The 115,343-nt window shown below is 33.6% G+C and carries 105 protein-coding genes, 2 tRNA genes, 1 pseudogene and 1 riboswitch; of the genes and pseudogenes, 48 read left to right on the forward strand and 60 right to left on the reverse strand.

What is annotated here, in order from left to right:
• Nucleotides 1–371: 371 nt before the first annotated feature.
• A complete protein-coding gene (locus C8P70_RS00005) occupies nt 372–530 on the forward strand; it encodes a hypothetical protein (protein ID WP_166666152.1) in 159 nt (52 codons plus the stop codon).
• Nucleotides 531–553: 23 nt separating this feature from the next.
• On the opposite strand, the gene C8P70_RS00010 is transcribed toward C8P70_RS00005, so the two are convergent.
• Genes C8P70_RS00010 through C8P70_RS00020 form a run of 3 tightly spaced genes read right to left on the reverse strand, consistent with a single transcriptional unit; the run spans nt 554 to nt 2,835 of the window.
• Nucleotides 554–1,318, reverse strand: coding sequence for a LytR/AlgR family response regulator transcription factor (locus C8P70_RS00010; protein WP_133711298.1), 765 nt, complete (start codon nt 1,316–1,318; stop codon nt 554–556).
• A gap of 3 nt (nt 1,319–1,321) precedes the next feature.
• Entirely contained in the window at nt 1,322–1,678 is a 357-nt protein-coding gene (locus C8P70_RS00015) for a hypothetical protein (RefSeq protein ID WP_133711299.1), read from the reverse strand.
• Nucleotides 1,669–2,835 (reverse strand): 2TM domain-containing protein, encoded by a 1,167-nt coding sequence (locus C8P70_RS00020; RefSeq protein ID WP_243832632.1) that lies wholly within the window; start codon nt 2,833–2,835, stop codon nt 1,669–1,671. Before C8P70_RS00020 ends, C8P70_RS00015 begins: the two co-directional genes overlap by 10 nt.
• Before the next feature lie 556 nt (nt 2,836–3,391).
• On the opposite strand from C8P70_RS00020, the gene C8P70_RS00025 reads away from it, so the two are divergent.
• Together C8P70_RS00025 and C8P70_RS00030 are read left to right on the forward strand one after the other, a co-directional pair.
• Nucleotides 3,392–3,946, forward strand: a complete 555-nt coding sequence (locus tag C8P70_RS00025; protein WP_133711301.1) for an IS1096 element passenger TnpR family protein — start codon at nt 3,392–3,394, stop codon at nt 3,944–3,946.
• 76 nt (nt 3,947–4,022) lie between these two features.
• A complete protein-coding gene (locus C8P70_RS00030; RefSeq protein WP_133711302.1) occupies nt 4,023–5,087 on the forward strand; it encodes a nucleoid-associated protein in 1,065 nt (354 codons plus the stop codon).
• A 58-nt stretch (nt 5,088–5,145) separates the two neighbouring features.
• Here the strand turns inward: C8P70_RS00030 and C8P70_RS00035 are convergent, their stop codons facing one another.
• From C8P70_RS00035 to msrA, 4 genes are all read right to left on the reverse strand, one after another.
• Complete coding sequence (locus C8P70_RS00035; protein ID WP_133711303.1) at nt 5,146–7,173, reverse strand: M4 family metallopeptidase; 2,028 nt, start codon at nt 7,171–7,173, stop codon at nt 5,146–5,148.
• 227 nt (nt 7,174–7,400) lie between these two features.
• Entirely contained in the window at nt 7,401–7,811 is a 411-nt protein-coding gene (locus C8P70_RS00040) for a hypothetical protein (RefSeq protein ID WP_133711304.1), read from the reverse strand.
• Between the two features lie 110 nt (nt 7,812–7,921).
• On the reverse strand, nt 7,922–8,203 hold the full coding sequence (locus tag C8P70_RS00045) for a hypothetical protein (protein WP_133711305.1): 282 nt from the start codon (nt 8,201–8,203) through the stop codon (nt 7,922–7,924).
• Nucleotides 8,204–8,210: 7 nt separating this feature from the next.
• Nucleotides 8,211–8,756 (reverse strand): peptide-methionine (S)-S-oxide reductase MsrA, encoded by a 546-nt coding sequence (msrA, locus tag C8P70_RS00050; protein ID WP_133711306.1) that lies wholly within the window; start codon nt 8,754–8,756, stop codon nt 8,211–8,213.
• Nucleotides 8,757–8,889: 133 nt separating this feature from the next.
• Here msrA and C8P70_RS00055 point away from each other — a divergent pair, with 133 nt between their 5' ends.
• Nucleotides 8,890–9,552, forward strand: a complete 663-nt coding sequence (locus C8P70_RS00055; protein WP_133711307.1) for an ABC transporter ATP-binding protein — start codon at nt 8,890–8,892, stop codon at nt 9,550–9,552.
• 6 nt (nt 9,553–9,558) lie between these two features.
• On the forward strand, nt 9,559–10,317 hold the full coding sequence (locus tag C8P70_RS00060) for a TIGR02757 family protein (RefSeq protein ID WP_133711308.1): 759 nt from the start codon (nt 9,559–9,561) through the stop codon (nt 10,315–10,317).
• 3 nt (nt 10,318–10,320) lie between these two features.
• Here the strand turns inward: C8P70_RS00060 and C8P70_RS00065 are convergent, their stop codons facing one another.
• Genes C8P70_RS00065 through C8P70_RS00075 form a run of 3 tightly spaced genes read right to left on the reverse strand, consistent with a single transcriptional unit; the run spans nt 10,321 to nt 13,850 of the window.
• A complete protein-coding gene (locus tag C8P70_RS00065; RefSeq protein WP_133711309.1) occupies nt 10,321–11,238 on the reverse strand; it encodes a Ppx/GppA phosphatase family protein in 918 nt (305 codons plus the stop codon).
• A gap of 10 nt (nt 11,239–11,248) precedes the next feature.
• Nucleotides 11,249–13,360, reverse strand: coding sequence for a polyphosphate kinase 1 (ppk1, locus tag C8P70_RS00070; protein WP_133711310.1), 2,112 nt, complete (start codon nt 13,358–13,360; stop codon nt 11,249–11,251).
• On the reverse strand, nt 13,350–13,850 hold the full coding sequence (locus C8P70_RS00075; protein WP_133711311.1) for a SixA phosphatase family protein: 501 nt from the start codon (nt 13,848–13,850) through the stop codon (nt 13,350–13,352). The genes ppk1 and C8P70_RS00075 overlap by 11 nt, the downstream gene beginning before the upstream one ends.
• A gap of 169 nt (nt 13,851–14,019) precedes the next feature.
• On the opposite strand from C8P70_RS00075, the gene C8P70_RS00080 reads away from it, so the two are divergent.
• From C8P70_RS00080 to smpB, 6 genes are all read left to right on the forward strand, one after another.
• Entirely contained in the window at nt 14,020–14,574 is a 555-nt protein-coding gene (locus tag C8P70_RS00080) for a DUF4199 domain-containing protein (RefSeq protein ID WP_133711312.1), read from the forward strand.
• 16 nt (nt 14,575–14,590) lie between these two features.
• Complete coding sequence (gene kdsA / locus C8P70_RS00085; protein WP_133711313.1) at nt 14,591–15,409, forward strand: 3-deoxy-8-phosphooctulonate synthase; 819 nt, start codon at nt 14,591–14,593, stop codon at nt 15,407–15,409.
• A 159-nt stretch (nt 15,410–15,568) separates the two neighbouring features.
• Nucleotides 15,569–15,649, forward strand: a tRNA-Tyr gene (locus C8P70_RS00090).
• 41 nt (nt 15,650–15,690) lie between these two features.
• Nucleotides 15,691–15,771 (forward strand) — tRNA-Tyr (locus C8P70_RS00095).
• A 139-nt stretch (nt 15,772–15,910) separates the two neighbouring features.
• A complete protein-coding gene (locus tag C8P70_RS00100; protein WP_133711314.1) occupies nt 15,911–16,489 on the forward strand; it encodes an outer membrane beta-barrel protein in 579 nt (192 codons plus the stop codon).
• A 160-nt stretch (nt 16,490–16,649) separates the two neighbouring features.
• Nucleotides 16,650–17,102, forward strand: a complete 453-nt coding sequence (smpB, locus tag C8P70_RS00105) for an SsrA-binding protein SmpB (protein WP_133711315.1) — start codon at nt 16,650–16,652, stop codon at nt 17,100–17,102.
• 38 nt (nt 17,103–17,140) lie between these two features.
• Here smpB and C8P70_RS00110 read toward each other — a convergent pair whose 3' ends face one another.
• Nucleotides 17,141–17,782: a protein-L-isoaspartate(D-aspartate) O-methyltransferase gene (locus C8P70_RS00110; protein WP_133711444.1), complete on the reverse strand. Its 642-nt coding sequence runs from the start codon at nt 17,780–17,782 to the stop codon at nt 17,141–17,143.
• A 148-nt stretch (nt 17,783–17,930) separates the two neighbouring features.
• Here C8P70_RS00110 and C8P70_RS00115 point away from each other — a divergent pair, with 148 nt between their 5' ends.
• The 12 genes from C8P70_RS00115 (at nt 17,931) to C8P70_RS00170 (ending at nt 28,028) form a co-directional block, all read left to right on the forward strand.
• The gene (locus C8P70_RS00115) at nt 17,931–18,896 is read left to right on the forward strand and encodes a Gfo/Idh/MocA family protein (RefSeq protein ID WP_133711316.1); all 966 of its coding nucleotides are present in this window, start codon (nt 17,931–17,933) and stop codon (nt 18,894–18,896) included.
• Nucleotides 18,897–18,942: 46 nt separating this feature from the next.
• Nucleotides 18,943–19,830 (forward strand): 3-hydroxyacyl-CoA dehydrogenase family protein, encoded by an 888-nt coding sequence (locus tag C8P70_RS00120; protein ID WP_133711317.1) that lies wholly within the window; start codon nt 18,943–18,945, stop codon nt 19,828–19,830.
• 106 nt (nt 19,831–19,936) lie between these two features.
• Nucleotides 19,937–21,142, forward strand: a complete 1,206-nt coding sequence (locus C8P70_RS00125) for a DUF1015 domain-containing protein (protein WP_133711318.1) — start codon at nt 19,937–19,939, stop codon at nt 21,140–21,142.
• 14 nt (nt 21,143–21,156) lie between these two features.
• Entirely contained in the window at nt 21,157–21,828 is a 672-nt protein-coding gene (locus C8P70_RS00130; RefSeq protein WP_133711319.1) for a YggS family pyridoxal phosphate-dependent enzyme, read from the forward strand.
• An 82-nt stretch (nt 21,829–21,910) separates the two neighbouring features.
• Nucleotides 21,911–22,627 (forward strand): DUF3667 domain-containing protein, encoded by a 717-nt coding sequence (locus C8P70_RS00135; protein WP_133711320.1) that lies wholly within the window; start codon nt 21,911–21,913, stop codon nt 22,625–22,627.
• Nucleotides 22,628–22,897: 270 nt separating this feature from the next.
• On the forward strand, nt 22,898–23,245 hold the full coding sequence (locus tag C8P70_RS00140) for a YybH family protein (protein ID WP_133711321.1): 348 nt from the start codon (nt 22,898–22,900) through the stop codon (nt 23,243–23,245).
• An 8-nt stretch (nt 23,246–23,253) separates the two neighbouring features.
• Nucleotides 23,254–23,721 carry an N-acetyltransferase gene (locus C8P70_RS00145; RefSeq protein ID WP_133711322.1) on the forward strand — a complete coding sequence of 156 codons (468 nt, stop codon included), beginning with the start codon at nt 23,254–23,256 and terminating at the stop codon, nt 23,719–23,721.
• A gap of 12 nt (nt 23,722–23,733) precedes the next feature.
• Entirely contained in the window at nt 23,734–23,925 is a 192-nt protein-coding gene (locus C8P70_RS14205; RefSeq protein WP_133711445.1) for a CatA-like O-acetyltransferase, read from the forward strand.
• Between the two features lie 217 nt (nt 23,926–24,142).
• Entirely contained in the window at nt 24,143–25,492 is a 1,350-nt protein-coding gene (locus C8P70_RS00155) for an exonuclease domain-containing protein (RefSeq protein ID WP_133711323.1), read from the forward strand.
• Nucleotides 25,493–25,498: 6 nt separating this feature from the next.
• Nucleotides 25,499–26,365, forward strand: coding sequence for an ion transporter (locus C8P70_RS00160; RefSeq protein ID WP_133711324.1), 867 nt, complete (start codon nt 25,499–25,501; stop codon nt 26,363–26,365).
• A complete protein-coding gene (gene miaA / locus C8P70_RS00165; protein ID WP_133711325.1) occupies nt 26,349–27,257 on the forward strand; it encodes a tRNA (adenosine(37)-N6)-dimethylallyltransferase MiaA in 909 nt (302 codons plus the stop codon). Before C8P70_RS00160 ends, miaA begins: the two co-directional genes overlap by 17 nt.
• Before the next feature lie 30 nt (nt 27,258–27,287).
• Nucleotides 27,288–28,028, forward strand: coding sequence for an acyl-[acyl-carrier-protein] thioesterase (locus C8P70_RS00170; RefSeq protein ID WP_133711326.1), 741 nt, complete (start codon nt 27,288–27,290; stop codon nt 28,026–28,028).
• Nucleotides 28,029–28,088: 60 nt separating this feature from the next.
• On the opposite strand, the gene glyA is transcribed toward C8P70_RS00170, so the two are convergent.
• The gene (glyA, locus tag C8P70_RS00175) at nt 28,089–29,363 is read right to left on the reverse strand and encodes a serine hydroxymethyltransferase (RefSeq protein WP_133711327.1); all 1,275 of its coding nucleotides are present in this window, start codon (nt 29,361–29,363) and stop codon (nt 28,089–28,091) included.
• Nucleotides 29,364–29,465: 102 nt separating this feature from the next.
• Between glyA and fahA the strand changes: the two genes are divergently transcribed.
• On the forward strand, nt 29,466–30,752 hold the full coding sequence (gene fahA, locus C8P70_RS00180; RefSeq protein WP_133711328.1) for a fumarylacetoacetase: 1,287 nt from the start codon (nt 29,466–29,468) through the stop codon (nt 30,750–30,752).
• Nucleotides 30,753–30,856: 104 nt separating this feature from the next.
• Here the strand turns inward: fahA and C8P70_RS00185 are convergent, their stop codons facing one another.
• The 8 genes from C8P70_RS00185 to C8P70_RS00220 all read right to left on the reverse strand — a co-directional run bounded on the left by C8P70_RS00185 (nt 30,857) and on the right by C8P70_RS00220 (nt 41,907).
• Nucleotides 30,857–32,080: an McrC family protein gene (locus C8P70_RS00185; protein ID WP_133711329.1), complete on the reverse strand. Its 1,224-nt coding sequence runs from the start codon at nt 32,078–32,080 to the stop codon at nt 30,857–30,859.
• Between the two features lie 3 nt (nt 32,081–32,083).
• Entirely contained in the window at nt 32,084–33,157 is a 1,074-nt protein-coding gene (locus C8P70_RS00190) for an McrB family protein (RefSeq protein ID WP_133711330.1), read from the reverse strand.
• Complete coding sequence (locus tag C8P70_RS00195; protein ID WP_133711331.1) at nt 33,147–33,869, reverse strand: hypothetical protein; 723 nt, start codon at nt 33,867–33,869, stop codon at nt 33,147–33,149. Before C8P70_RS00195 ends, C8P70_RS00190 begins: the two co-directional genes overlap by 11 nt.
• A 293-nt stretch (nt 33,870–34,162) precedes the next feature.
• Nucleotides 34,163–35,428, reverse strand: coding sequence for an aminotransferase class I/II-fold pyridoxal phosphate-dependent enzyme (locus C8P70_RS00200; protein ID WP_133711332.1), 1,266 nt, complete (start codon nt 35,426–35,428; stop codon nt 34,163–34,165).
• 234 nt (nt 35,429–35,662) lie between these two features.
• The gene (locus C8P70_RS00205; RefSeq protein ID WP_133711333.1) at nt 35,663–38,071 is read right to left on the reverse strand and encodes an alpha-ketoacid dehydrogenase subunit alpha/beta; all 2,409 of its coding nucleotides are present in this window, start codon (nt 38,069–38,071) and stop codon (nt 35,663–35,665) included.
• Nucleotides 38,072–38,296: 225 nt separating this feature from the next.
• Complete coding sequence (locus tag C8P70_RS00210) at nt 38,297–38,932, reverse strand: nitroreductase family protein (RefSeq protein ID WP_133711334.1); 636 nt, start codon at nt 38,930–38,932, stop codon at nt 38,297–38,299.
• Nucleotides 38,933–38,943: 11 nt separating this feature from the next.
• Nucleotides 38,944–39,900, reverse strand: coding sequence for a phosphoribosylaminoimidazolesuccinocarboxamide synthase (locus C8P70_RS00215; RefSeq protein ID WP_133711335.1), 957 nt, complete (start codon nt 39,898–39,900; stop codon nt 38,944–38,946).
• A gap of 21 nt (nt 39,901–39,921) precedes the next feature.
• Nucleotides 39,922–41,907, reverse strand: coding sequence for an alpha-ketoacid dehydrogenase subunit alpha/beta (locus C8P70_RS00220; RefSeq protein WP_133711336.1), 1,986 nt, complete (start codon nt 41,905–41,907; stop codon nt 39,922–39,924).
• A gap of 134 nt (nt 41,908–42,041) precedes the next feature.
• A riboswitch (cobalamin riboswitch) is annotated at nt 42,042–42,222 on the forward strand.
• 192 nt (nt 42,223–42,414) lie between these two features.
• On the opposite strand from C8P70_RS00220, the gene C8P70_RS00225 reads away from it, so the two are divergent.
• Both C8P70_RS00225 and rplS read left to right on the forward strand, forming a co-directional pair.
• Nucleotides 42,415–42,840, forward strand: coding sequence for an acyl-CoA thioesterase (locus C8P70_RS00225; protein ID WP_133711337.1), 426 nt, complete (start codon nt 42,415–42,417; stop codon nt 42,838–42,840).
• Between the two features lie 106 nt (nt 42,841–42,946).
• Nucleotides 42,947–43,297: a 50S ribosomal protein L19 gene (gene rplS / locus C8P70_RS00230; RefSeq protein WP_133711338.1), complete on the forward strand. Its 351-nt coding sequence runs from the start codon at nt 42,947–42,949 to the stop codon at nt 43,295–43,297.
• Between the two features lie 138 nt (nt 43,298–43,435).
• On the opposite strand, the pseudogene C8P70_RS00235 reads toward rplS, so the two are convergent.
• From C8P70_RS00235 to aroB, 4 genes and pseudogenes are all read right to left on the reverse strand, one after another.
• Nucleotides 43,436–43,735 (reverse strand): annotated as a pseudogene (locus C8P70_RS00235) (DNA primase); the annotation flags it as partial.
• 92 nt (nt 43,736–43,827) lie between these two features.
• Nucleotides 43,828–44,802 carry a deoxyhypusine synthase family protein gene (locus C8P70_RS00240; protein ID WP_133711340.1) on the reverse strand — a complete coding sequence of 325 codons (975 nt, stop codon included), beginning with the start codon at nt 44,800–44,802 and terminating at the stop codon, nt 43,828–43,830.
• Nucleotides 44,803–44,830: 28 nt separating this feature from the next.
• A complete protein-coding gene (locus C8P70_RS00245; protein ID WP_133711341.1) occupies nt 44,831–46,237 on the reverse strand; it encodes a type III PLP-dependent enzyme domain-containing protein in 1,407 nt (468 codons plus the stop codon).
• A gap of 293 nt (nt 46,238–46,530) precedes the next feature.
• The gene (gene aroB / locus C8P70_RS00250; protein ID WP_133711342.1) at nt 46,531–47,598 is read right to left on the reverse strand and encodes a 3-dehydroquinate synthase; all 1,068 of its coding nucleotides are present in this window, start codon (nt 47,596–47,598) and stop codon (nt 46,531–46,533) included.
• A 94-nt stretch (nt 47,599–47,692) separates the two neighbouring features.
• Between aroB and C8P70_RS00255 the strand changes: the two genes are divergently transcribed.
• Nucleotides 47,693–48,868, forward strand: a complete 1,176-nt coding sequence (locus C8P70_RS00255; RefSeq protein WP_133711343.1) for a proline dehydrogenase family protein — start codon at nt 47,693–47,695, stop codon at nt 48,866–48,868.
• A 393-nt stretch (nt 48,869–49,261) separates the two neighbouring features.
• Here the strand turns inward: C8P70_RS00255 and secDF are convergent, their stop codons facing one another.
• The 8 genes from secDF to C8P70_RS00295 form a co-directional block, all read right to left on the reverse strand.
• On the reverse strand, nt 49,262–52,264 hold the full coding sequence (secDF, locus tag C8P70_RS00260; RefSeq protein ID WP_133711344.1) for a protein translocase subunit SecDF: 3,003 nt from the start codon (nt 52,262–52,264) through the stop codon (nt 49,262–49,264).
• 138 nt (nt 52,265–52,402) lie between these two features.
• Nucleotides 52,403–53,338 carry a malate dehydrogenase gene (locus C8P70_RS00265; protein ID WP_133711345.1) on the reverse strand — a complete coding sequence of 312 codons (936 nt, stop codon included), beginning with the start codon at nt 53,336–53,338 and terminating at the stop codon, nt 52,403–52,405.
• Between the two features lie 117 nt (nt 53,339–53,455).
• Nucleotides 53,456–55,396 carry a DNA topoisomerase (ATP-hydrolyzing) subunit B gene (gene gyrB, locus C8P70_RS00270; RefSeq protein ID WP_133711346.1) on the reverse strand — a complete coding sequence of 647 codons (1,941 nt, stop codon included), beginning with the start codon at nt 55,394–55,396 and terminating at the stop codon, nt 53,456–53,458.
• Nucleotides 55,397–55,542: 146 nt separating this feature from the next.
• Nucleotides 55,543–55,995 carry a hypothetical protein gene (locus tag C8P70_RS00275; RefSeq protein ID WP_133711347.1) on the reverse strand — a complete coding sequence of 151 codons (453 nt, stop codon included), beginning with the start codon at nt 55,993–55,995 and terminating at the stop codon, nt 55,543–55,545.
• Nucleotides 55,996–56,138: 143 nt separating this feature from the next.
• Nucleotides 56,139–57,875, reverse strand: a complete 1,737-nt coding sequence (locus C8P70_RS00280) for a TonB-dependent receptor (protein ID WP_133711348.1) — start codon at nt 57,873–57,875, stop codon at nt 56,139–56,141.
• A 23-nt stretch (nt 57,876–57,898) separates the two neighbouring features.
• Complete coding sequence (locus tag C8P70_RS00285) at nt 57,899–60,922, reverse strand: tetratricopeptide repeat protein (RefSeq protein WP_133711349.1); 3,024 nt, start codon at nt 60,920–60,922, stop codon at nt 57,899–57,901.
• 220 nt (nt 60,923–61,142) lie between these two features.
• Entirely contained in the window at nt 61,143–63,329 is a 2,187-nt protein-coding gene (locus C8P70_RS00290; RefSeq protein ID WP_133711350.1) for a glutamine synthetase III family protein, read from the reverse strand.
• 161 nt (nt 63,330–63,490) lie between these two features.
• Complete coding sequence (locus tag C8P70_RS00295; RefSeq protein WP_133711351.1) at nt 63,491–64,060, reverse strand: hypothetical protein; 570 nt, start codon at nt 64,058–64,060, stop codon at nt 63,491–63,493.
• 370 nt (nt 64,061–64,430) lie between these two features.
• On the opposite strand from C8P70_RS00295, the gene C8P70_RS00300 reads away from it, so the two are divergent.
• The 3 genes from C8P70_RS00300 (at nt 64,431) to mcrC (ending at nt 68,791) form a co-directional block, all read left to right on the forward strand.
• Entirely contained in the window at nt 64,431–65,681 is a 1,251-nt protein-coding gene (locus C8P70_RS00300) for a site-specific integrase (RefSeq protein ID WP_133711352.1), read from the forward strand.
• 176 nt (nt 65,682–65,857) lie between these two features.
• A complete protein-coding gene (locus C8P70_RS00305; protein ID WP_133711353.1) occupies nt 65,858–67,750 on the forward strand; it encodes an AAA family ATPase in 1,893 nt (630 codons plus the stop codon).
• 3 nt (nt 67,751–67,753) lie between these two features.
• Nucleotides 67,754–68,791, forward strand: a complete 1,038-nt coding sequence (gene mcrC, locus C8P70_RS00310) for a 5-methylcytosine-specific restriction endonuclease system specificity protein McrC (protein WP_133711354.1) — start codon at nt 67,754–67,756, stop codon at nt 68,789–68,791.
• A gap of 103 nt (nt 68,792–68,894) precedes the next feature.
• On the opposite strand, the gene C8P70_RS00315 is transcribed toward mcrC, so the two are convergent.
• The 3 genes from C8P70_RS00315 to C8P70_RS00325 all read right to left on the reverse strand — a co-directional run bounded on the left by C8P70_RS00315 (nt 68,895) and on the right by C8P70_RS00325 (nt 70,357).
• Complete coding sequence (locus tag C8P70_RS00315) at nt 68,895–69,176, reverse strand: helix-turn-helix domain-containing protein (protein ID WP_133711355.1); 282 nt, start codon at nt 69,174–69,176, stop codon at nt 68,895–68,897.
• Entirely contained in the window at nt 69,173–69,469 is a 297-nt protein-coding gene (locus tag C8P70_RS00320) for a helix-turn-helix domain-containing protein (RefSeq protein ID WP_133711356.1), read from the reverse strand. Before C8P70_RS00320 ends, C8P70_RS00315 begins: the two co-directional genes overlap by 4 nt.
• Nucleotides 69,470–69,856: 387 nt before the next feature.
• Entirely contained in the window at nt 69,857–70,357 is a 501-nt protein-coding gene (locus C8P70_RS00325; RefSeq protein WP_133711357.1) for a DUF3408 domain-containing protein, read from the reverse strand.
• A gap of 547 nt (nt 70,358–70,904) precedes the next feature.
• Here C8P70_RS00325 and mobA point away from each other — a divergent pair.
• Nucleotides 70,905–71,339, forward strand: coding sequence for a conjugal transfer protein MobA (gene mobA / locus C8P70_RS00330; RefSeq protein ID WP_133711358.1), 435 nt, complete (start codon nt 70,905–70,907; stop codon nt 71,337–71,339).
• Between the two features lie 4 nt (nt 71,340–71,343).
• Nucleotides 71,344–72,609, forward strand: coding sequence for a conjugal transfer protein MobB (gene mobB / locus C8P70_RS00335; protein ID WP_133711359.1), 1,266 nt, complete (start codon nt 71,344–71,346; stop codon nt 72,607–72,609).
• Between the two features lie 16 nt (nt 72,610–72,625).
• Here mobB and C8P70_RS00340 read toward each other — a convergent pair whose 3' ends face one another.
• A complete protein-coding gene (locus tag C8P70_RS00340) occupies nt 72,626–73,006 on the reverse strand; it encodes a Fur family transcriptional regulator (RefSeq protein ID WP_133711360.1) in 381 nt (126 codons plus the stop codon).
• Between the two features lie 110 nt (nt 73,007–73,116).
• On the opposite strand from C8P70_RS00340, the gene C8P70_RS00345 reads away from it, so the two are divergent.
• Together C8P70_RS00345 and C8P70_RS00350 are read left to right on the forward strand one after the other, a co-directional pair.
• Nucleotides 73,117–73,392, forward strand: coding sequence for a hypothetical protein (locus C8P70_RS00345; protein ID WP_133711361.1), 276 nt, complete (start codon nt 73,117–73,119; stop codon nt 73,390–73,392).
• A gap of 8 nt (nt 73,393–73,400) precedes the next feature.
• Nucleotides 73,401–74,009, forward strand: a complete 609-nt coding sequence (locus C8P70_RS00350) for a class I SAM-dependent methyltransferase (protein ID WP_133711362.1) — start codon at nt 73,401–73,403, stop codon at nt 74,007–74,009.
• Nucleotides 74,010–74,102: 93 nt separating this feature from the next.
• Here C8P70_RS00350 and C8P70_RS00355 read toward each other — a convergent pair whose 3' ends face one another.
• Entirely contained in the window at nt 74,103–74,450 is a 348-nt protein-coding gene (locus C8P70_RS00355; RefSeq protein ID WP_133711363.1) for a winged helix-turn-helix transcriptional regulator, read from the reverse strand.
• Nucleotides 74,451–74,540: 90 nt separating this feature from the next.
• On the opposite strand from C8P70_RS00355, the gene C8P70_RS00360 reads away from it, so the two are divergent.
• The 8 genes from C8P70_RS00360 (at nt 74,541) to C8P70_RS00395 (ending at nt 86,295) form a co-directional block, all read left to right on the forward strand.
• The gene (locus tag C8P70_RS00360; RefSeq protein WP_133711364.1) at nt 74,541–75,065 is read left to right on the forward strand and encodes a dihydrofolate reductase family protein; all 525 of its coding nucleotides are present in this window, start codon (nt 74,541–74,543) and stop codon (nt 75,063–75,065) included.
• 142 nt (nt 75,066–75,207) lie between these two features.
• Nucleotides 75,208–76,047: an RteC domain-containing protein gene (locus C8P70_RS00365; RefSeq protein WP_133711365.1), complete on the forward strand. Its 840-nt coding sequence runs from the start codon at nt 75,208–75,210 to the stop codon at nt 76,045–76,047.
• Nucleotides 76,048–76,379: 332 nt separating this feature from the next.
• Nucleotides 76,380–76,706, forward strand: a complete 327-nt coding sequence (locus C8P70_RS00370; RefSeq protein ID WP_133711366.1) for a helix-turn-helix domain-containing protein — start codon at nt 76,380–76,382, stop codon at nt 76,704–76,706.
• Nucleotides 76,707–76,720: 14 nt separating this feature from the next.
• On the forward strand, nt 76,721–79,702 hold the full coding sequence (locus C8P70_RS00375) for an Eco57I restriction-modification methylase domain-containing protein (RefSeq protein WP_133711367.1): 2,982 nt from the start codon (nt 76,721–76,723) through the stop codon (nt 79,700–79,702).
• Complete coding sequence (locus C8P70_RS00380) at nt 79,689–81,296, forward strand: class I SAM-dependent methyltransferase (RefSeq protein WP_133711368.1); 1,608 nt, start codon at nt 79,689–79,691, stop codon at nt 81,294–81,296. Before C8P70_RS00375 ends, C8P70_RS00380 begins: the two co-directional genes overlap by 14 nt.
• A gap of 10 nt (nt 81,297–81,306) precedes the next feature.
• On the forward strand, nt 81,307–82,344 hold the full coding sequence (locus C8P70_RS00385; RefSeq protein WP_133711369.1) for a DUF262 domain-containing protein: 1,038 nt from the start codon (nt 81,307–81,309) through the stop codon (nt 82,342–82,344).
• A gap of 1 nt (nt 82,345) precedes the next feature.
• Nucleotides 82,346–83,320 (forward strand): nucleotidyltransferase family protein, encoded by a 975-nt coding sequence (locus C8P70_RS00390; protein ID WP_133711370.1) that lies wholly within the window; start codon nt 82,346–82,348, stop codon nt 83,318–83,320.
• A gap of 14 nt (nt 83,321–83,334) precedes the next feature.
• The gene (locus C8P70_RS00395; protein WP_243832633.1) at nt 83,335–86,295 is read left to right on the forward strand and encodes a DEAD/DEAH box helicase; all 2,961 of its coding nucleotides are present in this window, start codon (nt 83,335–83,337) and stop codon (nt 86,293–86,295) included.
• 247 nt (nt 86,296–86,542) lie between these two features.
• Here the strand turns inward: C8P70_RS00395 and guaB are convergent, their stop codons facing one another.
• The 14 genes from guaB to C8P70_RS00465 form a co-directional block, all read right to left on the reverse strand.
• Nucleotides 86,543–88,015 (reverse strand): IMP dehydrogenase, encoded by a 1,473-nt coding sequence (gene guaB / locus C8P70_RS00400; protein WP_133711371.1) that lies wholly within the window; start codon nt 88,013–88,015, stop codon nt 86,543–86,545.
• Nucleotides 88,016–88,072: 57 nt separating this feature from the next.
• A complete protein-coding gene (locus tag C8P70_RS00405; RefSeq protein WP_133711372.1) occupies nt 88,073–88,939 on the reverse strand; it encodes a hydroxymethylglutaryl-CoA lyase in 867 nt (288 codons plus the stop codon).
• Nucleotides 88,940–89,108: 169 nt separating this feature from the next.
• The gene (locus C8P70_RS00410) at nt 89,109–89,792 is read right to left on the reverse strand and encodes a thioredoxin family protein (RefSeq protein ID WP_208293368.1); all 684 of its coding nucleotides are present in this window, start codon (nt 89,790–89,792) and stop codon (nt 89,109–89,111) included.
• Nucleotides 89,793–89,802: 10 nt separating this feature from the next.
• Complete coding sequence (locus tag C8P70_RS00415) at nt 89,803–90,306, reverse strand: TlpA family protein disulfide reductase (protein WP_133711374.1); 504 nt, start codon at nt 90,304–90,306, stop codon at nt 89,803–89,805.
• A 195-nt stretch (nt 90,307–90,501) separates the two neighbouring features.
• On the reverse strand, nt 90,502–91,491 hold the full coding sequence (locus C8P70_RS00420; protein WP_133711375.1) for a serine hydrolase domain-containing protein: 990 nt from the start codon (nt 91,489–91,491) through the stop codon (nt 90,502–90,504).
• 235 nt (nt 91,492–91,726) lie between these two features.
• Complete coding sequence (locus C8P70_RS00425; protein WP_133711376.1) at nt 91,727–92,350, reverse strand: TlpA family protein disulfide reductase; 624 nt, start codon at nt 92,348–92,350, stop codon at nt 91,727–91,729.
• 17 nt (nt 92,351–92,367) lie between these two features.
• Nucleotides 92,368–92,934: a TlpA family protein disulfide reductase gene (locus C8P70_RS00430; protein WP_133711377.1), complete on the reverse strand. Its 567-nt coding sequence runs from the start codon at nt 92,932–92,934 to the stop codon at nt 92,368–92,370.
• Between the two features lie 13 nt (nt 92,935–92,947).
• Entirely contained in the window at nt 92,948–94,057 is a 1,110-nt protein-coding gene (locus C8P70_RS00435; protein ID WP_133711378.1) for an efflux RND transporter periplasmic adaptor subunit, read from the reverse strand.
• A gap of 23 nt (nt 94,058–94,080) precedes the next feature.
• Complete coding sequence (locus C8P70_RS00440) at nt 94,081–97,260, reverse strand: efflux RND transporter permease subunit (protein ID WP_133711379.1); 3,180 nt, start codon at nt 97,258–97,260, stop codon at nt 94,081–94,083.
• 9 nt (nt 97,261–97,269) lie between these two features.
• Nucleotides 97,270–98,655: a TolC family protein gene (locus tag C8P70_RS00445; protein WP_133711380.1), complete on the reverse strand. Its 1,386-nt coding sequence runs from the start codon at nt 98,653–98,655 to the stop codon at nt 97,270–97,272.
• A 106-nt stretch (nt 98,656–98,761) separates the two neighbouring features.
• Nucleotides 98,762–99,184 carry a hypothetical protein gene (locus tag C8P70_RS00450; RefSeq protein ID WP_133711381.1) on the reverse strand — a complete coding sequence of 141 codons (423 nt, stop codon included), beginning with the start codon at nt 99,182–99,184 and terminating at the stop codon, nt 98,762–98,764.
• 124 nt (nt 99,185–99,308) lie between these two features.
• Entirely contained in the window at nt 99,309–99,515 is a 207-nt protein-coding gene (locus tag C8P70_RS00455) for a hypothetical protein (protein ID WP_133711382.1), read from the reverse strand.
• Nucleotides 99,516–99,568: 53 nt separating this feature from the next.
• A complete protein-coding gene (locus tag C8P70_RS00460) occupies nt 99,569–100,000 on the reverse strand; it encodes an OsmC family protein (RefSeq protein WP_133711383.1) in 432 nt (143 codons plus the stop codon).
• An 11-nt stretch (nt 100,001–100,011) separates the two neighbouring features.
• Nucleotides 100,012–100,335 (reverse strand): rhodanese-like domain-containing protein, encoded by a 324-nt coding sequence (locus C8P70_RS00465; RefSeq protein WP_133711384.1) that lies wholly within the window; start codon nt 100,333–100,335, stop codon nt 100,012–100,014.
• Nucleotides 100,336–100,549: 214 nt separating this feature from the next.
• On the opposite strand from C8P70_RS00465, the gene C8P70_RS00470 reads away from it, so the two are divergent.
• The 5 genes from C8P70_RS00470 to C8P70_RS00490 all read left to right on the forward strand — a co-directional run bounded on the left by C8P70_RS00470 (nt 100,550) and on the right by C8P70_RS00490 (nt 106,839).
• A complete protein-coding gene (locus C8P70_RS00470; protein WP_133711385.1) occupies nt 100,550–101,860 on the forward strand; it encodes a TolC family protein in 1,311 nt (436 codons plus the stop codon).
• A gap of 108 nt (nt 101,861–101,968) precedes the next feature.
• A complete protein-coding gene (locus C8P70_RS00475; protein WP_133711386.1) occupies nt 101,969–103,051 on the forward strand; it encodes an efflux RND transporter periplasmic adaptor subunit in 1,083 nt (360 codons plus the stop codon).
• 26 nt (nt 103,052–103,077) lie between these two features.
• Nucleotides 103,078–106,269: an efflux RND transporter permease subunit gene (locus C8P70_RS00480; RefSeq protein WP_133711387.1), complete on the forward strand. Its 3,192-nt coding sequence runs from the start codon at nt 103,078–103,080 to the stop codon at nt 106,267–106,269.
• A gap of 32 nt (nt 106,270–106,301) precedes the next feature.
• Nucleotides 106,302–106,619 (forward strand): hypothetical protein, encoded by a 318-nt coding sequence (locus tag C8P70_RS00485; RefSeq protein WP_133711388.1) that lies wholly within the window; start codon nt 106,302–106,304, stop codon nt 106,617–106,619.
• Between the two features lie 4 nt (nt 106,620–106,623).
• On the forward strand, nt 106,624–106,839 hold the full coding sequence (locus tag C8P70_RS00490) for a YgaP family membrane protein (RefSeq protein WP_133711389.1): 216 nt from the start codon (nt 106,624–106,626) through the stop codon (nt 106,837–106,839).
• Nucleotides 106,840–106,952: 113 nt separating this feature from the next.
• Here C8P70_RS00490 and C8P70_RS00495 read toward each other — a convergent pair whose 3' ends face one another.
• The 9 genes from C8P70_RS00495 to pyrR form a co-directional block, all read right to left on the reverse strand.
• On the reverse strand, nt 106,953–107,582 hold the full coding sequence (locus C8P70_RS00495) for a Crp/Fnr family transcriptional regulator (RefSeq protein WP_133711390.1): 630 nt from the start codon (nt 107,580–107,582) through the stop codon (nt 106,953–106,955).
• 259 nt (nt 107,583–107,841) lie between these two features.
• Nucleotides 107,842–108,309, reverse strand: a complete 468-nt coding sequence (locus C8P70_RS00500) for an META domain-containing protein (RefSeq protein WP_166666153.1) — start codon at nt 108,307–108,309, stop codon at nt 107,842–107,844.
• A gap of 134 nt (nt 108,310–108,443) precedes the next feature.
• Nucleotides 108,444–109,004 carry a DNA mismatch repair protein MutS gene (locus C8P70_RS00505; RefSeq protein ID WP_133711392.1) on the reverse strand — a complete coding sequence of 187 codons (561 nt, stop codon included), beginning with the start codon at nt 109,002–109,004 and terminating at the stop codon, nt 108,444–108,446.
• Nucleotides 108,994–109,209 (reverse strand): hypothetical protein, encoded by a 216-nt coding sequence (locus C8P70_RS00510; protein ID WP_133711393.1) that lies wholly within the window; start codon nt 109,207–109,209, stop codon nt 108,994–108,996. Before C8P70_RS00510 ends, C8P70_RS00505 begins: the two co-directional genes overlap by 11 nt.
• Before the next feature lie 3 nt (nt 109,210–109,212).
• Entirely contained in the window at nt 109,213–109,857 is a 645-nt protein-coding gene (gene pdxH, locus C8P70_RS00515; RefSeq protein WP_133711394.1) for a pyridoxamine 5'-phosphate oxidase, read from the reverse strand.
• Nucleotides 109,858–109,868: 11 nt separating this feature from the next.
• Nucleotides 109,869–110,777 carry a ribonuclease Z gene (locus tag C8P70_RS00520; protein ID WP_133711395.1) on the reverse strand — a complete coding sequence of 303 codons (909 nt, stop codon included), beginning with the start codon at nt 110,775–110,777 and terminating at the stop codon, nt 109,869–109,871.
• 98 nt (nt 110,778–110,875) lie between these two features.
• Nucleotides 110,876–111,217, reverse strand: a complete 342-nt coding sequence (locus C8P70_RS00525) for a ribonuclease Z (RefSeq protein ID WP_133711396.1) — start codon at nt 111,215–111,217, stop codon at nt 110,876–110,878.
• A gap of 42 nt (nt 111,218–111,259) precedes the next feature.
• On the reverse strand, nt 111,260–112,186 hold the full coding sequence (locus C8P70_RS00530; RefSeq protein ID WP_133711397.1) for an aspartate carbamoyltransferase catalytic subunit: 927 nt from the start codon (nt 112,184–112,186) through the stop codon (nt 111,260–111,262).
• 31 nt (nt 112,187–112,217) lie between these two features.
• Nucleotides 112,218–112,766 (reverse strand): bifunctional pyr operon transcriptional regulator/uracil phosphoribosyltransferase PyrR, encoded by a 549-nt coding sequence (gene pyrR / locus C8P70_RS00535; protein WP_133711398.1) that lies wholly within the window; start codon nt 112,764–112,766, stop codon nt 112,218–112,220.
• 206 nt (nt 112,767–112,972) lie between these two features.
• Between pyrR and C8P70_RS00540 the strand changes: the two genes are divergently transcribed.
• Nucleotides 112,973–113,776: an META domain-containing protein gene (locus tag C8P70_RS00540; protein WP_133711399.1), complete on the forward strand. Its 804-nt coding sequence runs from the start codon at nt 112,973–112,975 to the stop codon at nt 113,774–113,776.
• Nucleotides 113,777–115,343: the final 1,567 nt, after the last annotated feature.

Below are 115,343 nucleotides of genomic sequence, written 5' to 3' on the forward strand. Positions count from 1 at the left end.
AAATTCTCACTTTCAAGACCTAATTTCTTTAATACATCTAAAATTTTATCGTAATTTGCTGTAAAGTTGTGCATTGAATTGTTTGTGTGGTAACTGCAATTTACTGTTTTTTAGTAAATTGCACAACTTTTATTCAATACTTATACAAATGCACCACGGGTAATATTATAAATAATAAAAGTTATATCCATTCTTTTTATCTGCAATCAGGATACTCAGGAGGATTGTTATATGATAATCAGTTTTCTGATACTAATCTACTTCCTGGTAAACTTAAAATAATAGAAAAAAAAATATTAAAAAATTCATACGGGCAAGAAATTATTATTAAACAAGGTGTGTTACCTCAAATGAAAATTGGCAATCTGCAGATGGAAAATGTACTTGCAGGTTTTTTTACAGGGGATATTAAAAATCAAAAATACAGCTTATTTGGTGCAGATTTGCTAAAGCGGTTTAATTGGATTTTTGATGTCGATAGAAAAATAGCATATATTCAGCCTAGTAAGCTTTTTAATTCTGATTATTGAGAGCATAGAAAGTAGTATTTAAATTAGTGTTCAATCCAGTTTTTAAATTCGTTTACTTTTTCCCGACTTACAATTACGTCATCCAAATCACTCGAAATCAGATTAATTCTAAGTCTTGAATTTGAATATGCTACAATGTCTTTAATGTGTTTGATAGAGATAATATACTTTCGATTAATTCTATAAAATAATTTTGGTTCAAGTATATTATCCAACTCTTCCAGCGTATAATCCAAAATATAATTTCTGTCGTCTTTTGTCTTTAAATAAGTAGCTTTATTTTCACTATAAAAACAAACTATTTCTGTTGTCGAACATATTTTTATTTGCGTCCCTACCTTTACTGCAAATCGTTCTTTATACTCTTTTTGCTCGCCTTTCATAAAGGCTTTAAATAAAGATAACTGTTCTGAAAAATCAAAAAAAGTGGAACGCTGCTCTCTAAATTTCTCAATTGCCTGTTTTAATTCAGCATCCTGGATAGGTTTTAACAAATAGTCAATACTGTTGAGCTTAAATGCTCTTAAAGCATATTCATCATAAGCAGTTGTAAAAATAATTGCGCTTTTAATATTGAGTTGTTCAAAAATTTCAAAGGACAATCCGTCAGATAATTGAATGTCTAAAAAAATTAAATCGGGATTCGTGTTTGCTTCAAACCATTCTAAAGCATCTTCTACACTGCTCAGTTTATGCTGAATCTCAAATCCCAAAGTATTCAACTTTCTTTCAAGTAAACGCGCAGCAGGTTTTTCGTCTTCTACAATTACTATTTTAAAATTATCCATTTTTTAATTTTTATTTAGCTGATATTCGTATGTATTTTTAATTCGATTAAGTTCCTTTCGTTCCAATTTGTCCTGCCATTGTTTTAAAAACGGCAAGTACTCTGCATAATACAAAATTAGTTTAATAGCAATACAGGTTAACCAAATCAGTAAGATGGCATAAAGGTAGTTTTCTCCATCCATTTGTAAGTTTGGAATATCAATATATTTTTCAGCAATTACAAATAAAACACAAATTAGCCATAGTAGAAGCTGCCAGTAAATACTTCGTAGTTTAGCAATACGAGATCTTATAAATTGTCGATAAGATATCTTTGTCTGAGTATTTAAATCGCCTGTCTCTAATTGTTTTAGTCCCATTGTTTTGCAGTATTTTCACTTTTATTTTTATCCATATATTCTCGAATTTTGCGATCTTCCCAATCTTTACCCAAGAATAAATTGTAATTATATGTTTTCATGGCATCGGATACTAACCCAATTCCCCAAGCAAATACTACAATCAAACTCCACATAAATTCTGGAGCTGTCATCAGGTTAAGTATAATTAAAAAAGCATTCACCATGATATAACTCGTTAGATGAGCATAAAACTTTTTAATTTTTTCTACTTTTTTCTTTGCTTCAATTAAAAGCTCTTGTTCGTTTTGTGGTACGTCAATAATTTTCATGTGTTCTATTTTTTTAGTTAATATTGGAATTTTTACTATAAATTTTTCTTCAGTTTCTTCTATTTTAATTGGTTTGGATGTTAATATTGCATATCTCCCGGCAATATTCTGCAAGCCTATCCCCTTTCTGTTATCGGGTGTATTTTTCTTATTTAAATTGTTTTCTATAATCAGATATCCATCTGAACTTTCATAAATATTTATGTAAATAGGTTTTTTATTTGTGGCTTTATTGTGTTTGATGACATTTTCCAGCAATAATTGCAATGAAAGAGGAACAACTTTGGCTCCTTCCTGCTTTATTTCAGTTGGAAGAGAATAAGTCAGACTATCTTCAAAACGCATTTGAAGTAAGTCAATATAAGTTTGAGCAAATTTCAATTCCTCTTCTAACAGAACAAGCTCTTTATTTTTCTGATCAAGAATATAACGGTAAGTTCTGGATAATGCATTGGTAAATTCCTGTGCTTTCAGGGGATTTTCATCAATGAGCGCATTTAAAACATTTAAACTATTGAATAAAAAATGCGGATCCAGTTGATTTTTCAAACTTTCAAACTGCGCTGATACATTCCCTGAAATTACTCTTTCGCGTTCGATTTGCTGATCCTTTGCAACTGTTGAAAGCGAAATATAATAGTAAAGGTAAATCAGGAAGCTAAAAAATAAGCTAAAGCTAAATATGGCTGCAAACCCTCCGTTGCTTTGAAAAAAACTATACGTTTCATCTCCTATTATTAGAGTATCAAATAACTTTAATCCAGAGCTTATAATAAACAATATTAATAAATTAAACAATGTTATTAAAAGTGTTACTGTATGTATTTTGGTTTTTTTTTGAGCCATATAACTTTTAATTTGACTCAAAAATTTATTACTTATAAAGTTATTTGCGATGATAAGTATTACAGTTAAAACAATGCTGTATCCCAAAAATAAAGGAAGATCGAAAAAAGACAGTTTAAGCGCTTTTTTAAACAGTATAAATACTATAAAAACAAGCAGTAAGATTTTAAGATTTCTGTTTTTCATTGGATTTGTTTACAGGTTGTAATAATTGTACTTTACATTCCTCCGTTTTTTGTGGACTAACAGATATAGTGGTATTTATATCAAAAGACGAAGTACACATAACTATTATCGATTGTACCAAAGTTACTATAAGCAGAATAATAATTTTCATAACCGTTGCATTTTGTTGATACAAAGATGATGTAAAAGCAAAATAGATAAAAAAGGAATTAACCCAACTGTCAAAAACAGACGATGAACTGTAAAAACAAGAAATACTATAAGAATATGGCAATCAGCAGTAAGCAGGAATTTTGAAATATAAGATTTTATTTACTGGCAAAAAGTAATATTAGTATTACATTTGTTTTTTCAATCCACACAAAAAATTATGGTTTATAAATTCAGAATAATTCTTGATACAGAAGAAGATATCTTTAGAGATATTGCTATTTTAAGTAGTGATACGTTAGAAGATTTGCACAATGCCATTGTCAACGCTTTCGGATTTGATGGAATGGAAGCAGCATCATTTTATGCTTGTGATGATAAGTGGACTCAATTAGAAGAAGAAATATCATTATTTGATATGGGCGATGAACCGGGAGGGTCAAAAACGATGACTAATACAGCTATTAATTCTGTTTTGGACGAAGAGAATACTAAAATTATTTATGTCTATGACTTTCTTAATATGTGGACTTTTTTTGTAGAGCTTGCGGCGATAGAAGAAAGAGAGTCAGGCGTTACTTATCCTGATTTATTATTTTCGCATGGTATCTTACCTGATAATGTTCCAACTAAAAACTTCAGCAGCACCCCTGTTTCAAACGATGATATTTACGGAGAATTTGACGATGACTATAATAGCGAAGATTTTGATATGTTCGACGAGGATATCGATGACTTTGGCTTTGAAGAAGGCTTTGAGGACAATTGGAACTAATCAATCTAAAAAATACAAATTACAATTTTCATCACTTTAGGTTTTATACCAATATAAAGCCTTAATTATATTTGTTATGATTAATTTATTTAATGCACACATTGAAACTCTGTCTATTCACAGAGTTGGAAATAAAAGTAGAAATGAAGCTATTTTTTTATCCGAAGAAGCTTATCGACTAGATGACGAAATAGCACCTTTGTTAAAAGAATATTTTTTTAAGCCTTTTAGAGAAAAAGAAGAAACGTATTACCAGTTTGCCCATGATGTAGATTTGGAATTCAACGAAATGTACAATTTGGCAAATACTGTTTTTAATGCTCCGAATACAGAAAATGTACATGAAGTTTCTAAAAAGATAACCAAACATTTATTTGAACAATCCAATCATCCTCATATTAAAAACGGAGAAGTTTATATAGCGTATCTAACAAATATTTCTATCGACAACAATATTGTGGATGCAATCGGGGTATTTAAGAGCGAAATAAAAACGGATTTTCTCCAGTTTCAGGAAAATGAATCTAATTTAGAAATGCTTTTACAGCAAGGAATCAATCTAAACAAGCTGGATAAAGGCTGTTTAATTTTTAATTATAAAAAAGAAGAAGGGTATAAAATCCTGACTATTGATAGCAATAAATATGATGCGCGTTATTGGCTAGAGCATTTTTTGTCGGTAGATTTATTTCAAGATGAATCTTTCATGACAAAAAAATACTTAAAATTTTGTCAGGACTTTGCTAAAGAAGTTGTTTTGCCTGCTGAAGACAAAAAAGAGGAAGTAATGTTTATGAATCGCTCTGTAAATTATTTTGCTAAAAATGATGAATTTGAAGAAACTAACTTTTTAAATGAAGTAATTGATAATCCTGATTTAATTTCAGAATTTAAAAATTATAAAGTTGATAAGGGCGAAAAATATAGTATTGAAGATACCACTACTTTTCCTATTGCTAACAATGCTGTAAGTGATGCACGCAAAAAAATAAAGAATATTATTAATTTGGACACGAATGTTCAGATAAAACTTGATTTTATTAATCCTGAAAGTGCTGACAAGTTTATAGAAAAAGGATGGGACGAAGAGAAACAGATGTATTATTACCTAGTATATTTCAATAAAGAACAAAAATCTTAATAAATTAAAAAGGGCAATTTTATTAATAAAATTGCCCTTTTTTTCTTAACCATCAAATTTACTTTACAATAATTTTCTCCGTGTGAGATTTTTTATTATCTCCTGTAAGCTTTAAAATATATGTTCCCTTTTGTAAATATTCTAAATTAACTTTGTGCTCTCCTTTTTCATTCAAGGTAAATTCACCTACTTTTTGTCCAGTCATAGAATAAAATTCTACTTTGCCTTTTTCAAAATTAGTTACAATATTAAGCTCTCCTCGTATTACCGGATTAGGGAAAATCCTAAATGGTTCTTCGAAATCTTCAAAATCTTCCACTCCCATATTAGGTCTTTTTTCTCCAAAACCAACCGCATACCAGGCATCTACAACGGCATTATATTCAGGGTACTCATCTTCATCTTCTTCATTGTATAAGAGATCTACTGCATTTTTGGAGCCTTCATAAGCATCAACGTATTGAGCATTTCTTGTTAAAAAATTCATTAATGTACTAAAAGCTATTTGTTCTGCTTTTTCAATTCCAATACCTTGTACAATATACTCGTCTCCGTTGTCATTAATCCCTTCCCCTCCTTCACTTACCAGATAGAACCAATAATTTAAAACACCACTATTTGTGTGAACACCTCCATTATCTGCAGTACTGGTAGTAGAAGCCCAATATTGTCCATTATAAGTATCAGGTTGTTTATCGTTTAAATTATTTTCCTTTGGGTCTGCCATGTTTCTCATATAGCTGTAATTTCCATACAGCATAATGCCTTCTCCTACAGTCCAGTTTGGGTTATCAACAGAATAAAATTCTATCGCTGTTCCAAAAATGTCTGCAAAAGCTTCGTTCAAAGCCCCTGATTCCCCCTGATATCTTAGACCACCTTTTCCATTATTATCAATAACCAAATGGCTGTATTCATGACCAGCAACATCCAATGCAACAACTGGGTTCATATAAGGAACTCCCTGAAATTCTCCACCTTTTCCAAAAAGCATCAATCCTACATCGCCACCAGGCATAGCTACTGCTTGAAAAGGAAACCCCTGATATCCTTCCCAAGGAGCCGGGTTATAAATATTAACTACTTCTGTATTCTGATTATCAAAACTCAACCTATTGTGTACAAGTTTATAATAATCATATGTTTTTTCCATTCCCCAATGTACATCTATTGCTGCGGGTGATATTAATGAATCGGTAAAAACTGTTGTTGTACTGGTAATTTCGTTTGCGTCATCAAGATATATATTATTTGAGTTGGTAGCATCCAGAGTCGTTATATTCCTTTCTTCATCTATTAGATAGTACAATCCGTCCTCATCATCTAAAGTAATGGTTATAGGAAGAGTGCCTCTATAGAAACTTTCTCCAGTCCCTGTTATGCCAGCATGACGTATATTAGAGATTTCACCTACTATTTTTCCACTTTCAACATCCACATACACATCCTTTTTTTGAACAGTCGCTCCCGTTTCATCAATATTAACTTTTTGAGTTAATATAAATGGAGAAGAATCATCAGCTTTATAAAAAACAGTTTCTACAGGTTTTTTTTCAGTAATACTACTCAAAGCCAACTCATTTTTTACAATTTCTAAAGCGCGTTCTTTTGTAATAAGCGGTTTCTTGTTCAGGTTAGTTTTTAATGAATAAGTACTTTTTTTATTCTCAATATTAATAATAGTTCCGTTTATATAAACTACTTTATCATTTTTGCTATGAACGATTACCATTTGTCCTTCCACGGGATAATTGCCCAAATAATGCTGAAATGTAGAATGTTTGAAACCTAAAGCATCTACATTTTCTGATATTTTAATAAACTTATTGTCAAAAGACATTTTAAAGAGTTCATTAAATTTATTTACAATTTCCTGCTCTGTATAATTTTGATTGGTATTTAACTTTAAGGTGAATGATCCATAAGAATTTAAAGGGATATATTCAGGTAATTGATTTGGGTCAGTTAGTAAATTATGAGGGTGAGTAATAAAAAAATTATTCGCTACAGCATTTACCCCTGTAAATAAAGTAGTTACAGAATAAAGTAAAGTTAACGGAATAATTTTAAAGTACTTTTGATTCATTTTTATATTTTTTAGTTATCATTGATTGAGCTCGCAAAATACGAATAATATGTAAATAGATATGTAACGAAAAGTTAAAGTTAAGAATCTCTTTTTTTATTAAGTCTTTTTTAATGTTTATGAAAATACATAGTTGACAGTTATTATTTATATTATCTAAAAAGCCAGAAAAATAAAATCTTCTGGCTTTTAAGAATAGTCTATAATTTAAACTCTTTTACTCTGTTCTAAAATTCAACCTTTGCAATTTTTAAATCATCCCCTCTTTTTATTAAATAAAATTTTTCAACAGCAGAACTTCCTTTTTCATATTTTACATCGTAAGTAAATTCATATTTTTTGATTTTTTGTTTTTTATTGGTATCTACCATTTTCCAATCTTTTAATACTGCTTTTTCGACTGGTCCATATTGCTCCGTTCTGCTTTTTAATTGATTAAAAAAATCAGACTGAGAGACATTTTTATCAAAATCTTCATCTAGATATTTAGGAAGAGAGTTTATTTCATTTTCCATCAGGTTGTAATAATACCAACCTACTAATGTTTTTCCTGCCTGTTCATCACCCATTTCTCTGCTTTTTTGATTACAGCCTACCAAAACAATAGCTGCAAATAACACGATCAAAAACTTTTTCATAATATTTAAATTTAGTTAATTGTTATTTTATATGAATAATTCATAATTTCTAGACTCAATAAATTTAATAAATATTTATGAATAAAAAAATGTTTTTTTTAAAAAAAAGTCTATTCGTTTTTAGAATTCAACCAATAAGTGTAAATCCAAGTTAAAGTAAAAGTAGGTATGATATCTGTTCCGGGTGATATTTCTTCTATAAAATTAACGATAGCACCTATTTTTCCTATTTTCCCCGGATACATCTTAGCTAAAATATAAGCTGATACCGGAGCCCAAATAATATCTGAAAATTCCCCAGCTCCGGGTATAAGATAACTAACAAGACCGGTTAAGTCTAATAAAATGCTAAAAAACAGCTTTCTTTTTTTAAGTTTTTGCTCTGATAACACGAAAAAATCATTTTAGTTTAGAACTGAATTTATTTTTAAACTTACTCACTTTAGGTTGTACAACCAACTGGCAATAAGGGTTTTTATCTGCATTGCGTTCAAAATATCTTTGATGGTAATCTTCTGCTGCGTAAAATGCGGATACTGGCGAAACTCGTGTCACAATAGGATCATCAAAAACTTTTTCTTCCGTAAGTATATTTAAGTATTCTTCTGCTACTTCGAGCTGCTCTTGGTCTGTATAAAAGATTTCGCTTCTATATTGCGTACCTATATCTCCACCTTGCCTGTTTAAAGTTGTAGGGTTATGTGTAGCAAAAAAGACTTCTAAAAGCTGATTATAATTGATTATAGTAGGATCATAAACAATTTTAATAACTTCAGCATGTCCAGTGTTTCCCGTACAAACCTCTTCATAAGTTGGATTTTCCGTTATTCCTCCCATATAACCTGGCAATACTTTTGTAACTCCTTTTAAATTTTCAAAAATAGCCTCCACACACCAAAAACAGCCTCCTGCGACATAAGCTACTTTCTCAACTGTATTTTCCATATTGTTTTAATTTATATCTAAAAGTATTAAATAACATTTTATTTTCAATACATTTTTTCAAAAAACAACTTTTTAAATTTTGTGTTTTATTAATAAACAAAACATTGTTACTTTGCTGTAAATATGATTGAATATGATTAAAGCAGTTGACCTTCGAAAATTCTATGATAAACTCGAAGTTTTAAAAGGAGTTGATTTACATATACAAAAAGGAGAAGTAGTTTCCATTGTAGGAGCTTCGGGAGCAGGAAAAACAACATTGCTTCAAATTTTAGGCACCCTTGATAAACCAACTATAGGACCGCAAACGAAACTGATAATAAATAATACAGATGTTTTAAAACTAAAAGACAAAGAAATATCTGACTTTAGAAATAGAAATCTGGGATTTATATTTCAATTTCATCAGCTTCTGCCTGAATTCACTGCTATTGAAAATGTTTGTATTCCTGCATTTATTGCCGGACAAGATAAAAAAGAGAGTGAAACTGAAGCTAAAAAATTATTAGAATACTTAGGGTTGTCGCACCGTATGACACATTACCCGGCAGAACTTTCGGGAGGAGAGCAACAACGGGTAGCAGTAGCCAGAGCATTAATAAATAACCCCAAAATTATTTTTGCTGATGAACCTTCCGGAAACCTGGATACAAATACAGCTGAAAGTCTGCATAATTTATTTTTTAAACTGCGAGATGAATTCGGGCAAACTTTTGTTATCGTTACACATAATGAAGAGTTAGCCAATATGGCAGATCGAAAACTAACAATGGTAGATGGATCGATAACCAAATAAAAACAAATGCAAAAAAGTGAATTAAAAGATTTTTTAGAAGAAAAAGTAGTCCTTTATAACAACTCTGACTTTATTGCAGATGATCCTATTCAAATTCCTCATTTATATACCTTAAAAGAAGATATAGAAATTGCTGGTTTTCTAAGCGCTACTATTGCGTGGGGCAATCGAAAAATGATTATCCAAAATGCGCATAAGATGATGGAATTAATGGGAAATTCTCCTTATGATTTTGTTGTTAATCACAAAGATTATCAATTGGAAAAAGCGGAAACTTTTGTTCACCGCACCTTTAACGGGCTTGATTTTGTCACTTTTATAAAGTCCCTCCAAAATATTTATCTCAATCACAATGGACTGGAAAATATTTTTAGTCAAAATACTGAAAATCTGCAACAGGGAATTTCTGATTTTAAAAAGATTTTTTTTGAAATTAAGCATCCAGCTCGGACTCAGAAACATATTTCTGATCCTTTAAAGGGTTCGGCAGCCAAACGCATTAATATGTACTTGCGTTGGATGGTCAGAAAAGATAATGCCGGAGTAGATTTTGGTATTTGGAATAAAATTACCCCAGCCAATCTATCTTGTCCTTTAGATGTGCACTCGGGAAATGTTGCCAGAAAGTTAGGAATCTTAACCCGAAAACAAAACGATGCAAAAGCACTTTTGGAACTTGATACAGCTTTGAGAAATATGGATAAAAATGATCCCGTTAAGTACGATTTTGCTCTTTTTGGACTCGGAGCAATTGAAAAATTTTAAAAATTAGTACTTCATAATTTGATAATCTAATTTAATTTTGTTGCTGTAGATAGCCTTTACAATTCCGTCCGAAACTCCGATTTTGGGGACATAAATAGATTTTGCTCCACACCATTTCATCGCATTATTATAAATTTTTAAGGCAGGAATAATCACATCTGCCCGGTCTGGATTAAGTCCCAATAAAGCTATTCTTTCTTCGTAAGACATATCACTCAGTTTGTTTAACTGTTGATGCAAGTAAGAATATGCAAGAGGTTTATTCTGAGGTTTTCCGGACATTTTAAAAATTTTATTGATATTTCCTCCTGAACCTATAACAATTAAATCTTGTAAATGGTGAGTTTGTTCTTTTACCCACAATTCTATTTCTTGCCAGTCGTTTTTAGAAACCATATCATTAATCAATCTTACCGTTCCGTTTTTAAAAGATTTAGAAGCGATCTGTTTTCCTTGAGAAAAAATTGTAAACTCCGTGCTTCCTCCTCCAACGTCTATATACATTACGTTGTTGGGGCTATTAATAAAATCTTTTAAATCGGACGAAGCAATAATCATGGCTTCATCCTTTCCATCTATAATACTTATTTTAATGCCCGATTCTTTATAAATTTCTTCAACTATTGCTTTCCCGTTATCCGCTTCTCGCATTGCACTTGTAGCACATGCCATAAATTTTTCAACTTTATTTACTTTCATCAGCAGATAAAACGCTTTCATAGCATCAATCATTCTAAGTTTAGATTCTTTGCTGATTTCGCCTGTAGTGAACGAATCCTGTCCCAAACGAACCGGTACGCGAATTAAAGAACTTTTGCTGAAAATAGTTTCTTTTCCCTTTTCCTCTATAATATTCATTATCAAAAGTCTCATGGCGTTAGAACCAATATCGATAGCTGCATATTTTTTTATCTTGAGCATAGTCCAATACTTAATTTTTTAATTTTTTTTGATAATATTTATACATCTCATTTTGAGAGTGAAACTTGTCTTCTCCGTTATATTCTCTGTATTTATTGGATAAATCTTTAGACTGAATTCTCGTTTTATAATTTCCCTTCCAGCCAATTTCAAAAGTTTCTATTAACTCTTGTTTGATATCTTCGTCATAAATCGGACAAGTTACTTCTACCCTTTCATCCAAATTTCTGGTCATAAAATCCGCAGAAGAAATAAACACTTTCGGATCATTGTTATTACAAAAAATATAAACTCGTGAATGTTCTAAAAAGCGATCTACGATACTAATTGCTTCAATATTTTCACTCATACCCGGCTCTTGTGGAATTAAAGAACAAATTCCCCTGACAATTAATTGTATTTTAACTCCTGCATTACTTGCTTCATACAATTTATCTATCATCTTTTTATCAGATAGACTATTCATTTTTAAGTGAATATAAGCAGGCAACCCTTTTTTTGCATTTAAAATTTCATTTTCAATAAGCTTTGAAAATCCTTTTCGGGTATAGTGCGGAGAAACCAATAAATGTTTGTATTTGTATACCCGGTAATTAACCTGTAAAAACTCAAATAACTTATCTACTTCCTTCATTATTTGAGAATGAGAAGTAAACAAAGTAACATCTGTATAAATTTTAGCAGTACTTTCATTAAAATTTCCGCTAGAAATAAAACCGTAACGCTTAACTTTTTTATTTTCTAAACGCTCCACAACACATATCTTGCTATGAACTTTTAATCCTCTTACCCCAAAAATTAACTGAACGCCTTCAGCTTGCATCAATTCAGAATAAAAAATGTTACTGGCTTCATCAAAACGAGCCTGTAACTCAATCTGTACAATAACTTTCTTACCGTTTTTAACAGCATTGATCAGAGAACTTATAATCTGTGAGTTTTTTGCCAAGCGATACAGGGTTATTTTTATTGACAAAACCTGAGGGTCTAATGCAGCTTCTCTTAAAAATTTGACCAAATATGAAAAAGACTGATAAGGTGTATAAACCATATAATCCTTTTTCTGTATTTGCTGAATAATGCTGCTTTCAATATTTAGTCCAGGTACAGCAAGCGGAGTTTGTTTGGGATATACTAAATCCTGTCTTCCCATATTTGGGAATCCCATATAATCACGTCGGTTGTGGTATCTTCCTCCGGGAATAATACTATCATTCAGTTCAATTTCAACATTTTCAAGCAAAAACTTAAGCATTAAATCATCCATTTCCTGATCATAGACAAAGCGAACTACTTCTCCTTCTCTTCTGTCTCGTACTCCGCTCGAAATTTTCTCTACAAAAGATTTGTGCAAATCTGTATCAAAATCAAGCTCGGCATCCCGCGTTACTTTAATCATATAGGCAGATTCTGCTTTATAATTAAAAATATCAAAAATAGAATCTAGATTATAACGGATGATGTCATCCAGCATAATAATGTATTTTTTTCCATCGGTTGAAGGAAGCTCTACAAATCGATTTACTATATTTGGAATTTCTATAATAGCATATCGGGTATTTTGAAGCTTTTTCTTATGCTTGGTATTGTGCTGTTGCAATAAATCATCGTCTAAAACCAATTTAACGACTAAATAGCCATGGGAGTCTTTCAACGATGGAAATTTTGCCAAATCACTTAATATGATGGTAACTAAATCCGGAGACACCTCGTGTAAAAAAAAGTCTTTTACAAAAGCTTGCTGCTGATCGTTTATTTCTCTTTCGTTAACAATGAAAATATTTTCTTTTTCCAGCTGACTTTCAATTTGCTTTAAAATCCGCAAACTTTCATTTTGTAACCCGATAACACGCTGGGTAATCTGTACAAGCAGATTTTTAACCATTATACCGCTATCCAGCCGTCTGTTTCCGTCTCCTATCAAAGTCATTCGTCTGATTGAGGCATATCTTACTCTAAAGAACTCATCAAGGTTATTAGAAAAGATCCCTATAAATCTCAATCTTTCAAGGAGTGGCACCGTACTATCTGCCGCTTCTTGAAGTACTCTTTCGTTAAATGACAACCAGCTTTTTTCTCTGTCTAAATATGAAAACTTAGTTGCAACAATATTAGTGTTCATTAATTACTTTTAAATCTCTTGGAAAAATTGTATGTTCAATAACCCCTGAACTGATATTACTCCACTCTTGCTGTGGAAAATTGATAATCACCACACCGGATGTAGGAATATTATCGAAACATTGGTTACCAAAGTTATTAACAAATTTTGTTATAGCATCATTATGTCCAAAAAGAATTAAAGAGTCATATTCATTTTTACACTTTTTTATCTCATTTGTTAATTTACTATATTCAAATGTATATAAATCGTCTTTTATCAGAATACAATCGAGATTAATGTCCATATTTTGGCAAAAAATTGTAGCCGTTTCCTTTGCTCTTTTTGCCTTACTGCTCCACACAATAAAAGATTTAGGCAGATATTTTTGCAATTCGGCAGATACCAAATGAGCATCTAACACTCCTCTTTGAGAAATAGGACGAGTTACATCGTTAGTTATTGCTTCCCAACTCGATTTAGCATGCCTCACAAGAATTAGTTTTTTCATAGCAAATATTATTTTTGTTTAATACTTAAATATTTCTTGTCATCTTTCTAAAGAAATAATAAGAATAGATACAATACTTTAAATCTAATAAAAAAAAACGTATAAAAAAATATATTTTAAGCTCTAAAATAAAAACTTTACTTTTGAACTTAAATATTAAATACAGGCAATGAAGAATTTCTCAATAGAATTTAAATGGGCAGCAATTGCTACTTTGTCAGCTCTAATATGGGTATTTATTGAAAAGATGTTGGGATTTCACGATGAAAAAATCCGATACGAGATGGGATTTGCTCTTTTGTTCAATGTTGTTTTAATTTTAATTTACTGGTTAGAAATAAAACAAAAGAAAAACGAATTCTACAAGGGTGTCATTACTTTGCGTCAGGCATTTATGACCGGAATAGCTACTTGCGTATTAATTACTGTTTTTTATCCCTTAGTGCAATACACTGCTTTTTATCAAATTTCTCCACATTTTATGGACAGTTTGACCCAAGCAATCACTGAAGACGGAAGAATGACCATTGAAGAATCGCAGAAAAACATTTCATTTGATATGTTTTTGCGCAACGGAATTTCAGGCAACTTATCTTTTGGAATAGTTTGTTCTGCAATTATGGCTTACTTTATACAGTCTAAAAATAAACCACAGATAAATACTCAAAAAATAAATAAAGCAGAAGTAGTTAAAGTAAAAAAGGTCAAAAAAAATAGGAAATAAATTAAAAACTATACTTATGAATCTAAATAATATTCCCAATATAAAAAATACAGACAGTAATAACTTTTTTTTGTTAGCAGGACCCTGTGCCATTGAGGGAGAAGAAATGGCAATGCGAATTGCAGAACATATAGTAAAAGTAACAGATAAATTAAAGATACCTTATGTCTTTAAAGGCTCATTTAAAAAAGCAAACCGTTCGCGAATTGACAGTTTTACAGGAATAGGTGATGAAAAAGCACTTAAAATATTAGAAAAAGTAGGAAAAGAATTTAATATTCCTATTGTTACAGATATCCACGAATCTTCTGATGCAGCTTTAGCTGCAGAATATGTAGATATTCTACAGATTCCGGCATTTTTGGTAAGGCAAACGGATTTGGTAGTTGCAGCAGCAAAAACCAATAAAGTTGTAAATCTTAAAAAAGGACAATTCATGAGTCCCGAAAGCATGAAACACGCTGTTCAAAAAGTATTGGATTGCAATAATGAAAATGTAATGGTAACAGACAGAGGTACAATGTTTGGCTATCAAGACATGATTGTAGATTACAGAGGAATTCCTACAATGAAACAATTTTCTACTACCGTATTGGATATAACGCATTCTTTACAACAGCCAAATCAGGCAAGCGGTGTAACAGGCGGACGTCCTGATTTAATAGAAACAATTGCCAAAGCAGGTATTGCTGTAGGCGTAGACGGACTCTTTTTAGAAACTCATTTTGATCCTGCTCATGCTAAAAGCGATGGTGCCAATATGCTTCACTTAGATTATTTTGAAGGATTAATGCAAAAATTAGTAGCTATAAGAAAAACAATCATCCAATTTTAAAAAAAAATATTTTTGGTTTAGTTTTTTATAACCAAATAGTTAAGGTTTTTTAAGATTAAAAAGTTTTAAAAAATAGATTAAAGCTCTTGGTATTTAAGAAAACAACACTATATTTGCACCGCTCTACAAGAAACGCGTAGAGATAAGCAAAAGCTTAGAGGGGAGATACTCAAGCGGCCAACGAGGACGGACTGTAAATCCGTTGGGAAACCTTCGCAGGTTCGAATCCTGCTCTCCCCACAAATGTTCTTATAACATTTTTTTCGATAAAAACCCTATCGGGGGAGATACTCAAGCGGCCAACGAGGACGGACTGTAAATCCGTTGGGAAACCTTCGCAGGTTCGAATCCTGCTCTCCCCACTTTTAACTTTACCCTTTCCTTTATAGAAGAAAATATAATTTATATTTTCTATAATACAAAGTAAGATTTTTATAGAATTGTACAGATAATAAAAGTATATTCGCATTTTTTATTAACTTAGCTAAAAAATATTTTCTTATGAAAGCAAAAAATCTTTTTTATTCATTGTGTTTTTCCCTTTTTTGTTTCGGGATAACATCTGTTTATGCTCAATCTCCGTCTCCTATTCACGTAGGACTTAAAGCCGGAGCAAACTTTACTGATATTTCTACTTCTTCTGATATCAGTGCCAAAAGTGCGGCTGGATACGGAATAGGCGCTATGGCTCGTTTAGATTTTAAAAAGGCTTATCTTCAAGCTGATTTAATGTTTTCTGAAAAGAGCTTTAAAGTAGAAGATGAAACTTCTAAAATGAAAAGTATAGAAGTTCCTTTGGTGGTTGGCTATAAATTTATTAACCTTCCTATGTTGCATTTGCGTGGTTATGCCGGCGGTATTTATACTCATATAGTAGATGATAATTTTTCTAAAGGAGAACTTGAAGGAGCATTTAATAATTTTGACAAATCAAATATAGGCTATCGTTTGGGTGTTGGTGCAGATATTTTAATGTTTACAGTAGATGTGTCTTATGATGGTGGTTTTGGAAATATCAGTAAAGATTTTAAATCAAAACCTAATACATTTTTTATTTCCTTAGGATATTTCTTTTTATAAGAATCTTAAATAATAAAAAAGAGGTTGGAAGCTAAGCTTCCAACCTCTTTTTTATTAAATTTATATGGTGTAATAGTTTTTTAATTCGGACTATTAAATCATCCTTGACAAATTGTGTAGATAGTCTTTTACTTCCTTTAAATTTTATTAATTTTGCATTATGCAGAAAACAATAAACATATTAAACAAGCGAGCTAAGTTCGACTATGAGATTTTGGATAGATATACCGCCGGGATTGTTCTTACAGGAACAGAAATTAAGTCTATCCGTTTAGGAAAAGCAAATATAGCCGAGAGTTTTTGTGAATTTCAAGAACACGAATTATTTGCTGTTAATATGCAGATTGAAGAATACGCATACAGCAAGCATTTTAATCACAAAGCTAAAACAGAAAGAAAACTTCTCTTAAATAAAAAAGAATTAAAAAAACTATTAAAAGACGTTCAAAACAAAGGGCTTACTATTATACCACTGCGCTTGTTTATTAATGAAAAAGGACTTGCAAAATTGGATATTGCCCTTTGTAAGGGTAAGAAAAATTATGACAAAAGAGAAACTATTAAAGATCGGGAAAATAAAATTAATATAGATCGCTTAAAAAAAGTGTACTAATCAAAAAGCCAAGGAAAAATCTTTGGCTTTTTGAATATTTAATTTTTATTTTCCAGCATTGGCACAAAGCGGAAATCGCCATGTTCATGTTTTTCAAATCGGGTTTCATTTATTCTGATTAATTCCGTCATAGTTTGTTGATCTTCTCCAACGGGAATTATCAATCTCCCCCCTATTTTTAGCTGAGCCATTAAAGGTTGTGGAATAATTGGAGCACCCGCAGTAACAATAATTGAATCAAAAGGAGCATAATTACTCAAACCTTTATATCCGTCCCCAAAAGTAAGCAATCGAGGTCTGATACCTAATTTAGGTAATAAAACAGACGTTTTTTTATACAATTCTAATTGGCGTTCAATACTATACACTCTTGCCCCCATAGCCACCAATACGGCAGTTTGATAGCCGCTCCCAGTACCTATCTCTAAAATTTTATCATCACTTTTGACCTGTAATAATTGGGATTGAAAAGCTACAGTATAAGGTTGTGATATAGTTTGTCCTGCTCCAATAGGAAATGCTGTGTCCTGATAAGCAAAATCCTCAAAACTAGAATCCAAAAATAAATGTCGGGGTATACGCTTAATAGCGTTTAATACTCTTTTATCTGTAATTCCTTTCTGATTAAGGATTTCAACCAACTGGTTTCTAAGACCTTGATGTTTAGAAGAATCTCTCACGATTGTAAAAAAATTTATACAAAAGTACATATTATTTCAGTATAAAAACAGTATTTACTGCACACGAGGTATGTTATTAGAGAAGATTTAAAGATTAATTATTATGCATTAAGCAAATAAGTTATATTTTTGTTCAAAATATTTTTTTATGCTTAAAGTTGGTGTATTGGGAGCAGGGCATTTAGGAAAAATCCATCTTCGCCTGCTAAACCAATCTACAAAATATAATCTCGTTGGATTTTATGATCCTTCAGAAGAAAATGCAAATAAAGTAGCAGCAGAATTTGGTTATAAAAAATTTGAATCAATAGAAGAGCTAATTGCAGCTGTTGATGTAATAGATATCGTTACTCCTACTCTTTCCCATTTTAAATGTGCTAAGCAGGCTATAGAAGCCGGAAAGCATGTTTTTTTAGAAAAACCGATTACTACCACAGTGAAAGAAGCAGAAGATATTATTGTTCTTACTCAAAAATACGGTGTGAAAGGGCAAGTCGGACATGTGGAGCGTTTTAATCCTGCTTTTATTGCTGTAAAAGATAAAATCGGAACACCAATGTTTATTGAAACCCACCGTTTAGCAGAATTTAACCCGAGAGGGACAGATGTACCGGTGGTATTGGATTTAATGATTCACGATTTAGACGTTATTTTAAGTGTTGTTAAATCTCCGGTTAAACACGTTAGTGCAAGCGGGGTTTCTGTCTTAAGTGAATCGCCGGATATTGCCAACGCTCGAATTGAATTTGAAAATGGATGTGTAGCTAATATAACAGCTAGCAGAATTTCTATGAAAAATATGCGAAAATCTCGTTTTTTTCAACGCGATGCCTACATTACGGTTGACTATCTTGAAAAAAACTGTGAGGTTATTAAAATGAAAGAAGCGGCTGAAATTCCAGGAGATTTTGATTTGATTTTTCAAAATGCGGAAGGGGTCAAAAAACAGATTTATTACGACAATCCTCAAGTACATCAAAACAATGCTATTTTGGATGAATTAGAAACTTTTCACGATGCTATTGTAAATAATACAGATCCGGTAGTTACTTTAGAAGACGGGACAAAAGCATTAAAATTAGCCTATCAGATTATAGAAGAGTTTAAAAAATAAAAAATAACTGATTTTTAAATAATTAAATAATATATAAAATTTATTTATGAAAAATATAGCTGTTATCGGCGCCGGAACCATGGGGAACGGAATTGCTCATACTTTTGCACAAAAAGGATTTAAAGTTCTTTTAATTGATATTTCAGAAGCTGCTATAGAGCGCGGAATGAATACCATTACCAAAAATTTGGACAGAATGATAGCCAAAGGAACTATTACTGAAGCAGATAAAAAAGAAACCATTGAAAATATTGTTACTTATACCGATATTAAAGATGGCGTTGTAAATGCTGACTTAGTGGTAGAAGCTGCAACCGAAAATATCAACCTTAAATTAAACATCTTTAAAGAACTCAGTGAAGTTTGCTCAGAAAATGTTATTTTAGCAAGTAACACATCTTCTATTTCTATTACTCAAATCGCTTCTGTAGTTAAAAATCCTGAACGCGTAATAGGAATGCACTTTATGAATCCTGTTCCAATTATGAAATTGGTAGAAATTATCAGAGGATATAATACCTCAGATAAAGTAACTGCAGAAATTATGGAACTTTCTAAAGCATTAGACAAAGTACCTACAGAAGTTAACGACTACCCCGGATTTGTAGCTAACAGAATCCTAATGCCAATGATTAACGAAGCAATAGAAACATTGTATAACGGAGTTGCGGGAGTTGAAGAAATTGATACTGTTATGAAACTGGGTATGGCTCATCCTATGGGACCTCTGCAATTAGCTGACTTTATCGGACTGGATGTTTGCTTATCTATTCTTAATGTTATGTATGACGGTTTTAAAAATCCAAAATATGCTCCGTGCCCATTGTTGGTAAATATGGTAATGGCAGGAAAACTAGGTGTAAAATCGGGTGAGGGATTTTATGACTACAGCGAAAGCAAAAAAGCTGAAAAAGTAGCAAAAATGTTTTTGTAAAAAATATTTTTATCTCCGATTAATAAAATTCTAAAAAAACAGAAACTATCTGAAAATTAAATATTATTTTTAGATAGTTTCTTTACAATTTCTGACACCATTAAGAATGGCAAAAATAATACCTTTTAAAGGCCTGCGTCCAACTCAAGACAAAGTAAGTTTGGTTAGCTGTAGGTCCTATGAAGATTACAATGCGGTAGAAATAGCGTATTTACTTGACTATAATCCATTTTCTTTTTTACACGTATTAAATCCAGCTTATGTAAACCCCCAAAAAGTAACCAGCGATAAACGTTTTAAAATGGTTGCTGCGAAACTAAACGATTTTAAAAAAGAAGGTATTTTAATCACCGAAGACAAGCCTGTTTTGTATTTGTATCAAATAAAAACTAAATTTTGGCAGTTTACAGGAATCGTTGCCGGAACCACTATTGATGATTACAAAAATAATGTTATCAAAAAACATGAAGATACTCTGGATTACAGAGTGCGTATGTTTAAAGAATATTTACAATACGGAAGATTCAACACCGAACCGGTATTGATGATGTATCCCGACCAGGAACAAATTAGCAAATGGGTAGAAAGTTATAAAGAACAAGAAGCACTTTATGATTTTAGTACAGTTACAAAGGAACGCCATACTATATGGAAAATTGATCAGCCCGAAGATATAGATTGGCTGTCAGAACAGTTTGATCAAATTAACGAGTTTTACATAGCAGACGGACATCATCGTTGTGCTTCGGCAGAATTATTACAACAGGAAAACTTAGAGTACCACAATTCAGTTATGTCGTTTTTAATAGGAGAAAATAATATCAAAATATATGAATACAACCGTATCATTCACGATTTAAACAATCATACCAAAGACGAGTTCCTGAATTTATTAGCGGAGAAGTTTTTGATTGAAAACAAAGAGCAACAATTGTGGAAACCTACTAAAAAAATGGAGTTTGGAATGTATTTAGATGGAGATTTTTACGCTTTGCGCCTAAAAGAAACTAAATCTAATGGAGACATTTTACAGCAATTGGATGCTCAAATCTTGTATGATGAAGTTTTAAACCCTATTTTAGGGCTGGATGATTTAAGAAATGATGCCCGCATTGATTATGTTCCTGGAAATGAGTCTATTGTTGCAATAAAAGAATTAGTAGACGATGGCGAGTACGAAGTAGGCTTTATGCTCTACCCTACTAATATTGAAGAAATAAAAAGAATAGCAGATAACGATTTGATTATGCCGCCTAAAAGTACTTATATCGAACCTAAATTTATGAATGGGTTACTTATTTATGAAATTTAATTACATTTTGAATTATGTCTATTACTGAAAACTTAAAAAAAATTAAGGATTCTTTACCTGATAATATTATCTTAGTCGCTGTTTCCAAAACAAAACCTATTGAAGATATACTAGAAGCTTATCATACGGGACAACGAGTTTTTGGCGAAAACAAAATTCAGGAAATGACTGAAAAGCAAGAAGTGCTCCCAAAAGATATCCAATGGCACATGATTGGACATGTACAGCGAAATAAAGTTAAATACATGGCATCATACGTATCTTTAATACACGGCGTAGATAGTTTAAAGTTGTTAAAGGAAATTGATAAACAGGCAAAAAAACACCGAAGAATAATCCCTTGTTTGCTGCAAGTATTTATTGCTACTGAAGAAACCAAATTTGGGTTGGAACAAGATGAACTGCTGGAATTGATTCATTCAGATGAATTTAAATCCTTACAAAACATCAAGATTATCGGACTGATGGGCATGGCTTCTTTCACTACCGACACTCAAAAAATACAGAAAGAATTTCAGTCTTTAAAAGATACTTTTGATTATGTAAAACCGTATCAGCTCCCTAATTGCCATTTTGAACAATTATCGATAGGAATGAGTGGTGATTACAAAATAGGTATAGAATGCGGAAGTACAATGGTGAGAATCGGAAGCAGTATTTTTGGAGAGAGAAATTATTTAGTTTAACAAAAAGATATACTATCTTAGCTCAATATTTTTAAATTGTCTATCAAAAAAACAGACAAAGAGTTAGTTATTTTACATCAAAATGGAAATCTGTAAAAGTTGTAATGAATCCTTTCAAGGAAACTTTTGTTCAAATTGTGGATATTCTGTTTATATAAAAAGAATCGACCACACGTATATTCGCAATGAAATACTCAGTATTTTCAATTTTGACAAAGGTATCTTTTTGACTATTAAAGAACTTTTTATCCGTCCGGGAGAAAGCATAAAAGAATTTTTAACAACAGACCGAAACAGACTTGTAAAACCGGTTTTATTTATCCTAATTACTTCAATTATTTATTCTTTAATAAATAATTATTTCAAAATAGAAATCCAGTATGGAAACCATCAAGAAATGAATAATCCAATGGTGTTAATTTTTGGCTGGATTCAAAATAATTACGGATATGCCAATATATTAATGGCTGTTTTCATTTCTTTTATACTTAGATTATTTTTTAGGAAATCAGGATATAATATCTATGAAATTCTTATCCTACTATGTTTTGTAATGGGAATGGGAATGTTGATTTTTTCCTTTTTTGCAATTTTAGAAGGATTAACACAATCCAGCTTAATGAACTTTGCAAGTATAGTTGGAGCCATATATACAACTTGGGCTATTGGACATTTTTTTGGAAAAAAGAAATTTATCAATTATATTAAAGCGCTAACTTCCTATATTTTAGGAATGATTTTATTTAGTTTTTCAGCCATCTTTTTAGCGATATTAATCAGCCTAATTACAAAGCAGTAAACTACATGATTTACATAAGATACCGACAAAATCCGCGAAGAATTTCAATCCTTAAGAGATATTTTTGATTATGTAAAACCGTATCAGCTCCCTAATTGCCATTTTGAACAATTATCAATGGGAATGAGTGGTGACTACAAAATAGGTATAGAATGCGGAAGTATGATGATCAGAATTGGAAGTAAGATTTTTGGAAATAGAAACTTATAATGTAATTCTATTTTACATTTAATTGTAATTCTTTTTAAATGATAATAATACATTAAGAAGATGAAAAAAGCGTTACACCCGCAAGATATCACAGAATTATTTTTAGAATATATTAATTCCGGTAATATTGATAATTTGGTCTCACTGTATGAAGATGATGCCGTACTAGTTATTGAAAATGACACTATAGCGCAAGGTAAAGAAGAAATTAAAAAATTCTATGCAACTCTTGTTTCCAACAATCCAAAATTTGAAAAAGGAATACAAAGAAGACCTCTTATCAACAAAGACATAGCGCTTACTTCTTCTAGATTAATTAATGGGGTAGTTACAGCAGAAGTTGCCCGAAAACAGCCTGACGGCACCTGGAAGTGGTTTATAGATCAACCTGTAATTGCTAAGGAATAAATAAGCTAATGAATTTCAGCATTAGGATATATAATAAAAATGACGAAAAGTATATTATAGATATATTTAAATCAAATTGTCCTAAATATTTTGATATAAATGATCTGGATAGTCTACATTTCTTTTTGAATAATTATATAGACGAAAACTTTAAAGTAGTAACATTAAATGATTATATAGTGGGCTGTGGTGGACACTATGTCAAAGAGAATGAAAAATTAATAGGTATAGCTTGGGTAATGTTTAAAAGAAATTCATTAGGGGTTAAAAATTTTTTATCTCTTTCAAATATTTTCTTTGAACATATAATGGACAATATACAGAATGAAAAGAAAGCATTCGATATTATAATAAATACAACCCAATTACTTGAAAAAACATTTAATAAATTTGGATTTCATACTGTACATATTATTAAGAATGGATTTGGAAAAAATTTAGACCATTATGTAATGAGAAAAAAGTATTCTGACTAAATATTTTAATCAATTTTTAAAGCTTATCAAGAGAGTTCTCTTCTCTATCCGATAATAAGATTTGGAAAATATTACAAAAAAGGAGCTAAATATTTTATTCCTTTTTCTGTTTTTGTAAATCATGCCGTTGCCGATGGTTATCATATTTCTAAGTTGTTAATTGAAATCGAAGAGTTTGGAAAAAATATAAAAAAATGGCTATAAATAAGAAAAGCTCTTTAAAAGCATTAAGAACAATATTTTAATCATAAAATAAGGTATTTTAATTGATAAACAACAGATTTACTACTGTTCATTCTATTGCAGATGTAATATTTATATTTAATATCATTTTTTGTATTTTAGCAATCAATTAAAATCAGTCTTGGAGTAAAATTGTAAAACACCGTTTTATGATTTGCCAAGCCGTCAAACAGATCATGTGTACGCAATTTTAGATATAGAAACCACAGGAGGACAATATAACGAAGAAGGCATAACCGAGATTGCCATTTATAAATTTGACGGCAACCAAGTTGTAGATCAGTTTATAAGTTTGGTAAACCCAGAGATACAAATCCAGCCGTTTGTGGTAAAATTAACAGGGATCAACAACGCTATGTTGCGCTTAGCTCCTAAATTTTATGAAATAGCCAAACGAATTATTGAAATAACAGAAGATTGCGTAGTTATAGCACATAATGCAGAGTTTGATTACCGCGTAATTCGCAATGAATTCCGACGATTAGGATATGATTTTAAAAGACAAACATTATGTACGGTTGAATTATCTCAAAAGCTAATTCCTAATATGAACTCCTATAGTTTAGGCAAACTTGTGCGTTCTTTAGGAATTCCCATTACCGATAGACACAGAGCTAGTGGAGATGCTTTGGCTACTTTAAAACTATTTGAATTGTTATTGTCTAAAGATCATGGAAAAACGATTATGCAATCCATGATAAAATCTGATTTGAAAACAGGCTTGCATCCCAAATTTTTAGATATTACTGATACTCTCCCCTCTTCAGCCGGAATTTATTATATTCACAATGAAAAAGGCGAAATAATCTTCATCAGTAAAAGTAAAAATATTAAAAAACAAATTCTTGAACACTTTACTAGTGAATCCTCTATTTCTAAAAAAATACAACAAGAAACTTATACGGTTACTTTTGAAAAAACGGGAAATGAGCTTATAGCCTTATTAAAAGAAAATGAAGAAGTAGCTATCAACAAGCCTAAGTATAATAAAACTACCAAAAAAAGAATATTCCCTTATTCGCTATATTTAAAAAACAATTTAAATGGATACTTGTTTCTGTCAATTGAAAAAACCGACGGAAGAAAGCGGAATACAATGGCTTTTACGTCTCTAAATGAAGCACATAAATTTATTGACAAAATCATTAATAATACTGGTATTCAGATTTTTACAGTTTTCATAAATGAAAAAAAATCAAAAAAAGTTACTAGCGAGAATTTTTCTGAAAGCTGGCAAGAATCTTGTAATGAATACAATGAAAAATTACTTGAATTATTAAGTGTATATGATATTGACACCGATAATTTGATAATTTCAGATAAAGGAAGAAAAATAGAAGAAAAAAGCGCTGTAATTTTAGAACAAGGAAAATTAAAAGGATATTGTTTTTACGATTTAAACTTTCGCATCAATTCACCGCAACGAATTGATGCCAATCTTATTCCTATTTGTTTTGACAGAAATAATCGAAATATAATTCTGAATTATCTGAATAAAAAAACAGGCTATAAATTAATTCGTTTTTAAAAAATTATGGTAGCAAGACGAAAGCTAAAAAGTAAGTGGGATATTTTACAGCAAAAGATATATATCATTATTTATGGTTCAAATACTTTTGCCGGGAAATTATTTGATTTGGCATTGCTGTTTGTAATTCTGCTAAGTGTATTTTTGGTTATGTTGGAATCTGTTGAAAGCTATGATACACGGCATCATATGCTTTTGGTAGTTGGAGAATGGATTATTACTGTTTTCTTTTCAATGGAATATGCACTTCGCATCTTGTGCAATCGCAAACCCTTTAAATATATCTTCAGCTTTTATGGCATTGTTGATTTGATTTCTATTTTACCAATGTATCTCGCCTTTTTTATTCCTGGTTCACGCGTTTTATCAGTTGTTCGCGCATTGAGGCTGCTAAGGTTATTTGGTATTTTGAATTTAATGCCTTATACTGGACAAGAATCACATTTAAAACTTGCCATAAAAGCCAGCAAAACAAAAATTATTGTCTTTGTTTACTTTGTTTTAGTTGTTTCCATATTATTAGGAGCACTGATGTATGTTGTTGAAGGAAAAGAAAGTGCTTTTTCAAGTATTCCAAAAAGTATTTACTGGTGTATCGTAACACTAACTACTGTTGGATATGGAGATATTGCTCCTCAAACCGCGCTTGGACAAGTTATTGCTTCTTTTATAATGATTATGGGATATGGCATCATTGCTGTACCTACCGGAATTGTTACTGCTGAATTTTCTAGTCTTAAACGTCGAAATAACAATCCGCCAGACTTTAAACAAAAAAGAAATTGCCCTTCGTGTACAACCATTATCTTTGACCAAGATGCAAATTATTGTTATAACTGCGGACAAAAACTGGATAATGCTTTCTACAAATAAAAATTATTTAATTGTTATAGTCGGACCAACAGCAATCGGAAAAACTGCTTTGGCCATTGATATTGCCAAATATTTTAAAAGTGATATTATTTCTTGTGATAGCCGACAATTTTATAAAGAAATGACAATTGGAACAGCTGTTCCCTCTAAAGAAGAATTAATGGCTGTTAAACATCACTTTATACAAAATAAAAGTATTTTTGAACCTTATTCCGTTGGCGACTTTGAGCGAGAAGCACTCCAAAAATTAGATGAGCTGTTTTTAAAGAATCCTGTTCAAGTAATGGTTGGCGGTTCAGGATTATACGTTAACGCTGTTATTAAAGGCTTCGATGATTTCCCCGATATTGATCCGCAAATCCGAGAACAACTCAACAGCGATTTAAAAGAAAAAGGGCTTTTTTATTTACAAGAAAAATTAAAACAACTGGATCCCGTACAATACGAGAAAATAGCTTTAAACAATCCACAAAGAGTAACTAGAGCGTTAGAAGTTTGCATTGGAACAGGAAAACCTTATTCATCCTTTTTAAACCAAAAACAAAATGAGCGAAATTTTGTTCCGATAGTTATAGGGTTGGAAACAGATAGAGAAAAAATGTATGATCGCATCAATAAAAGAGTAGATTTAATGCTGCAAAATGGACTGCTTGAAGAAGCTAAATCTCTTTATCCCTATAAAGAAATAAACGCCTTACAAACAGTCGGTTACAGAGAGCTATTTAGTTATTTTGATGGAGAATATACTTTAGACTTTGCTATTGAAGAAATCAAAAAAAATACGCGCCGGTTTGCTAAAAGACAAATAACATGGTTTAAGCGTACAGAAAATATTCAATGGTTTTCTGTTGAAAATGCATTAAAAAACATTTTAAATTTAAATCTTGAATAATACATTAATTATCAATTATTACCCTTATAAATGCCTATATCTAAAGACTTTACCTCTATTTATTTCCAAACTTTTGAAATTGATTTTTTTGAATGCAATCCTTACGGAAAATTAAAACTTGTTGATTTATGCAAATTGATTCAAAAAGTAGCCTCTACGCATTCTGTACTCGGCGGCATAAGCTTTTTAGATTTACAACAAGTAGATCAAGCTTGGGTTTTAAATAAATTCCGCATAGAATTAAAAGAAGCAATGCCCCGATGGCAAGATCAAATAACTATAACAACATGGATTGAAAAAATGGATGGCATTCGATCCATTCGAAATTTTGAAATCCGAAACAATAATAAATTGATTGCTGTTGCAACCTCTCTTTGGGTAATTTTAAATACAAAACGGCGCAGACCAGAAGTGACTAAATTACCTCATAATCATTTTATAAAATATTCTGACCAAAAAGTAACAGAAGCTCCTTTTTCCAAAGCACCTCGAGTAAAGTATAGAGAACTCTCCAATAGCGTTGTTAAATATTCCGACTTAGATATGGTAAATCATGTAACTAATACCAAATATCTGGAGTGGTGTATAGATATCGCATTTGAAAATAATATCGAATTGCAAAATATTCACATTTTAGACATGCATTTTATGAAGGAAATGCACTTAAATGATATTTACAATATCAACTGTATAAAAGAAAATAACAAAATACACTTTACAATCGACACAGCGACAGCTACTACTTTTTATTGCTGTTTGGAAAACAAATAAATTATATAAAGGCGATTCATTACAGAAATCGCCTTTGTTTTTATTTATATTTCCGTAAGATTACCAGGCAAAAATAGGTCTTTCTGCCATCATCTCATTTACCTGTTCTGCTACTTCTTCAATAACATCTTCATTAGTATAATTCATCAGCACTTTATCTATTAAAGCAACAATAGCATCCATATCTGATTCGATTAAGCCTCTGGTTGTAATTGCCGGAGTACCGATTCGGATACCGGAAGTTACAAAAGGAGACTTATCGTCAAAAGGCACCATATTTTTATTTACGGTAATTTCTGCTTTTACTAAAGCTTGTTCTGCTTCTTTTCCGGAGATATTTTTATTTCTTAAATCGATTAGCATCATGTGGTTATCTGTTCCACCTGAAATGATATTGTATCCCCTTTTAACAAACGCTTCAGCCATGGCTTTTGCATTTTTTTGCACTTGTAGCGCATACTGAAAAAACTCATCTGTCAATGCCTCACCAAAAGCTACGGCTTTAGCGGCAATAATATGCATTAAAGGACCTCCCTGATTACCCGGAAAAACAGCACTGTCCAATAAAGAAGACATCATTCTTACTTCACCTTTTGGAGTTTTCATTCCAAACGGATTCGGAAAATCTTTACCCATCATAATGATTCCTCCTCGAGGTCCTCTCAGCGTTTTATGAGTTGTAGTCGTAATTACATGACAATGAGGAACTGGATCGCTCATTAATCCTTTAGCAATCAATCCTGCAGGATGGGCGATATCTGCCATTAAAAGGGCACCTACGCTATCTGCAATCTCTCTAAATCGCTTAAAGTCCATATCACGTGAATATGCAGAAGCTCCGGCTATAATAATTTTAGGTTGTTCTTTAGTAGCTATTTCCTGAATTTTATCATAATTCAAACGCCCTGTTTCTCTTTCTACTCCATAAAATACAGGATTGTATAATCTACCTGAAAAATTTACTGGCGAACCGTGCGTTAAATGTCCTCCATGAGACAAGTCAAATCCTAAAATTTTATCTCCCGGCTTTAAACACGCCGCAAAAACGGCTGTATTGGCTTGCGACCCTGAATGAGGCTGAACATTAACATATTCTGCACCAAATAAAGCTTTGGCTCTGTCAATAGCTATTTGCTCAACTACATCCACTACTTCACATCCCCCATAATATCTTCTGTTTGGATATCCTTCGGCATATTTATTCGTTAAGCAAGAACCTGCTGCTTCCATAACTTCCTCGCTTACAAAATTTTCAGAAGCAATAAGTTCAATACCGTGAATCTGTCTGTCTTGTTCCTCCAAGATCAGGTCAAAAATGTCTGTATCTCTTCTCATGATATGTATTTTCGTTAAATTGCTTTCAAATGTACAAAAAACGTTTGTTAATTTGACTCTTAATTATATATTTGGTAAAACTATTAATTCAATTACAATATTATGTTTATAACAGCAAATGATCCTAACAGAACATCTTGGTTAGAAGTAGAAAATAGTTCTGATTTTCCTATCCAAAATATTCCGTTTGGGGTTTTTATTACAAAAGATGACGTGATTACAATAGGTACCAGAATCGGTAATTTTGCTATTGATTTGAGTGCCCTTCAAATGCTAGGATATTTTAAAGACATAGAACTAACGGACGACGTTTTCCTGCAAGACAGCTTAAACGATTTTATTGCTGCCGGTAAAAAAACATGGCGCGCAGTAAGAAACCGGGTTGCTGAAATATTTGATACCAAAAATGACACTTTAAAAAATAATCAAAAACACAGAGACGTTATTATTTTTGATATTAAAGATATTGAAATGCAGCTTCCTGTATTAATTGGAGATTATACTGATTTTTATTCAAGCAGGGAACACGCAACCAATGTTGGTAAAATGTTTAGAGATCCAAACAATGCTCTTTTACCAAACTGGTTACACATTCCGGTAGGATATCATGGAAGAAGTTCTACTGTAGTTCCTTCAGGAGTCAATATCAAACGTCCGATGGGACAGACTTTGCCTAAAGGTGAAAGTTTACCTGTTTTTGGTCCATCAAAACGAGTAGATTTTGAATTAGAAACCGGATTTATTACTACCGATGGCAATTTAATGGGAGAAAATATTCCGGTTAATCAGGCTGAAGATTATATTTTTGGAATGGTTTTATTAAATGACTGGAGTGCTCGCGATATTCAAACCTGGGAATATGTTCCGTTAGGTCCGTTTTTAGCAAAGAACTTCGGAACTTCTATTTCTCCGTGGGTAGTTACGTTAGATGCTTTAGAACCTTTTAGAGTAGCAAGCCCTACACAAAACCCCGCTCCACTTCCTTATCTACAACAAAAAGGAGATAAAGCTTTTGACATCAATTTAGAAGTTTACATTACTCCAAAAAATGCCGAAGGTAAACTTATCTGTCAATCTAACTTTAAGTATCTGTATTGGACAATGAGCCAGCAGTTGGCGCATCATACTATTAACGGATGTAAAATAAATTCGGGCGATTTGATGGGATCAGGAACTATTTCAGGGACAGAACCTACAAGCTTTGGTTCATTACTGGAACTGACTTGGGGTGGTACAAAACCAATAGAAATGCCTGACGGCAGCACAAGAACTTTTATAGAAGATTACGATACAATTACTATGAAAGGATATTGTCAAAACAACGAAATCAGAATTGGTTTTGGAGAAGTAAGCAGTATGCTTTTACCGGCTACTGTTACTGTTAAGTAAGTAAATTCCATAAATAATAAATACTTAAAAAAGGCTTTCATTTAAAAATGAAAGCCTTTTTTAAGATTTTGAAAAAATATTTTTATTAACATATATTTTTACTTTTAGTCAAATTCCATTTTTTTTAAGATCTCGTTTGCTAAAAATTGACTTTTCTTTATTGTTTGTTCGTTGGTTATGTTCACAAAACCCAATTTACATTTCTTACCTAAATTGTCATAATGAAATGTTCCGAATTCACTGTCATTTTGATTATTTTTAGGATAAATCAATAAAGTCTTTTCAGCTTTCCAATGCAGATTATAAACAAACATTTGTTTTAAGTCATTATCTGATGGATTATTTGCTTCAATTATTTTCCATTTGGTATCAATTACAAATGTTTTTTCTTTGGTTTTCAAAACGATGTCTGGACGGATACGTTTGTTTTCCCAAAACTTATCGGAATTTTGGAATGACACTTCCATTTCGTTCGTTTTGTGTTTATGGAGAATTCTAAAAATATATTCTTCCCACAAAGCATTCATATCAAACAAAAGCGTGAGTAAATTGTCATTTCCATAATTCAAGCTTGGCGAATAATTTAGAATAATAATTTTTGCAATATCAATCGCTTTTTGATAATCACTGTTTTTTCGGTCGATGATTATTGTATCAAAATGTTTCTTATGAATAGTGATGTTTTCAATATCTTGAAATTCAAACAACAATCGGTTTAATTTGTCTTTCAAAAAATCATTTACAAAAGTCTTCAAAACCAATAAACCCTTATAAAGAATTTGATGCAACAAATGGTTTTTATCGTAAATCTGATGCTCACAATAAAATCGTTCTTTATGCATCAAATTTTGTTGAATGTTTTGTGCAAAAAGTAATTTCCCTTTTAGTACATTTTGATTAGATTTATTTTTTCGGTATTTCTTAATTAATCCTTTTTTTACTAATCTTTCAATTTCAGTTAAATACAATTCAAAATAAACATCTAAAATCGAATAGTATCGTTTTTTTAGTTGGGTTTCTGAAATAGACTCAACTTGAATTTTCTTGCAGACCTTCAACATATTGAGCAATACATTTTGCCACATATTTTTGTCTGCATTTTCGTTGTTATCGGCTTTCGGAAGAATCTCAATGGTTAATCCACCAATTTGAATCACACCAACATAATTTCCAAATCGGATTCCTTTATGGATAATCGTAAAATATTTGTTTTGATGCAGTTCGTTGAATTTTACCATTGCATCAAAATGATGCTTTTGGAAATCTCCCGAATCATCGTATCGCAATTTTTGATACTCAAAAACCTGTATAAACTTTTTATTCTGCATCAATTAGTCTTCGTAAACAGAAATAAAAGTTTGTTCGTTCCAATTTTTAAAAGGCGTAAAACAATATACTTTTTTGTCTTCTAAAAAATCATTTTCATAGCTGAAATTCTTCGGGAATTTTGCGTTATTTTCTTCTTGATAAATAAAACTTCCTCCCAGAACCAATCCGATTTTCCCGAAATCTCCGTAAAAATATTCTTCCAAAAGCGGAATGATTTTGTCTTTGAAAGTTTGTTTTAAATCTTCCAAATTTTGGATTCCGATAAAGTACGAATGTCCGATTTGATGGTGTTTGTCAACCAATACTTCAATCCGTTGATTGATAGTTTCTAAAAGTGTTTTCAAATCCACGTCTTTGTACGGAACATATTTTTCATCGGTTAAAACACTTGGATTTGGTTGCATCTCAACGAATGAAAACCGTCTTCTCAAAGCGGTGTCCAAGGCTTCTACACTTCGGTCGGCAGTGTTCATTGTGCCGATGATATCAACATTGTTAGGAACAGAAAATTTTTCATTTGAATAAGGCAAAATTATTTCGGTTTGTTCTTTATTTCCTTTTCGTTTGTCTTCCTCCAAAAGCGTTATGAGTTCTCCGAAAATAGCTGAAACATTTCCTCGGTTGATTTCGTCGATGATAAAAACATAATTTTTTTGTTCATTATTTTCATTTTGCGAATAATTAAAATGTTCTATCAAATAATTTCCTAAAGCTTTTGTGTAAGACGACCAATCCAATGTTTCTCCTGTTTTCAGATAATGTTCTAAAATATCTTTTTTGATAACTCCTTCGTAAGCTTTTTCTGTATTTGCGTGAAATCTGATATTATTTTTTGAATTTTTATAAATGGAAAACTCTTTTGAATGAACTAATGTTTCCAGAACCAATTTCTTCTCAGTTGAATTATCTATTTCATTTAATAATTTATGATAAACTGTGTCGAAATTATCTGATTTGATTTGTTTTACAAAAGCCGTTTTACACAAATATTTAAAAATCCCATCTTTAACTTCATAAGTAACATTTCCATCAATTGTTTCAGGCTTTATTCCCTCAATAAAATCTTCATACCCCAAACTTTGATGAAAAGTGGTAAAAAAAAATTTGCTTTGTGTTTACCAAATCTTCGTATTCCGCATTTATTTCTTCTCGTCTCCTTTCTTTTTTGCCATTGATGATTTCAACGGCAATTCTTTTTGTGTTGTATGTTTTCCCTGTTCCCGGAGCTCCAAACAAAATTTGATTTAAAGGAATATTCATTTTATTCTCAATAAGATTATTATTGTTCCCCATCTTTTCGTCATTAATTAAATATAAAACATCTTCTTTAACTTTTTCAATATCTCTAATTGTTCCACGATAGTTACCTATTTTTTTTAATTTATCTGTTATGTTTTCTTTAAATAAAATATTTCCATTTATATCTTTATCAGACCATTTATCAATTACAGACCTTGTTTTTGTATTATCAGCAGCTAATGTTATTTGCTGTTTTGAAAAACACCACCAAAGTTTGTCATTATAGAAAGTTATCCATAGTGTGTTCTCATTTTCCTCATAAAATGATTTAATCTGGTTTTTCTCTCTTACTGCAACATGTTTTGGTTTCTTTTCATTTATAACAAAATAATCTTCAACTTTATCCCATTGTCTGTTTAAACAAAATTGATGATTTACTTCTCTATATCCTAACCTTATTGACTGTTCAACATTAATGCAATCGTTTGCAAAAACACAATCACGTCCAAGTCTAATATACAGTACTTTACTTGCTTTTATCTTTGTCATTATCTTTAAAATATACTAAAATCCACTTCGTAAAAACCCATTTATTTTCGGTTAATAAGGCTTCATCATACTGATATCCTTCCCTATCAAAAAATTTAATTCTTCGGCATTATTAATTTGTTTATCCTTTGTTTTTCTAAAACGAAAATATATCACTCAACAGGTTGTAAAATGATGAATCCTAGCTCATTTTTCCTTACGAATTGATTTACCAACTTCGTGTATGACTAAATTACAAAAAAATAAGGGTTTTGTACTACAAAACCCTTATTCTTTAAAGTATTTAAAAAAGCCTAAACATTAGAAACATCAACTGTTGTTTCTTCAGCAATTTTTTTATACGTTCCGTTTTCTAATTTTTCTCTGATAGCTTCGTAAGCTGCTAAAGTTTCTTCTATATCTTCTTTAGTATGTGTTGCTGTAGGAATCATTCTTAAAAGGATTATTCCTTTAGGTATAACCGGATACACTACAATAGACAAAAATATATTGTAATTCTCGCGCAAGTCATTTACCATTACCATTGCTTCCGGAATACTTCCTTCTAAATAAACCGGCGTAACACAAGTGTTGGTGTCTCCGATATTAAAACCTCTGGTTTTTAGCCCGTTTTGAAGCATATTAACGTTTTCCCATAACTTAGCTTTCAATTCCGGCTGAGTTTTCAATAACTCCAAACGTTTTAAAGCGCCTTTTGTAAAAATCATCGGAAGCGATTTAGCAAACATCTGCGAGCGCAAATTGTATTTTAAATAATCGATAATATCTTTATCAGCCGCTACAAAAGCACCAATACTTGCCATTGATTTTGCAAATGTTGAAAAGTAAACATCGATACCATCCTGACATCCTTGCTCTTCTCCTGCACCGGCTCCGGTAGCTCCTAATGTACCAAATCCATGTGCATCATCAACTAACAATCTAAAGCTGTATTTGTCTTTTAAAGCAACTATTTCCTTTAATTTACCTTGTTGCCCTCTCATTCCAAAAACTCCCTCAGTGATAACTAAAATACCTCCTCCGGTGGTTTCTGCCATTTTAGTAGCTCGCTCCAAGTTTTTTTCAAGACTTTCTATATCGTTGTGCTTATAGGTAAAACGTTTCCCCATATGAAGTCTGACACCATCTATGATACAAGCGTGGGAATCCACATCGTAAACGATTACGTCATTTTTAGTTACCAAAGCATCAATGATAGACAACATTCCTTGATAGCCAAAATTAAGCAAGTAAGCGGCCTCTTTCTTAACAAATGCTGCCAATTCGTCCTGAAGTTGTTCGTGAACTGTTGTATGACCCGACATCATACGCGCTCCCATTGGGTAAGCTGCGCCGTACTCAGCGGCGGCTTCTGTATCTATTTTCCTTACTTCAGGGTGATTAGATAAACCTAAATAATCATTAATACTCCAATTAATGACTTCTTTTCCGTGGAACATCATACGATTTGATAAAGGTCCCTCTAATTTAGGAAAAACATAATATCCTTCTGCTTGTGATGCCCATTTTCCTAATGGTCCTTTATTTTTTTGTATTCTGTCAAATAAATCGTTTACCATGATAACTATGTTTAAAAAACAGTTGCAAAATTAATGATATTTTATATGCTTTCATAATAAAAAAGCATCCTATTTTCTCAAAATATTGATAGATGTGAACTAAAAAAGGCAACTTAAAAAGAATATTACATATTTTATTTTGCATTATTTTTAGCTTATTTTTACTAAAAATTTATTGGTAGCCTATTTGAAGCGAAAACTTCTCAGATTTGAGAAGTTTTCGCTGTTTTATTTTTAATACAAGCTTGAAAATTTAACAGGATCTGATTCCCGAATAATTTCATATACTTTTTCAAACACATCTTCTACTGAAGGCTTACAAAAATAATCTCCATCTGTTCCGTAAGCCGGACGATGTGCTTTAGCAGTAAGCGTTTGAGGAGCACTGTCCAAATAGCGATATCCTCCCTGCTCTTCTAATATCTTTTGTAAAATGTAAGCTGATGCACCTCCTGGTACATCTTCATCTACAACAAGTAAGCGATTTGTTTTTTGAAGACTTTTTACACAATCATTATTAAGGTCAAACGGAAGCAAAGATTGTACATCGATAACCTCTACATTAATACCTATTTCAGCTAATTCCTCAGCTGCCTGTTCAACAATGCGAATTGTAGAACCATAAGAAACTATAGTAATATCACTCCCCTCCTTTATCGTTTCTATCACGCCTATCGGAGTTTTAAATTCTCCTAAGTTATTAGGCATTTTTTCTTTTAAACGATATCCATTTAAACATTCAATCAACAAAGCAGGCTCATCACTTTCAAGTAATGTATTATAAAACCCTGCCGCTTTTGTCATGTTTCTCGGAACCAAAACATGCATTCCTCTTATCGCATTAATAATCATGCCCATTGGGGATCCTGAATGCCAGATTCCTTCCAAACGATGTCCGCGAGTTCTCACAATCAAAGGTGCTTTTTGGCGACCTACTGTTCTGTATTGCAACGTAGCTAAATCGTCACTCATAATTTGGATCGCATAAAGTAAATAATCTAAATACTGTATTTCTGCAATCGGTCTTAAACCGCGCATTGCCATGCCTATTCCTTGTCCTAAAATTGTTGCCTCCCGAATTCCGGTATCCGACACGCGATTGATTCCGTGTTTTTCTTGCAATCCTTCCAAGCCTTGATTTACGTCTCCGATATTTCCAGAGTCCTCTCCAAAAATCATGACATTTTTATAACGCGATAAAATGGCATCAAAATTATCTCTGATAATTACGCGAGCATCTACATCTTCTGCATTTTCAGTATACTCAGGAAGAATCTCTTCTATATTAACGACTTTTTGATCAGACTCAGACATCAGGTTAGAACTGTATTTAGGCTGTATTTTTTTGAAATAGCTTTCTATGAACCGAACTAAAATCTGTTTATTATCAGACTCATTGATTACTAATCTCAACGCTTTTCTTGCAGTTGTAATTACTTCTTTTCTGATAACTTCTTTGATTTGAGCTAAATCATCAGCATATTGTTCTATAGAAACTTTATTTAGACTGCTTTGAGCAATAGATTTCAATAATGCAATCAGTTCAGCTTGTTCTTCCTTTATAGGATCCTGATAAGCTTTCCAAGCAGCTTTTTTACCGTCAAGAACTTGTTTTTTAAGTGCTTTATCTAATTCATTAAGCTCCTCTTCTGTTGCCAAATTAGAGTCTAAAATCCAATTTCTCATTTTTAACAGACAATCGTTGTCCGCTTCCCACTGCAATCTTTCAGAACTTTTATAACGCTCATGTGAACCGGATGTAGAATGTCCCTGAGGTTGTGTTAGTTCTTGAACATGAATTAAAACCGGAACGTGTTCTGTTCTTGCTATTTCTGCTGCTTTCGTATAAGTTTCTATCAAAGATGGATAATCCCATCCTTTTACTCTAAGGATTTCGTATCCATTTCCGTTTTCATCTCTTTGAAAACCTTTCAGAATTTCAGAAATATTTTCTTTTGTTGTTTGATGTTTGGCGTGTACTGAAATACCGTACTGATCATCCCAAACACTCATAACCATAGGTACCTGTAATACACCAGCGGCATTTATTGTTTCAAAAAATAATCCTTCCGAGGTAGAAGCATTTCCTATTGTACCCCATGCTATCTCATTTCCGCTTACAGAAAAAATTTGTTCTTTATCTGCTTCCGGAAATTCCCTATAATATTTGGATGCTTGTGCTAATCCTAGTAATCTTGGCATTTGTCCCGCTGTAGGAGAAATATCAGAACTTGAATTCTTTTGTTCACTAAGTTTTTTCCAATTTCCCTTTTCATCTAAACTATGTGTTGCAAAATGCCCCCCCATTTGTCTTCCTCCAGACATAGGATCATTTTCGATATCAGCGTGTCCAAAAAGCCCTGCAAAAAACTGCTCAATGTTAAGCTGTCCGATTGCCATCATAAAAGTTTGATCGCGGTAATATCCTGAACGGAAATCTCCGTTTTGGAAAGCTTTTGCCATAGCTAATTGAGGAACTTCTTTTCCATCTCCAAAAATTCCAAATTTAGCTTTCCCCGTAAGAACTTCTCTCCGTCCAAGTAAGCTGCATTCTCTACTTATTTTTGCAATCTTATAATCTTCAATCACTTCCTTTTTGAAATCTTCAAAAGAAAGGGTTTTATTTTTATCTTTTTGACTCATTGTAAAATAGGATAATTTACTGGCTACGAATATAAAGTAATCTACATAAAAAAGCTAATTTAGCTATGTTGTTTATTCTGAATTAATATGCTGTTTTTTTGAAATATTACAACCTAAATCGGTAAAAAAATAACAATATCGAAAAATATAGCAAAATTAGCCTGTTATGTTAAATTATTTTCACTCCAATTTATAAAAAAAGCACTCTAAAAAGAGTGCTTAAAATTATTCTATTACAGTTAAAATTTTATCTAAATCAAATCTGACTTTTTTCATAGGTGCCAGCCAGTCATTTTGAAGATCTCTTTCTCCTAACGCTAAAAGTGTAACGCTTTTTAAGCCTTTTTTATCTAATCCCAATGCTTGATCTAACTTATCGTTGTAAAAGCCTTCCATGGGTGAAGCATCCACCCTCAACTCTGCCGCTGCCCCTATGGCTAAACCAAAAGCGAGATAAGTTTGGCGAGCTGCATGTTCAAATTGCTGTTCTTTTGTTCGTCTTGCAAAATTTTCTTTAATACTTTTTTTGTAATCATTCATCGTTCCTCTCTCCATCTCCCTTATATTTTCCATATTATCGAAAACAGCATCTATACGACTTTCTATATAGCTATCCCAAGCAGCAAAAACTAATAGATGGGAACACTCTTTGATTTGATTTTGATTCATGCAAATTGGTAGGAGTTTTTCTTTTACATCTTGATTTTTAATTAAAATTATTTCAAAAGGCTGAAGTCCTGATGACGTAGGCGCCATACGAGCTGCCTCAACAATCTGCATTACTTTATCTTCTGCTATTTTTACATTCATCTTATAGCGTTTAGTGGCATATCTCCACTGTAAACTATCCAATAATTCCATATTAGTACTGATTACTTTTTCTTTAAAAAAGCTAAAATATTTTTCTCTATTCTTTCAGTGATGTTAGACACATCTGCTTTTACAAAAGCTTCACCCATTATATTTTCATACAGCTCCATATAGCGTTCAGAGACTGAAAGCACGTATTCATCTGTCATTACAGGAATTTCTTGTCCTACTTTTCCCTGAAAACCATTATCCATAAGCCATTGTCGTACAAATTCTTTGGATAATTGTTTTTGAGACTCTCCTCTTTGTTGCCGTTCTTCATATCCTTCCGAATAAAAATAACGAGATGAATCAGGAGTATGAATTTCATCAATCAATACAATCTTTCCATCTTTTGTTTTTCCAAATTCATATTTAGTATCTACCAATATCAACCCTTGTTTTTGTGCAATTTCACATCCTCTTTGATACAAAGCTCGGGTATATTTTTCTAAAATAAGGTAATCTTTTTCAGATACGATTCTCTTACTAATAATGTCTTCTCGGGAAATATCGACATCGTGCAAACCCAAGTCTTCTTTTGTGGAAGGAGTTATAATCGGTTCAGAAAATTTGTCGTTTTCTTTTAAACCATCCGGCAAAGATACTCCGCACAGGGTTCTCTTTCCTAAGGCATATTCACGAGCTGCATGTCCTGCTAAATAACCGCGAATAACCATCTCTACCTTAAAGGGTTCGCAAATATAGCCCACTGCTACGTTCGGATCGGGAGAAGCAACCAGCCAATTTGGAACAATATCTTCCGTCTTCTTCATAAAACTTGTTGCAATTTGATTGAGAATTTGACCTTTATAAGGTATTCCTTTCGGCATAATTACATCAAACGCAGATAATCGGTCTGTTGCTATCATAATCAACAGTTCATCATTAATATTGTAAACCTCTCTTACTTTTCCTCGATAGACTGATTTTTGATTTGGAAATTCAAAATTTGTTTTTGTGATTGTATTGTTATTCATATAAAAATTGTGTAGTTCTTTTTAATACGCTATTAATTCTAAAAGCGCCTCTTCAAATCTGCCTTTTGGCAAATATTGATCCTCTAAAGCTTTCACAAATGGGATAGGTGTTTCTAAACTGGCTACTCGTTTTACCGGTGCATCCAAATATTCAAAACAATTTTCCATAATCATTGCTGATATATCACTTGCAATTCCTCCGAACATTGAATCTTCTTGCAAAATTATAACTTTATTCGTTTTTTTAACCGATTTATAAATAGTTTCTGTATCCAAAGGCTGCAAAGATCTCAAATCTATTAAATCTGCTTTTATTTCCGGATGTTGTTCCAACGTTTCCACAGCCCAATGTACTCCTGCTCCGAAAGAAATAATTGTAACATCTGTTCCCTCTTTTATCAAAGCAGCTTTTCCAAACGGTATCGTGTAATATTCTTTTGGAACATCTTGATAAATGCTTCTGTACAACAACTTGTGTTCAAAGAATATTACAGGATTCGGATCATTTACAGCTGTATTCATCAGTCCTTTTGCATCAACCGGAAAAGCGGGGTAAACTACTTTTAACCCAGGAGTTTTAGTAAACCAAGCTTCATTCGTTTGGGAGTGAAAAGGTCCTGCTTGTGTTCCACCACCACAAGGCATACGAATAATTACATCCGCTTTTTCATTCCATCTGTAATGGATTTTGGCAAGATAATTGACAATCGGATTAAAACCCGTTGAAACAAAATCGCCAAACTGCATTTCCATAATCGCTTTTCCCCCATTGATAGAATATCCCATAGCTGCTGAAACAACAGCACTTTCGCAAATTGGTGTATTGCGTATTCTGTCTTTTCCAAATTGAGAGACAAAACCATCAGTAACTTTAAATGCTCCTCCGTATTCTGCAATATCTTGCCCCATGATTACCAACTCGGGATATCGCTCAAATGACTGTTTTAAGGCAGAAGAGATTGCATCGATTAAACGTATATTTTCTTTTTCTCCTTGCGGAGGAAATTCTTCATAGACGAAAGGTGCATAAACATCGTTTAACTCTTCTTCTAAATCAGCAACAATAGTCGGTTCTTCCTGTACTTTTTTCCAATTAGAATCTATTTCTTTCTTTATATGTTTTCTTATCTCTGCATCTTGTTCTTCCGTTAAAATGCCTTCTGACAATAAAAACTTTTTATAATTTTCAACCGGATCTTTTTTTGCCCACATATCCATCAGCTCCTGTGGAACATATTTAGTTCCACTAGCTTCTTCATGCCCGCGCATTCTGAATGTTTTGAACTCTACCAGTACCGGACGAGGATTTTTACGCATAGACTTTGCTATTTCTCCTATCTTTTGGTAGACTTCTAAAACATTATTGCCATCCAAAATATGGCTTTCCATACCGTATCCTGCCCCTCTTTCGGCAAGATTTTCACATTTATACTGTTCATTTGTAGGGGTAGAAAGCCCGTAACCGTTATTTTCAATAATAAATAAAACAGGTAAATCCCATACAGAAGCGATGTTTAATGCTTCGTGAAAGTCTCCTTCAGAAGTAGCACCTTCTCCGGTAAAAACGGCTGTTATCTTTTTTTCTTTTCGCAATTTATGCGCTAAAGCAATTCCATCTGCTACGCCCAACTGAGGTCCGAGATGAGAAATCATACCCACTATTTTGTACTCTTGAGTACCAAAATGGAAAGATCGCTCTCTCCCCTTAGTAAAGCCATTCGCTTTCCCTTGCCATTGCGAAAAAAGTCGATATAAAGGTACTTCTCTGGTTGTAAAAACACCTAAATTTCGATGCATAGGCAAAATATATTCATCATTTTCTAAAACAGAAGTAACCCCTACTGCAATTGCCTCCTGTCCTATTCCTGAAAACCATTTTGAGACTTTGCCCTGACGAATTAATATCAACATTTTTTCTTCTATCATTCGGGGCTTTAAAAGCTTTTCATAAAGCTCGATAAGTGTTTGCGTATCTAAACTTTCTTTGATGTATTCAATATGTTTCATAATGGATTAAAAAAGTGCCTAAAAGTAACAATAAAACCACTTACGAACAATTAATTCGACAGAGAAAACAAAGACAATTAAATATTTTAGCTTTTTATCTTAGCTCCCGATTTAAGTTTTTATATTTGCACTTAATAATAAATCAGAAAGAGAGTTTATCGAAAGATAAGTAAAAGGGAATCATGTGAAAATCATGAACTGTCGCGCAACTGTAAGTCTTAAAAAGATTTTTATCCTGACAGCCACTGTAATTAATTTATGGGAAGGCGGATAAAAAAGACAAGTCAGGATACCTGCTTTATTTCTTTTGCACAAGCAAATTTGGCAATGCTTTCGCGGTTTGAAGCTTAGTCGGAGATAAAAAATCAGTTAGACTAATTAACGGTCTGAATATATTTTTTATTAAAGATAAATCAAAATAAAACTACAAATGGCTCCTTTCCTTATCTGAATTGTGCTTAATTTAATCAGTCATCACTTTTAAAACACATTTTTATTTTTTTAATTATGGAAGGAGATTTAACAAACAGAGAATTGCGCATTCAAAAAAGAATTAAAGATTCTGAAACCCATGTTTTTAAAGCAGTTTTTCCGGGACAAACCAACCACCACAATACAATGTTCGGAGGTTCTGTTTTATATCTTATGGACGAAATAGCTTTTATGACAGCTACTCGATTTTGCCGTAAACCTATTGTAACCGTATCAAGCGATAAAGTAGATTTTAATCAGCCTATCCCAGCAGGTACGCTAGTTGAATTAACGGGAACTGTTGTAAGAGTAGGTAGGACCAGTTTGGATGTGAGAGTCGATGTTTTTGTTGAAAGTATGTACAGAGACGGAAGAGAAAAAGCGATCACAGGAGCATTTACTTTAGTTGCTATCAATGAAAGCAAAAAGCCTGTTCCTGTATTAAACGATATTGAATATTAAAATATTTTATATTTACCAAAAAGTATTATATATTTGCGTTCGATTTGGATCAACCTCTGACGAAGTCCGTGTATGTTGTTTCGATATTTAATTAAGTTAATATATAATGATGGATTTATTAAAATTCGTACAAGAAGAATTAGTTGCAAAAAAAGATTTCCCTACTTTTAAAGCAGGTGACACAATCACCGTGTATTACGAAATTAAAGAAGGAGAAAAGAAAAGAACTCAGTTTTTTAAAGGAGTAGTAATTCAGCGAAGAGGAACAGGGGCTACAGAAACTTTTACAATCCGTAAAATGTCTGGTAATGTTGGTGTAGAGCGTATTTTCCCTATTAATATGCCTGCTTTAGAAAAAATAGAAGTAAATCAAAGAGGTAAAGTTAGAAGAGCTCGTATTTTCTATTTTAGAGAGCTTACAGGTAAAAAAGCAAAAATAAAAGAAAAAAGAGGTTAATAAATATTTATTTAAATTTATAAAAAAAAACCGAATATTTATTATTAATAAATATTCGGTTTTTTTTATAATAAACTTTTAATTAAAAAAGAGAGATAAATTCTCTCTCTTTTATAAAGACAAGTTATAATATAACTAATCTTCCTCATCTGCAGCAATTTCTAAATCTTTTAATGCATCCAAAGATTCATCTGCCGTATCTACAAAATCATCTTCTTCCTCTTCGTCAAAGTTTTCAATTCTATCTGCTAATTTAGTACTTACCTTTACCAAGTAAATAGTATCTTCAGTTCTTACTTCAACAGCTTCAACAGTTTCATTTTTCATATTTTTAAAACGAATAATATCTGAATCATCATATCCGTCCGGAAATTTTTCCACTAAAAGTGATAAAATTTCATTTGTTAATTTTGCGTAATCAACAATTACTCTTTTCATTCTTCTTTATTACTTTATTTCGGTTTCAAATGTAGTAGCAAAATCGTAATTAACAAATAAAAAAATAATATTTTTATATTTTATATTATGCGTTAATTACCAAGAATATAGGCAAAAATTAAAGGAGCGACTATAGTTGCATCAGACTCTACAATAAATTTTGGAGTATCTATATCCAATTTTCCCCAAGTAATTTTCTCGTTCGGAACGGCACCTGAATAAGATCCATAGGAAGTCGTGGAATCTGAAATCTGGCAGAAATATGACCAGAAAGGCACGTCTTCCCATTCTAAATCCTGATACATCATCGGAACAACACAAATAGGAAAGTCTCCAGAAATACCGCCTCCTATTTGGAAAAAACCAACTCCTTTACCTGCTGAATTAGCACGATACCATTCCGTTAAATAAATCATGTATTCTATTCCTGATTTAACAGTAGAAACCTTTAAATTGCCTTTAATAACATTAGATGTAAAGATATTTCCCGTTGTAGAATCTTCCCATCCTGGGCACACAATAGGAAGGTTTTTTTCTGCTGCAGCTACAATCCAAGAATTTTTCGGGTCTATTTCGTAATATTGTTCTAATACTCCTGAATTTACAACTTGATATAAAAACTCATGAGGAAGATAACGCTCACCTTTTGCTTCTGCAGCATGCCAAACATCTTCTAAATGTTTTTGCAGACGTCTAAAAGCTTCTTCTTCAGGAATACAAGTATCGGTAACTCGATTATAGTGGCTGTCCAATAATTCTTTTTCTTGTTCCGGAGTTAAATCTCTATAGTTAGGAACTCTTTTATAATGAGAATGAGCTACCAAATTCATCACATCTTCTTCAAGGTTAGCTCCTGTACAAGAAATAATATGAACTTTATCCTGACGGATCATCTCTGCTAATGAAATCCCTAATTCAGCAGTACTCATAGCCCCGCCTAAAGAGATTAACATTTTACCACCTTCCAATAAGTGGGTCTCATATCCTTTTGCAGCATCTACTAACGCTGCTGCATTAAAATGTCTGTAATTATGTTCAATAAACTGACTAATAGGTCCTTTATTCATTTTATCTAATCTTTTCTGTTAATATATTTTATTCTGCTTTATCGTTATAACCTAAAATATTTAATACATCTTCCGCTGTTTGCTGTTCAGAGAATAATTCTGTAGCCAATATACCATTTTCGTCTCTGTCTATTAAAATATGGCGCGGTTGAGGGATCAGGCAGTGATGAATTCCTCCAAAACCACCAATTGTATCTTGATATGCTCCAGTATTAAAGAAACCGATATATAAAGGTTTATCTTTGTTGTATTTAGGCAGGTAAATGGCGTTTAAATTTTGCTCTGAATTATAATAATCATCGCTATCACAAGTTAATCCTCCTAATAAAATCCTTTCATAAGTATCATTCCAGCGATTGATTGGCAACATAATAAATTTTTTATTAATTGCCCATGAATCCGGCAGTGTTGTAATAAATGAGGAATCTATCATATTCCACTTTTCTCTATCGTTTTGTTGTTTTTGATATAGAATTTCATAAATAGCTCCCCCGCTTTCTCCAACGGTAAACGAACCGAATTCAGTAAAAATATGAGGTACATCTACTTCTGCATCTGCACAAGCCGTTTTTATCTGATTGATGATCTCATCAACCATATATTGATAATCGTATTCAAATGCTAAAGAATTTTTAATCGGAAACCCTCCTCCTATATTTAAGCTATCTAGCGTAGGACATTCTTTTTTGAGTGCTATATATACTTTTAAGCATTTAAGCAGCTCATTCCAGTAATAGGATGTGTCTCGAATACCGGTATTAATAAAAAAGTGAAGCATTTTCAATTCTACTCCTTTATTTTCGGCAATTTGTTTTTTGTAAAACGGAACAATGTTTTTATATCCGATTCCTAAGCGAGAGGTATAGAATTCAAATTTTGGTTCTTCTTCCGATGCAATTCTTATTCCAATTTTAAATTTTTTAGTTACCTGTGCTTGTAGTAGATCAAGTTCTTCATAATTATCAATGATAGGAATGGTTTTATCATGCCCGTCGTTAATCAGTTGTGCAATATTATCTATGTATTGGGCTCTTTTAAAACCATTGCAAAGAACATAGGTATCTTTATTTATTTTCCCTGATTTAAGAAGTTTTTCCACAATATTTACATCAAAGGCTGAAGATGTTTCAATGTGAATATCATTTTTAAAAGCTTCGTTTAGAACATATGAAAAATGAGAACTCTTAGTACAATAGCAATAGTAATAATTTGCTTTGTACTTATTTTTTTCCATAGCAACTCTAAACAAGTTTTTAGCCTTGTTGATGTTTTCTGTAATTTTTGGTAAATATGTAAATTTGAGAGGTGTTCCGTATTTTTCAACTAAACTCATCAAATCTATGTTGTGAAAATATAAATTATCTTTATTTAGTTTAAACTCTTCTTGAGGAAAATAAAAAGTTTGATTGATTAAATCTGAATATTTTATGTTCATTTGAAAATATCATTTAAAAGTTAAAAAATAGTTTATAAGCAAAGAAAAACGTTTTTTCAAACTCTGATATTAGCAAACATTATGGGTAATTTTTGGCTTATTTTGAATGACTTTATAATTATCTTGATATCCTTGATAATTCTATATATAAAATTTGTTTTAGATTTTTGCCCAAAACATCCAAGATTGTGCCCATACCACATCAAATTTCTAATATATAAAACAACTGTTTTCACGGCGCAAATGTAACAAAATTAAATATCCAAAAACAAATATCTATTCTAATTTATCCTTTATTTTAGATATTCTTTAAATCCTCGAATTACCAAATCTTTACTTATTAAAAAATCGTATTCTGCTTTCCCTTTATTTGATAACAAAACGCTATATATATTTCCGTTATAGTTTTTTTTATCAAACTTAATCCAACTTAATATTTGCTCAATATCGTCAGCTTGTATTTGTACTTTTTCGTATATATTATGAATTGTTTTTTTAATATCTTCATAATCGTCTTTTGAAAAAGAACTTAGCTGTGTTGATATATAAGCCTCAATAACCATTCCAACCGCAACTGCTTCACCATGTAGCAAAGGGTTTTTATTATTTTGCGTCAAAAAATAACTTTCAATGGCATGACCTACAGTATGTCCAAAATTCAAAATTTTTCTCAGCCCTGACTCTTCCGGGTCTTGACTGACTATTTCATTTTTGATATAAACAGAGTGAAATATGAGCAGAGATAAATCTTCAAAATCAATATTAGAAATATCTTTTAAATAATCATAATATGCAGCATCATAAATTAATCCATGCTTTAACATTTCTGCATAACCTGCCCTTATCTGTCTTCCGTTTAATGTCTCGAGATATGATGTATCTACTATAACCATTCTAGGCATTGAAAAGGTTCCTACGCAGTTTTTAATTCCTTCTAAATCTACTCCTGTTTTCCCTCCAACAGAAGCATCAACCATTGCAAGCAGTGTGGTTGGAATATTGATACAGTCAATTCCTCTCATATATACAGAAGCTACAAAACCACCTAAATCACTTACTACTCCTCCACCTACAGTTATCATCACGCTCTTTCGGTCCGCCTCTAACTCAGTCATAGTTTGCAATATTCCCGTAAAGATCTCTAAATTCTTAAATTCCTCTCCTGGTTCTATTTCTATGATCTCAAATAAAATATGAGTAGGTAAGTTAGATAAAAAGTGAGGCAGGCAATGCTCATTACAATTACTATCTGTCAGAATAATAATTTTTGAATATTTTTTTTCATTCAAATATTGTCCCAATACAGCATATCCTTCTATTCCAAAACAGATGTCGTAGTTTGCCGTTTTTATCTTCTTCATTTACTTATATACTTTAGTACAAAGTAAGAGATAATTATTCAAAAAGTAATTAAAAGAGTCATTATATTTGCACAATGATTATTACGTATCAATAATGAATAAATTATTTAATAACACAGAAGTAGCTTTTGCTCTAAAAAATAATAAAGAATTAAAAAGAGCTCGTTTTCTTTTCAAAATGATTAGTAAGCCGAGCTTGGTTAAAATAGGTTCTTCTCTAGCGAATTTTGCTATAAAGACACACTTACCGGTTACAGGATTAATTCGTTCTACCGTTTTCGACCACTTTTGTGGCGGTGTTAGTGAAAATGATTGTCTTCATGTAGTTGATAAAATGTATTCCCAAGGCGGAGTTAGTTCTGTTTTGGACTATTCGGTAGAAGGTAAAGAGACAGAAAAGCAATTTGATGCAGCATTAAATATGACGCTAAAAACGATTGAATTAGCCAAAGAACGCCCTGACGCTATTCCATTTGCTGTATTTAAACCTACCGGATTTGGTCGATTTGTTATGTTTGAGAAAAAAGGCGAAAACAAACTTTTATCGTCAGAAGAAGAAGCTGAATGGGAACGCATACTGTATCGATTTAATGTAGCTTGTAAATTTGCTTACGACAATGATGTTTTATTACTAATAGATGCAGAACACAGTTGGATGCAAGATGCCGCAGATGACATAGTGTTAGATATGATGCGCAAATACAATAAGGAAAAAGCCGTTATTTTTAATACAGCTCAAATGTATCGCTGGGATAGATTACAATATCTTAAAGATTTACATTCTATTGCCATAAGTGAGAATTTTTACATTGGAATGAAAGTAGTCAGAGGTGCTTATATGGAAATAGAGAGAGAAAGGGCAAGTCAAAAAGGTTATAAATCTCCAATATGTATAGACAAAAAAGCTACAGATATTAATTATGATGCAGCCATTACATTTATGATTGAAAATATAGAAACAATGGCTTTATTCGCAGGTACTCATAATGAAAATAGTTCCTATTTAGTAATGGAATTAATGAAAAAACACAATATTTCCCACAATGATAAAAGATTATTTTTTGGACAACTATATGGTATGAGTGATAATATTAGTTTTAATTTAGCTAAAGAAAAATATAATGTAGCCAAATATTTACCTTTCGGCCCTGTCCGCGATGTGATTCCTTATTTAATCCGAAGAGCGGAAGAAAATACTTCAGTAAAAGGTCAAACTAATAGAGAACTGGATCTTATCGAAACAGAGATTAAAAGGAGAAAAGCAAAGTAATAGCTTTGATATTTCAATATAATAAACAAAAGAAGGGGAATCTACTAGTAGATTCCCCTTCTTTTGTTCTAAAAACATTCATTATAAAGAGGTAACAGTAAACAACGAAAACAGAAAATTATTTAGTAGACTTACTGTAGGATTGGGTCGATTTGAAGTCAAAAAATTATTCAAAACTGAATGCAACTATCTTCAAATTGCTCCTGTTACCTTATACTTAATTTAAAGTAAGCCTAAATTAAAGAAAGTAAAATTAGATAAATTTTTATTTATCAACAAATTTTTATAAAAATGATTTTCTAATACTATAACTCAAAATACTCTTTCTTATTGCTTTAGAAAACAGAAAATCTTCTAAAAATAACCTTTTTAACGTATATAAAATAAGCTTATTTATTCTTCTAACTCCTCTTGAGCTTCTTTATGTCTTCTTTCTATTTCTTCTTTGTCTTTTTTAGGCATTGTATCAACCAGTACTGGGGTTGCTAGGAACAATGAAGAATAAGTTCCTACAATAATACCTATCAACATAGCAAAGATAAATCCTCTGATTGAATCTCCTCCAAAAATAAACATAATCAATAATACAAGAATCAATGTCAAAGAGGTATTGATTGTTCTTGATAAAGTTGTATTAACCGAATCATTTACAATCTTATTGAAATCGCCTTTTGTTTTACCGGCAATATATTCACGCACACGGTCAAAAACAATTACAGTATCGTTCATAGAGTAACCGATAACCGTTAGGATTGCTGCAATAAAATGTTGGTCAATTTCCATGTGCCAAGGCATGATTTTGTATGTCAAAGAATAAATTCCTAATACAAAAATAACATCATGGGCAACTGATACAATTGCTCCCAACGAATATTGCCACTTACGGAAGGAGATAACTAAATACACAAATATAGCTGCCATAGAACCTAAAACTGCCCAATATGCATTTTGTTTTACGTCTTTTGCCATACTCGGTCCAATCTTAGAAGCTTGAATAACTCCTAAAGTTTTACCTTCTGTCGCATTTACAAATTGATCGTATGAAATATCTGAAGAATAATAAGGCTTTAATCCTTTGTAAAGTAATTCATTTACTTCCTGATCCACAGCCGCTCCTTCCTCTTCTACTTTGTATTTGGTAGTAATTTTCAATTGCTCTTTATTACCAAACACTTTGGCTTCTACATTAACTCCAAAAACATTTTGCAATTGTTCGCTTACTTCATTAGCTGAAATTTGCTTATCAAATTTCACCTGAAAAGTCCTCCCTCCTACAAAATCAGTTCCTTCATCAAATCCATTGGTAAAAAACGAAATAAAACTAACTACTACAATTACAGCTGACAGCCCGTAAGTGATTTTTTTCACTTTCAAAAAGTCAAAATGGAAGTTAGTAAACCAGTTTTTAGTAATACTTGTTGAGAAAGCTAAACTTCTACCTGCTTTTACATCTCTATCCATAAATATACGTGCAATGAAGATAGATGTAAAAAGTGAAGTTGCAATACCAATTAATAAAGTAGTAGCAAATCCTTTAATTGGTCCTGAACCAAAGGCAAATAAAATTACTCCTGTAAGAATATGTGTTACGTTAGCATCCACAATAGGACGCATAGCACCGTGCCAACTATAGGATTCTTTAATTGTATCTGCTAAACTCATTCCTTTGCGCAAGCATTCTTTTGCCCTTTCAGAAATAATAATATTAGCATCTACAGCGGTTCCCATGGTTAATACGATACCTGCAATTCCTGGTAAAGTCAATACAGCTCCTAAACTTGCTAATACACCAAATAAGAACAACAAGTTGGCTAGCAAAGCAATATTGGCATACCATCCGGCTCTGCCATAATAAAAAGCCATCCATGCTGCAACGATAATTAACCCTGCAATGGCAGACAATGTTCCTGCATCAATTGCTTGTTGTCCCAACGATGGACCAACAATTTCAGATTGAACTATATCCGCTCCTGCGGGCAATTTACCAGCCCGTAATATATTAGCTAAATCTTTTGCGTCAGAAACAGTAAAGTCTCCTGAAATAGAAGATCTTCCTCCCGAAATTGGTCCGCTTGTTACTCCCGGTGCAGAATAAACTACGTTATCTAATACAATAGCAATATTAGATTGTTCTGTATAAGCTTTTCCTGTTAATTCTTCCCAAATTTTGGCGCCCTTCGGACTCATTTGCATTCCTACGACCGGACGTCCAAAATTATCAAACTCATCCTGGGCTCCTGTAACTACACTCCCACTTAATGGGGGAACACCGTCCCGGTTTGTTTTTAAAGCATAAAGTTCTACTATATCCGGAGCTTTTCTACTTGGTTTACCCCATGCAAAACGAGCATATTTCTGATCTGCAGGCAGTAAATTTTTGATATCTTGTCTTTTTAAGAACGTATTTACTTTTGCCGTATCTTTAGTCTGTACATATCCCAAAATAGGGCTTCCCTGATGTCCTCCTCCTACAAATAAACTAAATAATGGTCCAAAATCTTCTGTTTCTGACTTTACCGCTCCAGTAGAATCTCTTTCAACTCCTCCTAAAAGAGCATCAATATCAGATTTTTCAGAATCATTACTTTCTTCTTCAGTATTTTCAGCTACCTCATTAGTTTTGATTGGTTTCTTATCTGCTTTTAATGCTTCGTTAGCAGCAAACAAATAATTTGAAATCTCTTCTGATTTATAAGTTTCCCAAAACTCTAACTGAGCTGTACTTTGCAATAAGTTTTTAATTCGGTCAACATCTTTAGCTCCCGGAAGTTCTACTAAAATACGTCCGGTATCTCCTAACATTTGAATATTAGGTTGTGTTACTCCAAACTTATCAATACGCTCTCTAAAAACGCGATAAGCGCTTTCTATAGACTCTTTCACCTTTCTATCCAACACTGTTTTTACCTGGTTGTCAGACATGTCTATCGTAATCTCGCTTAAATTTCTATTGGCAAAAATTTCAGGGGAAGCTAATTTAATAGCTCCTTTTGATTCTTTGTCAAAAGCTACGTAAAACGCATCGAGATAACTTTGATTTCCCTGTCTCAGAGACTCTGCTTCTGCAAGAGCTTTATTAAAAACAGCATTTTTAGAATTGTTGGCCAAGCCTTTTAAAATGTCTTTGATGGAAATTTGTAATGTTACATTTATTCCCCCTTCCAAGTCTAAACCTTTATTAATTTGTTTAGCTCTTACTTCATTAAAAGTCTGCCCTAAAAAAACCTTTTGGTTACCAATAGAATCCAAGTAATGAAGTTCTTTTTGAGAATCACCATCTGCATAGGCTTTTGCCTGTTTTTCATAGTGACTGGTAACAAAGGTAAATGATAGTTGGTAAATACTTACCAATGCAAAAATAATTGCAAAAAATTTAACGAGTCCTTTGTTCTGCATTATTATTAAAATTAATTATTTATTTTTTTAAAACGAGCAAATATATGATATACACAATCATTAACCAATTGTTTTGATAAGAATATTATCAAAAAAAGAAGTATTTTAAGCTGTTTTTTCTATTATAACTTTTAATTTTCAAGTTAAAATATTTCTTAATTCGCCGTTAGTTTCTCTGATAGATTTAGCACTTAAATCAAATTTTTCTTTTTCAGACTTATTCAATTTTAACTCCACAATTTTTTCAACTCCTTCTTTTCCTATAATGCAGGGCACACCGATACAGATATTTTCTTCTCCGTACTCGCCTTGTAAAAAAACTGAACATGGAATCAGTTTTTTCCGATCATATAAAATACTTTCCACCACATTTGCTATCGCTGCTCCAGGACCATACCAAGCGGAAGTACCCAATAATTTAGTTAAAGTAGCTCCGCCGTTCATTGTTTTATCTATTACTTCTGTTTGTTCTGCTTCGTTCAACAATTCAGTAATAGGAATTCCTCTATAAGAAGCCATACGCATTAAAGGCAGCATTGTTGTATCTCCGTGTCCGCCAATCACCATAGCATCAATATCACTTATTGGTTTTTGAATTTGTTGAGATAAAAAATATTTGAATCTTGCTGAATCCAATGCTCCTCCCATGCCAATCACCTTATTTTTTGACAGACCTGAGGTCATAAATGCTGCTAAAGTCATTGTATCTAAAGGGTTAGTAACAATAATAAATATAGCGTTAGGAGAAATCGTCATGGCATTTTCCATCACAGATTTGACAATACCTGTATTAATTCCTATAAGTTCTTCTCTTGTCATTCCAGGCTTTCTAGGTATTCCAGAAGTCACTACCACCACATCACTATTAACTGTTTTTGAATATTGTTTGGTAACTCCTTTTACTACAGAATCAATACCAAAAACAGAATTCTTTTGCATAATATCCATTGCCTTACCTTCTGCTATTCCTTCTAATATATCCAATAAAACAATTTCATTTGCTATTTGGCGTTGCGCAATAACATCTGCGCAAGTAGCTCCTACATTCCCCGCCCCTATTACAGAAACTTTCATAATCAAATTCTATTTTATTTATATAATCAATGAAAAAAGCTGTTTTAAAATATCGTTATTCAAATTTTAAATAACATTTTTTCAAAACAGCTTTTTCTTAAAATATTTAATATTAATTTATGCGTCTATTTTAGCATAAGTGGCATTTTTTTCGATGAAATCTCTACGTGGCGGAACTTCGTCTCCCATCAACATCGAAAAGATTCTATCCGCTTCTCCCATATTATCAATCGTCACTTTTCTTAAAATTCGATGCTCAGGATTCATCGTTGTATCCCATAGCTGTTCAGCGTTCATCTCTCCCAAACCTTTATAGCGCTGAACTGTAGATCCGTTCCCCATTTGTGCCATCAAATCCATACGTTCTTCATCTGTCCAGGCATATTCTTTTTTCTGTCCTTTTTTGACCATATATAATGGAGGAGTTGCAATATAAACGTGACCGTTTTCAATCAGACCACGCATATATCGGAAAAAGAAAGTAAGAATCAAGGTAGCAATATGACTACCATCTACGTCGGCATCACACATAATTACTACTTTGTGATAACGTAGTTTTTCTAAGTTCAGAGCTTTACTATCTTCTTCTGTACCAATAGTTACTCCTAAAGCAGTAAAGATATTCTTAATTTCGTCATTTTCAAAAACCTTATGCCCCATCGCTTTTTCAACATTCAAAATTTTACCTCTCAACGGCAAAATAGCTTGAAAATTTCGATCTCTTCCTTGTTTTGCTGTACCACCTGCAGAGTCTCCCTCTACAAGAAATACTTCACATTTTGTAGGATCTTGTTCAGAACAATCCGACAATTTTCCGGGAAGTCCTCCTCCCGTCATAACGGTTTTGCGCTGAACCATTTCACGGGCTTTCTTAGCTGCATGTCTGGCCTGGGCTGCTAATATTACTTTTTGTACTATAATTTTAGCATCATTTGGATTTTCTTCCAGATAGTTTTCAAGCATTTCTGCTACCGCCTGGCTTACCGGCGAAACAACTTCTCTGTTTCCTAATTTAGTTTTGGTTTGTCCTTCAAATTGAGGCTCCATCACTTTTACAGATATAATGGCCGTCAGTCCTTCTCTAAAATCGTCTCCGGTAATTTCAAATTTCAATTTATCTAACAGTCCCGAAGCGTCTGCGTATTTTTTTAGTGTACGCGTTAGTCCCATTCTAAAACCTTGTAAATGGGTTCCGCCTTCATGGGTATTGATATTATTTACATACGAATAAATATTTTCAGCATATGTATCGTTATAAATCAGGGCAACTTCAACCGGAACATCGCCTTTGTCAAGTTCCATTGAAATAACGTCACCGATAATCGGCACTCTATTGCCGTCTAAAAATTTTATAAATTCTTTGAGTCCTTCTTTGGAAAAAAATTCTTCGCTTTTAAATTCACCACTATCTGTTTTTTCACGTTTGTCGGTCAAAACGATTTTTAGTCCTTTATTCAAAAAAGCCAACTCTCTTAAACGGGATGCCAAAGTTTCGTAAGTGTATTCTAAAGTTTGGGTAAAAATAGTTCCGTCAGGTTTAAATGTTACGGCTGTTCCTCTTTTACTTGTTTCTCCAATAACTTTTACCGGATATAAGGCTTTTCCTTTAGAATATTCTTGTTCATAGATTTTTCCGTCATTATAAACAGTTGCCTTTAAATGTTCGGAAAGCGCATTCACACAGGAAACCCCTACACCGTGTAATCCTCCAGAAACTTTATAAGAATCTTTGTCAAACTTACCTCCGGCACCTATTTTGGTCATTACTACTTCTAACGCAGAAACCCCCTCTTTTTTATGAATACCAACCGGAATTCCTCTCCCGTTATCTTCAACTGTAATTGAATTATCTTCATTAATAGTTACCTGAATAGTATCGCAATATCCCGCTAATGCTTCGTCAATAGAGTTATCCACAACTTCGTAAACCAAATGGTGAAGACCTCTTGTGCCAACATCTCCAATATACATAGAAGGACGCATTCTCACGTGTTCCATTCCCTCAAGGGCCTGAATGCTGTCTGCTGAATAATTATTCTTATTTATTTCCTGGCTCATAATTAAATTCTAAAATATATAACGTACAAATATAAGGTTTTTGATAGACTTTATCAAGTTAAGTATACTTTTATATTTGATGAGTACACAATAAAAACGGATAAAAAAAAGGGTTGCACGAACCCTGTTTTTATTCCTTTATTGACTTATTCTAAATGGTGTATTGTAAATTCGCAATTATTAAAAACAAATGTATCTTTCAGTCTTCTGCCCAACAATTCTTTGGCTATCGGTGCATCGACAGATATTGGCAAAACCGAGATTTCTTCCACTACTATTTTAGGCAGTGCCGCAGAAAAGAATAGATGCACCGTATTTACTTTTACTACACTTCCAAATTCAACTTTTTCGCTTTGCTTATTTTCATCTATTTTAGAAACAACATCTTTTAGATCAAAGCATTCCTGAATTTTCTTGCTGAGATTTTCTTGTTCTAAGTGCATCATACTCAAAGCTGTTTCGTGTTTGTCTCCTGCAGAACTTTTGGCGTCATTTTGTGCACCTAACGATAATTCTTCAACAATACTCTGAAAAGCATCTATTTTATCATTAAGCCGCTGAAGACACATCATTTTCAGCTTTTGTTTTAGTGTAGTCATTTTATATTCTATTTAGCTGGTTGTTTTTGTTGTAGCGCAAAAATAATCCATTAATCCTAATCAAAAAAATAAAAACACTGCTTAATTGAGCTTACTTTTGTTCAAAAACGCTTTATTTTCCTAATAATATTAAATTTCTCTTATTAAAAATCAAATTTATACATTGCTCCTCCCAAAACCTGAATTCCTTGCACATCAAAATTACTCCATTGACTGTATTGATCGTTTAACAAATTATTCCCTTTTACAAAAACCGTCCAATTTTTAGTTGGTCGGTATCCCACTTTTAAATTAAAATCTGCATAACTCTTTACATTGACTATTTTACTTTGCATCAAATCTGCATTTTCGTACCAATCTTTTCTTTTTCCTACATAATACAAATCTACTCCGGCAAACCACTGATCAGTGATGTCAAATTTAAAATCTGCACCGGCTTTTATATCCGGCAAATTCCATGCTTCTTCTGCATCAGTACTATAGTTATTATATTCCCCATAGATGCTCATAGAAACATTTTCTTCAAAGTCAAAGCGCAATTCTCCAAAAAGGTTTAGGGTTCTAAGGTCGTAATATCCTACTCCAAATGAATTAGCATATTGATAAGGTTTTAGAGCAGTTACGCTATTCCAGGCATTAAGCATAAATAAAGGTTTATCTCTTTCTTCTGTATAAGATGCTTTAATATTATATGAAATCATATGATCCAACTTTCCTTTCATTCCTACATAACCGTTATACTTTTGATCGGTTGGTGCTACAAGCAAATCTGGCGAAACAAAAGGGTTTTGTTCTACAAAAGAATGATAAGAGTTTTGCTTTAAACCTCCTTCAAGTCCTGCATAAGCAATAACTATATTTTTAACCAAATCATACGATGCTTTTACTTGCGGATATATGTATATATTATTTTCGGTTTTCTCCGCTACTTTTCCGTTGTTGTAATACACCCCTACTCCTAATTGAACAGAATAATCTTCATCTCTTAACACAACACTGGGCTCGACTCCTAGATTAAGGTGAGTAAATTCCATATTACCAGTTGTCAAACCTGTATTTTTATAAGTAGTTCCTACATAATCCAACACTAAACCTAATTGTGCCACATTAATACCAAACGCTGTTTTAATTTTTGGTTTTACCCAAAAGCGATTTTCCGACGTGCTAAAATCATCTCCAAAATGATTATAGTGAATATCGAGATTTGTAAAGGGAATATTTCTAAATTCAAATCCTGCTTCTGCATAAATATTGTTGTATTTGTGCAAAGGATTTATTTTTGCAAGTGTTTCCTTAGTTATTTCTGTATCTAAAATATCTAAGGGCAATCCGTACCAGTTTGCCGTCTGGTACATTCCTCCTACTTTGGCATTCCATCCAAAATTTTGTTTTTGTCCGCCATAAATCAAAGCTCCTTCTGTTTTAGAGTAATCATCATCCAACAAAAGCCCGGAAACTCCACCTTGAGTTGAAAAATGACTAAGAAATCCCGCTACATAGCTCGACTCATCCAACTGTCCGCTCAAAAAGAGTTCTCCATTTAAATTGGTATAGTTTCCTGCTCCAAATAATATGTAATTATTAAAGGCTTTTAATTGACTTCCTTTTTCTACTTCGGCGGCTTTTCCTTTTTCCGGAATAAAAGTTGAAGCGACAGGAAAAGAGTTAATTCTGTAAATCACTTCCTTTTTTTTGTTATCGGTATCTCCTTCCAAATCCGGAGTTTCTTTTATCTTAAAAGCATCGGAAATAGTTGCGTCATATGCTCTTACCACTTCTACCGTTTCTGTTCCTAAATTGGCTTCTTTTTCCTGTGCTATTACACTTGCACTCATGAAAAGTACAGAAGACACAATTGTATATATTTTTTTATTATTCATAGTATTTAGTCAAAAATTGCACATTATTGAGAAATCGAGGAATTTCTTTTAGCTTCTTCTTTTTTAATAAAATCAAGTTCTTTTTGAGCTTCTGTAACTACATCATTATACTCGCTGAAGTTTTTAATTACATTGTCCAAAATGTAAGTAGCTTGATAGCTGTCTTGTAAAGCGTAAAAATTCTTTGCCATTACTATCAGTCCCTTAGCTCCGTAATATTTATATGCGGAATAATCTTTAGCTATTTTTTGAACGCTTTCATTAGAAGCTTCAAATTTGCTTTCCTTGTTTTTAAAGTAAGCATCATAATACAGTGCTTCTGCTGCTAACTCTCCTTTCGCTGATTTTAATATATCTGCATAAGCCTTTTTTGCCTTCTCTATTTCTCCGTTTTTAAAGGCAGTTCGAGCAATAATTATCTGTGCATCGTTTTTTACTTTAGCATCTGCCTTTGACATTTGCAGTATTCGTTCTGCATACTTCAATGCATTGGCATAGTCGTTCTGCTCATAATAAATCTTCATTATATTTGATCCTGAAAAAACCTTGTTTTGTTCTTGGACAGCTTCGTTTTCCAAGCGCTTTAAAACAACAAGCGCTTTTTCGGTATTTTTTTCTTTTAAATATATTTCTGCTAAGCGCGCCAAAGCTATTTCTGTAAAGTCATTTTTATTTTCTTGTGCCACGCTGTTATAATGCTTTTCAGCATTGCTATAATCTTTTGCAGCAAAATACATTTGTCCTAAATAAAAATGAGCTTGTAAAGCTTTTGAACCATTCGGGAAATTTTGAAGATATTTTTTATAACCTGCTATAGCTGCATCTGTATTATTTTGAACATATTGCTTTTCTGCCGATTCATAAGTATCTCTGTCTAATTCAGTATCGGTAACTTCCACAAACGAAAGTCCTTTTACCCAAGTAGCATATTCATCCATTTTTCCTGTATCCATATAAACGAGTTTAGCGTTTTGGACCGCTTCAATAGCTTCTGATGATCCGGGATAATCAGCAACTACTTTTTTAAACTTATCCAAAGCTTCGCTACTTTTATTTCCATTATAATAAATAAGTCCCTGACGCAGAATTGCTCTGGCTTTAAATGAACTGGAAGGATGCACTTTTAATAATGTATCAAACGCAGCTAAAGCCTTAGATGTATTGCCCACCACTACATAAGTAATTCCGATTTCATATTGTGCATCATCAGCAAGATTTGATTTTGGATAATCTTTGACAAATAAAGTCAAATCTTCTATTTTGCGTTGATGACGATCCACAAAACCATAAGAAATAGCTTTCTGGAAACGCGCATATTCAACATCCGATGTATTGCTTTCAATTACTTTATTATACGCTTCCATTGCAGGCCAGTATTTTCCTGTAACAAAATTGCAGTCTCCTAAACGAAGGTAAGCATCTACGCGGCGATTTACATCTTTAGGATTGGTTTGAGTATAATTCTGAAAATGCTTTGCCGCTTCCGGATAATCTTTTAATTTAAAATAGGCATACGCCAAATTATAATTCAAATTTTTATATTCGGGTGTTTCTTTGGCTTCTGCCGAATTTTTATAAAGTTCATAAAACTTTACAGCATCACTAAATCGATTTAAAGCAAAGAGTGTTTCTGCTTTCCAATAGTTTGCTCTTGCTGTATATTTTAAATCCTGCTTTTCCAACAGCGATTTATCAAACAACTTTAAGGCTTCCTCATACACCCCTTCTGCAAATAGTTCTTGTCCTCTGAAAAAAGTTACTTTTTGATAAGCAAGGCGATTAGTTCCTGATTTGTTTTTTTCTAATAAAACCAGTGCTTCTTTAAAATTTTTAGACGTAATATAAGAATCAATCAGTAAGCTTTCCATTTCTTCCTTGTATGGAGAACTTGGATATTTTTCTATAAAAGCACTTAAAACCACTGGTGCACTTTGATATGGGTTTCCGATATCGTAACTTAGTTTTGCATAATTTAAAAATGCATCTTGCTGAATATTGGCATCAAATCGCATTTCAGAAGCATTTTTAAAAGCGTTTAATGCTTGTGTTTTTTTATGTGTATGCAAATAGCTTTCCCCCAAATGATAATAGGCATTTTGGGCAATTCCGTTATCTCCGTCAATAATTTTATTAAACTGTTCAATAGCGCTATTGTAATCATTGGATTTGTAATAAGCATATCCCAATTGGTAAAAATCAGTATTGCTCCACTTTTCATTTTTACCTTTATAATCAAGCAAATATGGAAGTGCTTTATCGTATTCTTTTAAATTAAAATAACTTTCGCCTATGATTTTTGATAATTCAGACTTTTCTTCAGGAGTAGATTTATTAATCTGTACTAATCCTTCTTCTATAGCTTTTTGGAAATTACCTGTTTTAAAGCTCATATCTGCCTGATAATATCCCATTTTTTCTTTATACTCTGTTTTACTTTCTACTTTTCCAAACAGCTTTTTAGCATCGTCAAAATTATCTGTATCATAAGCAATATAGCCCAGATAATAAGTTGCCTGCTCTCCCCATTCTCCATTTTGATTTACTTTTTCAAGGTATTTTTTAGCTTCGCTTCTATTTTTCATAAAAAAGTAGCTATATCCTTTTTCAAAGTTAAACTTATCCAGTCTTTTATCTCCCGAAATACTTTCGTCCTTAACTTTTGATGCGTAATGAAGTGCTTTGGCAAACTCTCCTTTCATAAAAAAATAATCCGTCACTTCAACATAAGCTTGATTTTGCTTTGAACTGGTCGGATAATTTTTCACAAACTCATCTATTTTATCCTCTGCTCCTGCCTGATCTAACCTGATAGCGCAATTTGCTATGTAATACACGCAATCAGCTTCTATTTCTTTATGCGAAACTAATTGGGATTGCTTTACTTTGTTGAATAGGATTTGTGCTGCCAGGTATTGCTCTTCCTGATAAAGACTTACCGCGTGATTAAAATCAGCCAACTCATTCGTATATCCTGCAGATTGCTGAGCATTTGCTGTTAAACCACTTAATGCCAGCGACAAACAAGCTAATCTATTTATTTTATGCATTTGATTCAATTTTTTATGTCAAATATATCATTTATACTATTTAAAAACATATTTTACGTACATATTATTGTGCTAAAAGAACAATATATTTTCAAGGTTTTATAAAATTATTTCTTATTAAAATTAATTTAATCTATTTCATTATAGAAAAGTAGAATCAAAATAAGTAGTCAAAAAAAAACCTTGTTTGAAACAAGGCTTTTTTTTAAATTTAATATTATTAATTGGTAAATAACAATTCGCGGTATTTGGTTAAAGTCCACAATTCATTGTCAACCATCATTTCCAATTTATCACTGTGATAGCGAATAATATCAAAATAAGGCTTTATTTTATTGCAATATGCTTTTGCCTGCTCTTCAACGTCTTCAATATTGTTAGCCGTTTTTCGCTCATTTGTCATTTCTGTTACTTTAGTACTTATTTGCGCAATGTGATGCGAAATTTTTTCTATCAAAACCAATTGTTCGGAAGCTACATCTTTAAACTTCTTTTCTCCAAAAATTTCTTTTAATCCTTTGACGTTTTCAATTACCATATTTTGGTATCTGACTGCAGTTGGAATTACGTGATTTCTGGCAATATCTCCCAGTACTCTTCCTTCAATTTGCAGGCGTTTTACATATTCTTCCAATTCAATTTCATAACGCGCTTCAATTTCTATTTTGGTCATTACTTCCATCTCTTCAAATATTGCGATAGATTGGGGAGCAATTTTTATTTTTAATGCGTCAGGTGTATTTTTATTATTGCTTAACCCTCTTTTTTCTGCTTCCATTTCCCATTCTTCACTATATCCATCTCCTTCAAACAAAATTCGCTCACTTTGCTTAATGTATTCTCTCAATACGTTAAAGATTGCTTCATCTTTTTTAAGTCCTTCTTTTTCTATCAAATGGTCAACTTCTAGTTTAAAATCTTTTAACTGCTTAGCTACAATTGTGTTTAAAACCGTCATCGGCATGGCACAATTTGCCGTTGACCCCACTGCTCTAAACTCCCACTTGTTACCAGTAAAAGCAAAAGGAGAAGTTCTGTTTCGGTCTGTATTATCCAACAAGACATCAGGTATTTTTCCAACTACATTTAATTTTAAATCTGTTTTTTCTTCCGGCGATAGTTTTCCGTCTGTGACCACTTTCAATTCCTCTAAGACCTTTGTCAGTTGTTGTCCGATAAACATAGACATAATAGCAGGCGGAGCTTCATTAGCCCCCAAACGATGATCGTTACTAGCAGAAGCAATAGAAGATCTCAACAGTTCTTCATTGTCATTAACCGCTTTGATTGTATTGATAAAAAACGTCAAGAATTGTAAATTACTTTTTGGCGTTTTGCTCGGACTTAACAGGTTAACACCTGTATCTGTAGCCAGTGACCAGTTATTGTGTTTCCCGGATCCGTTTACGCCTTTGAATGGTTTTTCGTGAAAAAGCACTTTAAAATGATGTTTTTCAGCTACTTTTTTCATCACATCCATCAATAGAGAATTATGATCTACTGCTAAATTCGTCTCTTCAAAAATAGGAGCTAATTCAAATTGGTTAGGAGCTACCTCATTATGTCTGGTTTTAACAGGAATCCCTAGTAAAATACAATTATTCTCTAAATCGTGCATATAATTTAACACTCTGCTTGGAATAGAACCAAAATAATGGTCATCCAATTGCTGTCCTTTTGCAGCTGTATGTCCAAGCAGTGTTCTTCCCGTAGTTAAAATATCCGGACGAGAAGCCGCTAAAGCTGAATCCACTAAAAAATATTCCTGTTCCCACCCTAAAGTAGGAGTTACTTTTTTTACGTTTTTATCAAAATACCGGGCTACTTCTGTTGCTGCAATATCTATCGCATTTAAGGCTTTTAACAAAGGAGTTTTATTGTCTAATGCCTCGCCAGTGTAAGAAATAAACACCGTCGGAATACACAAGGTTGAGCCGAAGATAAATGCCGGAGAAGTAGGATCCCATGCAGTATATCCTCTTGCTTCAAACGTATTTCTAATTCCGCCATTCGGAAAACTTGAAGCGTCCGGTTCCTGTTGAACCAATTGACTCCCATTGAATTTTTCAACCGGATCACCGTCAAATTGCGTTTCAAAAAAGGCATCGTGTTTTTCTGCCGTAATTCCCGTTAAAGGCTGAAACCAGTGTGTGTAATGGGTGACTCCTTTAGACAAAGCCCATTCTTTCATTCCCAAAGCAATATAATCTGCAAGCTTCCGATCTATTTTTATTCCAAACTGCGCATTTTTTACAGCTTGATAAGCTTCAGGCGTCAAAAACTGACGCATTGATTTATCATTAAATACATTATCCCCAAAAATCAATGATTTTCTTCCTAATTCTTCTACTTTTACAGCTACTCTTGATGCAGCTTTTTCTATAGCCCGAAAACGAAATGTTGACATAAATACAATTTTTATATGAGTACCCCCTATTTTTACACAGCAAAAGTAAAATAAAATCATTAAAAACACGATATACCCCTCTATTTTTTATATCAAATAAAAAAAACAGCTTAATCAAATTTGATTAAACTGTTTTTTGCTATCTTCCAAATAGAAAGTGATTAATATTTTTTAACCACACTTATATTCTGCAAATTATATTTTGCTACAACTTCATCATAGCTCAGGGGGTGGATTTCTGAATTACCGCTGTTAGTCGAGTTAAATTTTTGAACAGGATCAGCTCCGGGCACATATATAATTCTAAAAATCATATTCTTTAAAAACCCTGGATGACTTCCGTTTCCGTTAAAAATCCCTAAAGGAGCTGTAGCCCTTGCTATAATTTCAAAATCATTCACTCCATAGTTATAAATGTATTCCAACTCTTCATCTTGCTGCGTTGCGTTGTCATATACAAAATATCGCTGAGGTAAGGGAGACCAAATAGGATTTCCTTTGTTATCGGTGTCTTCCATTACAAAAATTAAAACTACATCACCCAGATATAATTTTACATCATGTTTAACAAGCTGACTAGCTATATTAGCATTTAAATCTCCGTCAAAATTCAATTTTATATCTGTTACATACGGATATACTGTTGGTCCGGGAGGTCCTTCCGGTCCTTCACAATTACTAAAAATTATTCCACTTACAATCAGTGCAAATAACATTGCCATTCTTTTCATAATCTGTTTTCTTTTAATCTTTAAATCCAAAGTTATAATACATTTTTTAAAATGACGATTTAATTAAGGTTTTTTTAATATTTGTAAGTAGCAAAGTAAATTTTTAAAATAAATTTTCAGTAAAAATACATTAAAGATTAATAACAGGGAAAACGATTGTAAATAAAGGCTTTACAATCGTTTTTTGATTTTTTGGTAATGATGTAAAAAGCAGAAAAAAGCGAGGTTATGCAAAAGTAAGGTTACTAAAACGTTACTTTTAAACATTAGGAAAGATATTTTTAATATACTGTATTTCAGCTTTTTGCATAGTTTTTCATATTGTTCCGTAGCTCACATAGATTTAATTTTATCATTAAGAATTGTGAGTATGGAAACGACAAAAAAATCAACGTTTAAGGTTCTTTTCTACCTTAAAAAGAATGCCCCGAAGAAGAACGGGAAAGTTACGGTTATGTGCAGAATTACCGTAAACGGTAATCAGTCTGCATTCAGTGCCAAGTTGGATATTTCCGCAACAAATTGGGATTTGAAGTACGGCAGGGTTTTAGGTAAAAGCCGAGAAGCCCAAGAAACAAACAGCAAACTTGACAAAATCCGTTCAGGTATTGAGGAATGTTATTCCAAAATCCTAAAGAACGAGGGAACGGTAAACAGTATTAAACTCAAAAATGCCTTTCTCGGTATGGATAGTGGAGAGCTGACCTTTTTCAAGTTCTATGAACAGTTTCTCTCCGATTATGAGAAAAAGGTCAATAACGGACTTCGGGTAAATGGCACACGCAGTAAGTACAAAACACTTTTAAAGCACCTGCGAAATTTTGCACTGACAAAATACGGTTATTCTGACTTATCATTCAACGACCTTACATCTGATTTTGTGCAGGACTTTGATTATTACCTGCGTGACGAACAGAGCTTGACACACAACACCATTTGGTTGTATATGATTGGATTTACCACGCTTTGCCGTTTGGCAATGAGCAGGAAGCATCTTGCTTTTAATCCGTTCAGCGAGTACAAGAATACCAAAAAGGACAAAGACAGAGGTTATCTGTTGCGGAACGAGTTGGAACAGCTTGTAATGTTCAATTGCGAGAAAAAGAAAGACGAATTGGTTAAAGACCTCTTTGTTTTCAGTTGCTTTACTGGTCTTTCCTATTCAGATATGAAAGGGCTTAGAAACAGTAATATTCAGGATTTCTTTGACGGTAACCAGTGGATTATCATACGTAGGAAAAAAACAGCCACATCGTCAAACGTGATGCTGTTGGATATTCCCAAAATGATTATCGAAAAATATATAGGATTTTCAAAAGACGGAAAGGTATTTCCTGTACCCTCAAATACAGTCTGCAATGACAGCCTAAAGAGAATATCACAACTGATTGACTGCCTGAAAGAAAAGAAGGTAACCTTTCACTTGGCACGTCATACGTTTGCCACGCTGTTTTTGAGCGAAGGCGTACCACTTGAAAGTTTGAGCAAAATGTTAGGGCATAAAAATATTGCCACCACACAGATTTATGCCAAGATACTCAACGAGAAAGTTGGAAAGGATATGCAAAAGGTTTCCCATAAATTTAAGGGTATGGAAAAGTCATTTGTTTCGCAACTCTGAACAGTGATTTATAATTCTGATGTACAAAAGTCAATGTTAACTGCATTGGCTTTTTTTGTAATTTAGGCATTGATAAAATAATATCTACGAAAAGTTAAAATAGTATAAATATTGACCAGTTTCGGGGTTATACAAACAGTAAAGAAGATGCCGAAATCAGGAGTAAAAAAGAAAGTATGACACAAGATGAACTGATAATAAATTGGAGCGATAAAATCCTTCAACATTTACTGAAACTCAAAGAAGAAAAATATCTTGACCTAACTTTTTGGCTTAGAAAAAAAGATAGTGAAAGACTTAGAAAAGGATATTGGTTTCAAGGAAGTCATTACATTTTTCTCGGTTTGGTAAATAAAGGCGATTGGAAAAACAAAACTAGACAAGCAGGTTTGGTATTTAATTTTTGGGATATTGAAAATCCCAATGCCTATCTTGAGTTAGCATTTCAATCAGAAAAAGACACACAAATCATACAAGCTTATGAAGAAATAATTGAGAAAATAGGAGGATTCGAACAAAAGGGCAAAGGCAATTACTATAAGCATTATCCTGAAACAGATTTCATAAAAATAATTAACTCTTTCTATTCAAACGAGTGGAAAATATTTATAGAGACTTTTGAAAAATTTAATCTTACAGAAGAATTAATCATACCCGAAGACAAGTTTCAGAGCTTATTGAACAGAACATTGCAAGTTAAAGAGAATAGAGATATTGAATTACCACAAGATACTATTCACGAACCAGATGACGACATAAATTATTGGTGGTTAAATGCAAATCCAAAAATTTGGTCAATTAGTAAACATAATGTTGGGGAGAAACAGACCTATACCACCCATAATGAAAAAGGAAACAAAAGAAGAATCTACAAACATTTCGAAGCTACCAAAAGAGGTGATTTAATGATTGGGTATGAAAGTACCCCTACTAAGCAAATAAAAGCTATCTATGAAATTACACAAGGAATTCATAATACAGTCAAAGGAGAAGAAATTGAGTTTGAACTGATTGAAAAATTAGAAATTCCTATTCATTGGAATGATTTGAAAAACAATCCCTCGCTTCAAGAATGTGAAGTCTTTATAAATAACCAAGGAAGTTTATTCAAGCTGACAGAGGAAGAATATGAAATTATAAGAGAGATTATTGATAATAAAAATATTATCACAGAAAAACTCCTTCAGTCTGAAAACATCAAGAGTTACAAATTTTCTGAAGATGCAGACAAGCCATTTATCAGTGAAGAAGATTTCTCGAATACAGTTTCATTATTAAAGCGGAAGAAAAATATAATTCTACAAGGTCCTCCAGGTGTAGGAAAGACTTTTATCGCTAGAAAACTTGGTTATGAAATTATGCAAGAGATAAAAGATACTAATATTGAAATGGTTCAATTTCATCAATCTTATAGTTATGAGGATTTTATACAAGGTCTACGCCCTACCCAAAAAGGAGGGTTTGATTTACGAGATGGTATTTTTTACTCATTTTGTCAAAGAGCGTTGGCTCATCCTGACCGTCCTTTCTTTTTCATAATTGATGAAATCAATAGAGGTAACTTAAGTAAAATATTTGGCGAGTTATTGATGTTAATTGAAGCTGATAAAAGAGATGAAAAATTTGCATTAAAACTTACATATTCAGAAGATGAAGAAGACCGATTTTATGTTCCAGAAAATCTGTATATAATTGGTACAATGAATACAGCTGACCGTTCTCTTGCAATAGTAGATTATGCTTTGAGAAGAAGATTTGCTTTTGTTTCATTACAGCCTGATTATGGTCTAAACTTTCGCTCGTTTTTAAGTGACAAAGGTTTGTCAGAAGGAATTATTGAACACATATGCACTTCAATTTCAAAATTAAATTTCAAAATAAAAGAAGATGTTAACCTTGGAGAAGGCTTTCAAATTGGACATAGCTATTTTTGTACATACTCAAATGATAGAAATGAAAATCAGTGGTGGTCGGACATATTAAATTATGAACTAAAGCCGTTGCTGGAAGAGATTTGGTTTGACGACCTTTCAAAAGTTTCTGATATATTAAAACAGCTTTCAAGGTAAAAAATGGCAATCCCAATCGAAAATATATACTTTTTGCTTTGCTATGCTTGGAACAAGTTAGACGAAAAAGAACGTGTTGATGTTTCTATAGATGACAAAACAGAATTACTCGATTTATTTGCTAAGGTACTAATTACCTCTTCAAAGCTTTTACTCAAAAGAGGAATCGATAAAAGTTATATAGACCACCAAGAAGAAATTTCAGGGGTTAAAGGCAAAATTGAAATCAGTCAGACTCTCAAGAGAAATTTACTTTTCAAACAAAAAACTGTTTGTACTTATGATGATTTCTCTGCCAATATTATCACAAATCAAATTTTGGTTTCAACAATTAATAGGCTCACGAGAACAAAAGGCATTGACCCTTTCCTAAAAATAGAATTAGCAAAATTGCAAACAATGTTACTCGGAGTTGACTTAATTGAAATCAAAGCAAGTCACTTTAAACAAGTCAAATTAAACAGAAATAATCGTTTTTATGGTTTTGTGATGAATGTATGTCATCTTATTTTTCAAAGTACATTCCCATCAGAAGAAAAAGGGAAATACAAATTTTCTGACTTTACAAAGGATGAAAAGAAAATGAATCAGTTGTTTGAAGCGTTTATTAGAAATTTTTATCGTATTGAGCAGAGAAAATTTAACACTGTTAAAAAAGAAATAATTAAATGGCAATTTCAAGAAGATGATATCGAAAGTCATCAGTATCTACCTCAAATGGAAACTGATATTTCATTGGAAAATGAAGAAAAAAAGATAATTATTGATGCTAAATATTACAAAGAGACAATGACTGTCAATTACGACAAAGAGAGAATTAGGTCATCTAACCTATATCAGCTATTTAGTTATTTATTAAATCAGCAGGATGGTAGTGAAAAAACTAATATGGCAACTGGAATACTTTTATATCCAACTATTGAGAGAGATTATGATTTAGATTTTAAATATGACAATCATAAAATTCAGATACGGACTGTTAATCTTGACACAAATTGGAAAAATATATCGACAAGGCTTAAAGAAATAATAAACGTTTGATTTAACATTAATAAAGTAAGTTATATAATTTAAAACAGCCCATCGCTTTAAGCAGTGGGCTGTTTCTTTAATTGATGATACGTTCACAGTTTCAGACAGTCAGCTAACGCTGATAATTGTCTTCCAATACCTTGATAATATCGCTTTCACGAAACAGAATTTTCCGTTCGAGCTTGATAAAAGGTATCAGTCCGTCATCTCTGTACTGTTGCAACGTCCGTTTGCTGATATGCAACATCTCGCAAATCTGTTCGCCTGACAGATAAATTTCCCCTTTTAAGAGTGGATGAAAATATTCTCTGATATACAGCAGTTCATTTTTGATACCTACCACAGCTTCGAGCAGGGCAAGCATATCCTCGTTTGAATTTCCAATCTGTTTCATTTCTTTTGCTTTTTTAATGGTCGCTCTCCCTGCATAAGTAATTCCACTTCGGATAATCTGAAATATGTTTTCCGATTGATTTGCGTTGCCCCAAGAATGCCCTTTGCCCTGTACGTTTGTAAAGTTCTTTTACTAACATTGAGTAGTTGGCAGGCTTCCTGTTGGTCGAGCCATTTCGTTGCCTGTTGTAATGCTTTGTAGGGTACAGTCATTTTCGCTATCAAATTGGAAACTTCCTTTACTTCCCTGTGCAATGCCTTTAAAATCTGAATGTCCAAAACTGTTATTTCCATTTCACATTGTTTAAACCTCGAAAGTAGAAGCTATTTTAATAGATAGCTTTGATGTTGCCGTCAGAGGTCGCATTTGGCTTTCAGTTGCCGAATACTATCAAAGAAATATTTAAAAAAATCTAAAAAAGAACAAAAAGGTAGCAAATGTAAGGCGGACACCCACCGCACAGTCCAACCAAAAGCTTACGGCATAATGGCGGGGCAAATATGGTAGCTTCGCCCAGTTATTGTGTGTGATTGCCCTGCCACCCTTCGGGACTTATTCCGTTTCCTTTTGGTTTTCCACTTGTCCGCCTTGATTGAATGGCTTTCTTTTTTTTCTGTTTTTTTGTTTTGAAAAATTATTTTAAAAGGGAGCAACGCACCACACTCGATACCGCCCCACAATCAAAACAACGGCTTGTGCTTCTCATTATAGATTTCGCTAATTAATTCCCCGAACTCCTGAAAGTGGTACTCGATAATGTTGTCCAGATAGGCATAAATCGTCAGTTTGTCGATGCCCATAATATTGGTAAGCCTGTTAAATGTTTCGTGGTGTTCCTGCCGTACATACACCGATTTACCCCTACTTGCAGTACTGTTCGGAATTTTAAAGAACTGTCCGCAGTAGTCCTGTTTGGTCAGCTTCTTTGGCTTGGAGGTGCTTTTTTTCGTGCTGTTCGTTGACAGTTTAGTTTGTTCCGTTTCTGTTGCTATTTCCTCGGGTTCTTCGCCTGCCATTACACGCATAATAGCTTCCTCATCCACATCGGGTTTGGCAAAGTCTTTCCTATGTGTTGTTCCTTGTTGTTCTATCAAAGGTTGCTTCTTTTCATCAGTAAGGAAATTTTCAATAGAAAAATCCTCTTTTTCGGGTTGCTGATTTTTGTTTTCCTCATGTATCATATCTCTTAATTTTAATATTATATCCAATTAGTTGTTTGGCTAGCTAAGCAGTCAGTTGTATGTACGATTGCACCTATGTAACAACCTATCTACCTATGCACCTGCATACCCTTAATTAGCTGTTTCGTTAACTGAAAAGTGTGTAATTCGTCTGCATTCAATCACGAAGATTTGCTGACGGGATTTATGCCGATTGGCTACATAGTTAAGGTTATAACCAATCAGCCAACTAACCAGATACAAATGAAATAAAAGCAAATCCAATCCCCATAAAGGTGGTAGTATTTGGCGTTTATTAGCTTTGTTTGGCGTGATTGTAAGTTGTTGTTATTCAAATAGTCTTATCGAACTTTGCAATGGAAGCGACTGCTTTTTTCTGCTAACTCCAATCCGTTTGCAAAACGGATTTTTCTGAACTCCTGTTCAGAGCAAGTTATCTCTTGAGGTCCTCGAAATAAATTTCCGCACCTCAAGAGCACTTGCCCTTGCAGGGGGCTGGAAACGGCTCCGAAGTCGCTCGTTTATGTAAAATTAAAAATGGATTATTATGGAAGAGAAAAACAGAAAACAGATTAAAAAAACAGGAAGGAAACCAAAGATTGACCCTGCCGTCAATCGGTATTCAATCAACCTGAATGCACAGGATAATGCCAAATTTCTTGCCCTCTTTGACCAATCAGATATGAAAGTAATCGCCCATTTTATTACCGCCTGCATCTTTCAGAAGACCGTAAAGACCGTGAAAATTGATATGAATGCTATCGAATATCACGAAAAGTTGACCCGATTTTTTAGCCAGTTCCGAGCAATCGGAACAAATTACAACCAGATTGTGAAGATATTGTACCGCAATTTTTCCGAGAAAAAAGCAGGAACATACCTTTTTAAATTGGAAAAGGAAACCATAGAATTGGTAAAAGTCACGAAGGAAGTCATGCGTTTGACACAGGAATTTGAAGAGAAGTATTTGAAAAAAGAGTAAAGTTATGATTGCAAAAATCGGAAAGGGAAGCAATATGTACGGAGCGATTTTGTACAATCAGCAGAAAGTAGACAATGAAACCGGAGCGGTTCTGCTCTTGAACAAGATACCCGACACGGTGGACGGCAGTTATTCTGTAGCTTATTTTAATAAATGCTTTGAGCCATATTTATCGGCAAACATCAAAACGGAAAAGACGGTACGGCATATTTCGCTGAACCCAGATCCTGCGGATAAGGTCAGCGATGAACAGTTTATGGAAATGGCACAGGAATATATGGAGCGTATGGGTTATAGCAATCAACCTTATATAGTTTTCAAACATACGGACATTGACCGCACCCATATTCATATCGTTTCGACCTGTGTAGGCATTGACGGAAAGAAAATCCCCGATGATTACGACCATCCACGCTCAATGGCAATCTGTCGGGATTTAGAACAGAAATATAATCTGCAGAAAGCTACTGAACAAGAGCAGAAACAAGCCAACAAAATTTTCAAGCCTGTAAATCATAAAAATGGTGGCACCAAAAGTCAGATTGCTTCGGTAGTAAGGCATCTGCCAAAGTATTATAGCTTTTCTACTATTGGTAGTTACAATACTTTACTTTCCCTTTTCAATATCACAGTGGAAGAAGTCAAAGGAGAGCGGGACGGTCAACCTGTAAACGGATTGGTTTATGTAGCATTGGATGAGAACGGAAATAAAGCAAGTAATCCGTTTAAAGCATCACTTTTCGGAAAAGATGCAGGAGTAAGACAACTGCAAAAACACTTTGAGCAGTCCAAAGAGAAAATGAAAACCAATCCTGCGAGGTCTGTACTAAAAAATACCATTGAATTGGCTATACATACCACAAACAACGAAACGGATTTTAAAAAGCAATTGACCGAGCAGGGTATCAATACGATTGTCCGTAAAAATGAAAGCGGACGGATTTACGGTATGACCTTTATAGACAACGGAAGTCGTAGTGTTTGGAACGGCTCACAATTAGACAGAAATTTGTCGGCAAACGTATTTAATGATTATTGGAACAATGGAAATAAACCCGAATTGAAATTACAGGATAACCCTGTTTCTAAAGCAAATGAAATAGACAGCGTACCGACAAAAGACCTTTTTGAATTTCTTTCAAATGAGCATTCGTCCAATTCCGATTTAGGATTGCTCAGCTTATTACCCGATGCACAGGGCGAGGACTACGAGGAAGAACAGTTTGCAAGCCAAATGAAAAAGAAAAAGAAGAAAGGAAGGAGATTGTAATAATCTGTTTTTCTTGCTATAAAATCGAACAATCCTTGCAAATTCCCGTGAGTACACAATTCACACTTTCAACATTGTAGCCATTGGGAACAGAAAAATTAACAGCTTCGGGTAAACACTCTATTGTCTGACATTTGACACAGCGAAAATGAAAATGATTATCGGCAAAACTTTTTTCATCACATTTTATACATACGGCAAAATATTGTTTTCCGTCTTCGGCTACAATTTTATGCACTAACCCGTCCTCACAAAAACGATTTAATATTCTGTAAATAGTAGCCCTGTCAATTTCTACATCTATTTTTTGTTCAATCGCATCACGGCTCATCGCTTTTCCTGTATTTGCCAACAAGTTAAAAATAACTTCTTTTGACGGTGTATTTCTACGTTTCATCTCTACTATTTCTCTTTGGCAAAGTTAATGCAAATAATTTGCATTAACTTATTGCCACACTGTCGCAATAATAAAAAACTTTTTTATCTTTGCCAAAAGATTTGAATAAAATGACAGCAGAAAAAACCTTAAAATTTGGTGGAATAGAAGTTTTCACTACAAATATCAAAAGCAAAATTCAGGCAGAACGCATTGTACAAATACTTGAAAGCAGTTTTCCAAAATTGAAAATCAATTTTGATTTATGCGAAACCGAATTACCTTATCCTTGTGGACATACGATTTTACGAGTTGAAGACAACGAAATAAATTCAGAAAATATAATTTCAATCATAAAGAAATCGGGGTTTATGTGCGATATTTTAGAAGATAAAGTCTGTAAATAATAAAAAATATGACAGAATTTTGGGAAGAAGCATTTAAAGACAAACAAGAAATGTGGGGCTTAGAACCTGCAAAATCTACCGTTTTGACAAAGGACATTTTTCTGGAACATAATGTCAAGAATATCCTTATCCCAGGAATTGGATATGGACGTAATGCACAAATTTTTCTTGAGAACGGAATGACAGTTACAGGTATTGAAATTTCACAGACAGCCATTGATTTGGCTCAAAAACATTTTGGAAGTGGATTGAAAATTTATCACGGTTCGGTTACAGATATGCCTTTTGACGACAATTTATTTGACGGAATATTTTGCTACGGTTTAATTTACTTGTTAGATATGGACGAAAGAGCAAAATTGATCCAAGACTGTTTTAATCAGCTGACTGAAGGTGGATTAATGGTTTTTACAGCAATTACTAAAGATGCAACAACCTATGGACAAGGATCGCTAATAGGCAAGGATCGCTATGAAATGTTTGGTGGGGTCAAAATCTTCTTCTATGATAGGCAAACCATTGAGGAAGAGTTTAGTAGTACAGGACTTTTTGAAATAACCGAAGTGACAGAAAACTATCCGTTTTACTTAATCAAATGCAAGAAAAAAACATTGTAACGAAGAAGAATTTATCCGTTATATTAGATAGGCAATTGTTCTATTGCCTCAATATTTTTTCAGAAATGACAAACTGAACTCAATATAGAAAAACTATTTCCCTTTTATCTTCTTTCTATGCTTTAGTCCAAAATCAATTAAAGCATTGACAACTGTTTCAGTTTCTTTGGCGTGTGCGGTAAGTGCATAAGAAACGGTAACAGGTTTGGTGTTATTAACTGTTCGGGTAATCAGTAAATTATCTTCCAATTCCTGCAACTCTTTAGATAGTACTTTGGGTGATATTCCCAGAGCCATTTCTTGTAAATCTTTAAATCTCATTGTGCCATAGTTCTGTAAATTGTGCAGGATACAAAATTTCCATTTGCCACTCAGCAGTTCAATGCCATCTTTTAACGCCAATATGCTTTCTTTATTGATGTTACTTTTTTTGTCTTCCATAAAATAGTTACTTTCCAAAAGGTAATGAATAGCAAATATAAATCGAATATCTGATAGTTTTGTAGTCAGAAATTATAAAAACAGTTCATTATGAAAATAACAGTAATCGCAAACATTTCGGCTAATGGAAGAATTTTAATAGCTGACAACCCTCATCATCAGTTACCACCAGAAGCTATGGAATTTTACGTGCAATTTGTAAGACAAGTTGGTAACGTTGTGATAGGATTGAAAACCTTTGAAAATTATCTAAAATTCCCAAAAGAAGTAAAAGAGCTTTTTAAAGGGGTAGAAATCATCATATTGTCTGATAAACCTTATACAGTTGATGGCTACAAGACCGTAAGTAGTCCGGAGGAGGCAGTTGAATATATGTCTGGAAAAGATGTGCAGGAAATTGCCATTGGAGGCGGAGCAGGTACTTTCAATGCATTTATAGACAAAGATTTGGTTACAGATATTTATTTTAACGTCAACCCAATAATCACTGGAGCTGGAGCTATTTTAGGAAACAACAACGAGTTAAATTCAAAATTTAAATATAAAGAACAGAAACTTAAAAACGGTTTTGTTCAACTCCATCTAGCTAAAGAAGGAATAAAGACGAACCTATAGCCCCGTAAAACATGAACTGAATACCGATTCCTGAATTTTTATTTGTAATAACAAGACAGAAAATGAGCTTAAAGAAATTGTGACATAGATGGACATTATCTTTTGCTTTAGCGTTTGCAAGTGATCCATTATATAAACCTGAATGACATCATCATTAAATCATATTATCTCGGAGATACAGCGAAAAGAAAAAGCTATTTCGCTCACTTCCCCCAATGAGATTGATGAAGCATACCAAATGACCATATACCTGAAAGAATATTTATGGTCTATACGAGAGGATGTTACAAAGCAAGGTTTTAAAAACCATTGGGAGGAGATCAATTTCTTTCGCAATATCAAGCCATATATTCTCTCTAAGCTCATTTACCACAACAAGATCTTTCGCATACAGACAGCTTGTCCTGTTGATGGAGGAAAAATGTACGCAAGTTATTTTTCAGAACAGATAAAGGAATTAAAACAGGAATACAGGGAACACATCTACAATTCAGATTTTTACCGATATTACCGTTCAGGAAGAACCGACCGTGATGAAACCTACTTTAGATTAGGCAATATTAATTTCCACGATGGTTTGAATAGTTTTGTCTTTGAAATTGACCCACTGTTTTCAACCTATTATGATAACAAAGTGGCTCGGATAATAGCAAATGAATTACTTTATACCTACATACTCCAAAAAATCAATGATGATGAAATGGCAGATTTTTCTGCGAGGGATATATCTGATAGCATCCTTTGGACGGATACCAAAAATGCCTTGATAGAACTGATTTATGCTCTTTACACAAATGGCTCTCTTTCTGATGGTAAAATAGGAATACGCAAAATCAGTTTGGCTTTAGAAAGAATGTTTCAGATTTCCTTAGGAGATTTGCATCATTCTTTCCATCGAATGAAATATCGAGCAGGTTCCAGAACCGCATTTTTAGACCAGCTAAAATCTTCTCTCGAAGAATATATGGACAAAGATTTGTAAACGAATACAGATAAAAACAAACAAAAAGGGCAGCAAAGTTAACGGATGCCACCAACTCCGCACGCATAATGGCTTCGCCACCCTTCGGGACTTATAGTGCTTTGTTGGCTTGCATCCGTTGTTAGAATTGCTTTCTTTTTTTTCCTGTTTTTTTTCTTTTGGAGTGAATTTTAGTATTTAATATTTCATAGAGGTAGCTTCCGCACTTAAGAGGTCAGCCGTTCCAAATCTCCACGAAAATGGCACTAAAGAGAAATATTTGATAAGAGTACATCAAACTAAAATAATTAGCTATATTTGTCAATTATTGACAAGTATTAATTTGCAAGTATATGAAAGCAACTTTTGGCGAATACATCAAAAAACTAAGGACAGACAATGGTTTGACTTTAACTCAACTTGCATTTCAGCTTGACCTTGATTCTGCAAATTTGAGTAAAATAGAAAACGGGAAAAGAGAATTTGATGAAAAGCGTTTGGAGAAATTAGCAAATGCTTTTGACCTTGACCTTGAAAAACTGAAAGTAGAATATTTTGCAGACCAATTCGCTAAAAAAATGTACGAATATAATTGCTCTCCCGAAACACTGATTGTAGCCGAGGAAAAAGTCAATTATTTGAAGAACAAGAACGTAAAACAAGCTGAGATAAAATTCTAACCAAACAAGAAGCGATGCTAAAACAGCTTATAGAAAAATATCAGTCAGACAGAATTCATTATCTGACTAATAAATATAACGAAACACAACTCCGTAGTGATTTCTTAGACCCATTTTTTGAATTGTTGGGTTGGGATATTAAGAATAATGCAGGGAAACCAACTAACGAAAGAGAGGTAATTTTAGAAGAACCATTGAAAGCAAATGCTTCTGAACATTCAAAGAAACCAGATTATACTTTCCGACTTTTTTCGGAAAGAAAGTTCTTTTTGGAAGCCAAGAAACCGTTTGTCAAAATTGAAGCGGACAATGAAACAGCTAAACAAATAAGACGTTACGGTTTTACCGCCAAACTAAAAATTTCTGTCCTTTCCAACTTTGAATACCTTATTATTTATGATACTTCGGTCAAAGTTGAACAAGGAGATACCTTTCAAAAAGCACTTGTTAAGAAATATCATTATACCGAGTACGAAAGTAAGTTTGATGAAATCAAACGACTGTTAGGCAAGGAAGAAGTTTATTCAGGAGGGTTTGATAACGAATGGAAAGAGATTGAAAACAAAATCAATCAATATTCTATTGACAATTTATTTTTAAAGCAAATCAATGAATGGCGTAAGGCATTAGGTGCTGAAATCCACAAGTACGAACCGAACATTGATGAACAGCAATTGAATGATATTGTTCAGAACTATCTGAACCGTATATTGTTTTTACGTGTATGTGAGGACAGAAATTTAGAAGATTATCAAACTCTTTTAAAATTTGCGAATACAAACGACTTTAAAGCCTTAATCAAAAAATTTCAGGACGCTGATAAACGCTATAATTCAGGGCTATTTGACCAATTATTAAAGGATAAGATTGTAGAGAATATTAGCTCCGTATTTTGGACAATTATCAAGCATCTGTATTATCCTGAAAGCCCTTATTCTTTTAGTGTTTTCTCGTCTGATGTGTTGGGAAGCATTTATGAAATCTTCCTTTCTGAAAAATTAGTTGTTCAAAGCGGTGCGGTAGAATTGGTAAAGAAACCTGAAAACATAGACAGGGATATTGTTACCACACCAACGTTTATTATCAATGACATTCTAAGAAACACGGTTTTGCCCAAGTGCAAAGACAAAACAGACGAAGAAATTCTGCAATTAAAATTCGCTGATATTGCTTGTGGTTCAGGAGCATTTTTGTTGGAGTTATTCCAGCTATTGAATGACATTTTAATTGACTATTATTTGGAAAATGATAAGTCAAAACTCATTCAAACTAACATCAATACTTATAAACTTCCTTTTGAAATCAAAAGAAAAGTTTTGTTGAATTGCGTTTATGGCGTTGATAAAGACTACAATGCGGTTGAAGCAACGAAATTTGGTTTATTGTTGAAATTATTGGAAAGCGAAGATGTAAATTCAACCAACAAAACCAAGCCTGTTTTACCTGACCTCTCAAAGAATATCTTTTTTGGGAACAGCTTATTAAACTCAAAACAAGTTGAAAAGAAAAATCAAACAGCAGTAAACCCATTTGATTTTTCAAAGCTCCGTTTTGATGTGATTGTTGGAAATCCGCCTTATATGAAATCGGAGGATATGAAAAATATCACACCGCTTGAGCTACCATTATACAAGACAATTTACACATCAGCTTACAAGCAGTTTGACAAATACTTTTTGTTCCTTGAACAAGGGCTGAATTTATTGACCGATGACGGAATTTTAGGCTATATCGTTCCAAGTAAGTTTACCAAAGTGGGTGCAGGTAAAAAACTTCGGGAGTTACTTACAGAAAAAGAATATTTACATTCAATTGTTTCATTTGGGGCAAATCAGGTTTTTGCCGATAAAACAACTTATACCTGTTTGCTCATTCTGAATAAAAAGCCTCAAAAGACGTTTCAATATGCGGAGATAAAGAGCTTAAAGAGTTGGAAAGTTAGAGAGCCCAACGCAGTTAAATATGAAACTCAAATAACTAAGACTTTAGACGATGATGTTTGGGTTTTAATTCCTTCTGAATTGAAGCCCGTATTCAATAAAATTTTAGCTCAGTCCGAAAAGCTGGAGTTAATACTTGGTGAAAAGAATATCACAAATGGCATTCAAACAAGCAAAAACCCTTTATATATAATCATACCTCAAAGGATTGATAAATCTTTTGCTCACTTTGAAATAAAAGGTGTCAAATGGAAAATTGAAAAAGAATTACTACGCCCATATTATAAAACACCATCAAGTAAAAAGCTTAAAGAGAAATTCAACACTTACAGCTTTTTGAACCCCAACTCATACGTAATTTTTCCATATAAGAAGAAAGGTGGAAAAGTAGAGGTAATACTTGAAGGCGAAATTAAAAGTACATATCCATTTGCTTACAAGTATTTCAAGCATTATGAAAAAGTAATTAAAGAAAGGGATGTTAGTCCGCCAATAGGTAATGATGATTGGTACAAATTCGGAAGAAGTCAACATTTAGATAGTTGGGAAGCTAATGAAAAAATAATTGTTGGTGTTTTATCTACTGGAGAAAAGTACCCTATTGATAAAAGTAAAACTATCGTATCCTCTGGAGGAACAGCAGGATATTGTATAGTTGCTATTCCTGAAAACTCGGAGTATTCTATTTATTACATTCAGTCTATTCTTAATTCAAAATATTTAGAATGGTTCAGTGCTTTGTATGGCGAGGTTTTCAGAGGGGGGTATATTGCCAGAGGTACAAAGGTTTTGAGAAACCTGCCAATCAGGAAAATAGATTTTACCGATGAAAATGATAAAGCCCTTCACGATGAAATTGTAAATACTCAAAAAGAATTAATCAGTATATATAACCAGATAGATGCCAATGCGGGAAACAAAAGAGCTTTAACCCCACTTCAGGCACAGTTTGCAAGAGAAAAAGCAAACTTAGAAAAACTGTTAGCCAAATTATACGATTTGGGCACTGATGATTTATTAATTCCTTTAATCAAAGAATTGTATGAAGCTAATTGATAATGCAACAGCCGAAAAACTTCGGGGTGGTTTTTATACGCCTGAACCGATTGCTTCATTCATTTTAAAATGGGGCATTAACGGAAGTTCTAACTACGAGATTTTAGAGCCTAGTTGCGGAGACGGTGTGTTTTTGGAACAACTAAAAGAGAATAATCATAAGTTCAAATCAGTTATAGCTATTGAGTTTGACGAGGTTGAAGCAGACAAAGCAGACAAAATCAAGCTTCAGAATACAAATGTAATCAATACTGATTTTCATTTGTATTGTAATGAAACTACGGAACGATTTGATTTAGTTGTCGGTAATCCGCCCTATATTCGTTATCAATATTTTGACAAAGAGCAACAAGCCGAAGCAGATAAAATATTCAAAAAAGCAGGGCTGAAATATTCTAAATTAACCAACGCTTGGGTTTCGTTTGTTGTAGGGGCAAGTTTGCTACTTAAAAACAAAGGAAAAATAGGCTTTGTAATTCCTGCGGAATTATTACAGGTTTCGTATGCCAAACAATTACGTGAATTTTTAGCCCATTTCTATAATAAAATCAATATTATTTCTTTTGAAAAATTGGTGTTTCCCGATATTCAACAAGAAGTTGTTTTATTGCTTTGTGAAAGAAACGGAAGCAATTCACACTTGATTGAACATTTGGAATTGAGAGATGCTTCCGACCTTGAAACATTGGATGTAAACAGGCTCAAAAGTCCGACCAAAAAAATAGATTTCAAATCCAATAAATGGACTTACTATTTTTTGGAACAGGAAGAGATTGATTTTCTTGAAAACATTGCAACAAAAAGAAAAATCCCAACAATCGGAGATTATGCCAATGTTGAAGTGGGTATTACCACAGGGGCAAACAATTATTTTACCGTTCCCTATTCAACCGTTGCTTTTTATCGTTTAGAAGAATTTGCAAAGCCAATGGTTGGTAGAAGTGTGCAAGTGAATAGCGTTGTTTTCACAAAGGATGATTGGTTTAAAAATCAGCAAACCGAAGCAAAAGCAAATTTGTTGGTATTTCCATCAAAAGAAAAACTGAACGGACACACAGGCGTAAAAGATTATTTGCAATATGGCGAAAGTATCGGTATCAACAAAGGTTACAAAACAGGTATTCGTGATGATTGGTTTGTAATTCCATCAATCAAACTTTCTGATGCGTTGTTTATTCGTAGAAATAATTTGTTTCCACGTTTGATTTTGAACGAAGCAAACGCCTACACAACTGACACAATGCACCGTGTTTCCATTAAAGAAACTGCAAACAAAAATGCTTTCATTGCGAGTTTTTACAATTCGCTTTCATTGGCATTTTCGGAAATTGTAGGTCGTAGTTATGGTGGTGGAGTTTTAGAACTAATGCCAAGCGAAGCAGAACAAATACTTCTTCCCTATCAATCTGAAAATACTAAATTACTTGAAAGCATTGATAAAATGATGCGAAGCAAAAAAAGCATTGATGACATTTTAAAAATCACAAACAAACAAATTTTGAAAGACGCCTACGGTTTTACAGAAAAAGAAATAAAACTTGCGGATAGCATTTGGAGAAAATTGTCGGCAAGGAGATTAAATAGGGGTAAATAAATAATTAAAAATGAAAAGACAGCCAACAACTCAACAGATAACTTGGTTTTTAGACTTATATCGCAATAACCAATTAGACTTAACTCCACCGTATCAAAGAAAAAGTGTATGGAGTCCTAAAGACAAAAAGTTCTTTTTAGATACTATTTTCAGGAACTATCCAGCACCACCTATATTTATTCATAGGACTGTTAATGACCAAGGCTATACAACCTATCACATTGTTGATGGCAAGCAACGTTTGGAAACAATCTTATCTTTTTTTGAAAGTAAAATTGCAATAGCTCAAGATTTTGGGGATGTAAACTTAAATGGCAAGAAATTTAAAGACCTATTACCAGAATACAAAAGAAAATTTTGGGATTATACCTTAGTTGTTGATTTTATTGATTCAATCGATGGAAATAATATTGAGGAAGTTTTTGATAGAGTAAATAGAAATGCGAGAAATTTACAACCACAAGAATTAAGACACGCAAGATACAATGGATGGTTTATCAACTTTGTTGAAGAAGAATCTGATACAGATTTCTGGTGGGATTATAAAATAAGTACAAGAGGAAGAGATAAACGAATGAAGAATGTTCAGTTTATTTCCGAATTGATGATGATTATTTTGGAAAATACAATTGTTGGATTCGACCAAGACCACATAGATACTATTTATGCTCAGTATGATGAAATTGAAGAGTTACAGGAATCTGGGGATTTTAGTTTAGAAGAATTCATAAATAGACTTTCATATATTAAGCAATTTATTTTAGCTGTAGATAACCATAACGTGGCAATCAAAAAATTTGCATCTGGTTCTAATAACAACTACTACACTTTATGGGCATACATACATTTAAATAATCCTCAAGACAGTGTCGCTTTTGCTGATGCTTATGATGTTTTTATGACAAAAGTATCTCAGGTAAAAGAAAAACAGGAAGCTGGGGAAGAAATTGAAGAAGATGTACTCAAATATTATGATAACTCTAAGGGAGCTGTTACAGACCTTCCTCAAAGAAGAGAACGTTTGTTAGCTTTAACAAACAACTTATAAAATGAAAATAGTAAAATCTATTCAAGAGCTATACAATAAGAGATTTGAATTCTACAAGATTCTAAAATCAAAAGCTGATATCTTAATCAATAGTCAGAAAGATGAAAGATGGCACTATGAAAGTCGGATAAAAAAAATTGAGAGTTTTTCAATGAAAATTGAAACAGGTAGATTTAATCAAAATCAAGTTTTTGAAGATTTTTTTGCGGCTACAATTGTAGTAAAAAATTTGAATGAGATTAAGGTTGCTGAAAAGTTATTAGAGAAAAATTTCACGATACACGAGAGAAGACCTTATTCTATAAACTTTACTCATAAAGATTCTTTTTCATTTCCCTTTGATGATTTAAGATTATATATTTCTTTAAAAGACAACCAGACAGGAGAGTTTGCACAACACATTTACGATTTAAAATTTGAAGTGCAAATCAAAACTTTTTTACAACACGCTTGGTCAATTGCAACACACGATTTAATTTATAAATCTGACAAAATAAATTGGGCAAAAGAACGAGTTGCCTACCAAGTAAAAGCCGCATTGGAACAAGCAGAAGTTACAATAAGTGGAATCGAAGAACTTAGTAAATTGACAGAGTTAGCTAAAGAAAATAAAGAAGTAAAAAAGGTAAACCAATTAATATCTACGATCCAAAATCACTGGAAAGAAGAGGATTTACCATTAGATAGAAGAAGATTAGCTCAAAATATATTAGGATTTATTGAAGCTATCGGTATCTCAATACAAGAATTAAATGAAATATTGAAAAGCGAAACCATCGCAAAACGAGGGGTTTTAATACGTGATTTATCTCCCTATCTAATTGTAGTTCAATCAATATTTAATACACATCCTGATAAAATTATCGGATATCTTCAGAACCAACGAAACAAAAATAAACAGAAAATTCTGATTACTACTGAAATGACTATTCCAGAATTAGGAGAAGTTGTAGAAGAAAAATTGGTTAAGATATAAATTATCCGGTGCACGTGAAAGACGAATTCAACTCGATAGAACTTTTCCGCTCCCTCTTCAAAGGTCGTGAAGATGTATTTGCCGTTCGTTGGGAGAAATCAGGAAAATCGGGTTATATGCCTGCCTATCAATATGACCCATATCACTATCGGGTACACAAAATGAATGGCGGAACATTTGCAAATTATCCGCATAAAACCTTTTTACCGCTTACCGATAATGAAATTCAAAAACACTTAAACGGTGTACAGCAAATAGGTATTTATCCTTTATTGCAAGACAATACCTCTTGGTTTTTGGTAGCGGATTTTGACAAGCAAAACTGGAAAGAAGAAGCGGTAAATTTCTTAAATGCTTGCAGAGAGAAACATATTCCTGTCTACTTGGAACGTTCCCGTTCGGGAAACGGTGGACACGTCTGGATATTTTTTGACAAACCTTATCCTGCAATCCGAAGCAGAAAAGTTTTCATTTCCATTTTAGAGCAGTCGGGAGTGTTTTCAATGTTTGACAAAAGCTCAAGTTTCGACCGATTATTTCCAAATCAAGATTTTCTCTCTGGAAAAGGTTTGGGAAATCTGATTGCACTTCCATTTTTTAAACCCGCATTGGAGAATGGAAATAGTTGCTTTATCAATCCCGAAACATTTGAACCTAATACAGACCAATGGCAGTTTTTAAAAGAAACCGAACGAGTTTCGATTGATATTTTGGAAAAGTTATTTCAGGAAATTTCAACAATACAAAATTTACCAATTGCTAAAAACCATAATGGCAAACTATCTATTACACTTCAACAAAATATTCTCATTCAAAGAGATGGGTTAACAACTCCACTAATCAACTTTCTGAAAGAGGAATTGAATTTTGCCAATTCAGAGTTCTTTATCAAGAAGAAATCGGGCAAAAACACTTTTGGCACAGAACGATATTTTAAACTCGTTGAAGAAACGGAAAATGAAATCATTATTCCGAGAGGATTTATTGGAAAATTGCTTAGATTTTGCAAAGAACAAAATCTGGAATTTGATTTTCAAGACAACCGAAAACTTAAAGAAGAAATCCCATACTCGTTCAATGCTACGTTGAGAAATCATCAGAAAAAAGTTATTGAAACTATTTCAAAAAAAGATTTTGGCGTTATCGTTGCTCCGCCGGGTTCGGGTAAAACGATAATGGGGTTGAAGATTATTGCAGACAAAAAGCAATCTTCCCTAATCGTTGTACATCGCAAACAATTATTAGAACAATGGCAAGAACGAGTTCAGGCTTTTCTCGCTATTCCGAAACACGAAATCGGTATTATCGGTCAAGGGAAAGTGAAAATAGGCAAGCAAATTACCATAGCGACTATCCAAAGTTTACCGAAGCAAATAGAGCAACTCCAAAATCAATTCGGAACTATTTTAGTGGATGAATGTCATCATATTCCTGCCGAAACTTTTCGTAATACGATTGAGAAATTAAATACATTTTATCTCTACGGATTGACGGCAACTCCGTTTAGAAAATACAATGACGATAAACTGATTTTTGCTTTTATAGGAGATGTCATTTCAGAAGTTACAAGCAATGAAATTGAAAATTTCAAACACGCTCAAATCATTGTCAGAAATACTAATTTGAATGTTTCCTTCAATTCTAAAACGGATAATTTTGAAACACTTTCAAAGATTTTAGTTCACGATTCGGAAAGGAATAAACTCATTCTGAATGACATCAAAAACGAACTTTCCAAAGGAAAGCGGATTGCTATTATCACAGAGAGAAAGGAACACATTGATACGCTTTATCTTTTCTTGAAACAATCTTACGAAGTTATTACGCTAAGCGGAGATGATACTGAAAGCAACAGAAAATCCAAATGGCAAACTTTACAACAAGGCAATTTTCAGGTATTAATTACCACAGGACAGTATTTTGGAGAGGGTTCGGATTTGTCGAATATCAGCTCCTTGTTTTTGGTGTATCCGTTTTCTTTCAAAGGTAAGCTGATTCAGTATATTGGACGTGTACAACGTTCTGAAATCAATCCGACAATCTATGATTATCGGGACATCAGAATTGATTACCTCAATAAACTGTTTTTAAAACGAAACACCTACTATCGTCAAATAGCCCGACAAGCAAATCTGTTTGATGAACCAACCGAGTTTATCCCTGAAAGTCAAAGTTTGGTTATCGAAAAACAAATTAAAATTGCCGTGGAAGATTTGGATTTCAGATACGGTAATATTGGCTTTGAGTACATTGATAAAGAAAACAACCAACGGTTTGTTTTTGAAATTGAAAACGAAGAGTTTAGACCTGAATTTGAAGTTTTGAAGCCTTATTTTATTAGGGTTCTGAAATCAAAAACGGTTGTGATTAATATTTATGCTGAAATAGAAAATGGAGTGGTTTTGTCGCAATTAGCTACATCACCCGACATTGAAAACATCAATAAAGAAATTATTGAAAGCGTAAAATTTCAGTTTCTGAACAAAAGTTTTATAGGTCAAATTCCGACTTCAAAACAAAATATGCTCACAACGAATGAATTGCCGAAAAACCAAAATATCTATACCAATGCCGAAAATGTTTTGAAAGACTTACTGAAAGGGAAGCAGTATAAGCATTCACGACACATTCAGTTTTTGGCTGAAAGACATGAACGAAATGTAATGAAATTGCGGTTTGTTTTACAGCCGTTTTCATTCGTCTTTCTGTTAGCAGGAAAGCAAAATTATCATATCATTTTAGAAACTTTGGACACCGAAGAAGCTACCTACATTTGGCACACTGACAAAAGCAAATCAGTATTGATTGACACTATAAAACAAATCGACAAAGAACTAAATGTCATAAGAGAGCAAGGACGGCAAACTTATTTGGAAACCAGTCCACAAAGCTTTTCAAGAATAGTTCACGATTATTCTGATGACAATAAAGGATTTACAATTTGGAAAGGGTTATTAGAAGAGCGTTTGACGTAATCTATTGAATCAATCTTCATTAATCAGATAATGATATACACAATAATATATCTTTTTGTATATTTACTTTGAGTTAACGGAAACACGTTGAAAAGCAAAGCAATAAGCACCGTTACCAAATCGTTACCTGACTTCTTTGATAATCTTTATAAAAGCTTAGTATTCAGCCGATACAGGTTTTTCCTGAAAACTTTAAAATAAAAAAGCTGCTCGATGAGCAGCTTTCAAAAATTATAAAATTCTGATATTATCTTGAATAATTTGGAGCAGATTTAGTAATTGTGATATTGTGAGGGTGGCTTTCCCCTATTCCCGAAGCAGTTAATCTGACAAAACGAGCATTTTCTTTCAATGCAGCAATATCTTTTGCACCACAATATCCCATACCGGCTCTTAGTCCGCCTATAAATTGAAGCATGCTTTCGCTCAACTCTCCTTTGTATGGAACACGTCCTTCTATCCCTTCCGGGACCAATTTTTTAACGTCGTCCTCAACATCTTGAAAATAGCGATCTTTAGAACCTTGTTTCATCGCTTCAACAGATCCCATACCTCTGTAAGCTTTAAATTTTCTTCCTTCAAAAATAATGGTTTCTCCCGGAGATTCTTTGGTTCCTGCAAGCATAGACCCCAGCATAACGCTGTCTGCTCCTGCTCCCAATGCTTTTGGAATATCGCCTGTATAACGAAGTCCTCCATCACCAATTACAGGAACTCCTGTTCCTTTTAAGGCTGCAGCTACTTCTATGATAGCCGAAAATTGAGGGAATCCAACTCCCGCAACAACTCTTGTAGTACAGATTGATCCGGGTCCGATACCTACTTTTACAGCATCAGCTCCGTTTTCAACTAAAAACAAAGCTGCTTCTGGTGTGGCTATATTTCCAACTACTACGTCTATTTCCGGAAAGGATGATTTTACTTCTTTCAAAACGCTTATTACTCCTTTTGAATGTCCGTGAGCAGTATCAATAATTAGGGCATCAACACCGGCTTGTACTAAAGCACCGGCTCTTTCTACTGCATCTGCAGTAACTCCTAAAGCAGCAGCAACGCGCAAACGTCCAAATTTATCTTTATTAGCATTTGGCTTTAGCGTTAATTTGGTAATATCTCTAAAAGTAATTAATCCTACTAATTTATTATTTGAATTAACAACCGGGAGTTTTTCTATTTTATTAGCCTGCAAAATTTCTTCTGCTTGAGATAGCGTTGTTCCTTCTGCCGCAGTTACCAGATTTTCTTTTGTCATTACTTCGGTAATCGGTCTTGAATTTATTTTTTCAAAACGCATATCTCTATTGGTAATAATTCCTTTTAAAGCTCCTTGTTCATCTACAATAGGGATACCTCCGATGCTGAATTCAGCCATCGCTTTTTTTGCATCGCCTACCGTTGCAGTCAAGAGCAAAGTCACCGGATCTATAATCATTCCGGATTCTGCTCTTTTTACTTTGCGGACTTCTTTTGCCTGCTCCTCTATTGTCATGTTTTTGTGGATTACTCCTATTCCGCCTTCACGAGCCATAGCAATAGCCATATCGCTTTCTGTTACTGTATCCATCGCAGCAGATACAACAGGAACGTTTAAGGTAATATTTCGAGAAAATTTTGATTGGATATTTACTTCGCGCGGTAGTACTTCAGAATAATTCGGTACTAAAAGGACATCATCGTAAGTCAATCCTTCACCGATGATTTTAGTTGTGTGTGCTTTCATGTGCAATTGAATTGAATTGCACGCAAATTTAGCTTTTTTTGAGTAATTAAAAAAGTATTAATGATAAAAATTAAATATTTTTAACGCTTCGTTATAGGCGCTTTCAAATGACATTCCGCTTAAGTTAGTGCTGACTTTATTTGCTGTAAAATAACTCAGCATTTTTTCTGTCGGCATATTTCCGGTTAAATCATCTTTAGCCATCGGGCATCCTCCGTAACCTTTTATAGCTCCGTCAAATCGCAAACAACCCGCTTTGTAAGCGGCATCTACTTTTTCGTGCCACGAATCAGGTGTTGTGTGCAAGTGGGCACCAAATTCCATATTTGGGTATGCCGGAATGAGGTTGCTGAATAAGTAGTCAATAACTTCAGGCGTAGAACTTCCTATTGTATCGGAAAGAGAGAGTATTTTAACTCCCATTTTGGAAAGTTTTTCTGTCCAGCTTCCAACAATATCAACATCCCACGGATCACCATACGGATTTCCAAATCCCATAGATAAATAGGCAACCACTTCTTTGCCTGATTTAATTGCTATATTTAAAATTTCTTCTAAGGTTATAATGGATTCGGCAATTGTTTTGTGGGTATTGCGCATCTGAAAGTTTTCGGATATTGAAAAAGGAAACCCTAAATATTGTATTTCGCGGTGTTCTGCTGCTTGCTCTGCCCCTCGCGTATTGGCAATAATAGCCAACAATTTGCTGTGAGTGCTGGATAAATCCAGTTGATGCAATACTTCTGCCGTATCCTGCATTTGCGGAATCGCTTTTGGTGAAACAAAACTTCCGAAATCAATAGTATCAAACCCTACTCTCAACAAAGACTGGATATATTGTATCTTTTTTTCTGTGGGTATAAACATTTTAATCCCCTGCATGGCATCACGCGGGCATTCTATAATTTTTACAGCTGGCTTCATAGTTTTCAAATATACTTCAAAGCTGTAAATTCACAAAATGATTTTTTTTACTTTTCAAGTATTTTATTAAATACAAAAAACGGAGCTGCTTTTTAAAAAGCAGCTCCGTTTTTTAAGCCTTTAAGTACAAGCCTGAAAGGCAAAAATTCTAAAAAGCAATAAAAAATGTTTACTTTTTTACTTTAATTGTACAACCGATTGCTACGGTTTCTTTTTGTTTAATTTCTTCTCCGTTTAAAAGTGCATCAACCGCTGATTCTACATATTTTTCAGTTACATCATTTGCATCTTCAAAGTTATCATCTATGGCTCCGATATATTTTACAATGTTTTTATTGTTTTCTTTTTGGAGGATAAAAACATGAGGAGTTCTGGTAGCTCCATACTGCGGAAAGATTTTTTGTCCTTCGTCAGCCAGATAGGGAAATGTAAATCCTTTTTCCTGTGCCCTGATTTTCATCTCTTGTAATCCATCTTCCGGCTGAATTGATGCATCATTGGGATTAATGGCAATAACCGGATATCCCAAAGGTTTATATTTGGCATCTAACGCTACAATTCTGTCCTCATAAGCAACTACATAAGGGCAATGGTTACAGCTAAAAATAACGATAAATCCTTTTGCTTCCGGAAAATCTGCCAATGAATGCTTTTTATCATCCGTTCCTATCAATTTAAAATCTGTAGCTTCATCTCCTATTTTATATCCGGACCTTACATTTTCATTTTGTTTTTCTTCTATGTTCTCTACTGTTTCTTTGAGTTGGGATTCCTGTTCAACCTTTTTCTTTACTTCTTTTTTACAAGAAGAAAATGCAGCAACACACAATATTAAAATGACTATTTTTTTCATAATTATAATGTTATAAGTGGTTATTTACAATGGTTTTTAATTCTTCATAAGTGAGGGTTCCTTCGTGAAAAAAGACTCGTTTACCGTTTTTATACATCGCTGTGGCAGGAATGGCTCCACTCCAATTGGGATGTATTTTAGGTATCCATTCGTTCATTTTTTTATTGTCCGACAGCAGATAGACATCGGGGGTAATATTGTTTTCTTTGACAAATGTTTTAACCTTGGATTCAAAATCAGCCATTTTATCCATACTGATTAAAATCATTTTAAAGTTTTTCTCATTTTTAAATTCTTCGTCTACTTTCATAAAGTTCGGGAGTTCTTTTACGCAAGGCACGCACCAAGTAGCCCAGAAATTTACAACATAAAGTTTATCATCTTGTTGCATAAACTTTTTAAAAGCAGATGAATAGCTTGTTTCTGTACTGATGATCTGTTCCTGCTTTTCTTGTTTTTGTCCGCATCCTACTAAAATCAGACATAGTAATAAACTAATCAAAACTTTTTGCATACGTTTTTACGTTTTTGATTTGCTTCTAAGTTAAAAGCTTTTTTTTAAAACAAAATTATTTTATGTCGAAATTTTTAATTTGTTTCTTTAGAGCTCTTTTTCTGATTATTTCAAACGTTCTGATTTGTTGGTAGGTCAACATTTTAGCTTCATTAGATAAAATAGCAACTCCCACTTTGTTTTTTTTGTCAATTGCTAAAAAGAATAATAACCGCCTGACATTCCATTATGCCAATAATATTCAGGTTGATTCAGTACTTTTTTTTCATGCTCCCAACCAGACATATCATTTGGAACGTAGATATTATCTCCATAATATCCAAATTGATATAAAATAAAATTTGCCAAATCTTTTCCATTAGAAACAAATGAACCGGAAGCCGGTAATACGTCATCAAACCAAAATTCAGCAGGTTTTTTAGCAGCAGTATAGCCTTGAATAAGATTATTTGGCAAAATACCGTCTTTAGGAATAAAAGTATTATTCATTTCTATTTTTGAAAATAAATTTTCTTGAACAATGTGTTCAAAATTTTGTTTAAGTTCTAAACTCAATGAAATACCAATTAACCCATAACCAAAATTAGAATAGATACTTCGTTCTTCCGTATCTCTGTTTTTACAGCTTTCCAAATAATCAAATACATCCTGTACAGAAATAACTTTATAAGGGTTTTCTGCCTCATGTGTTTTTTTCATTTTTTCTATTATATTTTCAGGCAAGGAAGGAAATCCTGAAGTATGATTAATTAAATGACTATAAGTAACATCCTTAAAATTACTTAGATTACCTACGCAATCTTTAAAATTAGAAGCGATTGGCTCATTAATATTAATTTTTTTACTTTTATCCAATACTTTTACAGTTGTAGATGTAAATAGTTTACCTAAAGAAGCAATATCAAACATGGTCATTGAATCTGTTTGAATTGGATTAGTTTTAGATGTACTATATCCATAACAATAATATTCAACTTTATCTCCAACTACACTTACTATGACATAGGAAGTACCTCTTTTTTTAAATCGGGAATTGTACGTGTTATCAAGTAGTTCTTTTACACTTTTTTTATCTTCGCTTTTACCAATAAAATGAAAAGCTATAAATAAGCCTATCAAAGCAACAATGAAAAGACCTATTAGGACAATAATTATTTTAAACAATGCCTTAGTTATTTTTTTCAATCCTTATTTCTTATTATGCTATTTTTTCAACTCAAATTACCAAATATAACCTTTTTATATTAGCATAACTTATTTAAAATTAATTAATTAAAAAAATCCTAAGATACCTTAGGATTTTTAGTTCAACAAAAATGATTTATACTGCTTAATTTTACTACTGATTTAACTGTTATAGCTTTTTAATGTAAAATAATAAAAGAAGTAACAAATATTAAGAGGTTAATATTCAAGGGGTTTATTCTACTATTAATTGTTTAATCTGCTCAATAAATTTGGCTGATGAATAATTGGCAAATCCTGTGTGATGAAACCTTATGTTTCCTTTTTTATCTAACACAACAGTAGTTGGCAGCGCTCCGGAATAAATTTCTGTCGGAATGCCTCCATTAGATCTATACATCGGAGTTGAAAATTTTTCTTTATTCAAATATTCCTTACCCGTTTCTAAATCTTTGTCTTCGTTGATAGTTAAAAAGAATAGATCAGGATTGCTCTTAAACTGGTTATAAAGTACTTCAATAGAAGGAAATTCTGCCCGACAAGGCGGACACCAGGAAGCCCAAAAGTTTATAAACACAACTTTACCTTTTAAGGAAGCAGTGTTTTGGATATTTCCATTTTCATCTGTAAAATCAAAATCTATATTCACCTGAGTTGATGTCTCAGTATTTTTTTTATCTATACTGGCATTAAAAAGTCCGGTTGTCATTAATTGCCTAAGCACAAATGATTTTGCGTCCGGACTAATAAACATTAGTGCTATAAAACTTACCATTATTATGGTAAAACCGTGTTTTTTAATATTGTGCCACAGCTGATTCACAAATGTTTTATCTTTTAAGCTTTCTTTTTTATCCATAACAACTATAATAACAATTAATTATTATCAATCAATTCATTTAAAACTTTAATTATTTCAGGATTTGTATAATCTCTGCCTCCCTCTATACGAGTGACCATATTGCCGTTTTTGTCCAATATAACCGTTGTAGGAATCGCACTGCCTAAATAGTCAGATGGTATATTGCTCGCCGGAACATACACAGGCAAATCATATTTTTTCTTTTCCATAAAAGCCGTAGACTTTTCGATATTATTATCTACGTCTACCATCAGAAAAATAATATCATCTTTACCATAAAAAGATTGCTTTAATTTATCAATACTAGGCATTTCCTGAATACACGGAGGACACCATGTAGCCCAGAAATTGATAAATACAACCTTGCCCTTTAAAGAACTTAATGATATAGTTTTTCCATTTTTATCTTTAAATACCACCTCATTGCCGGAAGATTCCGGTAATGAGGTGGTATTTGTTTGTACTTCAGTCTGGTTTACATTTTTATTATTCGCTTTACTGTGACAGCCTGTAAAACAAAATCCTACCAATGTTACTAAAATATATGTAAACATTGCTTTTTTATTATATCTTATTTTCATTTTATCTTTTGTGTTAATTAATTCTACCTTCCTTAATTTCTTCTGATGGTTTGGTGATAATTTTATCTTCCTTAGAAAGATCTCCAAAAACTTCCGTCAATGTATCTACGCGAATACCTTCCTTTACAGCAATTTTCTTTATTTCGTTATTGTTTAACGTTAAAACATAAGTTCCCGATTGTGTATTTAAAAGACTCTGACTTTGAACCCAATACGATGAATTTTTGCGTTTTAATTTAAGCTTAACCTGCGCATAATCTCCTCCTTGTAACTCTCCATCCGAGTTGATTACATCAAATTCCAAAGTAAGTGAGCGATCATTTTGATCGAGCAAACCGGAAGTTCTGGAAAGTTTAGCCTCAAAACTTTTCCCCGGCTGTGAGCTAACAGTAAATGAAGCTGTCATATCCTCAGGTACAGAAGATGCGTGTTTTTCGGGTAAAGACAAGGTCAAACGAAGTTTATCGCTCTGCGCCATTTCCAACAAAGGCATATTATGGCTACCTGTCCCTGTCAGCGCTCCTGCAGAAACATTTTTTTGGGTAATTATTCCGTCAAACGGTGCAGTAATGCGTAAATAGTCCTGTAATTGTGAAGAGTGTGCTGTACCTGCTTTAGAAGCGTCGTAAGCAGATTTTGCGCTTTCCATTGCGCTTTTTGCCCTGTCAATCTCAATATCAGCTACTGCTCCGGTTGTTTTGGAAGCATCTGTCAGTCGGTCATACGCTTGCTTCGCATACAGGTAGTCGTTGTACACTTTTTGTTCTGTGGATTTGTCAGAAAGATATTGTTGTTCCATTTCCGGAGCTTCCAATACAGCTAGAAGCTGTCCTTTGCGAACCCGATCACCTCGATCAACATACATTTGCTTTACAAATCCCGTTACTTTTGCATAAATGGCTACCTGCTCATACGGTTTTAATTCTGCAGGAACAGATATTTCGTATTCCGGGTTGATAAATTGTACAGAAGAAGTTGGGTATTCTATCATTTTTGCCTGTTCTTTTGGAGCCTGATCTTTTTCTTGTTGTTTTTCTGAACAAGCAGTGAAAACCAATACCAAAGAGGCTGCTAATCCCCATACTTTTTTTGATCTCTTATTTATTAAAATGTTGTAATACATTGCATTTTGTATTTTAAAGTTTATTATATCGTTTGTTTCTCAGATTGCGTCAGATAATATCTGCTTTCTTCATCATCCGGATCCAATGAAGGACTTACGATGGAAGTTCTTGACATCAGGGAAGAAAAGAAGTGAGGTAATAGCAGAAGTATAGTTACAGTGGACGCAATTAATCCGCCAATAACAGCTCTGCCTAAAGGAGCTACCTGCTCTGCCCCATCTCCCAATCCCATTGCCATAGGAAGCATACCGGCAAACATTGCCGCAGCTGTCATCAACACCGGTCTTAGTCTGGAAGAGGCTGCGAGTCTTGCTGCATTAGCAGGCTTGAGTGCCATTTTTTTACGGTAAAACTCTGCCTGATTAATTAATAATACTGCATTGGAAACGGATACGCCAAGCGACATAATAATTCCCATATAAGATTGCAGGTTAAGCGTACTGCCTGTTATAAACAAAATAATAAGGCTTCCCGCAATTACGGCAGGTAATACTGACAAAATGATAAGCGGAACTTTGAAAGATTGGTAATAGGCAGATAACATTAAAAATATAGCAATTATAGCTACTCCTAAACCTGCTAAAAGGCTTCCTAACGTATCATCCAATAATTGCAAAGTACCTTCTGTCCAAATGGTTGTGCCTCGCGGAGGATCGCCTGCTTCTGCAATCGCTTTTTTAACTGCTGAAGAAGCTGTTCCCAAATCTTTGCCATATACATTAGCAACTACAGTTACATAACGGTTAGGACCTTTGCGGTTTATTTGCCCCGGAGTAGTAACTCTTCGTATGGTTGCAACATCTTCCAATACCGGACGCAAACTACCCTTTTTCAACGGAAGTGACCGTAGCTTTTCTTCAGACTGCATTATCCCTTCAGGTATTTGTACCTGAGTTTGAAACACTAAACCAGATTTGGGATCAAGCCAGAGATTTTTATCTGTAAATTGTGTCGATGACGTTGCCGTAACAAGACTTCGCGTAATATCTTTCATCGTCAGACCAAAATGTCCGGCAAGATCGCGATCAACGTTAATCTCCAAAGTAGGGTAATCAATTGACTCAGCAATACGAACATCTCTCAAATATGGTATTTCTTTAAGATTCGCTTCTATTTTTGAAGCATGTGCTAATGCACTTTTGACCTGATTTGCTCCTACTTTAACCTCAATCGGCGTCATTGCCCCTTGTCCCATAATCTTTTCAGTCAATTCCATAGGCTCAAAATTAAAGGCAACATCCGCGTGTTTTTCACTAAGCATTCTCCTTATATCTTCTTTTAAGTCTTCTATAGAACCTTCGTAAATATTTTGATTAATAGAGATTTGTAAAATGGCTTCATGCGAAGCGCTGGTAAACAAAAAGATAGGGTTAATAGGAGACCCGGGAGGCTGCATACCTACATAGGCAGAAGTCATATTCACTCCCTCCTCCGAAACCAGCAATTTAATGTCATCTGTAATTTCTCTGACAATCTGTTCCGTTTTTTCAATTCTGCTTCCTTGCGGAGCCTGAATGCGCATTTGAAAGTCTCCGTTATTAGAAACCGGCATTACATCCGTACCTACCACCGTTAATAATATACCAGCTATAATGCCAGCTACCAGAACATATCCGGCAAAAAGAGGCAGAGCTTTGGTTGACCATTTACGCATGCGATAAGAATAATTAACTCTGAATTTTTCAAAAAAAGCACGTTTCCTAGGGGTATTTGCTTCTCTGTTGTGTTTGGTTTTCATCATCCAATTTGCCAAAATGGGAACAAAAGTCTGAGAAGCCAGAAATGAAGCGATCATTGCAAAAGCAACCGCCATGGATAAAGGCATAAACATATCTTTAGGAATGCCTGTCATAATAAAAGCAGGCGTAAGCACAGCCAAAATACATAGCAATATCAATAGCTTAGGAATAGATATTTCAAGTAACGCATCAATTATGGCTCGCTGTTTGGGTTTGCCGAGCTCCATGTGCTGATGTATGTTTTCTATCGTCACCGTAGCTTCGTCAACCAAAATACCTATTGAAAGAGCAAGACCGCTCAAAGTCATAATATTAATAGTCTGTCCAAAAAGATGCAAAACCGTTACGGCTGATAAAATAGCAATCGGAATCGTAAATACAACAATAATTGCCCCTCGAATATCACCTAAAAACAACAAAATGACCAAGCCCGTGAAAACTGCCCCTAAAACACCCTCGTGAATAAGGTTGGAAAGCGAACGCTCAATATACGTGGACTGATCAAATTCATAACTTATTTTGACATCTTCAGGCAATTGATCCTTTAACATCGGAATAGAAGCTTTTAAGTTTTCCACAGCATCCAATGTAGAAGCATCTGCTTTTTTAATAATAGGTAAATAAACCGAACGGCTGCCGTTAATCAAAGCGTATCCCACTGTTATATCTCCATCGTCCTCCACTTTTGCCACATCTCTAATGTATACAGTCCGGTTATCATTTGTTTTTACCGGAGTATTCATAAACTCCTCAGGATCTTTCGCTATAGAGTTAATAGGTGCCATCAGATTTTCATCACCTATACGAATATTTCCAGCGGCTGACGGAAGACTGTTTTTAGTAATAGCTAATGTAATTTCTTCAGGTGTCAATCCATTTGCCTGCATGGCTTCGGGATCTATATTTACTACTATTGAGCGGGAGTTTCCTCCAAACGGAGCCGGAGCGGTAATTCCCGGTATTTCTGCAAACATAGGTCTGACTCTTGTCAGTACCAAGGTTTTAATTTCATTAACCGACCGCTGGTCGCTTTCAAACACGAGTTGTCCTACGGGAAGTGAACTTCCGTCAAACCGCACTACCATAGGCGGTACCGCTCCTGCGGGTAAAAAGCCCATAGCCCGGTTGGTAAAAGTAGATACTTCTCCTGCTGCTTGTGCCATATCCGTTCCCGGATAAAAGGTCAGTTTCATCATTGTCAGCCCCTGCACACTTTTAAAATCGATATTTTGTACTCCGCTGACAAACAAAAGTACTTTTTGAAATTCATTTGCCATAAATCCGTCCATGTAGGCGGGAGACAGACCACCATAGGGCATGGCAATGTATATTGCCGGCAATTCTACTTCCGGAAATATATCTACATTTATTTTTTTTACAGTATTGTAAGAAAAGAAAACTATTGCAAGCACTGCTACCATAATAGCAATTGGTTTCCTTAATGCAAATCTTATCAGGTTCATATGCAATAATTAAAGATTGTTAAATAAAAAATTGAAATCGGCAGTCAATTCTGCTTCATAAGCAAGTAAAAGCCAATACTCGCGAGAAGCTTCAATATGTGTGTTTTCTGCTTGTTCCAGTAAAATACGAATCTGCAACAGTTCGCTTAGCCCTATTAAACCGCTTTTATACCTTGCCAAATACATTTCATAAGCATCTTGTGATTGTACTACGGCAAGTCTTGTTTTTTGTAATTGCAGATATTGCTGTTTGATTTTTGTCTGAGAAGCAGATAAATCTGCCTGCATAGCCTGTTCATACTGTGTTTGAAGCAGTTTAATACTTTCGGCTTCTTTAAAAAGTTGATTTCCCTTTATAACGTTCGTCCGTAAATTGGTAATGTTCCAGGTGATACCGATACCAGCCAAAAAATTGCTGCTCGTATTATTGAATCCGTCTTTCCAAACACCTGATACGGTTCCATTAGAATCAATACCAGTTCCTCGGTATGCATATCCTCCCAATAAGCTAATTGTTGGCAGTGAAGCTCTTTTTTGTTCCTGACCACTTAATAAATAATATTCAGATTGTTTGTCTAGCATATCCAGCGCAGGATGTGCGATGTCTATCTTTGTTTCAGACTCTAAATTTTGTGCCGAAGGAATAACAAACCGCTCAATGGAATTTGTATAATCAATATTTTGATCACCATATAGTTCTATGAGTTTTATGAGCGATGCTTTTTTAACTCCCTCCCATTTATCGTATTCACTCATTGCTTGTATATAAGATGATGAAGCTAACAGGCTATCTGCTGCCGGTTTTAATCCGGATATAGATAACCCCGAGGTTATTTTGCGTATATCATCTAACCGTTCTGCATTTTTTTCCGTCCAGTTCAGTTTGGCTTCGTTATATAAGAGGCTAATATATCTTTCTGATAACGTTTTTTTCAAATGCAGTAAATAAGCTTCCTTTTCACTTACTGATTTATTATACAAAGCTCCTGCTGCTTTTTTCTGTTTATTCAACTTGCCGAAAGAAAAAAGTTCCCATTCAACAGTTGCAGAAGCATAACTATTAGCAGCTACAGAACTACCATCAAGTCCCGATAACGAGCCGCTGACATTAAAAATTCCGGGTTGAGAGAAAAATGCCCCCGAACTTCCTTCATAAGTACCATACGTATTTTGTGCTTGTGCTTTTACTTGTGGAAGTGCGCTACTCTTAACTGCTTTTTCATTTAATTTAGCAGCATCAATTGCTGACGTTTTAGAACTGATTCCCGGATACTTCTCTTCTACCTGGGTCCATAAATCACCCAAAGTATTTTGTTTTTGTTGCTGGGCATATAGCGGAAATGCCACAACAATAGCAAACCACAGCAAAGTAGTTGCTACAATATGTTTATTCATATTATTGTAGAATTTTTGAAAAGATCACAACGTGACCTAAGATTATTTTTGAATAAAAACAATAGAAATTTCACCTGTCAGGTACTCTTGACCAGCAGGTTAAAAATTAATGTGAGAAGTAGATAATAAGTTTTCTGTATTCCAAAAAGATAGGAATAGAATTTCGGATTTTTCTGCTGCCTGAATAAAGGGGGTGTTTATTTTCTTTATTTGCAGGAAAAAGACCCCCCAACAGAAAAAGAAAAGAAACAGTAAAGATAGCAACAGGCAGTAAATCTTGTGCATCAAAAGAGTTTTTTTGAATAATTTGTGCATCAGCCAAATCAATTTCAGCACATCTGTCACTGTTAGTTACTGAAAAATCTAAATGTCCTTTAGCAAAACTCTGTGCCGTATTTGTGGGTATTCCCACTAAAGTTTTAATACTGCTTTTAACTACACACGATGAAAGAAGTACCACAAGCACAGCAGCCAATACAAACAAGTATCGCTTAAAATTCATGGCTATATTTGGTTTAGTTCTATTCATCAGTTTGCTAAAATAGTTTTATTTCAGAGAGAGTCCAAGAGATAGAGTTTGTTTTATGACTTTTTAACACAAACCGGCTTAATTAGTAACGGCAAATAGGTGCTCTCTCTTATTTTTCAACAATTTATCGTCTGCGTTTTTGACTTCGGTTTGGAACTGAACAATTATTTTCTGCGCAAGTTCCTTTATTCAAAAAGGTTAACAGCATAAGCAATCCTCCCATAATTACAATATATACCTGGCTTTCTTTTATCCCCATCACAATAAATAAAATTCCAAATGCCAGTTTAATGTATCCCATCAGAGGAAAGTGCTTTAAATAATTATACATAAAAATATCTTTTTTATTAGTTTTACTTTATTACTACGTGTTAACGAAAGAAACTATATAACTTCAGGAGTTAAAATGATTTCGGTTCTCATTGAGTTCGTTACCAAACAATGTTCTTTTGTCTTTTCCAATATACGCAGCATCCGATCTTTTTTTTCTAAATCTGCAAGCTTTACTTTTGGAAAAATCTCTGCCTGAGTAATCCTGTACTTGTTATCCACAAGCTCTAATTTTATATTTGTCTTACATTCAAAATGTTCAAATAGTATTTTAGAATTTTCCGCAATTGCTAAAAACGTAGTCATAAAACAACTGCTGATAGCTGCTGCATAAAAATGCTCCGGCGACCAAATATCTGCTATTCCATTAGGGAATTCCGGGGGAGTAGCACACTCAATAACCTGACTTAATACAGGCGAAGAAACTTCTCCCGTTCTTCCTTCTTTCCACTTTAAATTAACCTGATATAGATGTTCCTGTGACATAGTCTCTTTTTTTATTGTTTACTTAATATAGCCTGAACATTTTTCCAAGTTCTTCCATTTGTAACATTCTGAATACCATTCTGCTCTAAAATTCGCTTTGCCTGAGCACTTCTGGCACCGCTTTTACAAAAGACAACAATATTTTTTTGGTCTTTAAATTTAAAGAGCTCGTTTCTTAAATTCCCTAATGGAATATTAACAGCTCCTTTTACACTTCCTAAAGAAAATTCGCCGGACGTGCGTACATCAACTAAAAAAGATTCTCTGCTTATAACTTTTTCCAACTGTTCTCCTTGAGATGATACACTGAATATTTTTTTAAATATGTTTAACATGGCTATACTAATTACTAATATAATGGTAATTTGGATGGTTTTGTTTTATACCACCCTTTTAAATTTCACTGTAAAATTACTCCGTTTATCCAAAGCGCAATGTAACTTAAGTTACTTAAGGCTCATTTTTATTATTATTCCTTCTGTAACTGATGTTACTGTACATTCAAATCGCTTATCGGAATTTTGTATCAGAAATTAAACTTATGCAGTCATGAATACAAAATTTCCCAACCTTATTGTTTTTATATTGTTTAGTATGGGAAGCATTTTTGCTCAACAGCCTCTACAACTTCACGAAGCTATTTCAAAAATGAAAGAAAACAACACCCAACTCAAAGTTCAGCAACAGGAAATTGATTTTTCACGAGCAGAACTTGCGGGCACGCTTTCTGGTTTTCTTCCCAAAATATCATTAAGCCACTCAGGTTTTTACACAAATGATCCGCTCAATTCATTTGGTTTTAAATTACAGCAAAAAGTAGTTACGCAAGCTGATTTCAATCCTGTTTTATTGAATAATCCGAATGAAATGTATCATTTCAATACTAAGCTTTCTGTTCAGCAGCCTGTTTTAAATTTTGATGTTTTTTCGGCTCAGAAAGCACTTAAAGAAAAAATAAAAGCAACAGAATACCAAAAACAGTTTGCAGAAGCAATACTTACCGTTGAGATAAAAAATACTTATACGAACCTGCAATTTTTGTATGAAGCTAAAGCAGCCATTCAAAAAGGCATTTTGGCATATCAGGAAGTTTTAAGAAACACTCAAAACATGGAAAATCAAGGCTATGCAAAACCTTCTGACGTGCTGATGGTACAGGTTGGGTTAACCGAAGTTCAAAACAAGGAAATCGAAATCGACAATAACATTTCCAATTTATCCGATTATTTATCCTGGTTAATGGGAAAAGATGCTGCCAATATATATATCCCAACCGAAAAATTAGTTCAAAATGTGGTACTAAATGAATACTTGGATTTTTCTGAAGAGCGAGCGGATATTTTGGCGATGAAATCGGGACTGGGAGCACAAAAAAAAATAATGTCAATGAGTAAAAAAGGATTGCTCCCGAGATTAAATGCTTTTGGAGAATTCAATTATAACGATAAAGATATTGTTGGATTCGGAGCTAATGGATTTATGGTAGGCATTTCACTTTCATGGGACATTTTTGACGGAAATACAACATTTAATAAAATAAGGCAGAACAAAATTACAGTCAAAAAAGCCGAAACCGAAATGCAATTATATATAGAAAAACAACAACTCGAACTGCAAAAAGCAAAACGGGATTTAGTTTCCAATCAATCTAAAATTCAGTTAGCCAAAACAGCCAAACAACAAGCAGAAGAAACCTTGCGAATCCTGGAAAACCGATATAATCAGGGGTTAGAAAAAACGTCTGATGTATTGATTTCTCAAGCAACCGATCTCGAAAAACAGGTCAATTATCTCGCAGCAGTAAAAGACTATAATCTGTCTGCCATTCAAATCGAATTTTTAACGCAGTCAACAAACTAAAGCTATATACAAAGTGAAATCGCCAATAAAATAAAGTTGGTTGCAAACAAACACTAATAAAAATAAAGCGATTTCATATCACCTTTACAAAGCAATAAACATTTAGATATGAAAAAAATAATAATATCAATAGCCTTTATTTCACTTATAGGACTTACAGCGTCCTGTTCCAAAAACAAGGAAAAAGCGATCGACAAACTTCCCGTTATTTCAGTAACCATCAATAAAACAGCGCCAAGCAATTCTGTAAAATACATAGAGGCAAGTGGAAAAATCGAAGCAGAAAGCAGTGCAAATATTTCTACAAGAATGATGGGATACGTTACTTCCATAGAAGTAAAAACAGGACAAACGGTAAGCAAAGGTCAGCTTTTGGCAACTATTAGCAGCAGTGATTTACAAGCTAAAAAAGCACAGGCGGATGCAGGAGTAAATCAGGCTACGGCTTTTTACAACAGTGCAAAAGGAGATTACGAGCGCTTTGTGGTTTTGTTTTCTCAAAACAGTGCTTCCCAAAAAGAAATGGATGATATAACAATGCATTTTGAAATGGCAAAAGCAAGTTTGGAAACAGCCAAACAGACGAGAAACGAAGTAATGGCTCAATTTTCTTATACCAATATTACAGCTCCGTTTTCCGGAACAGTTACGGGTACTTTTGTTAAACAAGGAGATCTGGCAAATCCCGGAATGCCGCTTATAGCCGTAGAGGGAACCTCAAAAATGCAAGCCGTGGTAATAGTTTCGGAAAGTGAAATCTCCCACATCAAAAACGGAATAGCAGCAACTGTAAATATCAAGTCTTTGGACAAAACCACAACAGGAAAAGTAGCTGAAATAAGTACTTCTGCCCAAAACACAGGCGGGCAATATATCGTAAAAATAGACTTAGACAAATCGGAGGATATATTATCAGGAATGTTTGTAAATGCTGTTTTTCCGATGGATAAAACGGAAGTCAAAACCTCAAGTAAATTAGTTTTAATTCCACAGGAGGCAATTATCACACAAGGACAGCTCAAAGGAATTTACGTCATAAATGATGATAATACAGCTATTTTAAGATGGCTGCGCTTAGGAAAAAAATACGGAAACGATATTGAAGTGTTATCGGGACTTGCTGCGGGAGAAAAATATGTCATAAAAGCTGACGGAAGATTGTTTAACGGAGCAAAGGTTAATGTGCAGTAAGACTATTCATTTTAAAAATTAAAAAAATGCAAAACGGTATTTCAGGCAAAATAGCATCTGTGTTTATGAATTCCAAATTATCAATTTTATTGATGATTGGACTGATGATAATAGGTGCGTATAGTTCGTCACTTATTCCGAGAGAAGAAGAACCACAAATTAATGTTCCGATGGCTGATATTCTGGTCGGCTATCCCGGAGCAACACCCGAAGAAGTGGAAAGCCGTGTGCTTGAGCCGCTTGAAAAAATTATTTCAAACATCAAAGGTGTAGAACATCTTCACAGTACAGCTATGAATGGTCAGGCAATGATTATTGTTCAGTTTTATGTGGGAGAAGATGTAGAGCGTTCCTATGTAAAGCTGTATGATGAGCTGATCAAAAACCAACATATTTTTCCGCAGGGAGTTCATTCGCCTATGGTAAAAACCCGTTCGATTGATGATGTTCCGATGCTGGCTTTGACGCTTTGGAGTAATGAATATGACGATTTTCAAATCCGGCAAATTGCAGAAGAAGTTTCTTCTGAAATCAAAAAGATAAAAAATGTTTCTACCGTTCGTGAAATCGGCGGAAGAAACCGCGAACTGAAAGTTATTTTTGACAAGGATAAAATGGCTGAAAACGGTGTTGATGCTTTGGAAATTATGCAAATGATTCAGGCAAACAACGCCAGTATGCAATCGGGAAGTTTTGTACAAAACGACACAGAATATCTGATTACGACAGGTCAATTTATTTCCTCTAAAGAAGAGGTCGAAAATTTAGTTGTAGGCATCCATCAGAATACACCTGTTTATTTGAAACAAGTGGCAAAGATTCAGGATGGAGCATCTTCTGCTAAGAATTATGTATCTTTCGGATATAGTAAATACAATGAAAATTACATCGAAAACCCATCCGAATATCCTGCCGTTACGCTTTCGGTAGCCAAAGTAAAAGGGGCGGATGCCATGAAGATTTCCGAACAAATCCTCGATCGTGTAGAAAAATTACGAAAAAACACCATTCCCGATGAGGTAAAAGTAGAAGTAACCCGAAACTACGGAGAAACGGCTGCGGATAAAGTAAACGAATTGCTGTTTCATCTGTTTGTAGCTATTGTTGCTGTTACTGCTTTGGTTATGCTGGCAATGGGTTGGAGAGGTGGACTGGTCGTTTTTCTATCCGTTCCGCTGACCTTTGCTCTGACCTTGTTCAGCTATTATATTTTGGGTTATACACTAAACCGAATTACCCTTTTTGCTTTGGTTTTCGTTGTCGGAATTGTCGTAGACGACAGCATTATTATAGCAGAAAACATGCATAGGCATTTTAAAATGAAAAAGCTACCGTTTAAAGACGCCGCTATTTATGCCATTAACGAAGTTGGCAACCCGACTATTCTGGCAACTTTTACCGTAATTGCGGCTATTCTTCCCATGGCTTTTGTATCGGGAATGATGGGACCTTATATGTCCCCTATGCCTATCGGAGCTTCAATTGCGATGCTGTTATCGTTATTTATAGCCTTGACAATTACGCCCTATCTGGGTTATCACCTGTTAATTGAAAAAGACAAACAACAGCATAAAAAAGAACAAGGACACGAAACAAGCTGGATTTATAAATTCTTCAACAAATTTCAAAAACCGCTTCTGGACGATGCTAAAAAACGCTGGGTAATGTTAGGGCTTACCGTAATTATGCTCTTGGGTTCTGTAGCCATGTTCTTTACCAAATCGGTTGCCGTAAAGATGCTGCCCTTTGACAATAAAAACGAATTTCAGGTAGTCATCGATATGCCCGAGGGAACAACTTTAGAGCGAACCTCAGCCGTTACAAGAGAAATTGCTCAATACCTTACCACTGTTCCGGAGGTCATTAATTATCAAAATTATATCGGTGCTTCAGCCCCAATTACTTTCAATGGATTGGTTCGCCATTACGATATGCGCAGCGGAAGTAATATGGCAGATATTCAAGTGAATCTTCTGAATAAAAAAGACCGAAAAATGCAAAGCCACGATATTGCTAAAAAAGTACGTCCGCAAATTCAGGAAATAGCTTCAAAATACGGGGCAAACGTAAAAATTGTCGAAGTCCCGCCGGGACCGCCTGTACTATCTACGATTGTAGCCGAAATATACGGACCCGACCACAAAGAACAGATAAAAGTAGCTTATCAGGTAAAAGAAATTCTCAAAAAAACCAATGATGTCGTAGATATTGATTGGAGTGTAGAAGATGTTCAAACCGAATACCGACTGGAAATCGATAAAGAAAAGGCAATGCTCAACGGAGTTGCACCGCAACAGGTGGTCGGTAATCTGACCTATTTATTGCGTGAATATCCTGTTTCCAATCTGTATGATGAAAAATCGGTTTATCCTGTCGGAATTGTAATGGCTTTGGATGATAAAGACAAAACGAATATTGAGGACATCCAAAACCTGAAAATCAAAGGACAGCAGGAAAATATGATTCCCGTAAAGGATATTGTAAAGGTAAAACAGGATACGTTGCGCAAATCTATTAGCCGGAAAGACCAACAGCGGGTAGTTTATGTATTGGCCGATATGGCAGGAGATTTGGAAAGTCCGGCTTATGCTATTTTGGGGATGGAAGAAAAACTCAAGCAAATTGATCTTCCAAAAGGTTATTTGATAAGCGATTTGTATATGGGACAACCCAAAGACGAAAGTAATTTTACCGTAAAATGGGACGGAGAATGGCAAATTACACTAGAAGTTTTTCGCGATTTGGGAATTGCCTTTATGATTGTTATTATTATTATTTACATGCTCATTGTCGGGTGGTTTCAAAACTTTAAGACGCCGATTGTAATGATGGTTGCCATTCCGCTTTCGCTTATCGGTATTGTTCTCGGACATTGGTTGTTGGGAGCTTTTTTTACGGCAACATCTTTTATCGGAATGATTGCACTGGCTGGAATTATGGTTCGAAATTCTGTTTTGCTGATTGATTTTATCGAAATCCGTCTCAAAGACGGCATTCCGCTCAAGCAGGCTATTATTGATGCAGGAGCCGTCCGAACAACGCCCATCTTACTCACTACCGGAGCGGTTGTTATCGGAGCAGCAGTAATTTTGTTTGACCCAATTTTCCAGGGGCTGGCAATTTCACTGGTGGCGGGAGCAATCGTTTCAACTATTCTGACGCTGTTTGTTGTACCGCTTATCTATTATGTAGTGGAACGAAATAAATGGGAGAAATAGCACATACAATCAAACCTTTAAAATAATAAATCATGAAATTACTTATTATAACTGCTGTAAAAACATTTGAAGATAAAGTAAAAAATCTGTTAGCAGGAAACAGAGTACTCACTTATTCTTACAACACGGTAACAGGTTACAGAAACAGTACCCAAGATGCCGTAGAAAACAATTGGTTTGGTACACAAATGAATAAAACCGAATCTGTATTGTTTTTTGCATTTGTTTCAAACGAAACCTTAGAAAATGTATATAAAAGTATTGAAGAACTAAACAAAACCTGCGATATACATTCTAAAGTGCATATTGCAGTTACACCTATAGAAAAAATAAATTCACTAAAAAATTAAAGTTATGACAAGAGAACGTTATATTAAACTAATTGCAGGTACATTAATACTTATTTCTTCATTGGGTGCCTATTTTGTAAATATCAACTGGATTTGGCTGGGTGTTTTTGTAGGAGCCAATTTGTTTCAATTTTCGTTGACCAATTGGTGTTTACTAAATTCAATTCTAAAAGCTTTAGGTGTAAAGTCAGAGTTGGATTGTACAAACAGAAAATGTTGAAAGCATTTAGTATTAAAAAAGGACTCAGCTCAAGCTGAGTCCTTTTTTGTTTTTGATTAGATTTGGTATCTTTTCTTAATTCATGTAATTTCAATAAACTCTTTCCTATAAACTTAACTTAACATTTCTATATTATTTCGGTTCAATTTAATTTTCCCTTCATTTTCCAGTGCTTTTAACAGGCGGGAAATAACAACACGAGAACTGTTGAGTTCATAAGCTATTTCCTTGTGTGTTTTATTTATGGTTCGGGAATTACTTATTTTACTCTTCTCTGTCAGGTAGTTATAAAGGCGTTCTTCCATATTCATAAAAGCAATATTGTCTATGGCTGTCAGCATTTCATTAAAGCGGTTATTGTAACTTTCAAATACAAATGCACGCCAGCTTTTATATTTTCCCAGCCATTCTTCCATTTTGGTAACCGGTATCATCGCTACAATTCCATCTGTTTCGGCAACGGCTCTAATTTCACTTTTTCTATCTCCCATGCAACAGTTTAATGTCATTGAACAGGTATCCCCTTTTTCTATAAAGTAAAGTAGCAGTTCTCCGGTGTCAAAATCTTCACGCATAATTTTTATAGCACCGTTTATCAGCAAAGGCATCGTTTTAATATACTTTCCAATGTCAATCAGAATATCTCCTTCTTTAAATTCTATGAGCTTAGCAACCGCTTTAATTTCTTCTATCAATTCTTTTTCAAATACTCTTTCATAGGTTTCATCTATTAATGCTTCCATAGTTATCACAGTTTTAATAAGGCGGTTTATTTTTTTACAGCATATAATATTGTGGTTAATAAAAACTCCCTGCTCACCCCACTAAGATAGGAAAAAAATATCCGATTATAGTTGGAGTAACAGCAATTTTAAATAATGTTGATTTTATCAATTTAAAAAAGAAAGCCATAAAAAAACAGCATTTGCAAATGCTGTTTTTTATTTGTCCTTCCTATATGAAATAAGTTTAATATATTAATAGGATTAAGCAGTAGTTATACTATTTATTTTGTTTGACAAATTTCATTACTACAATATCTCCGGAAATAAAAAGTAATTCATCTCCCTGTATATCAAACTTAGTAACAGAATTTAGACCATCCATAAAAGCTCTGTCTGCTACCCCATTGCAAAACATAAGGGTAGATGCTAATTTATCGCCAATTTTTATTCCGTTATCAGATTTGGCATCATAGACCCCGCTTAAATTATTACATCCGTCATTGCCGTAAACTTTATTTTCTTTTGTTTCAAAAACCAGCATCGGAATTTTGTTAGGATATAGCTCTGTCAATGATTTTCCTGATGTTTCAGGTGTGGTAATCGCTGCCAATTCCCATGTTCCTTCCAAATTTTCTCCCTTTTGACTCATCGTATGTTCACTTTTTTGTTGTGCATTTTGCGCTGTTTTACATCCTACAGTTAGTAAAAATACTCCACAAACGGCAACTAATAAACTTTTTTTCATAACAATCAATTTTTTATTAATAATAAAACTACGCTTCATTAAAAGCATAATCTTGGCAAAATTAAAAACATTATACCGTATTAAATCACAATACAATCTCAAAATTTTCAAAAAACAAGGTGATTTTACATTTTTTACCGGTTTATATTTTGTTTTATGTAAATCTGCATAGCACCCAGTCCGTATTTTTGATAATTGGCATCCTCAAAAATTACTTCCGGATACCTGCCAAACAAATACTCTAACTCAGTACGCAAAATCCCTTCTCCTACCCCATGAATAAATACAATTCTCGGAATGCGCTTTATAATAGCAAATTCCAACTGTCTTCTCGCCGTATCCAGCTGTAAAGTCAATATATCGAATTTTTCCATTTGAGAATGGTTTTTTGTCAGCTTTTCTATATGCAAATCAATTTCTAATACAAATTCATCTTTTCGGGAGCGTTTTTCTTTTGTAAAAGACCTTTTAGCCGGCATTTTTTTATCGTTCAAAGCACTTTGTACCAAAGAGGCAGAACTCGCCTTTCGAATATCTGTTTCCTGTTCCTTATTTACTTTTAAAAGCTCTGCCGTCTTGTAGGTCAATACAAAGCCATCTTTTGTTTCGATGGTAACTTCACCTTGTCTGACTTCAATAACAACTCCTTCTTCGTCTTCGTCCAATACTTGTACAAAATCTCCTTTATTCAACATTTTCATCCTCTTTTTGCAATTTATCTTCTTCTTTAGGTGTAAAGTTACTCGGTGTTTTCTGCATCAAACGCATCATACTGTAGAAGAACAAAGCAATACCTATTATCTGTACCCATATTTTAGGATGGTCTTTGGTTTGTTCAATCACTGCCCATCCCATAAAAAACAGGGTAAGTACGCTCAATATTATTTTTAGTGTTTTCATTTTTTAAGGGGCTAATCGTTCTATTTTCCAATCTAATCCATCTTCTGACAAGGTATAACGCAACCGATCGTGAAGCCGGTTTGGTCTGCCCTGCCAAAATTCAATAGACACTGGTTTTACTACAAACCCTCCCCAATGAGCAGGGCGCTTAATATCAATCTGCTGGTTTTCTAATTTTTTCATCTCCTCTTCCAACGCCGCATGAGATTCAATAACTTTACTCTGATCCGAAACCACTGCGCCGATACGGCTGCCTAATGGTCGGCTGTCAAAATAATTATCGGATTGCTGTTCGGAAGTTTTTTCGGCAATTCCCTTAATAATCACTTGTCGTTCCGCAGAAGCCCAAAAAAAAGACAAACAAATTTTCGGATGTGCTAAAATTGCCTTTCCTTTTTCAGAATTGTAATTGGTATAAAAAACAAATCCGTTTTCGTCGTAAGATTTAAGAAGAACAATTCTGGCTTTGGGAAAACCATCCAGCCCCATAGTAGAAACTGTCATAGCATTTACCTCTTCTACTCCGCCAAAATCCTCTACCTCACAAAACCACTTGCGAAACTGCATCAGCGGATTGACATCTGCTTCGGTTTCGGTAAGGGCACTTTTTTCGTATGATTTTCTATAATTGCTTAAATCGCTTTTCATGATTTTTTATCTTATAATTCAAATACCTTTCCGTCATCGGCATTGAGTATTGTTCCTTTAAAAATTTCTTCTGCTTCTGTTTTAAAGCGGGTAATATCGCTGTACCGGGTAGAATAATGTCCCAAAATCAAGGTTTGTACTTCAGCAAGTTTAGCAATAGATGCCGCTTGTTTGGCTGTACAGTGTTTGGTTTTTTCGGTATAATGTGATTCTGACTCCAAAAAAGTACTCTCGTGATATAGTACTTTTACCCCTTTTATTTGCGGCACTATACTTTCATCATAATAGGTATCTGAACAAAAGGCATAGCTTTCTATCGGATCGGGGTCATAGGTTATCTCTTTATTTTTTACAAGTGTACCATTTTCCAGTTCTATATCAAACCCTTGCTTTATCTTTGAATAATAACAACGGTCTATCTTTAAATCCTCCACTGCTCCTATTTTCAACTTTCGCAATCCGGGTTTGCTTTTAAACAGATAGCCATTTGTATAAATGCGATGATCCAGCGGAATGGTTGAAACAGTTACTTTTTCATCTTCAAAAACAATTTCGCTTTCTTTGCTTTCCAACTCGTGAAAATACAGATTATAACCGGTATAAGAGTTGCTCAATCTAAGCTGCAGTAAAATTATTTCTTTAATTCCTTTAGGACCGTAAACATGTAAGTCTGTCTGTCTGTTCAACAGCATATAAGTAGATATAAGCCCGATTAATCCATAAAAATGGTCGCCGTGTAGATGAGAAATAAAAATGTGCTGAATACGTTGAAATTTTATTTTCTTTTTTCTCAATTGCACCTGAGTACCTTCTCCGGCATCAATCAAAAACATATGACCATTTATCTCCAAAACCTGAGAGGTAGGGTTAGTCATTGTCCGGGGCGTTGCTGCGTAACAACCTAATACGGTAAGTTTCAAGACCTAAACTATTTTATATTTGAGAATGTAATTTACAAAAAATAGTCCAATAGCAATAAAAGAAAAAGAGACTATGTTTTTTAGCCTCTTCCTGTAATTTAAAATCCTAAATCTCTTTCTATTTCGTCCATTTCTATCAGGTCAAACGCTTCCTGAAGCGTGGGAACTACAACGAGGTTTTCGTCAAACTGATTGTAATCTAAATCAGCCGCCACCAAAACGAGCGATTTATTAGCTTTAGCTTTGTGCTTTTCAACCAGACTTTCAAAAAGGGCGATCTCATCTTGTGCTAATGTTGTCTTTTGCTCTAATAAATCAATGACAAGGTTGTGTTTTTGGAAAGTATCGTTGTACTGATTCTGTATTTTTTGGATGAATTCACCAATTGATTCTTCGTTATACTTTACAATCAGCGTATGTCCTTTTTCTTTTATTTTCATAATTTGTCCAATAGAGTTACTTTAAAACTTTGACCAAGATAATCATTTAATTTTCGATGCCAAAAGATAAATTACCGCCATGCGTACGGCTACACCGTTTTCTACCTGATCTAAAATAATGGACTGTTTTGAATCGGCTACGTCCGACGTTATTTCAACTCCCCGGTTTATAGGTCCCGGGTGCATCACTACAATTTCTTTACTTAAAGAATCTAACAACTCTTTGTCAAGCCCAAATTGTTGCGAATACTCTCTGGCTGACGGAAAATAACTAAAATCCAAACGTTCATTCTGCACTCTCAGCATATTGGCTACATCGCACCACTCCAGCGCTTTTCGCAAATTGCTCTCTACTTTTACTCCCAGACTTTCAATGTGTTTGGGCATTAAGGTTTTAGGTCCGCAAACTCTTACTTCCGCCCCCTGCATCTGCAAGGCAAAAATATTAGATAACGCTACTCTCGAATGCAGAATGTCTCCGACAATTACGACTTTTTTTCCGGCTACTTCTCCCAGCTTTTCCCGAATAGAGTAACTGTCTAATAAAGCCTGCGTCGGGTGTTCGTGTGCACCGTCACCGGCATTCACAATACTTGCATTTACGTTTTTAGACAAAAAGTATGCCGCTCCGGGATTGCTGTGACGCATCACTACCATATCGACTTTCATCGATAGTATATTATTTACCGTATCTATAAGCGTTTCGCCCTTTTTAACAGAAGACTGTGCAGCCGAAAAGCTGATAACATCTGCAGACAGCCTTTTTTGGGCTAATTCAAACGATAATTTGGTTCGGGTACTGTTTTCAAAAAAAATATTGGCAATAGTAATATCTCTTAACGAAGGAACTTTTTTGATGGGTCTGTTAATTACTTCTTTAAAGTGATCTGCTGTTTCAAAAATCAGGTCGATATCATTTTTAGTAATATATTTAATTCCCAACAAATGATTTACGCTTAACTCTTTCATTATTAATTATAAGCCTTTAATTAAGTTTTTATTATTTTTCGGTTTGCTGCAACAGATATACACTATCATCCTGTCCGTCTTCTGACCAGTAAACGCGTACTACTTCGTCGTTTATAGCATCTACCTGCCGACCTCTATAATCGGGCTGGATAGGCAAATGACGGCTAAACCTCCTGTCAATCAACACCAATAATTCTACTTCTGCCGGACGTCCAAAAGACTGAATTGCCGTAAGCGCAGCCCGTATGCTTCGTCCTGTGTATAGCACATCGTCTATAAAAACCACTTTTTTATCTTCAACCAAAAAGTCAATTTGCGTTTTATTAGCTTCAAGCGTTTTGGAACTTCTTCTAAAGTCATCCCTAAAAAAAGTAATATCTAAAAATCCCAAAGGGATATCTTCAATACCGTATTCTGTTTTAATAATCTGCTGAATGCGTTCTGCTAAAAACTTGCCCCGAGGCTGGATTCCTATCAAAAGCGTATTGGAAAAATCAAGGTGTTTTTCTATCAATTGACAAGCCAAACGATGCAAAATAATATCAACCTCTTTTGAAGTAAGCAATACTTTTGGATTCATAAATAAAAAGAGTTGTGTTCGGGAGGTAAAATTACGATTAATTATTCTTTTGAACTAAAAAACAGTAAGAATATGTTTGCTTTCTTCAAACTTCAAAATATTTTAAAGTTTTATTAAATCAATTGTTTTTACCCCAATTAATTCCGTACTTTATAGCAAACATCTTTTTGTTAAAAATAACCTTTACAACTAACGATTCACTCCCAATGTATAAAAATAATATTATTGCCCTTTTTTTTATTTTATCCTCTGCTCTGCTCTGGGGGCAGAATCCTCGTACCTTACCCGATTTGAATGAAATCTGGAATACATCCTGGACTTTAATAAAAGCTTCTAATCAGCCTATTTTACAACGGGAAATGACAGTAAAATTTGACAATAAAGAAATGAGAATAACCGGAGACGGCGGATGCAATTCATTTTCGGTCGCTATTAAAAATATTGTTTCCAAAAAAAACTACATCCGGATTAAAACAGATTCGGATTGGGTTTCTGATAATCAATGTACCCAAACCGTTAATAAGGTTGAACATAACTTCATCAACAACCTCAAATTCAACACGCTTAACTTGTCTTTAGAAGAAGATCAGTTAATTGTTACAACCAATCACAAGACCAGGCTAACCTTTGCTAAACAATCTCTAAATCCGTTAGTCAAATACATTGAAAAGCACAATTGGAAACTCATTCAGTTAAACGGAAAAAGTGACCGGGTTTACCACCAATACCTCTCGTTTGATTTTTCTGAAAACAAACTCAAAGGAAAAAGTGGAACAGATATGTTTGAAGCTTATTTTTCGACCAATCAAAAAATGGACTCTATTCACATTCACCAGTTAAACTATACTAAATCCGGACACTTAAAAAAAGAAAGACAAAAAATGCAGGACAACTTTTTAGAAGCGCTCCAAAATGGCAGGTTCGGATTTGATGTGGCTGAACAAACTTTAAATTTTTATAAAGACAACAAAATTGTGATGATGTTTGGTATTATTCCAAAAACTCCTTAAAAAATAAAGCTCTGTGTTTTAATTTTAAAAACGGAGTTCTATTTTTAGTATTTCTTTCCTCCCTCCTAACTTCCCTATTTCATTTATTGCCCTATTTTTATTCCTCTTCTCTCCTTTTTTGCTAATACTCTGTGTTTTTAACGGAATCTGCAAGCGTTTGACACTCGCAGAAATCATGATACCATGGAAAAGGCATTAAAGAACAATTTTAAGAAAAAACGACAATATGATTTATAAACCTAAAATAAACATCCGCACCAAACCGCCTCAGTTGACAAGCGAGTGTCTTTAAGCTGAAATGAAGTGCTAAGAATACAAGCCGTAGGCAGTTTTGTATTCGTGCCTGAATAAGGCGTAAAAAGACCGCGAAGGCAGGTGTAGCGAAACCCTTTTTGTTTCTTTTTATTCGACAAAGAAAATATTCTTGAAGGAGTCTCATGATTATTAGCTTTTCAACAATAATTGACAAAATGAAAAAAGCTAATAGTTGGGGTATCAAAAAGATAAAAGAGACCTTTTAAAGAGGAATATTTCATTCTATACTTTCTTTTCCTTGATGAAAAAAAGTATCAAAAAAAATCAAGACTGCATTTCTCCTATCGGTCTTTCTAAGGTTTGTTTTGCAAACTATATGACAGTGGCTTCGCCCATATAGTTTGATGCAAAACTGCACCAAGAAGACACTCGACAGAGAAATGAGGTCATGGGAAAGGCATTAAAGAACATTTTAAAGTAAAAACGAGAAATTATGATTTATAAACCCAAAGTAAACATCCGCACCAAACGGCATTATGTAATTAGCGAGTGTCGTCTTAGCGCAGGGACGTTATGAGAAACCATGTCCGAAGCGTAGCTAGTCTGGTTTCGAATAGGCACAAGCGATAGATGACCGCTAAATTACATTCAGCCAAACCCTTTTTGTTTCTTTTTGGGGTCATCAAAAAGATAAAAGAAACATTTTAAAAAGGAATATTTCATTCTATACTTTCTTTTCCTTGATGAAAAAAAGTATCAAAAAAAATCAAGACTGCATTTCTCCTATCGGTCTTTCTAAGGCTTGTTTTGCAAACTATATGACAGTGGCTTCGCCCATATAGTTTGATGCAAAACTGTACCAAGAAGACACTCGACAGAGAAATGAGGTCATTGGAAAAGCATTAAAGAACATTTTAAAGTAAAAACGAGAAATTATGATTTATAAACCTAAAATAAACATCCGCACCAAACGGCATTATGTAATTAGCGAGTGTCGTCTTAGCGCAGGGACGTTATGAGAAACCATGTCCGAAGCGTAGCTAGTATAGTTCGACCAAGTGTCTATTTTAAAAGGTGTCTCATGAATGCTAAAGCATTTGGTTTCGAATAGGCACAAGTGATAGATGACCGCTAAATTACATTCAGCCAAACCCTTTTTGTTTCTTTTTATTCGACAAAGAAAATATTCTTGAAGGAGTCTCATGATTATTAGCTTTTCAACAATAATTGACAAAATGAAAAAAGCTAATAGTTGGGGTATCAAAAAGATAAAAGAAACATTTTAAAAAGGAATATTTCATTCTATACTTTC

The organism is Myroides indicus (assembly GCF_004364575.1).
GTDB classification, from domain to species: domain Bacteria; phylum Bacteroidota; class Bacteroidia; order Flavobacteriales; family Flavobacteriaceae; genus Flavobacterium; species Flavobacterium indicum_A.

Bases quoted from the DNA above. Each gene is read 5' to 3' on its own strand.
- C8P70_RS00005 (WP_166666152.1), top strand. From the start codon at position 372: ATGGAAAATGTACTTGCAGGTTTTTTTACAGGGGATATTAAAAATCAA.
- C8P70_RS00010 (WP_133711298.1), bottom strand. From the start codon at position 1,318: ATGGATAATTTTAAAATAGTAATTGTAGAAGACGAAAAACCTGCTGCG.
- C8P70_RS00015 (WP_133711299.1), bottom strand. From the start codon at position 1,678: ATGGGACTAAAACAATTAGAGACAGGCGATTTAAATACTCAGACAAAG.
- C8P70_RS00020 (WP_243832632.1), bottom strand. From the start codon at position 2,835: ATGGCTCAAAAAAAAACCAAAATACATACAGTAACACTTTTAATAACA.
- C8P70_RS00025 (WP_133711301.1), top strand. From the start codon at position 3,392: ATGGTTTATAAATTCAGAATAATTCTTGATACAGAAGAAGATATCTTT.
- C8P70_RS00030 (WP_133711302.1), top strand. From the start codon at position 4,023: ATGATTAATTTATTTAATGCACACATTGAAACTCTGTCTATTCACAGA.
- C8P70_RS00035 (WP_133711303.1), bottom strand. From the start codon at position 7,173: ATGAATCAAAAGTACTTTAAAATTATTCCGTTAACTTTACTTTATTCT.
- C8P70_RS00040 (WP_133711304.1), bottom strand. From the start codon at position 7,811: ATGAAAAAGTTTTTGATCGTGTTATTTGCAGCTATTGTTTTGGTAGGC.
- msrA (WP_133711306.1), bottom strand. From the start codon at position 8,756: ATGGAAAATACAGTTGAGAAAGTAGCTTATGTCGCAGGAGGCTGTTTT.
- C8P70_RS00055 (WP_133711307.1), top strand. From the start codon at position 8,890: ATGATTAAAGCAGTTGACCTTCGAAAATTCTATGATAAACTCGAAGTT.
- C8P70_RS00060 (WP_133711308.1), top strand. From the start codon at position 9,559: ATGCAAAAAAGTGAATTAAAAGATTTTTTAGAAGAAAAAGTAGTCCTT.
- C8P70_RS00065 (WP_133711309.1), bottom strand. From the start codon at position 11,238: ATGCTCAAGATAAAAAAATATGCAGCTATCGATATTGGTTCTAACGCC.
- ppk1 (WP_133711310.1), bottom strand. From the start codon at position 13,360: ATGAACACTAATATTGTTGCAACTAAGTTTTCATATTTAGACAGAGAA.
- C8P70_RS00075 (WP_133711311.1), bottom strand. From the start codon at position 13,850: ATGAAAAAACTAATTCTTGTGAGGCATGCTAAATCGAGTTGGGAAGCA.
- C8P70_RS00080 (WP_133711312.1), top strand. From the start codon at position 14,020: ATGAAGAATTTCTCAATAGAATTTAAATGGGCAGCAATTGCTACTTTG.
- kdsA (WP_133711313.1), top strand. From the start codon at position 14,591: ATGAATCTAAATAATATTCCCAATATAAAAAATACAGACAGTAATAAC.
- C8P70_RS00100 (WP_133711314.1), top strand. From the start codon at position 15,911: ATGAAAGCAAAAAATCTTTTTTATTCATTGTGTTTTTCCCTTTTTTGT.
- smpB (WP_133711315.1), top strand. From the start codon at position 16,650: ATGCAGAAAACAATAAACATATTAAACAAGCGAGCTAAGTTCGACTAT.
- C8P70_RS00115 (WP_133711316.1), top strand. From the start codon at position 17,931: ATGCTTAAAGTTGGTGTATTGGGAGCAGGGCATTTAGGAAAAATCCAT.
- C8P70_RS00120 (WP_133711317.1), top strand. From the start codon at position 18,943: ATGAAAAATATAGCTGTTATCGGCGCCGGAACCATGGGGAACGGAATT.
- C8P70_RS00125 (WP_133711318.1), top strand. From the start codon at position 19,937: ATGGCAAAAATAATACCTTTTAAAGGCCTGCGTCCAACTCAAGACAAA.
- C8P70_RS00130 (WP_133711319.1), top strand. From the start codon at position 21,157: ATGTCTATTACTGAAAACTTAAAAAAAATTAAGGATTCTTTACCTGAT.
- C8P70_RS00135 (WP_133711320.1), top strand. From the start codon at position 21,911: ATGGAAATCTGTAAAAGTTGTAATGAATCCTTTCAAGGAAACTTTTGT.
- C8P70_RS00140 (WP_133711321.1), top strand. From the start codon at position 22,898: ATGAAAAAAGCGTTACACCCGCAAGATATCACAGAATTATTTTTAGAA.
- C8P70_RS00145 (WP_133711322.1), top strand. From the start codon at position 23,254: ATGAATTTCAGCATTAGGATATATAATAAAAATGACGAAAAGTATATT.
- C8P70_RS00160 (WP_133711324.1), top strand. From the start codon at position 25,499: ATGGTAGCAAGACGAAAGCTAAAAAGTAAGTGGGATATTTTACAGCAA.
- miaA (WP_133711325.1), top strand. From the start codon at position 26,349: ATGCTTTCTACAAATAAAAATTATTTAATTGTTATAGTCGGACCAACA.
- C8P70_RS00170 (WP_133711326.1), top strand. From the start codon at position 27,288: ATGCCTATATCTAAAGACTTTACCTCTATTTATTTCCAAACTTTTGAA.
- glyA (WP_133711327.1), bottom strand. From the start codon at position 29,363: ATGAGAAGAGATACAGACATTTTTGACCTGATCTTGGAGGAACAAGAC.
- fahA (WP_133711328.1), top strand. From the start codon at position 29,466: ATGTTTATAACAGCAAATGATCCTAACAGAACATCTTGGTTAGAAGTA.
- C8P70_RS00185 (WP_133711329.1), bottom strand. From the start codon at position 32,080: ATGCAGAATAAAAAGTTTATACAGGTTTTTGAGTATCAAAAATTGCGA.
- C8P70_RS00195 (WP_133711331.1), bottom strand. From the start codon at position 33,869: ATGACAAAGATAAAAGCAAGTAAAGTACTGTATATTAGACTTGGACGT.
- C8P70_RS00200 (WP_133711332.1), bottom strand. From the start codon at position 35,428: ATGGTAAACGATTTATTTGACAGAATACAAAAAAATAAAGGACCATTA.
- C8P70_RS00205 (WP_133711333.1), bottom strand. From the start codon at position 38,071: ATGAGTCAAAAAGATAAAAATAAAACCCTTTCTTTTGAAGATTTCAAA.
- C8P70_RS00210 (WP_133711334.1), bottom strand. From the start codon at position 38,932: ATGGAATTATTGGATAGTTTACAGTGGAGATATGCCACTAAACGCTAT.
- C8P70_RS00215 (WP_133711335.1), bottom strand. From the start codon at position 39,900: ATGAATAACAATACAATCACAAAAACAAATTTTGAATTTCCAAATCAA.
- C8P70_RS00220 (WP_133711336.1), bottom strand. From the start codon at position 41,907: ATGAAACATATTGAATACATCAAAGAAAGTTTAGATACGCAAACACTT.
- C8P70_RS00225 (WP_133711337.1), top strand. From the start codon at position 42,415: ATGGAAGGAGATTTAACAAACAGAGAATTGCGCATTCAAAAAAGAATT.
- rplS (WP_133711338.1), top strand. From the start codon at position 42,947: ATGATGGATTTATTAAAATTCGTACAAGAAGAATTAGTTGCAAAAAAA.
- C8P70_RS00240 (WP_133711340.1), bottom strand. From the start codon at position 44,802: ATGAATAAAGGACCTATTAGTCAGTTTATTGAACATAATTACAGACAT.
- C8P70_RS00245 (WP_133711341.1), bottom strand. From the start codon at position 46,237: ATGAACATAAAATATTCAGATTTAATCAATCAAACTTTTTATTTTCCT.
- aroB (WP_133711342.1), bottom strand. From the start codon at position 47,598: ATGAAGAAGATAAAAACGGCAAACTACGACATCTGTTTTGGAATAGAA.
- C8P70_RS00255 (WP_133711343.1), top strand. From the start codon at position 47,693: ATGAATAAATTATTTAATAACACAGAAGTAGCTTTTGCTCTAAAAAAT.
- secDF (WP_133711344.1), bottom strand. From the start codon at position 52,264: ATGCAGAACAAAGGACTCGTTAAATTTTTTGCAATTATTTTTGCATTG.
- C8P70_RS00265 (WP_133711345.1), bottom strand. From the start codon at position 53,338: ATGAAAGTTTCTGTAATAGGGGCGGGGAATGTAGGAGCTACTTGCGCA.
- gyrB (WP_133711346.1), bottom strand. From the start codon at position 55,396: ATGAGCCAGGAAATAAATAAGAATAATTATTCAGCAGACAGCATTCAG.
- C8P70_RS00275 (WP_133711347.1), bottom strand. From the start codon at position 55,995: ATGACTACACTAAAACAAAAGCTGAAAATGATGTGTCTTCAGCGGCTT.
- C8P70_RS00280 (WP_133711348.1), bottom strand. From the start codon at position 57,875: ATGAATAATAAAAAAATATATACAATTGTGTCTTCTGTACTTTTCATG.
- C8P70_RS00285 (WP_133711349.1), bottom strand. From the start codon at position 60,922: ATGCATAAAATAAATAGATTAGCTTGTTTGTCGCTGGCATTAAGTGGT.
- C8P70_RS00290 (WP_133711350.1), bottom strand. From the start codon at position 63,329: ATGTCAACATTTCGTTTTCGGGCTATAGAAAAAGCTGCATCAAGAGTA.
- C8P70_RS00295 (WP_133711351.1), bottom strand. From the start codon at position 64,060: ATGAAAAGAATGGCAATGTTATTTGCACTGATTGTAAGTGGAATAATT.
- C8P70_RS00300 (WP_133711352.1), top strand. From the start codon at position 64,431: ATGGAAACGACAAAAAAATCAACGTTTAAGGTTCTTTTCTACCTTAAA.
- C8P70_RS00305 (WP_133711353.1), top strand. From the start codon at position 65,858: ATGACACAAGATGAACTGATAATAAATTGGAGCGATAAAATCCTTCAA.
- mcrC (WP_133711354.1), top strand. From the start codon at position 67,754: ATGGCAATCCCAATCGAAAATATATACTTTTTGCTTTGCTATGCTTGG.
- C8P70_RS00315 (WP_133711355.1), bottom strand. From the start codon at position 69,176: ATGAAACAGATTGGAAATTCAAACGAGGATATGCTTGCCCTGCTCGAA.
- C8P70_RS00320 (WP_133711356.1), bottom strand. From the start codon at position 69,469: ATGGAAATAACAGTTTTGGACATTCAGATTTTAAAGGCATTGCACAGG.
- C8P70_RS00325 (WP_133711357.1), bottom strand. From the start codon at position 70,357: ATGATACATGAGGAAAACAAAAATCAGCAACCCGAAAAAGAGGATTTT.
- mobA (WP_133711358.1), top strand. From the start codon at position 70,905: ATGGAAGAGAAAAACAGAAAACAGATTAAAAAAACAGGAAGGAAACCA.
- mobB (WP_133711359.1), top strand. From the start codon at position 71,344: ATGATTGCAAAAATCGGAAAGGGAAGCAATATGTACGGAGCGATTTTG.
- C8P70_RS00340 (WP_133711360.1), bottom strand. From the start codon at position 73,006: ATGAAACGTAGAAATACACCGTCAAAAGAAGTTATTTTTAACTTGTTG.
- C8P70_RS00345 (WP_133711361.1), top strand. From the start codon at position 73,117: ATGACAGCAGAAAAAACCTTAAAATTTGGTGGAATAGAAGTTTTCACT.
- C8P70_RS00350 (WP_133711362.1), top strand. From the start codon at position 73,401: ATGACAGAATTTTGGGAAGAAGCATTTAAAGACAAACAAGAAATGTGG.
- C8P70_RS00355 (WP_133711363.1), bottom strand. From the start codon at position 74,450: ATGGAAGACAAAAAAAGTAACATCAATAAAGAAAGCATATTGGCGTTA.
- C8P70_RS00360 (WP_133711364.1), top strand. From the start codon at position 74,541: ATGAAAATAACAGTAATCGCAAACATTTCGGCTAATGGAAGAATTTTA.
- C8P70_RS00365 (WP_133711365.1), top strand. From the start codon at position 75,208: ATGACATCATCATTAAATCATATTATCTCGGAGATACAGCGAAAAGAA.
- C8P70_RS00370 (WP_133711366.1), top strand. From the start codon at position 76,380: ATGAAAGCAACTTTTGGCGAATACATCAAAAAACTAAGGACAGACAAT.
- C8P70_RS00375 (WP_133711367.1), top strand. From the start codon at position 76,721: ATGCTAAAACAGCTTATAGAAAAATATCAGTCAGACAGAATTCATTAT.
- C8P70_RS00380 (WP_133711368.1), top strand. From the start codon at position 79,689: ATGAAGCTAATTGATAATGCAACAGCCGAAAAACTTCGGGGTGGTTTT.
- C8P70_RS00385 (WP_133711369.1), top strand. From the start codon at position 81,307: ATGAAAAGACAGCCAACAACTCAACAGATAACTTGGTTTTTAGACTTA.
- C8P70_RS00390 (WP_133711370.1), top strand. From the start codon at position 82,346: ATGAAAATAGTAAAATCTATTCAAGAGCTATACAATAAGAGATTTGAA.
- guaB (WP_133711371.1), bottom strand. From the start codon at position 88,015: ATGAAAGCACACACAACTAAAATCATCGGTGAAGGATTGACTTACGAT.
- C8P70_RS00405 (WP_133711372.1), bottom strand. From the start codon at position 88,939: ATGAAGCCAGCTGTAAAAATTATAGAATGCCCGCGTGATGCCATGCAG.
- C8P70_RS00410 (WP_208293368.1), bottom strand. From the start codon at position 89,792: ATGAAAAAAATAGTCATTTTAATATTGTGTGTTGCTGCATTTTCTTCT.
- C8P70_RS00415 (WP_133711374.1), bottom strand. From the start codon at position 90,306: ATGCAAAAAGTTTTGATTAGTTTATTACTATGTCTGATTTTAGTAGGA.
- C8P70_RS00425 (WP_133711376.1), bottom strand. From the start codon at position 92,350: ATGGATAAAAAAGAAAGCTTAAAAGATAAAACATTTGTGAATCAGCTG.
- C8P70_RS00430 (WP_133711377.1), bottom strand. From the start codon at position 92,934: ATGAAAATAAGATATAATAAAAAAGCAATGTTTACATATATTTTAGTA.
- C8P70_RS00435 (WP_133711378.1), bottom strand. From the start codon at position 94,057: ATGTATTACAACATTTTAATAAATAAGAGATCAAAAAAAGTATGGGGA.
- C8P70_RS00440 (WP_133711379.1), bottom strand. From the start codon at position 97,260: ATGAACCTGATAAGATTTGCATTAAGGAAACCAATTGCTATTATGGTA.
- C8P70_RS00445 (WP_133711380.1), bottom strand. From the start codon at position 98,655: ATGAATAAACATATTGTAGCAACTACTTTGCTGTGGTTTGCTATTGTT.
- C8P70_RS00450 (WP_133711381.1), bottom strand. From the start codon at position 99,184: ATGAATAGAACTAAACCAAATATAGCCATGAATTTTAAGCGATACTTG.
- C8P70_RS00455 (WP_133711382.1), bottom strand. From the start codon at position 99,515: ATGTATAATTATTTAAAGCACTTTCCTCTGATGGGATACATTAAACTG.
- C8P70_RS00460 (WP_133711383.1), bottom strand. From the start codon at position 100,000: ATGTCACAGGAACATCTATATCAGGTTAATTTAAAGTGGAAAGAAGGA.
- C8P70_RS00465 (WP_133711384.1), bottom strand. From the start codon at position 100,335: ATGTTAAACATATTTAAAAAAATATTCAGTGTATCATCTCAAGGAGAA.
- C8P70_RS00470 (WP_133711385.1), top strand. From the start codon at position 100,550: ATGAATACAAAATTTCCCAACCTTATTGTTTTTATATTGTTTAGTATG.
- C8P70_RS00475 (WP_133711386.1), top strand. From the start codon at position 101,969: ATGAAAAAAATAATAATATCAATAGCCTTTATTTCACTTATAGGACTT.
- C8P70_RS00480 (WP_133711387.1), top strand. From the start codon at position 103,078: ATGCAAAACGGTATTTCAGGCAAAATAGCATCTGTGTTTATGAATTCC.
- C8P70_RS00485 (WP_133711388.1), top strand. From the start codon at position 106,302: ATGAAATTACTTATTATAACTGCTGTAAAAACATTTGAAGATAAAGTA.
- C8P70_RS00490 (WP_133711389.1), top strand. From the start codon at position 106,624: ATGACAAGAGAACGTTATATTAAACTAATTGCAGGTACATTAATACTT.
- C8P70_RS00495 (WP_133711390.1), bottom strand. From the start codon at position 107,582: ATGGAAGCATTAATAGATGAAACCTATGAAAGAGTATTTGAAAAAGAA.
- C8P70_RS00500 (WP_166666153.1), bottom strand. From the start codon at position 108,309: ATGAAAAAAAGTTTATTAGTTGCCGTTTGTGGAGTATTTTTACTAACT.
- C8P70_RS00505 (WP_133711392.1), bottom strand. From the start codon at position 109,004: ATGTTGAATAAAGGAGATTTTGTACAAGTATTGGACGAAGACGAAGAA.
- C8P70_RS00510 (WP_133711393.1), bottom strand. From the start codon at position 109,209: ATGAAAACACTAAAAATAATATTGAGCGTACTTACCCTGTTTTTTATG.
- pdxH (WP_133711394.1), bottom strand. From the start codon at position 109,857: ATGAAAAGCGATTTAAGCAATTATAGAAAATCATACGAAAAAAGTGCC.
- C8P70_RS00525 (WP_133711396.1), bottom strand. From the start codon at position 111,217: ATGAAAATAAAAGAAAAAGGACATACGCTGATTGTAAAGTATAACGAA.
- C8P70_RS00530 (WP_133711397.1), bottom strand. From the start codon at position 112,186: ATGAAAGAGTTAAGCGTAAATCATTTGTTGGGAATTAAATATATTACT.
- pyrR (WP_133711398.1), bottom strand. From the start codon at position 112,766: ATGAATCCAAAAGTATTGCTTACTTCAAAAGAGGTTGATATTATTTTG.
- C8P70_RS00540 (WP_133711399.1), top strand. From the start codon at position 112,973: ATGTATAAAAATAATATTATTGCCCTTTTTTTTATTTTATCCTCTGCT.